Below are 115,015 nucleotides of genomic sequence, written 5' to 3'. Positions count from 1 at the left end.
CGGAAAGGTTGTCCCGCATGGCCTTGTGCATTTCTTCCACGTCGTCCGTCGTCGGCGTCAGGCCGGTGCCGATCGCCCAGACCGGTTCATAGGCGATGACGCAATTTTCGGCGGTCGCCCCGTCCGGAACGGACCCGTTCAACTGACGTTCGACAATTGCAAGTGCCTGCCCGGCCTTGCGTTCTGCTTCCGTTTCTCCGACGCAAATGATGGCGACAAGGCCGGCCCGCCAGGCGGCCCGGGCCTTCTCATTGACATCAACATCGGCTTCACCGTGATCGGTCCGGCGCTCAGAATGTCCGACGATGACGGCTTTTGCGCCGGCATCCGCTAGCATTTCAGCGGAAATATCACCTGTATGGGCCCCTGAAACGGCGGTATGGCAGTCCTGGCCGCCGACGGACAAAACGCCATTTCCGGCCTTTTCGGCAATTGCTGCAATCAGCGTCGCCGGTGCGCAGATCATCGCATCGACCGAATCCGCCAGATCGTCGCCAATTCCGGCGATCATCTTGTAGACTTCAGCCTGGTTTGCTTTCAGGCCGTTCATTTTCCAGTTGCCGGCCACCAGCGGCTTGATCGCTGCGCTCATATTCAGTTTCTCCCGCGGCATGATCCAAGATTGCCGCCTATAGAGCAGAAGCGCCCAAGCGTTGCAATCACCCTGAGGACGGGAAAACCCAAATCGCTTCCGAAGTTTGTAAAAGGCCGCCTTGCGGCCGCGGCGCCGCGTCTTTATGATCCGCCCGCTCCGGCCAAGGCCGGTCCTGAATTCAGCCGGCAATACCGGCTGCCGCAAAGAAGAAGTATACGGGAGTCGTCATGCTTGACGCGCTGCGCAAGGGCGCTGGCACCTGGGTTGCCAAACTGTTTATTGCTCTGTTGATCATGAGCTTCGCCGTCTGGGGCATTAGCGGTTTTCTGACCGGTGTCGGACAGAACACTGCTGCGAAGGTCGGTGACACGGAAGTCTCCCTGTTCGACTTTGACAGGGCCTACAGGCAAGACCTGGGGCGGTTGGCGCAACAATTCGGCCGCCAGTTGACACCGGCAGAAGGTGCAGCTCTCGGTGTTCCGCAACAAACGCTCGGCAAACTTGTTGCCGAAGCGGCCATGAACAATACGGCGCAGGACATGAAGCTTGGCGTCTCTGACGAACGCCTGGCAACGATCATCCAGAGCGATCCCGCTTTCCAGGGGCCGGGCGGTCGGTACGACAAGAACCGGCTGCAACAGGTTCTCCGCTCGAGCGGTTACCGGGAAGACGAATATGTCGTGGAGCGCCGCAAGGTTGCCGAACGCGCACAGCTTGCGGAAGGGATCGCCGGAAGCATGAAGGCACCGATGACATATCTGGAAGTGCTGGACACCTATCAGGGAGAAACGCGCAGCGCCGACTACCTGTTGGTCACGAAAGAATTCATCGGAGAGATAGAGGATCCTGCAGAAGACGTTCTGACGACCTACTTCGAAGAGAAGAAGGATGACTTCCGCGCTCCCGAGTTCCGTGAAATCAAATATGTCACCCTGACGCCAACCTCTCTGGCCCGTCCGGACGACATCTCCGATGAGGACGCGCGCGCCGAATACGAACGGCGATCGGAAGACTTCTTCCAGCCCGAACGGCGAAAGATCCGTCAGATGTCGTTCCCGTCTCAGCAAGCTGCGGAAGAAGCCGCTCAGGAACTTGCAAACGGCAAGACTTTCGATGAGCTCATGAGCGAACGGAACCTGTCTGATAATGACGTCACCTTGGGCGTGATGGCAAAAGCCGATTTTCTGGATGAAGCCATAGGCGATGCCGCGTTCAGCCTGGACGAAGGCGCAACGAGCGGCGCGGTTGAAGGCCGTTTCTCGACCGTCATTCTCAACGTCGAGGAAATCCTCCCGGAAAGCACTAAACCTTTTGAAGATGTGAAGGACGAGATCGTCCAGAGCCTTGCCAAGGAACAGGCTGAACGGGAAATTCTCGATCTGCTTGATGAAGTCGAGGACGCACGTGCAGGCGGAGCACTTCTGGATGAAGTCGGTGAGCGTTTCTCGCTGACCGTGGAAACACCGCCAGCTTTTGACGCCTCCGGAAACGGGGAAGACGGAAAACCCGCTGCCCTGCCCGATGCCGAAGGTCTGGTGGCCGGAGCTTTTGACAGCGATATCGGTATTGAGAACGACGTTCTCCAGTTCGGTGACCAGGGTTTTCTCTGGTACGACGTTGCCAAGGTCATTCCGTCTCGAGAACGCACGCTTGATGAAGTCCGGGCAGATGTCATCGCAGCCTGGAAGAAGGATGAACTTGCAAAGCGCTTGAGCGATACCGCAGCAGACCTGTTGGCCAAAGCGGAAGGCGGCACTCCGTTCATAGCCCTTTCCGCGGAAACCGGACTTGAGGTGAAAACTGCTACCGAGCTGAAGCGCAACACACCGTCCGGAGACTTTGGCCGGGATGCGGTGTCGGCAGTGTTCAGCGGCCCGATTGGAACAACCGCGGTCGCCGAAGCCAATGACGGTGAAGGCCGTGTCGTGCTGAAAGTCACCGGTTCGAACGTTCCGGAATTCCAGAAAGATGCGCCGCAGGTTGCGGCCCTCGGGCAGCAGCTTTCCCAGCAGATTCAGGATACGTTGCTCGGTCAGTTCATTTCCGACCGGGAAACCAAGGCAGGCGTTGAAATAAACAATGCTGGGATTGCCCAGATGATCGGGCTGGACCGGAACTGATCCGTTTGAAAGTGGAATGACGACATGAGCACATTCAAGGACTTCATAGCCAAGGTTTCTGACGGACATTCCTTGAGCCCCGAAGAAGCCCGCGAAGCCTTTGAGGTGATCCTGTCGGGATCCGCTACGCCGTCCCAGCTCGGCGGCTTTCTGATGGCCTTGCGTGTGCGCGGCGAAAGCATCGCCGAGGTGACCGGCGCTGTCGCAACCATGCGTTCCAAGATGATCCCGGTGAAGGCCCCGGCCAACGCCATCGACATCGTGGGTACCGGCGGCGACAACTCCGGCAGCTACAACATCTCTACTTGCACCGCACTCGTCGTTGCGGGTTGCGGAGTGCCGGTGGCCAAACACGGCAACAGGTCGCTGTCTTCCAAGTCCGGCGCGGCGGAAGCGCTCGCCGAACTTGGCGTCAACATCGATATCGATGCAAAGAGGATTTCAGACTGCATCACCAGGGCCGGGATCGGTTTCATGTTCGCCCCGCTGCATCATGCCGCCATGAAGCATGTGGGTCCGACACGCATGGAACTCGGCACGCGCACCATCTTCAATCTGCTCGGCCCACTGACCAATCCAGCCGGCGTCAAGCGCCAGATGGTAGGTGTCTTTGCGCGCAAATGGGTGGAGCCGCTGGCGGAAGCCCTTCGTGAACTTGGATCTGAAAAAGCCTGGGTGGTCCACGGCTCTGACGGTATGGACGAAATCACCACGACAGGACCGACATTCGTCAGCGAGCTCAACAACGGGACGATCCGGTCTTTCGAAATTTCACCGGAAGACGTCGGCCTTGCCGTTTCCGAGCCGAAGGATCTCAAGGGCGGGCTTCCTTCCGAAAATGCCAAAGCCTTGCGCGACGTTCTTGCCGGGGCCCAAAACGCCTACCGCGATGTGGTTCTGTTCAATGCAGCAGCATCGCTGCTGGTGGCAGACAAGGTGGAAACCTTGAAGGACGGCGTCGAGTTGGCTGCTCAATCGATTGACAGCGGCTCTGCAGCCGACACACTGGAAAAGCTGGTTGCAGCGTCGAACGGATAAGAGATGGCTGATATTCTTCAAAAAATCGAAGCCTACAAGCGTGAGGAAATCGCCGCTGCCAAGGCCTCCGTGTCGCTTGACGATCTAAAGTCGCGCATCGGTGACGTGAGCCCTCCGCGCGGGTTCCTCAAGGCAATCGAAAGCAAACACACGGCAGGCGAATACGCTCTTATTGCCGAAATCAAGAAGGCCAGCCCTTCCAAGGGGCTCATCCGGGAGGATTTCGATCCGCCACTTCTGGCCAAGGCTTATGAAGAAGGTGGCGCGGCCTGTCTTTCCGTCTTGACGGACGCGCCGTCCTTTCAGGGAAAACCAGACTTTCTGACCGCCGCGCGTGACGCAGTCACCCTGCCCGCGCTGCGCAAGGATTTCATCTATGATCCGTACCAGGTTTATGAAGCCAGAGCCTGGGGTGGCGATTGCATCCTGATCATTCTGGCAGCTGTCGATGACGACACGGCCAAATCACTGGAAGACACTGCGTTCGAACTTGGAATGGATGTCCTGCTCGAGGTTCATAACGCTGAAGAGCTGGAACGTGCTCTGAAGCTGTCTTCCCGTCTGCTCGGCATCAACAACCGGAATCTCAAAACTTTCGAGACCAAACTGGAAACCAGTGAGGAGCTCGCACCCGGTGTTCCGGACGACAGGATCATCGTCGGAGAAAGCGGACTGTTCACCCCTTCAGATCTCTCCCGGATGAACAAGGTTGGCATTTCAACCTTCCTGATCGGCGAAAGCCTTATGCGCCAGGAAGATGTTGCGTCTGCCACCAGAACGCTTCTCGCCCGCCCGGCACTTTCCGAGGCGGTTTAGGCGAATATGACCGACCAGATCCCAAAACTGACCCATCTGGATGCGGCAGGGTCTGCCAACATGGTGGACGTTTCCGAAAAGTCGGTTACGCACCGGATTGCCGTTGCGCGCGGTACGGTCACCATGCGTGCTGAAACGCTTGAACTCATCCGCTACGGCAACGCCAAGAAGGGCGACGTCATTGGCACGGCTCGGATAGCCGGTATTCTTGCGGCCAAAAAAACGCACGAGCTGATCCCACTCTGCCATCCACTGATGTTGTCAAAGGTCTCCATCGACATCGACCCGGACGACGCTCTACCCGGTCTGGTGGTCACGGCGACAACCAAGGTCAGCGGACAGACAGGTGTCGAAATGGAAGCCTTGACTGCCTGTTCCCTCGCCTGTCTGACTATCTACGATATGGCCAAGGCTGTCGACAGAGGCATGGTCATCGGCGATATCCGCCTTGTCGAGAAGTCCGGAGGCAAGTCAGGCCACTGGACGCTCGACAAAGACGGCAGCCTGGGTGGCACCTGATGAGCCTGATGCCCGTCTCGGAAGCATTGACAAAGCTGCTGTCCGGGGTGGCTCCCCTGGAAACGGAGCTGGTTCCGCTTGAGAATGCCAACGGCAGGTATCTCTCGGAGCCGCTGGTCTCCACACGCACACAACCTCCGTTCGCAGCGTCTGCAATGGACGGATATGCCATCCGTCACGATGACCTGACAGCCGAAGGCACCACCTTGACCATTGTGGGCGAGGCACCTGCCGGACATGGATACTCCGGAACGGTTGGTGCTGGCGAAACGGTGAGGATCTTTACCGGGGCACCGGTCCCGGCCGGCGCAGACACCATCCTGATACAGGAAGACGCCAAGCGTGACGGCGAGCGGATAACGGTTTTGGAAAACCCTGCCAAGGGCGCATATGTCCGGCCTGCCGGGCTGGATTTCGCAGAAGGTGACGTGCTTCTAAAGCCACCGGTCAGACTTGCCTACAGGCACCTTGCCCTCGCCGCTGCCATGAACCATGCGCTGCTACCGGTACATCGACGCCCGAAAGTCGCAATCCTGGCAACCGGCGACGAACTCGTACGACCGGGGATGGAACCCGGACCGGATCAGATCATCGCATCGAACCACGCCGGGATCGCGGCTCTGGTCGAAGATTGTGGCGGTGAGCCTCTGGATCTTGGAATATCGCCCGACGAGCCTGTGGCGCTCGCGAACCACGTTCAACGCACCATCAAAGAGAAGGCCGATATCTTGGTTACTCTTGGCGGTGCTTCGGTCGGCGACCACGACCTCGTCCAGGACATTTTGGGACAGGAAGGCATGGACCTGGCGTTCTGGCGAATTGCTATGCGTCCTGGAAAACCGCTGATGGCCGGCCGTCTTGGGAGCACCAAGGTGCTCGGTCTGCCGGGAAACCCGGTTTCCAGCCTTGTCTGCGGCCTGCTCTTCCTGAAACCTCTCATCGAGGCGATGCTCGGCCAGACGAGGGAAAGCTCCGCCCCGCAACGCGCCACCCTGGCCGGGCCCCTTCCAGAAAACGACCGCAGGCAGGACTATGTCCGGGCAACGCTTTCGACGGCGGAAGACGGACAGCTCATGGTAACGCCCTTTTCCCGGCAGGACAGTTCCATGCTGAACCTCTTGGCGAAATCGGGAGCACTCGTGGTCCGTCCGCCGCATGCACCTGCGCTGGAGGCCGGAGCCGAAGTACCCATTCTGGTTCTCTGAAAAAATCTCATCCTGCAGAGCACCAGAGCCCGGACCGGTCCGGATGCAGGAACAGACAATAAGCCAGCCGAAAAAGCAAAACCCGGCCGAGTGCCGGCCGGGTTCTCATTTTGTAGTCAGATCAACGTCCGTTAAGCCTTCTGAACGGCCCGCTTTGCCATGACCGTTACAAGGTTCGCGCGATACGCCGCCGATCCGTGAATGTCGGACAGAAGATCGTCTGCATCAGGAGCAATACCGGCAACCGCATCTGGCGAGAAATTGCCTGAAAGTGCAGTTTCCATGGCCGACATACGGAAAACACCGTTCTGCCCGGCGCCTGTGACGGCAACCTTCACGGAACCATCGCTGCCCTTGGCGACGAATACGCCTGCCATGGCATAACGCGATGCCGGGTTCGGGTATTTGGCATAGGCACTGGCAGCAGCCCCCGGAAACTTGACGGCGACGACGATTTCATCTTCATCGAGCGCGGTTTCAAACATACCCGTGAAGAAATCTTCCGCAGCCAGCTCCCGTTTGCTGGTGACAACGGTTGCACCAAGAGCCACCAGCGCCGCAGGATAGTCTGCTGCAGGATCGTTATTGGCAATCGATCCGCCAATGGTGCCCATGTGACGAACCGCCGGGTCCCCAATGCCACTGGCAAGGGAAGCCAGTCCAGGAAGCTTCTGCTTCACCAGATCAGAGGTCGAAACCTCGAAGTGAGTCGTCGCTGCGCCGATGGTCACTCCGTCACCATTGGCGCTGATCCCCTTCATCTCCGCAATCTTTGTGACATCGACGAGATCGCTGGGGGCGGCAAGCCGTTGTTTCATGGTCGGCAGCAACGTCTGGCCGCCACCAAGGAACTTGCCGTCATCGGCATTGGCCATCAGTGAAGCGGCTTCCGCTACCGATCCGGCCTTGTGATACGTCGTTTCATACATGCTGGGTCTCCCCGGATTTAAAACGTGTGCAATGGCGGGCGGGTTACCCCGCCCGTAAGTCCCGATTCTGGCGTTATTCGGCCGCCTGCTTCAGACCTGCGTGGTAAAGCGCCCAGACCTTTTCCGGAGACGCCGGCATCGACAGGTTGTTGTCGCCGATAGCATCCGTGATCGCGTTGATGACAGCCGGCGGAGAGCCGATGGCACCGGCTTCGCCACAGCCTTTCATGCCAAGCGGATTGCCCGGGCACGCAGTGACATGGGTCGACAGGTTGTAGGACGGCACGTCGTCGGCTCGCGGCATGCAGTAATCCATGTAGGACGCAGTCAAAAGCTGGCCGTTTTCGTCGTAGGACGCATTTTCCAGCAATGCCTGACCGATCCCCTGCGTGATACCGCCATGCACCTGGCCTTCAACGATCATCGGATTGATGATGTTGCCAAAATCGTCAGCCGCGACGAAGTTGACAACTTCCGTCTTGCCCGTATCCGGATCGACCTCGACTTCGCAGACGTAAGTGCCGGCCGGGAAGGTGAAGTTGGTCGGATCGTAGAAAGCGCCTTCCTTCAGGCCAGGTTCCATGCCTTCCGGCAGGTTGTGAGCCGTGTAGGCGGCAAGTGCCACCTCGGTGAAGGTCAGCTTCTTGTCGGTACCGGCAACCTTCAGCTCGCCGCCCTCGATCTGGATGTCGCCTTCGGAGGCTTCCATCAGGTGAGCCGCGATCTTCTTGGCCTTGGCTTCGACCTTGTCGAGCGCCTTGACGATGGCAGACATACCGACCGCGCCGGAACGCGAGCCGTAAGTCCCCATACCGAACTGAACCTTGTCGGTATCTCCATGAACAATGGAAACCGCATTGGTATCCAGGCCGAAGCGTTCGCTGATGAGCTGGGCAAAGGTGGTCTCGTGTCCCTGACCATGGCTGTGCGAGCCTGTCAGAACCTCGATCGACCCGACGGGATTGACCCGCACCTCGGCAGATTCCCAAAGACCGACACCTGCCCCAAGCGAACCAACCGCTGCGGACGGCGCAATACCGCACGCCTCGATGTAGCAGGACAAACCGATACCGCGGAGTTTCCCACGGGACGCAGCTTCGGCCTTGCGCGCAGCAAAGCCATCGTAATCCGCAGCCTTCAATGCTGCATCCAGCGTTGCGTCGTAATCACCTGCGTCATAGCACATGATCACTGGTGTCTGATGCGGGAACGAACGGATGAAGTTCTTGCGGCGGAACTCAGCTGGCGACAAGCCAACTTCGCGAGCCGCCGTTTCCATGATCCGCTCCAGAAGATAGGTTGCTTCCGGTCGGCCGGCGCCACGGTAAGCGTCCACGGGGGTGGTGTTTGTGTAGACCGTCTTCACGTTGGCGTGGATCGCGGGAATGTCGTACTGACCCGACAGCAGTGTCGCGTAAAGATACGTCGGCACAGACGATGAGAACAACGACATGTAAGCGCCGAGATTGGCGATTGTCTTGACCCTGAGGCCAAGGATCTTGTTGTCGGAATCAAGTGCGAGTTCCGCTTCCGAGCGGTGGTCGCGGCCGTGAGCATCCGTGAGGAAAGCTTCTGTCCGGTCAGACACCCATTTGACCGGGCGGCCAACGCGCTTGGACGCCCAGAGGCAGACCATTTCTTCCGGGTAGATGTAGATCTTCGAACCAAAGCCGCCGCCGACATCAGGCGCGATCACGCGCAGCTTGTTTTCAGGGGCAACGTTGTAGAAGGCCGACAACACGAGCCGGGCCACATGCGGGTTCTGCGACGTGGTGTAGAGCGTGTAATGCTCCTCCGCCGCATCGTAACCGGCAAGAGCAGCGCGCGGCTCCATCGCGTTTGGAACGAGGCGGTTGTTGTGGATCTCCATGCGCGTCACATGGGCTGCCTTTTCGAAGGCTGCGTTTGTGGCAGCCTCATCGCCGATTTCCCAATCGTAGATCAGGTTGCCTTCGGCCTCCGGATGGATTTGCGGCGCACCAGCCTCAAGCGCTGCCAGCGGATCGATGACGGCAGGCAGTTCCTCATAGTCGACGACCACCGCATCGGCCGCATCGCGCGCCTGAGCCTGCGTATCGGCCACGACCACGGCAACGGCCTGCCCGACATGGCGGACGATTTCCGGCTCAAGGGCGCGCCAGCCACCCATCTTCATCGGCGAACCATCCTTGGAATGGATCATCCAGCCGCAGATCAGGTTACCGATGCCATCCCCGACAAGCTGGTCACCGGTCAGAACCGCGTCCACGCCCGGCATTTCCAGAGCCGCGCTGGCATCGATGCCCTTGACCTTTGCGTGTGCATGCGGCGAGCGAACGAAGGCGGCATAGCCCATGCCCGGCATGGTCATATCGTCGGTGTATTTGCCTTTGCCGGTAATGAAGCGCTTGTCTTCCTTACGCAGGGCACGAGCGCCAATCCCCTCAACTGCCATTTCTTCTCTCCCGAATATCTGCTCCGGCTCCGCCAGTACCGGACATCCTCCACACGCCGGACAATCCGGCGGCTGCCTGTCAGGCAGCTATCTCTCAAGACCTGGCGGTCAAACCGAAGATGCCTGTTCCTCCCGGCATCCTGTTCGGCTGAGTGGTCTTGTCGTCCTGCTGCGCGAACGGATCCGCGCATCACGTTTTGGGAGTTCGGCCCGTGCCGTTATTCGGCAGCCTGAGCCATGCCAGCCATTTGATCAGAGGCGGCTTTGATTGCCTTGACGATGTTGTGGTACCCGGTGCAGCGGCAGATGTTGCCTTCCAGCTCGTGGCGGATGGTTGCTTCATCGAGATTGCCTGCGCCGTGTCGGTTGATCATGTCCACGGCGGTCATGATCATGCCAGGGGTGCAGAAACCGCACTGAAGCCCGTGATGTTCACGGAAGGCAGCCTGAACAGGATGCAGGCTGTCAGCCGTGCCGATCCCTTCCAGCGTCACCACGTCGGCGCCATCGGCCTGGGCGGCCAGCATGGTGCAGGATTTAACGGCCTTGCCGTTGACATGCACCACGCACGCCCCGCATTGCGAGGTGTCGCAGCCGACATGGGTGCCGGTCAACCCGCGCACATCCCGGATAAACGATACGAGCAGCGTCCGGTCTTCGACATCAGCCGAAACCGTCTTGCCGTTCAATACCATCGATACTTTCGACATGAATTCCTCTCCCTCATGAAAGTCCCTGAACCTCGACTTTTGACAGAGCCTGCCTGCAAGCAATGACAGACAAGCTCCTGCGAAAGTCCGGTCCAGACCAGCGAACGGAAAAACAATCTGATCGGATTGTTCCCCACTGACCCAAATTCCCGGCTTATCACCGTGTTTTGTGCTGGGGCTCTGGCGCGTCCTGAATTGTCAGAGCCCGATCATTTCAAGATTTATACGGCCCGGTCAACTTGCAAGTGCAAGCACGACAATCACGGCTGCGAGCAACACGAGCCCCCAGACCATCGGGCCGCCGAAAACGTTGCGTCCTGCGGCAGCTTCAATATTTTGTTCCGCCTGCTGGATTTTTTCCTCAACCACATGCTCTGCATCCTCGATTGCATGCATGACTTCGCCGGGCGCTTCCTCAATCGCGATCCGTTTGGCTTCCTCCGCAACTCCCGGATCCAGATCGTCGTCAGCCGCGGCCGCAGGTTCATCCTGCCTGGCTGGTGTCCCGACCATCTCCGAAAATTTCGTGAAGAATTCCTCTGCCATTTTCTTGGCTGTGGAATCGATCAACCGGCTGCCGAGCTGCGCAAGTTTGCCGCCGACCTGTGCCTTGGCTTCGTAGGTAAGGATTGTGTCGTCACCCTCCTCCGTCAGCTTTACATCAGCGGACCCCTTGGCAAAACCGGCGACGCCGCCCTTGCCTTCACCCGTGATCGTATAGCTTTCCGGAGGGTTCATGTTCTCAAGGGTCACTTCCCCTTTGAACTTCGCTTTGACAGGCCCGATTTTCGATGTGACCGCAGCGGTCATTTCGGTGTCCGAGGTCTTTTCGAGGCTTTCGCAGCCAGGAATGCAAGCCCGTAGGACATCCGGATCGTTCAAGGCTTGCCAGACGGTTTCCCGTTTGGCCGGGATCCGGTGGGAGCCGCTCATATCCATGTGTTTTCTCCCCAAGTCGCGCTTTGGCGCATTTTTGCAAAGGTCCAGTCGGCATTCAACGCGATTGGAGTGTACGTCGCAAACACGTTTTCCCGCATGAGAGCGTGTTTCATACAAATTTTCAATCGCTTATCTGAACAGAATTGCAGAACACAATTCCGCGAAGCTGGTGTGTGGGCCAATCGACGTATGCGCCGGCAAGCGCAGTCTGCACCGTTCAAACCTTGTTGTCCTGACAGTTCCGGCCAGATTTGAACAAGCCGACTGACAACCCTTTTTATCCGAAGGCGACACCGGTTTCGACGGTTTTCTGGATGAAGCCAGACAGATCGTTGGCCGGCAGAGGCTTGGCGTAGAGATATCCTTGCAGGTAGTCGCACTGAAGATCCTGCATGATGTCTCGCTGGGCAACCGTTTCAACACCTTCGGCAGTGACATTCAGATCCAGGGCCTGAGCAACGGCGATGATCGATTTCACAACGGCAAGCGCATCGGCGTCCTGATCCATGTTCATGGTGAAGCTTCTGTCGATCTTGATACCGTCCACGGGCAATTTGCGCAGATAACTGAACGACGAATACCCTGTACCGAAATCGTCAATGACGACCCGAGCGCCCTTGTCACGGAGCCATGTGAGCAACGCCAGTGTGACCCGGTCGTTGCTCAAGAACAGCCCTTCCGTCACCTCGAAAACCAGACGATCGAGTGGCAACCCGGCGGCAGTCACCGCATCCTCGATATCCTTGTAAAGCCGGTTGGCCTGAACCTGCTTGGGAGACAGGTTCACATTCAGCCGAACGTCATTGGATATCCCGGTCAAGCTGCTGAACTCGGAAAAGGATGTCTTGAACATCCATGCGCCGATTTCGGTTATGAGACCGCTGGCTTCAGCGGCTTCGATCATCCGTGCCGTATTGAGGAAAGTGCCGTTCGGTGTGCGGAAACGCATCAGGGCTTCGAACGACGCCAGGCTTTCGTCCTTCGCCCGCATGATGGGCTGATAGTTCAGGGAAAATTTCGTCTGATTGCTAGAACCGGTCAGGAGCGAGGCGAGCCTCAGACGCTCGAAGGCCGCTTCCTGCATCAGCGGATGAAAGACAGCGTGATTCGTCACGCCCTTCTGCCGGACATCGTTAAGGGCAATGGAAGCAAATCGAACGAGTTGTTCAGCGCCCTGGGCTTCCGTTTCGGTCGACGCGAACCCCAAACGAAGTCGCAGGCTGATCTGGTTATCCTCAAGCGTGATCGGTTGTTGAAACGCCTCCTCGACGCGCGCAACCACATCCTGAATGCCGTTTCCCTGCCCGCCTTTCAGAAGGATCAGAAACTCGTCCTTTTCCTTCCGGGCGATGGTGAGCGCATCCGGGAACGTTTGCGACAGGCGGTGACCGGTCCGTTTCAGAACCGCGCCGGCCTTTTCGTCCCCAATCCCGTCGACGATGACGCGGAAGCGATGGATGTCGCAATGGACGACCAGAAGCTTCGAACCATTGGCCGCGTGCCGCTGAAAGGTTTCGAGAAACCCCGAAAAAGTCGAAAGGCCGGTGACTCGGTCGACATAGGCCAGGTTGCGGATATGCTCCAGCAGGCCTGTTTTCTCATACCCGAGCGCGACATTGGAAACGAAGAGCTGAACCACTTCGGAGCCAACGAGCTCTTCGAGCAGTTCCTCGGTCATGCCAAGATAGAGCGCGCCGGTCATGCCGTTCCTTGTAACGAGCGGCAGCGCCAGCCCATGGGGCGACGCACTTGCAGCCTGGCTTTCGACACATCTTGAGACAGCATTGCGGATGGCATCGTCGCTGATGACTTCTACCGGCAAGTCGATCTTGTCTTCGAAGTTTCCGGTAGCAGCCAAAACCCTTATGTTGGACTTGTCGAACGATCCATAGTCCGGAAGCGTCTCCAGACCGCACAAAAGACTGTCGACAGGCTGACCGACGAGTGCGGTAAAATGCTTCAAGACGGCGGCGGCAAATTCGCTCAGCGCATTCTTTTCGACAATCGCAGCAAAATGTTCATTCAACTGCTTGAGTTTCTTGCGATTTGTCTCAAGCGACATGACCAGCTTGTAGCCGCGCAGACCGGTGACAATCGCCGTAATCAGCTTGGTTCGGGACAGCTCGGCTTTTTCGGTATAGCCGTCGATATCGAACTTCATGATCACGTCTGTCTGCGGCGCATATCCGGGCTGGCCCGTGCGTAGGATCAGCCGCGTGAAATGATTGCCGAGTTCAGAGCGGATCCAGCTGACAAGCCCAAGACCTGCCGTATCACTTTCCATAACAACATCGACGAGCGCCACGGCGATGTCCGTGTGTTTTAAAAGGATTTGCCGGGCCTCGAGGGCAGAAAGGGCATGCAGCAGTTCAAACGGGCGGTTTTCAAACACACATCCGCCAACCGCGATCTTTGTAACCTCATGCACATCGGGATCGTCATCCACGATGAGGATCTTCCAGGGAGCCTTGGCAGGCTTTTTCACTTCCGGCACTGAAGGGGCAAGAAAGTCCATCACCATTTCAGTGCACCTTTTGTCCGAGCCGTTTCCGGGAATCCTGAACAGCAAGGGCGGGGAACTCGATTGTGAATTCCGTTCCAGAGCCCACGTTCGAAGACACGGAGATGGTTCCGCTCAGGGCTTCCGTAACCAGTTGGTAGCAAATCGCCATCCCTAAGCCGGATCCTCCTTTGCCGAACTTCGTCGTGAAGAACGGCTCGAATACTTTTTTCAGATTCTTCTCCGGGATGCCTACACCGAAGTCCTGACATTTGAAGATAATCTTGCGTTCATTCGAATTGCCGCGGCCCATATCAACTGAATGAACAATCTGGGAAGACAACTTGATCAACCCTTCGCTCCGCCCTTCGTATCCATGTTTTATCGCGTTTTCGACCAAATTCGAAACGAGTTGACTGACGGCTCCCGGATAGCTGTCGATAATCTCATCCGCATGGAGATCCAGTTCGATCTTGAAGGGCGTCTTCTTCAGCGTCGGCTGCAATGTCGCCAGGGTCTCACGAATAATATGATCGAAATTGAAAGCCCGTTTCTTCTCGCTCTGCCGGTCGACGGCTACCTGACGGAAATTACCCACCAGTTCACGAGCCCGGCCTAGCGTTTTTTCGATAATGTGGGCCGTATCGGAAATACGCTCGATTTCGCTCTCCAGAGCTTCCTTGCTCAGCTTCTGTTCTTCCAGCTCATTGCGCAGAAAACCGGTCGAATCCTTTATGGTGGTGGCCGCCATAAGGGCATTTCCCAATGGCGTATTCAATTCATGAGAGACGCCGGCAACAAGCGCGCCGAGCGCGGCAAGATTGTCGGCCTGTATAAGCTCTTCCTGTACCAGCTTGAGCTGTTCGGTCCGGTGGGCCACCAAATCCTCAAGGTTGGTCTGATATTCTTGGATTTTCTGCAGATCCAGATGCCGACGCTGAACCATGGACTGCAGACTGGCCGCAAGAATGCCGATCTCATCAACACGTCCAGGCATAAGCTCGGCTTTGGGCGGATCCTCGATCAGGCGCGGCGTCGAGAGGTAGTCGACGATTGCAGACAACGGCTGCCCGATCAGGCGGCGGAAAACGGTCCTGATGACGATTGCCAGCAGCAACAGATAGACGATGATCGCAGTGACGATAAAACCGACAGTGGAAACAATCTCATAGGAGATCGTATTCCTGTCGATCAGAATGAACACCTGACCAATTGCATCCTTGTGCAGAATCGTGCTCGGCGAATTGAGCGTATAGGTGAGCGCTTCAGCGGCACGTGGTCCGGTGACAGGCTCGCCGAAATTACCGGTATCAGGCGTCTCGACCCAAACCTTTTCGACAACCTCGAGACTTTCGAGTCCTCGGATGAGCTGCAGGGTCGCATCGGCATTCACTGTCCAGATGGCGCGTTCGAACGGCCGCTTCGTTGCCTGAAAAAAGGCTTCGGTGACACGAATGGCGCGAGCGTGAGATGCGTCCCAGGTTATCTTTGTGAGAATGCCGATGAAAATGATGCCAAGAACAGCAAACAGACCGAGCGTATAAAGAATGAACGTCCGGGACAGGCTGGCCCGGCCCATCTCCTTGGATGAATTTGGCAACGACGTACCGCCGTTAAGAGTCAAGACGCCCACCTCAATTCATGGTGTCCGTTCCAGCTCATGTGTTTCCGGCAAACCCGGTTCACATGGCTCCCCTCAAGAACGAAAACTGAACCGCCTTTGCGGACCGTCTCTTCAATACTTGATCACAGACACATCGATATTGCCCCTCGCCTGATCAACGCCCCTCAGAGTGGACTTCGTTTGATCAAAGCGCCAATGTATCGTCTATCTTCGGCAGGTTTTCTAAATTTTCCATAAAAATCAATTGTAAATTGAAACAGCCCTCGCTCCACATCGGAACGGCTCGTGTTGAATCTACAAAAATGAGATTTGGAGATATTTGAGCGGCATCGCATCATGCAATTGTTTCCGGCAACATTCTCATGCCAGTCCGCTCGGTAGTTGCCTTTGCAATCAGCCTGTCGATGCAACGGCTCCAGATTTTAGAGTTTATCCCACTCAGGCATTCACCACAGACAAGAACGGCTTGTTTGCCGTGCGGTTTTCGAGCGGAGCTTCTACAGCGTGGCTGGTTGCCGGAGAAGGCTGAACCTGACGCCGGGTATCTGCAACCTTCTGCTTGGGTGCGGTCGCATCCTTCAGCATATAGCCGATATAGCGTGTCGACTCGATTGCGTCGTATCCCAGTTTCTTCTTCAGCTTCTTGCGCAGCTTGGAGATGTGACTCTCGACGACACACTCATCCACGCCGTCATTCATGACACCGTAAACAGCATTGAAGATTTGCGTCTTGGTGACACGCCGCCCCTTGTTCTTGACAAGATATTCAAGAATACGGCGTTCGCGTCTTGGCAGTTCCATGACATCCCCGCCAACGACCGGATCGCGGCCGTCGAAGAATACCTCGATAGCGCCGGTACCTGCGGAATTGTTGCGGGACGTTATCCGGCGGCGGAAGGCTCCGACACGAGCAATGATTTCCCTAACGTGGACCGGTTTTTTCAAGACGTCGTCCATACCTGCAGAGAACAGATCGAGCGTGCTCTCCAGGTTGGCCGTGTCTTCCAGAGCCACGATCTGGGCTTCCGGACAACGGCTGCGGATCGATGCAACATAACCGCATCTTTCCTCACACTCTCCCAACAGGATGGCGTCAACCGATCCTAGGTCCTGGGCGCATGTGATTTCCAACCAGTCCAGTAGTTCCGATGGATGAAGTTCCAGGGAGGCGTAGCCTTCCCGGTCGAATGCCGAGGCATAGCCTGCGGTCACTATCTCTCTTGAGTCTACAATTATGAACATATCAGCCCCTTGGATTTTACCAATGTAGAATCCGTAATTTTGGAGCTTCACAAGGTCAACGTTTCTTCCCTATCCGGACAACTATTTCAGAATTTATAGTGGCGGAAATTCTTATATCCACATAGAAAACTAAATAAAAAATCGCGGACATTACGAATAAACTGACGGAAAAATTTATTAAAATGCCTGGAACCGCGCTTTTCCGCAATCCTTAATAAGATGTAACATTGATATATACAAAAATCGCCGCCAAACAAGGCGGCAATTTTGTATTTATACTGGAGATGCGGAAAATGGTTTACGTGTCAGCAGCTAAAGCCTGAGCCAGGTCTGCAAACGGATCGGAGGGAGCCAACTGATCCGCACGCTGTCTCAGCGCTTCGTAAATCCTGGGAACGAGACGGCAGGCCTTTTCCAGTTTTTCGTCACCCGCAGTCTGAAAGCCGCCCATCAGGCGCAGATCCTTCGTATCTTCATAATAGGAAATCAGACCCTTGATACGGTGGATCAGATCCTGCTGATCCTGCGTCCACGCCCGGTCAGCCAGGCGAGACGTGGATTTCAAGATGCTAACGGGAGGATAGTGGCCGGATTCTGCAATCTGCCGATCCAGGACGATGTGACCATCCAAGAGACCTCGGATTGCATCCGAAACCGGATCGTTGTGGTCATCTCCGTCGACAAGGACGGAGAAAATTCCGGTAATCGACCCCTCGCCACTGCTGCCCGGCCCGGCGCGCTCTATGAGGCGGGCGAGATCGGCAAAGACGCTTGGCGGGAAACCACGGGCGACGGGCGGTTCTCCCGCTGCCAGAGCCACATCCCGGGCAGCATGCGCAAAGCGGGTGGCAGAATCCAGAATGAGCAGCACCTTGTGGCCTTGCGCTCGAAAATACTCGGCAACGCTCATTGCCGTTTTGGGCGCCAGACGGCGCTGCATGGCACTTTCGTCACCAGTCGAAGCAACAACGACGGAATGCGCCAAGGTCTCGCCGAGAATATCATCGATGAACTCGCGCACTTCACGTCCGCGTTCGCCGACAAGACCGACAACAACCGTATCGAAATCGCCGAACCCGGCAAGCATACCCAGAAGAGTGGATTTGCCGACACCGGAACCTGCGAATACGCCGACGCGCTGGCCGACGCACAGCGGTGTGAACAGGTCGATTACCCGCACGCCGGTTCGAACCCCCTCGGAAATCTTGCTCCTGTTCATCGCCGGCGGAGGAGCACGGTCCAGAAGAAACGCCTCGACGCCATGGGCAAGAGGCCCTGCCCCGTCAATCGGCTCTCCAAGTGCATTTACGATCCGTCCACGCCAACTCATGTCCGGATGGATGGCAAGCCCACCCATGACGGACGCCACGCTGCCGATGCCGATGTCTGTTACCCGCTCAAGCGGTTTGATCACCACGTCCTTCTGGTCAAGCCGGATGATTTCCCCTTGCCGCACACCGGATCGTCCCTCGAACTGCACCAGATCGCCCAGGCACACCACGCGGGAAAGTCCCGACACACGAATGGACTCGGAGGAGACCTGGGTCACTCGCCCGCTGAGTTTGACGGGCCCTATTTCCGTTTCAAGGGCTGCCAAGGAGGCGGAGATTTGGTCAAGTGCGTTCAGATGCGGAGCGTTCGGCATGGCGTTCCTGAAGAGCTTTCAAGACATCGAGAGGCAGATGGTTGGATTTGTGCGACGCCAGCCGGTCGAGCCCTTGCTGGTCGGGCAAGACCGGTCCGGATTGCGTCGCGCTTTCCGGCAACTCGACATACGAAACGGATGAAGCGTTGCCTCTCACAGACTTTTCGGAGGATGTGGTCACTCCTGAAGCCGCTCCCTGCGCTGCGTCGGCGCGGTCGATGTGGTCAACGAGAGCTGAAGGCGGTGTATCTCTGCGACCGGTCGATGCCACGGCTTCTCCGAGAACAGCCGAAGCCGCAGCCTGATCTGCGCCTGTTGTCGCTGGCGCAACGACTGGCTTGCGGAGAGGCACCGGAACATCTGTGGCAGGTGCCTGTTCACTGGCCGGTGCCGCTTCGGCAACTTCGACAGTTTGTGAGACTGGGGTTTCCGGACCGCTGTTCAGGCGATCACCAACCTCATTATAGGCAAGCATGGCCCCAAGCCCTACCGGGCCACCAAGCGCAAACCCGTAGAGAGCATTGCCGGCCTTGCGGGCATTGTCCGAAATTTCGTCGTTCGTGACGGATCTATAAAGTTCAGCAATCCCAGGGATATGCTGCAATGGATTGATCACGTCGATGAAGTCACCAAAGCTGAAAGCGGAGTTTTCAGTCTTGGACGACAGACCCGACCGTGCAGCCTTGTTGGATGAACCATCCATGACCACGCCAAGGTCCATCGGTTTGCCCACTGCCTGTGTTGCGTCCACCGTCGTCATGAGGTTGCCCCCAGTTCGCGAATGGCCTTCTCCTGGCTCTCGTTGCTGGTGTCGATCATCTTCGTCGCACTCTCAAAGGCACGCGAGATCATGATCATCTTGGTCATTTCCCGAACGGGATTGATGTTCGATCCTTCGACATATCCCTGGCGAACCCCGTTCGTGTCATAGGTCTGAACCGGAATAACCGGCTTGTCCGGGATTACCGCAGAATTCTCGGCGCGCGTAAGTTGGGCATCGTCCGGGATCAGAAACAGGCCAACCTGCCCGATGATCCCGACATCGTTCTGGGAAATCTCACCAGACTGCGTGATCAAGGGTGTTCCGGCATCCGGGTCAAGCGAAATAGGCTGCCCGCCGGCTCCCAGAATCTGCTGCCCGGTCAAGGTGCGCAAGGTGCCGTCACTGCCGATCTGTAGGCGGCCGTCCCTCGTGTAGGACAGGTTGCCGTTGGCGTCGCGGATCGCAAACCAGGCCTCGCCCTCGACGGCAAGATCGAGCGGATTGTCGGTCTTGTTCAGACTTCCGTACTGGCGCGAAATGTACTTCTCGCCACCGGTCGAGAAACTGACCTTGTCCTGGCCAGCCTTGGAAACCAGCTCGGCGAACTTGACTTCGTCCGCCCGATAGCCGGCTGTGTTCATGTTGGCGACGTTACGGGCCACCGTTTCGAGGCGATTGGACAGGGCGACCTGCGCGGACAGCGCTACGTAGAGAGCGGATTCCATGGATCAAAGGCCTCCGAGGCGGAAATTCTGAAGACTGGCCAGCAGCCCCTGCCCCATCTGAATGACACCCGGCCCATTGCCGAACAGTGCCAGCGTCGGCGACATGCTGCCTGTCGGGCCGTTGGAAAGGTCATAAAGGGCGGAGAACCTGTTCAGGAATTTTGCCAGGTAATCCGCATCACCGAACTTGCTGAAATCCAGACGCTCTTCCAGATAGGCTGCCTGCTTGTCGATGTCGGTCATCGCAAATTCCTGCGGCAGGCCGAGCGAGGTGTAAACGGCCTCGGCGAGCGCGCGGTCTGCCAGGACGTCGTAGGCGTTTGTGATATCCGGTGCTCTGCGCTCGAAATAGAGCGCCAGCCGGACACCCTGGTTCTGTTCACCCTCACGCACTTCCAGCGTTTGCCGATGGTATTTCTGGACAATCGCTTCCTGCGTGCGGGCGAATGACGTCGTCGTCTCGCCATAACGCTTGAAATTGAAGGTCTCGGCGAAGTTCTTGTACTTGGTATCAGCAAGCTGATTGGCAAAAGCCCCGCGATCATCCGTGCCTTCTTCCAGCACCTTTCGAATGAAGGCCTTGGCGTAGATCATGTCCTCCAGGCCCATGGCGGTCATCGCATAGTTGAAGATCCGGTCGTCCGCCAGAAATTCATCGATGGTTTTAATGTCGCGTATGTTTTCGCGATAATATTCGGTCTGACGTTCGACCATCGGGTCCGCGGCAACCGTCTTCAGCGAGCGTTCCATGTTGGTTCTGACGAGCTGAACCTGGCTCAGTGTATTGATCATGGTTTTATCCCCGTTGCGGGCCCATGGCGGGCAGGCTTTCGGGAAACACTCACTCGCAAAGCTTACGCCAGGCTGACGGCTGGAAATGAATTTCAAACGGCTTTTTCGCGTCAGCTTCAGGCAAGTCTCGGCCGCTAGCGTCCTCCCAATCAGAGTTGCAATCCACACCAGTTGGGAGCTGTTAGGTGACTATTCTTATCGGCCTGATCATAGCGGGCGCGTCCCTTATCGGCGGCTTTGCCGCACTCGGAGGCAAGGTCTCCGTCCTCTGGCAGCCGTGGGAGCTCGTCATTATTCTAGGCGTCGCTATCGGTGCCTTCGTCGTTGCCAATCCAATGAAGGTCATAAAGGGAACGCTTGTTGCCGTTTCGGATGCGCTGCGAAATGCCGTCCCCAACAAGCGGGAATACCTCGACGTTCTGGCACTGCTGTACGGACTGATGCGCGAGTTGCGCGCCAAGGGCCGCAACCAGGTTGAGCCGCACATCGAAGACCCGAATACTTCGCCGATTTTCCAGAAGTATCCGTCGGTTTTGCGCAATGCCAGTCTGACCACCTTCATCTGCGACTACTTCCGGCTGATCATCGTCGGCAATGCCCGCGCTCATGAGATCGAAGCCCTGGTCGACGAAGAACTGCACACGATCCACCGCGACCAGATGAAGCCGTACCACGCCATGAGCAGCATCGCCGACGCGCTTCCCGCCATCGGTATCATCGCGGCCGTGCTCGGTGTCATCAAGGCCATGGGTGCCATCGACCAGTCTCCCCAGTTGCTGGGCAGCCTGATCGGCGCTGCGCTCGTGGGCACATTTGTCGGTATCTTCTTCTCCTATTCGCTGTTCGGCCCGATTGCCTCGAAGATCCGCAACGTCCGCGAGAACCGCCTTCGGACCTACATCGTCGTCAAGCAAACCCTGCTCGCCTTCATGAATGGCGCCGATCCGCAGATTGCCCTGGAGCATGGCCGCAAGACCATTTCCGACTACGACCGTCCGACCATCGACGAAGTTGAAAACGAGACCATGAGTGCCGGTAGCGTCGACAACGTCCAGGACCTGCAGGGAGCTGCCTAAGCCATGATCGAAGCAGCGACCGCAAGCTCCAACGCTTCCAGCTCCGAACGCGCCATGATCGCCGACCGTCTGCTGGATGCCGCCGGAATATCCGTCGACCGCCTGCCGATGCTTCCGGTGGTATTCGACCGTATGGCCCGCCTGATGGCCGACGCCATGCGCCAGAAGTCCCCCTCACCGTCCTACATTTCGGTCAGCTATGTCGAAAACAACCGCATTGGCGATGTTCTGGACGAGTTTGAATCCAACGCCCTCGTGGCTGTGCTCTATTCTCCGGAATGGGATGCCCGTGTCCTCGTCGGCTTTGACCGGGACTTCATCTTCACACTGGTGGACGTTCTGTTCGGTGCCGACGGTACCGAACCGCCCATCGATGACGAACGGCCCTTCTCGAACATCGAAACACGCATTGCGCGCACCATGTTCGAGGTCGCAGCCAAAGCCCTTGCCGAAAGTTTTGCGCCAATTGCCGAGACAACGCTGAAGATCGAGCGGATCGAAAGCCGGATGGACTTTGCGGTAGTTGGACGGCGGAACAACCCGGCAGTGGTTGCCCGCCTGCTGCAACAGGCTATCGGACGCGGCGGTGAAGTGTTCATCGTCATGCCGCACTCGACACTCAACCCGTTGCGCCAGCGCCTGTCCCAGGTCCTGTCCGGCGAAATGTCGAGCCGCGACAAACAATGGACCCAGCACTTCCACAACGAGATCCAGCGCACCGAAGTCAAGCTGGAAGCCATTCTGGAAGAACGTGAAATGTCGCTCGGCGATCTCGCCAACCTGAGGGTTGGACAGGTCATTGAACTTCAGGCGACAGCCCGCTCTCCGGTAACACTCGCCTGCAACGACCAACCCGTCTTCACCTGCCAGCTTGGGCAGTTGAACGGATCTTACACGTTGCAGATCGATGAGCTCATCCATGAGGAAGAAAAGGATCTGTTCGATGATCTCCGCAATCGTTGATGGCGTCCTCCTGCTCGCGCTGGTCGCGACCACGGTCCGGATGCTTGCCATGCACCGCGAGCTGCGCCGACTGGGCAGCTACCACAAGGATTACCAGCGCATCTTCGATCAGACCGCGCTCGCGCTCGACGGGATCGAGGTGTCGATCCAGGAGATCAACGTCAAGGGTGCCCAGATCCTCAATGCGCTCGGCAACCGGATGGACGATGCCCGCGAACTGATCGCCGAAATCGATGGTCTGACCCGTGAGGCAAAACGCCAGCAGTCCGTGCTCCGTGCTGAGCTGAAGGAGCTGTCAAAGGCAACCGCCGTCCTGCACGACCCGAAGCGCTTTGCACCCGTTCGCGACGACATCGACATTTTCGCAGAGGACACGGCTGGCGAACGGGCAGTTGCCTCAGCCAATCCCACACCTGCCGGCGGACGCAAGGAAACGACCATTCATCGCGGTCAGGCCGTTCAACCGGCCCCCACCCGCGTTCACCGTATCGACAATTCGCTGCAAAGCCCGTTTCGCACGGTCTCCATGAACCAGAAGGATAAGATGTAATGTCCGAAACCATCGTTGATCACATCGAAGCTGAAAAAGGCCCGAAAGCCCGTCCGGCTGATGCCGCAAGTTTTGCCAAGGTCGAAGCACCGGAAAAGAACTCAGGTAGCGACACCATCGGTGACGACAGAAACCTCGACACCATCCTGGGAATTCCGGTCAACATCCAGGTGGTACTCGGATCGGCAACCATGCTGGTTTCCAATCTCCTGAAACTTGGCCGGGGCGCAGTCATCCCGCTCAATCACCGTGTCGGTGAACCAATCGACATCGTTGTCAATGGCCGTGTCATCGCCCGCGGCGAAGTGGTGGTTGTGGAAGACGACAATTCCCGTTTCGGGGTCTCGCTGACGGAGATCATGAGCGCACAGGCCGGCGGCCTGGAAATCTGAGGCCGGAACTCTCCGATCTTGCCTTCTCCGGTCCGTCCAAGGCTGTTTTCTCAGGATTGAAGTGAAACATGATGACTTCCGCCAACGCTTCCGCCGCAACCGCTGCCAACCTTGCAAAGCCGCCGGCGCCGCCTGCCCGCCGCATGAACGGAACACAACGCGTGGCCGCACTGCTGCTGTCCCTGGGCAAGACCAGTTCACAGAAGCTGCTCCGCCATTTCGATCAGGAAGAAATCCGGATGATCACCGTTTCCGCCGCGCAGCTCGGCACGGTGGCGTCGGAAGAACTCGACCGGTTGGCGGAAGAATTCATAGAGCAGTTCTCTCACGGCACGACGCTTTACGGCTCCGCCAACGAAGTGGAAAAGATGCTGGAAGGCGTCCTGCCGGACGATCAGCTTGCCGACATCATGTCGGACGTGCTCGGCAACTCAAACCGATCGATCTGGGACAGGTTGACCACGGTTTCAGAAACAGTGTTTGCCAATTACCTTCTGAAAGAGCACCCGCAAACCGCTGCACTCATTCTGACAAAGATCAAGCCCAGTGCTGCCGCGAAGGTACTTGGCCAGATCAACAATCAGACGCGCAACTCCCTTGTCCGGCGCATGCTGTCAATCAAGGCAGTGGTCCCGGAAATCATGCGTGATGTCGAAAAGACGATGCATGAAGACTTCATGCTCAACCTGTCCGGCACCCTGGAAGCCGACTCCCATGCGCGCATGGCGGACATCCTCAACAAGATGGACCGCGAACACATGGAAGACGCATTGGAAAACCTTAACGAGGTGAAACCGAAAACGGCCGAACTTCTGAAGGGCCTCCTCTTCACCTTCGACGATATCACCAATCTGAACGCCCGGACACGTATGGCAATATTCGATCAGATCCCGACGGACCGTATCGTGCTGGCACTGAAGGGAACGAATGCCCAGTTCCGCGAAGTGATCCTGTCGTCTCTGACATCACGTGCACGCCGTATCGCCGAACACGAACTGGCAGCCGGCGAACCGGCAGCGCAGCGCGATGTTCTGGACGCACGCAGCGCGATCACCAACCTTGCCTTGGAAATGGCATCGCGCGGTGAAATCGAGCTCAACCCGAAGCAGGACGAAGGTGCATTCTTTGCATAGGTGTCTTTGCAATCGGTCCGAAGAGCTCTGAGCCGGAACGGCAGGTGGCTGGATGTCGGAAGAAGACAAGGACTCAAAAACAGAGGAACCGACCGAAAAAAAGATCAGCGATGCCATAGAAAAGGGCAATACCCCGGTCTCACGGGAAGCCCCTGTTCTGGCAACCTTTATCGCAACGCTCTTGATCGGCAGTTTCGTAATAACCTCGGCATCGCGTCAGCTCATCCAAACGCTGACGCATCTTCTGGACCTTTCGGGAGGAGTGGATCTTGGAAACAGCGCCGACGCATTGTTGCTCACCCACGCGGTCTCGGTCGAGGTTCTGGTTTTCCTCGCACCGATTGTCGCATTGCTTGCCGCATCCGGTCTTGCGTCCGCCTTTCTGCAGAACACACCCAGCATCGTTTTTCACCGCATCAAGCCGGACGCCTCCAAACTGTCGCTCGCGAAGGGCTGGAGCCGCATATTCGGAGCCCAGGGCCTTGTCGAGTTCCTCAAGGCCGTCTTCAAGTTCTCAACGGTCAGCGCCATTGTTTATGGCCAGTTCCGGGCGAATGAAGCGGAACTGATCAACGCCATGTTCACAGACCCAAGCGCATTGCCCGAAGCGATCCTGCAGATTTCGATGAAGCTGATCGCCGGCGTCTGCATCGTTACCATTCTGCTCGTCACGGTCGACATTCTCTGGTCGCGCTCGCACTGGCGCAAGAACCTGCGCATGAGCAAGCAGGAGATCAAGGACGAGCACAAGCAGATGGAAGGCGACCCGATCGTCAAGGCCCGCCAGCGTTCTCTCGCGCGCGACAGGGCAAGAAACCGCATGATGTCGGCCGTGCCGCAAGCAACACTGATTGTCGCCAATCCGACGCATTTCGCTGTTGCCTTGCGCTATGACGGGGACCAAAATCCAGCGCCGGTGGTAGTCGCAAAGGGACAGGATCTGATCGCGCTTAAAATCAGGGAGATCGCGGAGGCGAACAATATTCCGGTGATCGAAGACCGGCAACTTGCCCGCTCCCTTTACGCAGCGACAGAAGTTGAAAGGATGATCCCGCCGGAATTCTACAGAGCAGTTGCGGAAATCATTTGCTACGTGTACTCACGCCAGACCAAAACTGCTGTATAATTTAATGTATTTGGAGGTCCGGGGAATGCACGACATGCCTGAAGGCAACGGCGATAAAGTGTCGCCGCTGGAATGCGACCGGCTGCGCCAGCAAGCGATCGCCTCTGCTCTCACCGAATTCATCGAAGACCTGAAGCTGGTGGATGTGGTCGACTTCATCGCCTATATCCGGACCGATCAGCACGGCAATATCGAAGAATTGATCAAGACATCGGCCGAGCTCTTCTTCAAGGAAGGTTCCTTGCGCTACTCCATGGCTGCGCAAGCCGAGGTGGAATGGGAAACCACCCCGCGCATCTCGCTCGATCTGGAATTCTTCAACAAGGGAGTCTGGATCTATTTCACGGCAGTCCTCGCCTGGCCGGACAATGCCGTCAACGTTTCCTATGTCGAAGTGCCGGACGCTAGTGGGAACAGGGAAAAAGAAACGGAACTGCTGCTTGAAGCCCTTAAGGATGCCAGGTTGCGATAAGGAAATCCTGACGGTTCAGGCTCTACCGATAAGGTGAGATACGGCGTGTCTGTTGCACGACGGTGTTTTCGGCTTCTGGCGTCTTTTCCTTTCGCGTACTGGTGCCAGGCAGTTTTCCTAACCGAGCTTCAAAAAAGTCGGCAAATCACCATATGCGGGTCCCTGGACGCTCGTTTCTGATTTACGGGCCTGAAAGCCTCTCAGCAGGAACAAAAGAAACGGTGCCATGAAAAAAATCCAGATACCTGAGGATCCTGCACACATGGTAACGGCCATCGTCGCCTATGCCGGGATCGCCAAGCGCTTGCATGTCGAACTTTCAAGTCGGCCAGAGAATGCGGGCGTTGATCTGGAGGCCATCAAAGCCGACCTGATTGCCGAAGCAAAACGGGCAATCCCCCACGGCGACTTCGCCAAGGACGAAATCGGTGTCTACAAGACCATCTTCGAGGCGATCGATACGATATTTGACCCGGATACATGACACGGCGCCACCGGGTTGATGACCAGATGCCGGTGACCGGAAGAAACCTTCGCCGGATAAGACAGATGCCGGGCTCACTCTCCTAGAAGGGTCGATAAGCGCTCCATGATTTCGTGCAGGCTTTTGCCTGTCAGCCGCATTTCTCGCGCCTGCTCGCCCTCGACGACATCGGAAAAGAGCAGAATTTCGACGGCATTTTCCAGGACCTGGATATCGTCCGACGTCAATACGATTGCCCCGTTGTCGCTCGCCAAGGTCACCTTTTTGACGGAACTCTCATCCAGAAACGTATCAGGCATTTGGCTCGCTCCAGGTTGCGGGAGATGTCCATCAGGGTTCCTGAATGGCGCCCTTCAGGCAAGTACGAAAACACTGGTAGGTCGTTTTGCAAAAAAAAAAGCGCCCAGCCGAAGCTGGACGCCAATTGCCTGGGAGGCGGCAGAATCTGGTTTTCATGACAAGGCTCGGATCCGGCTACTAGTGCGTGATCACGTCCGCCTTGTCGAAGTAATTGAACTCCTCCACCAGCACGTCGTGCACCACGGGCCGGCCGAGGCGGGCATTGGTAGATTTCTTGAGCCGTTCGGTAAAGGCTTCGAGGTCGTAGCGCTCCAGGCTACGGAAATCGAGGGTTTCGTCGGCATAAAGAACCCGAAAGGCTTCATCTACCAGGAAGGGGTGTGGCGGCACCGGCAGGCGGCGCAACGTGTCGCCATCAGCTGTGAAGACCATCTTGATCACCACATAGCCTTGCAGCGTGCCGTCAAACAGGATCGGCACGTTGACAGGGTTCACGGTCTCATAATCCAGCCCAACAAATGCAGGTTCATCGTCGCCGACGCGTTTCTGCGCAGCCAGATACTGCGTGGTTCCGTATCCGGACGCCAGCATGGTGGCAGACATCCACAGACCGGCAACGAGGATCTTGATCATCGCGCCCTCTCTGGAAACGGTGCCTCGTAGGTGCCGTCGGATTCATAGTCGATCATGGTCCTGGACATCATGCCGACAACTTCCGATACCGCATTCATGTGCAGTTGCAATAGGCCGATGTTCTCATCAAGCACGTCCTTGAAGTCGGCAAGGTCCTCACGCAGCTCCTGCGAATAGAACGCCGGCGGCACGAGCGACCGTGCTCTGGCAAGATCCAGAAGGGCCTGGCTCTTGCCGTATTCAAAAATTTTCAGATCCGCTGTCGGGTCCGCCCGAAGTGCCCGGGTTTCGTCAAGCACTGCCTCAATTGCTCGGCGAACCGCAACCACCAGCGGCATCGACCGCACCGGATCAGGCGTGATTTCCTGAAGTGCGAGATCGGTTACGGCAACGTCCTGAAAGTCGACATCGTTGGCGGCGTCCATCAGGCTTTAACTCCCTTTTCAAGCGTCTCTGAAATCAGGCCCGCGATGCCGACACCGCCACTGGCAGCAAGCTGGTTCGCGACCTGTTCGGCAAGCATCGATTTCCATATTTCTCCGGCGGTTCCAGAGCCGAACACGGCCTCCGAGTCGTCCGGAAGCATGGTTTCGACAAATTGGCCGAGGATCATCGCTTCGAATTTCTCGGCAGGAGATTTTTCGGAAGGGCCTTCGTAACCGGCGGTCCGGAAACTGCCTTCAGAAGCCCCTGCCCGGTTCGTTGCACCGGCATAGGCAAGCGCGAAGCCGTCCCCCGCCGCCCCCGCGGAAATGGACCTGAGACGGTTCGTGGCCTCTGCAAGGTTCACCGGGTCGGCAGCCCTGGAAACATCCAGGATCAGATCTGAAGGTGGCGAAATCGCCATGCTGGGCTCCTCGAAAAACGTAAGGTGCAAACAAGGCCCGGCAGGTGACAGGGCAAGGCAAGCAATTCACTTGAACCGAACCTTGTTTGCGTCCTCAGGTGTAGCTCACGCAGCTTGTGGGAGGCTTGCGCAGTGGTGCTTCTCGCCAAACAGCGCTCTTGCCCTTTGCACCAATCGGTCGTCACCCGTATCTGCGGTCGAGCAGATCCATGAGATCCCGCTCCTCCTCGGCACGCTTTTCCTCGCCACGCATTTTGGCGAGACGTTCAGCCATGAGTTTGAGCATCATCCGCTGGCGGTCGTATTCGGAATTCACCTTTGCGCGCGCCTCGCTGAGCCTTGACATCTCCTCGATGATACGTCTCAGCCGCTCTGCTGCATTGGCGATGAAGCGGTCGTGCTGCGCCAGGTCGCCGTTCGACAGGGCCAGCAAAATCCGCCTCTCCTTCTCGTTGAGCTGATAGACCTGGGCATCAAGTTTCTGCAGCAGCCACGAGGAAAACAGGAAAATCTGCTTCTGCATCCGGAACAAACGTTCGATATCCTGACTTTTGCGTGCCATCGAACAGGAACCTTTCACGGTCAGGCGTGCCTAACCTATCTGGAGCCAAGTGAAGTAGCCGTCGAGGAAGATCATGATGGCCTCCGCGATGACGAGATAGAGAAAGTAGAGACCGCCCGCGATCACGAACGGCATGGAGATGAAGTAGACCGGGATCTGCGGTGTCAGCTTGTTGACAAGGCCAACGGCAAAGTTGACCACCACCGTGTAGACGATGAACGGACTGCACACACGCAGCGCCAGAAGGAAGGTTCGGCCCAACTGCTCGGCAAACTGCTCAAGACCAGTCACGGCCGCCAGCGGCTGCCCGACCGGCATCGCCTCGTAGGAAGCAGCCAGCCCACGCAGAATTTCCCAATGCTGGTTGGTGATGAAGACCATTGCCGTTGCTGTAACCGTGAAGAGGTTTGCCACTGGCGGCAGGGAATCCACACCGTCGATCGGCATGCCCGGCATATTCGACAGGCCGATCGCCATGGAGACCAGCGTCGTCAGTGTTTCCAGAGCAGCCAGGAAGATCCGACCCAGAAAACCGATGAAGGCACCGGTCAGCAATTCCGCACCGATAAACCCGGCAACTGTGCCGAGTTGCTCATCCGGCAAAGACGCCTGTACGCCCGGTGCCAGCAGTGGCGACAAGGCCAACGCGACGGAAAGCGCGATGAACAGACGCACATGCACCGGCACCCGGTTGCTGCCGAACCCCGGGATCACCATCAGGCATGCCCCTATCCGGCAGAACAGCAGGAAGACCGCCAGAAGCAGCGACGAGCTGAAGGTACTGAAAAAGAGGCCGCCGGAAATCACGAGACGCTTCCGAGCGAGGCAACGTCCACGCCGCGGGCAATTTCAAGATGCGACAGGACCGGCAGGGTCGGGAACATACGTTCGACGATCATGCGAACGTATGGCCGGGCATCCGGTGCTGCCACCACGGCAAATCGGCTGCCATCCTTCATGTGTCTCTTGACGGCCTCCGACATCTGCGTGCCGAATTCTTCCACCAGTTGCGGCTCGATATCGAACTCGATGACATCGCCCTTGCCGTCCCGTTTGAGAGCGTTGTGGAAGGCAAGATCCCAGCGGTTGCCCAGACGCAGCACCTTCAAAGGTCCGCCTTCGGCAAGGTCGCCGCAAATCTGCTGGGCGATGCGCATGCGCACGTGCTCCACCACCTGCTCCGATCTGCGCACATGCGGCACGATCTCGGCAACCGCTTCCAGGATCAGGTTGAGGTTCCTGATCGAAACCCGCTCTGCCAGCAGAAGCTTGAGAACAGCTTGCAGACCTGAGAAAGACGTGTGTGCCGGACAGATATCATCGAGAAGCTTCTGGTATTCCGGGTCCAGCCTGTCGAACAGCTTGCGCATGTCCTTGTAGGACAGGAGCTGCGGCAGGTTGTTGCGGATCACTTCGCTCAAATGCGTCAGGATGACGGTGATGTTCTCGGCCGGTGTCATACCGCGGCGTTTGAGTTCATCCTTGTAGGCTTGCGGAACCCAGTAGGCCTGCATCCCGAATGCCGGTTCGCGCGTCTGGTCCGCCGGCACCGGCAAAGCCTCGTCATTGTGCGGTATGACCAGAAGCTCTCCGACTTTCAGGTGCTGTGAGGCAATGATCGTACCGTGGATCTTGATCTGATAACTCTTCGGATCAAGCGTCAGACTGTCGGTGACGCGAATGTCGGGCACGACAAAACCATATTGCTCGGCAAACTTCCGGCGCATCTTGGCAACGCGGCGCGACAGCTCGCCGGTCCGCGTCAACAGTTCTGCCGAGAGCTGCTTGCCGAGAACCAGCTCGACTTCCGCAGACTTGAGCGTCTCCTTGACGGAATCCTTTTCCTCGAGCTTCGCCTGTTCCTCGGCCGCTCGTTTCTTGTCGTCCTCGACCTTTTTCGCCGCTGCAAGACGCCTTGGAATGGCATAGCCGATGAACCCCATCAGGCAGGCCAGCAACAGGAACGGCAACATGGGCAGTCCCGGCATCAAGGCAAAGATGGCCATCAGGATCGCGGCCACGAATAGCGCGCGCGGATACCCTCCGAGCTGGCCGAGAACCGCCTTGTCAGTCGAACCTCTGGTCCCACCCTTGGAAACCAGCAGACCTGCTGCCAGAGACACGATCAGTGCAGGGATCTGGGAGACAAGACCGTCGCCGACAGAAAGCTTGGTGAAGACGTCGGCCGCGTTGGATACCGTCATGTCATAGCGCGTAACGCCGATAACGATGCCGCCCAGGATATTGACTGCCGTAATGATGAGGCCGGCGATTGCGTCGCCGCGGACGAATTTGGAGGCACCGTCCATGGCACCGAAAAAGGAGCTTTCCTCTTCCAGCTCCTTGCGCCGGCGTTGCGCCTCCTTGTCGTCGATAAGGCCGGCAGAAAGATCCGCGTCGATTGCCATCTGCTTGCCCGGGATCGCATCCAGGGTGAAGCGGGCGCCAACTTCCGCGATACGCGTCGCGCCCTTGGTGATCACCATGAAGTTGACGATGACCAGGATCGCAAACACGATCAGACCAATGACGAAGTCACCGCTCATGACGAATTGCGAAAAACCGTTGATCACATACCCGGCTGCATTCAGCCCTTCATGACCGTTGGCAAGGATCATGCGCGTCGTCGAGATGTTGAGCGACAGCCGCAGCATGGTGGCAATCAGCAGAATTGTCGGGAAGGACGAAAAATCCAGCGGCCGCTGTATCCACAGCGAGACCATCAGGATCAGCACCGACAGTGCGATTGACATGGCCAGGCCGATATCGATCAGAAAGGTCGGGATCGGCAGAAAAAGAACGGCCAGGATGAGGACGATGCCGATGGCAAAGCCGACGTCGCGGCGGCTGTCCGGCGCACCGCCGGCAGCCGGCGAAAGGGAGGTGTCTGTCATGCCTTCTCTCTGCTGCAGGTCTGATACCTGGCAACCTCGCCCTTGAAGCTTGCGTGAGGCTTTATCGGAGAAGAAATTGGGACAGCTTGCTCGGGAAACTTCGTGCACCCCGACCGAAGATGATTGGTCCAGGATCGGGAGAGAGCATTCAGCGCATTTGAAGCAGGTCGCGCTTCAAGTCGAAACAGAAGCGAGAAATGCATCTTACTTGTCATCCCGGCGACGGCCGGGACTCAGTAACCACCTGCGCTACCGCTTTCCAGAACACCGACGACTGAGAAAACCGGATACCGGTCTTGGCGCTTATGCGCCATACCGGGATGACACAATATTGTCAGTAGGTCGGGATGTTAGAACCCGGTCTCGATCCGATTGTAGATCAAGGTCGTCAAAGAGTAGATCTGGCCACCGATGAAGGGCCCGGCGACCACGATCATGACAAGGATGGCAACGATCTTCGGAATGAAGGTGAGCGTGATTTCCTGAACCTGAGTCAGGGCCTGCAGCAGGGCAATGACAATACCGACAATCATTGCCGGTACGATTGCGGGAGCAGAACCGACGAGGATCGTCCAGATGGCGGTCCGGACCAGGTCCAGGGCATCAACTTCATTCATGTCAATTCATCCGCTCAGGATATGGTTACACCCGGGCCAAGCAGGACGCCTTTACCGTTGTCGAGCGCGAGCACGGTCCCGTCGGAATAGACTTCGACCTTTTCCACCACACCGGTCGTGCCGTTGGCGTCGGTTACTGTCCGCCCGATAAGATCGTCCACCTGACCGAAGGAAAGATTTGTCAGGAGGGTTTCAAGCTTGGCATTCGTTTGAATAGATTGCTCAACTTGGCTGAAGCTTGCGAGCTGCGCGAGCTGTTCGGACGCATCCATGGGATTGGTCGGATCCTGGTTCTGCATTTGCGCCATCATCAGATGCAGGAAGGTATCGTAGTCGACCGTTAGCTGCTTTTGTGCGGTTGCCGGCGAGGCAGCTCCCTCGGTGGCACTGACGCCTTGAACACTGGTCATCTTGTCACTCCTTAAACGACGGCCAGCCGGGGGCCGTAGTGAAAATTTTCCGCTTCCGCCGTCCTTGGGGCAGCCTGGCGGGCTTCCTGCGTGCGCCGGTTCTTTTCAGCGAGCATCAGATTTGCCTCCAGCGGATAGAGCGCCCGCACCACTTTCATCGCTTCGAACCAACGGTCCGTCTTCGCAAGCTCCTCGACCTTGTCGAGGTGCATCAGCACCTCCTTGTTCGAGAACGCCGATTTCACGGAACCGAGCACAAGATGGAACATGTCCTGAACCGCACCGGCAGCCGCCGGATCGATGATCATGGTTTGGAGAATGAAGTAGAGCTGGCGAAGCGGTGTCGTGGCCTCTTCGGGCTGTAGCACATGGGCTTCGAGCAGGAATACGGCATCGTTCAGGAGTTCGATGTTGGTCTTCCGTTCGGCCCGGATCACCGCACCGTTGATGAACAGGCGTTCGCCCGCTTTCAAACCGATTTTCATGAGTTTAACCGTCCAGGCTGTCGCGGATGATGGAATTGATCTGGATGATGTCCGAGAAGTCTTCCTGCTCCCACTGGCGCAGCGCCTCGACTTCTTTCAGAACCCAGATGCCAACGGAAATCAGGTTGGCCCTTGTCTCGATGGGCAACTCGTTGGCCTCATCCGCCAGGTGTTCCAGGAAATAGCTCCAAAGACGCCGTGTGTAGAACAGCGCGTCGACGGCTTCGGGAGACTTGACGCCGCGCTCCTTGGCGACGTTGAGCTTGCCGATCACGATCGTCATAGCCTCATGTTCGTTAAGCCGCTGGTCAGAGCAAAGATCGTCCATAACCTCAGCGTAAGACAGATTGTACATGGGCCCTCTCAAGGTTGAGTTTTATGCGAAAAGTCAGACATTTGGTTTCGATCAAAGGTAGTTGAGGATGCTGAGACGCTGCATGCGGGAGGTGACCGCATAGGTGGTCTCCAGCTGTGTCAGAGCTGTGTTGAGACGGACGGCCGTTTCCTCCGGATCGACATTTTCCAGGTCGTTGATGCGCCGGTTCAAGATGTCGGTCTGCACCTTCAACCGCTCACTCGCCAGCTTGACCTGCTCCTGCACGTTCCCGAGTTGCCCCATCTGGCTGGTGATCTCGGCAATGCCGGTGCCGAGCTTCTCGATGGCCTTGTTGACCACCACCTTCAAAGTTTCAGGATCAAGGTCCTCGTTCCCGAGGTCGGACATCATGGTGTATGCCGCGGCCAGGTCCCGGAACGCCTGCTCATTGGCGCTCACCGAACTTGAAACCGTTTCGCTCGCCGAAATACGGCTCACCATCACGCTGTCGGTTGCACTGGACCAGGAGGTTCCCCAGGCAGGGTCCTGAAACATCAGGTCAAAGGCACCGTTTAGATAAGTCGACATTGCCGCCGGCGTGATGCCGGAAACGCCTGGGTTTGTCTGTGCGATACCGAATTCAGTCAGGAACGCCGCATCTGCGGCCAATTTGTTAGGCGCGCCCGGATCGGAATAATCGACGAAGGGTTCCTGATCCGTGTTTATGCCTGCAAACACGAAGTTGCCGTTGAGCTGCGTGTTCAGACGTGACGTCAGAAGTTCCAGATTGCCGACGGCATCGGCCTTGACGATGTCGGCGGTGCCGTTGTTCTCGCGCAATGCAACAAGGGTCGACAGAAAATCCTGCGCGTCCTTCAGAACGTCCCCCATCGCCGCCTGGCTGACGTCAAGCCGCGACGCAGTGAGCGCGTTGGTATCCGTAATGCCGTTCAGAAAATGGAACTCGGAGCGAAGCGAGACGCTCTCGCCCGTTTTGGTGCCGAGATCCAGTCCAACATCGTATTTGCGCCCGGACGACACTTCGATGCTCAGCCGCTGGACGAGACTGGCCTGGTTCTGGATCTGCCGCCGTGAAGCGTCGGCAAGAGTGATCGTAGAGATGTAGGTGGTTTTCATGACTGTTACCTCGCAGCGGCCAGAAGATCTTCCAGCATGGCGTCCACGGCGCTGATGAGCCGCGTCGCTGCCGAATAGGAGCGCTCGATTTCCAGAAGAAGCGTCATTTCTTCGTCGATGTTGACGCCTGTCTTGTTGTTGAGGTTCTCAGCCGTCCGGCTGAGAATGACTGTCTGCACCTCGACGTTGCTCGTCATCGTCTTTCGGCCGGCTTCCAGCCAGCTTACGGAGGAAGCGGCAAAACCGGACAACGAGTCGGTCGCATCGAGCTCGACGCCACTATCGAAAACGGTGTCCTTGTCGAAGGCAGATACGAGTTCCTGCAGACGGTCGGAGAACCCGGCAGCACCAGACGGGTTGTAGTTGTAATTCGGATCAAAAGGATCGGAGATACCCCCGTCGCGCAACCTGTCCAGATCGCCACCCTGATCCGGGTCGGCGTTGGCATTGACGGCGATTTCCGCGGCAAGACCAGGCACCAGAGTACCGGATGCGGGCACTGCCGGAGCGCCGGACCATGTGAACAGACCAGCCTGATCCGGGTTACCGCCCCCGCTCTGATCACTTTCAGCAAAAGCTTCGATCAAGCCGCGAGCGATCTCGTCGAGCTGGCTCTGATAGGTCACAGCAACCTCGTCGCGCAGTTCCGCAAGACCTTGGAGCCTGCCGGACTTGATCTCCATGAGAGCCCCCGGTCCTGCGACCGGAACGCCGTCAACCATTACGGAGTTGCCCGTGGTCGCAGCACCAAAAACAATGGTTGGCTCGAAGGTGACCGCTCTCGCCCTGGTTTCGAACAGCGTCACACCACTGTCGGTGTAGACGACGATGTCCCCATTGCTGCGGTTCAAAGTGGTAATGCCGATTTCCTCGGACAGCTTGAGCAGAACCTGGTCACGGCTGTCATGAGCATCGGTTACATCAGCCCCGGACTGCGTTCCACGGACGATGACCGAATTGAGATCCTCCAGTTGCTTCAGGAGCGTGTTGATCTCGCGCACGGAGGTTGCCATGTCCGCATCCGCCTTGGTGCGCACATCCTGAACCAGCTCCGATCCGGACTGAAGCGTGCGCACCATGTCCTTGGACGCTTGCAGTACATCCTGAGCCTGAATCGCGTTGCTGGGGTCGGATGCATAACTTTGAAGCGACAGCTTCAACGCACCAAGTTTTGCCGCAGCGGACATCTGGTTCTGCGTATCACCCGTGGTTTCAGCCAGACGGGTCAGACCCGCCAGAACCGCTTCCTGGGAAGAACCAGTCGACGTGGAGGTCAGGAGTGACGAATACAGCGCACTGTCCGTCACCCGGCCTATACCGTCGACCTTGAGGCCGCCGGCCTGGCCGCTCTCGGTATAGGTCTGGCTCAACAGAACGGATTTTCGCGAGTAGCCGGGATCCTGTGCCCCGGCAATGTTTCGCGAAACCACGGAGGATTCTGTCTGCCGAGCGGCCAGCGCGGACTGGGCGACTTTTAGGGCTACAGACAAACTCATGACAATAACTTTCCGGTTGGCGGGGAAGCCGCGTTAGCGGACCAGGTTGACGAGCTGCTCGAGCAGGTCGGACCCGGCCTTGAACACCTGGGAGTTGGCCGTGTAGGTGCGCTGGGATTCGATCATCGAGGTCAGCTCGTTGCCGAGATCGACGTTGGAGTCTTCAAGTCCGCCAACCTTGATGCTGCCCAGGCCGCCCTCGCCCGCGAAACCGACCCGAACATCACCGGAATCGAAGGACGTGCTGTAGACGTTGCCAGACCTGTTGGCGAGCCTGTCCGGGCTCGGTACATCTGCCAGCGGGATCTTGTAGATCGCCCGGCGATCACCGTTGGTGTAGATCGCAAACAGAGTGCCGTCGTCGGAGAATTCGACGTTCTTCACCGCACTCGGTGCGTTCCCGTCTGCATCGACGTTGGTGACCGTGAAATCGGCATTCAGGTAGGTCGACTGATCAAGATCCAGGTCGAAGGTGCCACCATTGGGAACAGCGATATTGATTGCGGTCGCACTTGCACCGGTGAGATTGCCGGTGGTCACATCAAAGGTCAGCGTCTGAGTATTCAGTGCCGGAGCAGCATAGGGAAACCCGCCGCCGGGCGCTGCATCTGCCGCATTGTAGATCGTGACTTCCCAGTCACTGTCTGCAGCCGTTTCCGTGACCTTGGAGTAATAGACGTCCAGTTTCACCTCGTTGCCGAGGTTATCGTACACGATCATAGATGTCTTGTGGGAATAGCTCGCGGTTGCTGCGTTGGCAGACGGCAGATCCGCCGGCGGTACGATCGCCGCATCTTCACTCACGTTCACGCGCAGGAACGCCTCACTGGTGGGAGTGGCTTCCAGCTGATTCTGGGTGATGTTGATCCGTTCCAGACCACCTAGTCCGTTGGCAACGGTTGTTGGCGCGGTGTTGCCCGTGATCGGATAACCCTGGAGGTAATAGCCGGCCGTATTCAGGAGATAGCCATCTCCATCGGGAACGAAGTGACCGGCGCGGGTCAGGAAGCTTTCACCTGCCTCGTTACCGACAACGAAAAAGCCATTGCCATCTATCGCAAGGTCGAGCTTTGACGTCGTGAAACTGAAATTGCCCTTCTTGGTGATCTCGTATTGGGTGTGGGCCTCTACGCCGCCCGAGTTGAACGAGCCGGCCCCTTGTGAAACCACCAGTGACGAAAATTCCGACTTGGCCCGTTTATAGCCTGTCGTACTCGAGTTCATGATGTTCTCGGCAACTGTGCCAAGCTTGCTCGACTGAGCGTTCATGCCGGAAACGCCGGAACGCATAACTCCGAAAAGGCCCATGACAGGTCTCCTGTGTCAAAATCAACTGGAGACAGTCAAACCGACCTAACTTGCGCGAGGCTGTTGTTTGAAAATAATTATCCTTTTCATTCAGATACTTAATTATCTAAAATTTTAACTTTCGAAGAACAACAAAGCACCGGATAAGGGCGTCCGATGCTTTAAAAGTTCAAGCGCCGCAGAATTGCTTGGACTTCTTTGTCCAATTGCCGAAACCGGAAGCAACCATATTGCGGATTACGGTACAGACATACCGTTTTTGTGCCGGATCATTGTTTGGCCCCGCATGATAGCGGGCAACGGCCATCGTCCAGGATCCCTGGCGCTGCCTCAGGTTCTTCAGAAACCTCGCGGCATATTGCACATTCGCACGCGGTTCCAGCATCTGGTCCACGGAGCGGAACTGGTCCCCGTGGTAATGATGGTTGATCTGCATGCAACCGATGTCGATCAGTTTCTTGCCATGCGACCGGGCATCCATAACATCCTGTTTCGCGGCTTGGCGGCTTGGCGGAAACACCGACTTTCCCTCGATATTGAGGGCGTAGGGATAAAGCGAATTACGCCGCCCGGTTTCCGTCAGGCCGACCGCATAAAGCACACCGAGCGGAACGTTGTATTTGCGCGCGGCTGCGATCATCTCGCGTTCGCAAACGTTCTGGGTCTCGGCGGCCGCAGGCAGACTAACGGCGAGCGCACTAAAGATAGATGCCGTCAGAAAGGCTGACGTCAGAACCTTCCTCATGACCTTTTCCTCTTGCAGTTTCGGAAGCCTGATAAGCGTCTTCTCTGGAGTTTTGTCCCGGACGACCATTCTGCTGTCCGGCACCATTGCCGGAACTCTGCGATTGGCCGTCAAACGGATTGCCACCGGCGGCACCATTCTGGTTCTGCGCCTGCGGGCCCGAAGCGTTGCCTCCGCCCTGGACCTGGATCCGGTCGTCGCCGGCCTGGATCGTGATGGCATCAGCCTTGAATCCCGTCGCTCTGAGCATCTGATCAAGCATTTGCCTGTCGTGCTTCAGGAGTTCGGCTGTTTGCGCCCTGCTGGTTACAAGCGACACTTCCACCGTATCACCGACCATCCTGAGGGACACTTTCACGGTGCCCAGTTCATGCGGCGTAAGCTGGATATCCAGTGTTTTCAGCACCGGTCCTTCCGCCTTGGCAGATATCCCAGCGTCAGGAGAGACGGGCCTTGACGCCATATCCTTCACTGCTGCGGTGATCTGGTCGCCAACCTGCTGAGCAGGAGAGAGACGCATATTTGGTGCAAAGTGGGTTTCCTGGCGCAGAACCTTGACGGTGCCGGCAGCTTCCTCCGGCAACATCGACCGGCCGATCGCCCCGCGCCCCTCGCCGTCAGAAACTGCCTCCGGTTCCACCCCGAACTGCGAGAACAGCGAAGATGTGCCTGTCTGACCTGGTCCGTCGGGATCACCTCCCGGCATGCCGTTTGCCTGCCCCTGCAACACTGGCGGCATCCGAGCCGCTCCGGGTTGTGCCTGTGCCTGGGCCGAAGAAACCTGTCCGGGCTTGCCTGCAAGAACGGCATTCAGCGACAGTCCCACATGTGCTGATGCGCTCTGCAGCATGGTTTCAGCCTTCGGGTCCGTTTGGCCTTCAGCCACTCCATCCAGGCTTTCGCTGTCCTTCGCCTTGCGCGACAGTGCATTCTGAGACGCCTGACGCAGAGCGTCGACCAGATTACTGGTCGAAAACGCCACCGGACCAGGTGCCTGCTCTTTGCCTGAACCGGTCTTGCCGTTGGCATCGCCGGTAGTCCCGTCCGCCTGATCAGCCGTTTCGGAAGCCGGTTTTCCAGACGGCTCCTCTGCGGCATCGCCTTTTTTCATGTTCTGCATCACGGCCTGAAACGCGGCGGCGGCCTCTTTGGAAGAGGTCTGTCCGCGCTCGCCCGTTCCCCCGTCTGCGGACTTGCCAGCTTTCGGCGCAGTTGGAACGAATGCCTGAGTGTTAACGCTCATCCTGTTCTCCCAATTGAGCGAGGGATTTTCCCGTTCGGCGCAACAGAACATCTGCAAGTTCCATGTCCGCGGTGACCCAGCTTTGATCTTCCGGAGCGTCCATGTTGCTTGCCACGTTGAATTCGCCGATCACATTCGGCGGTGGTTCCGGAAAATGACGGACCGAGTTGAGCACGACGTAGACGCCATCGAGCATCGCCAGGTCCTGCGCCGTCAGGATCGACTTGTCGATGGACCACAGGAGATCGCGGTTGGCGGTGATGAATTCCGGATCGAGACGCGTTGCCGCGAGATAGATCTTCAGGATTTCGTTTTCCTTGGTGCCTTCGACGGTCAGGGTCAAAGCTTCGCCCGTTGCCTTTCCCGCGACATTCAGATGACCGGCCAACAGGGCGGACCTTGCCAGGCGCAGATAAAGACCGCGCCTGCTGTCGGCATCGAATTCATGCAGGACATCATCCAGAAGCGCGAACTTGTCCTCGCTTTTGACGAAACCGAGCGTGTCCAGTGAAAGCGCGAACCGTCTGCGGAAATCGCCTGCATATACCGATGTCCTGAATCGGCGAAGATACCGGATGCTGAGCACGCGGAACCGGTCAACGTTGGCGGTCATGCCGGCAAGGAAAACTTCCCTGCGAAGAGCTGCCTCCTCGACGAGGGTGCCAGGCATCAGCAGACTGGCGACCTGAAGCAGTTCCATCGCCTTTTCCGGATCCGTCCGGATATAGGGCGCGGCCTTCACGAGCGCGACATGGCCACCAAGGCTGGCCGGCAACTCCAGCGGATCGATGTCCGCGAGAAGGACTTGCATTTCGTCCTCACGCCCTTCGACATAGGCCAGAGAAGCCTCCATGAGCTTTCGGTCGACTGCTGGTGCCGGATCGAGGGACAAGAGGTACCGCATCACCTCCGGGTGTCCGCCACTCAGAAGATGGATGACGGCGGCACGGGCATTGCGCGGCTCCTGCCAGACCTCAGCGTTCAGCACCACAAAATGGGCATCCATTTTTGTCAGCAAGGCCCGCTGCGCCTGCATCGCATGGGTGTTGCCCTGGGCGATCTGTTCCTGGAGGGACTGGAGCGACCGGATCATTTCATAAGGCTCGGGATCCGAAGTCTCTTTGCCGACCTGCTGCGCCCAGCTTGCCGACACGGAGACGAGCGCAGCCATCAAGGCAATCAGCAGCCCGGAGAAAGAAATCCGCTTGAGAAAAAGGCAGCGCATTACCGAGCCCCTTCCAGAAGGTAGATCTCGATCCGGCGGTTTGAGGCAGCTAGAGGATCGGAGGGTACCTTCAGGTCCTTGTCGGCATATCCTTCGACCCGGTTGAACCTGTCCTTGCCGACACCACCACGCGAAAGCATGTAGAGAGCCATGTGAGCGCGGGCAGATGACAGACGCCAGTTGTCATAGGTCTTGCTCCGGAACGGACGCGCATCGGTGTGCCCCTTGATGACGATCTGGCCCGGTGTCTCTGCAACGACCTTTCCAATCCGCTCGAGCAGCTTGACCAGTTCCGGGCGTGGCTCGGCGGAACCGATGGCAAACATGCCGAAGTTCTGGTCGTCGGTGAGGCTGATCAAGGCTCCCTCGCCTTCTCTGGTCACCGTGATCTGGCTGGCGGTTTCCTCAAGGACGGTCCCCTCGGTCTGAGCGAGGACTTCCGAAAGCCGGGCAACCAGCACCTCAGCGCTGCTTGCCGTGAAATCTTCTTCGTAAGTGCCCTCGCCTTCACCGGCTCCGGCTCCAACGACCGTTTCCGACTGACTTTCGAAGACAACCTCGCCGGAAGACTGCTCCAGTGATTTGCCGAGAACGTGGGCGACAACTGGATCCGTCGTTTCTCCGTTGTCGGGAAGAGTGCCGGTTCCGACATATTCAAAGGACGTCGTTCCGGCTTTTTCCGCCATGTAGTCGCCTTTCTCCGCCCCTTTGCCAGGAGCAGCGTTTCCGTTCTGCTGCGCAATGCCGGTCTCCGATTGCGTGCCTTCGTCAAATGGAGCGGCATAGGCGAAGTCGCCCGCCATCGCATGAGAGGACGGCGCGGTACCATTGCCAGGCAGGCTCACGTCAGGCGCGGCTTCGGCACTTGCCACACCCCGGCCCGGACGGAATTGCCAGAACATCGGATCGAAAGGATCCCGATAGGCCTGACCACCCTGAACACCTTCGTTTTTCTGAAGCCCGGTACCGATGCCTTTGGGATTGTCTTCGCGCACATCAGCAACGCGGATTTTCTGCGACAGGGTATCGAGAACGGCATAGGGGTCGGTGAACAGGATCGATTCCGAATGGGTCTGGGTAAACTGCCCGGAGGCGGGCGCACCGCCCATTTCGGGCGTCTCGATTACTTCCTCCAGCTTGTGGCCTTCATCCCGGCCATCGCCGAAATTCTCGTCCTGATCGACCGGCGCATCCGAGCCGCCCAACTTGCCCGTAAACAGTTTGGTGCCGGCTTCGTTGGTTTCGCCGTTGATCTCGGGATCATTCAGCCCCTTGCGGTTGGGGGCCGTGGACGCAAGCTTGACCGGGTTGAAATACTGCGCCACGCCGCGGCGTACGCTGTCATCGGTCACGTTGATCAGCCACATGACCAGAAAGAAGGCCATCAAAGCGGTCATGAAATCCGCATAGGCGATCTTCCAGACGCCATGTGGCGTCTGATCGTCTTCCCAGCTGTTCTTGCGCCGGACAATGACAATTTCATTCGGGACGCCGTCCAACATCAGTCTGCCTCCCCTTTCAAAGCATCAAGCTGGCCCAGCCACTGTCCGAGCCGCGTCTCGAGGGTCGTTTCGTCGAGCAAGGCCACCAGCTCAACCTGGTCTGCGTGTTGCACATCGATCCGGTCTCGCAAGGCCGGCAACTGTTCCAGCACACGGCTGACCAGCGTCTCCGGCCCACGCAGCCTGATCATCTTGCCCTCAGTTTCCTCGGTCAGTTGCCGAAGGTTGCCGGCAAAGGCCTCCACCAGCTGGTCGACGATCTTCTCTGTCAGGAAAGGCTGCAGCAGCTTGGCCAGCGAATACGAAATCCGCTGTTCCATCACATTGAGAAAGCCTTCGATCGAAGCACTGACGTTGGCCGCCTCCCGCATGTCGAAGCGGTCGCGCTCTTCGTTGAGGCGTTTCGCGTGCTCTTCGCGCTCCTGTTCCAGCAAAGCCTGGAAATGGGCCATCGTGCTGTTGCTGCCTTCTGCCAGGCCGCGCTCGTATTCGGCCTGAAGCTTTTCTTCCAGGCTCGGCTCGGGCGCGGTTTCCTCACAAGGTTCCAGTACATCCACGAGCGCGGGATCGAACGCCGCAAAGGACTTGAACCGGGAGGCGGACAGGACGGGAATATGGGAAGCGATTGACGTGGTCATTAGATGCGCTCCGATTCATAGAGCCACTGGCGCAGGATCGCGGCGGACTGTTCCTCGTTGAATTCCAGCAAGGATTCCAGCTTCCGGAGCGCGGATTTGTTGCGCCGGCTGTTGAGGTCTTGCAGCATGTCCGAATGATCTGGCGGCATCAGGAAGGTCTGTTCTCCGTCGACGGCCTCCGCGGTTCCTTCCGCCGTTTCAGGTGTCATCCCGAGTTCGGCCATTTCTACCTGCGGCTTGGCTATTTGCGGCACCAGGGCAGCGACGGCGGGCCGCAGACCGAACCAGATCACCAGCATCGATACCGTGAGGATCGCAAGCGCATTAATGATGTTGCCGGACTGACGCATCAGATATTCGGTGATGCTGATCGGCGGGATTGGCTCCATGGCCCGGCCGCCGTCGACAAAGTCGACGACCGCGACCTTTACCAGATCCCCACGCTCCCTCTCGATACCTGCGGAAGAGGCGACCAGCGCTTCGATCTCGGTGAGTTGTTCCTGCATCTGAGCCTGGGTCGGCTCACCTCCAAGAGACTGAGCAAGGCGGGATTTGTCGACCAGAACAGCGATGGACAGGCGGTCGACCCGGTACCCATCCTGCGACGTCTCGATGCGCTTAGAGGAGATCTCGTAGTTGACGGTTTCCTCACGGCGCTCGTTTTCTTCACTGGACCGCTCTCCATTGTCGGCAGACACGTCCTCTTCGGGAAGGTTCTGCTCCACCGTTGTCGGTGCAGACACACTGGAGTTCTGGGCGTTTTCGTTTTCACGAATAGTCCGGATGGATCGTTCGGTCCGTGAGTCCGGATCGAAAATCGTCTCGGCAATCGTCTTGCGGTCGGTGTTGAGCTCTGCCGCGACACTGACCTGGAAATTGTCGAGGCCGAGATAGGGCGTCAGGGTCTTTCGGATATTCTCCTGGATCCGGTTGCTAACGGCCGTTTCAAGGCTGGCAAGCTGGCCTGCCGATGCCTTGGTCGGGTCCTTTCCAGCCGCCAGAATGCCCCCTGACGTGTCGAGAACCGTAACCTTGTCCGCCTGCATTCCCGGAACCCCGGCTGCGACCAGATGACGGATGGCGTCAGCCGTTCGAACGTCATCAGGCACGTCGGAGCGGATGACGACAGAGGCCGATGGAGGCTGCTGGTCGCGACGGAACGATCCTTTTTCCGGCAACACGATATGAACGCGGGCAGCACGGATCCCTTTCATGAGCTGAATGGTGCGGGCAAGTTCTCCTTCCAGCGCACGAACCCGAGTCACTTCCTGCATGAAGGAAGTGAGCCCGAGAGACCCCAGCTCGTCAAAGAGCTCGTAGCCGGAATTGGCGCCCCGAGGCAGGCCTTTTTCAGCCAGAAGCATGCGTGCTTTCGCGGTCTGCGCATGACTGACCATGACGGCGGTGCCTTCCGAATTGATATCGAAAGGAATGCCGGCATCCCGAAGCGCGGAGCCGATGCGAGTGACATCCTCACCGTCGAGACCCGTGTAAAGGACGGTCTGTTCCGGCCGGCTAAGATAATATGCTCCCGCGCCGACGGTCGCGATTGTAGCGAGCCCGATCATGGCGAGCGCGACAAGTCTGCGCACTCCCAGTTCCATCAGGTTTGCCCATAGTTTTTCGGCGTGTTCACGGCCCGGCATGCATAACCCCTTCATGCACGTAACGTTCTGTTTGACCCACTATCGGAACTGGACCTTGCGCGAGCCTGTTACCCGGGGCTGCAGACGGAAGATCCGGACATAAAAAAACCGCGCCCCGAAGGGCGCGGTCCTCTTGCCTGGTAATCCGGCCAGATAACTGGATGGATTAACGGAACAGGGACAGAATGTTCTGCGAACCCTGGTTGGCGATCGACAGAGCCTGGATACCGAGCTGCTGCTGTGTCTGCAGAGCCTGGAGGCGGGTCGATTCCTTGTTCATGTCAGCATCCACGAGCTGGCCGACACCACGGTCGATCGAGTCGATCAGTGCGGACACGAAGTCCTTCTGCAGATCAACGCGCTTCTTGGTGGAGCCGAGCAGGGTTGCAGAGTCTGTGATGAGGCCCAGAGCTTCGTCAACATCCGAGATCATGCCTTCCAGAGTGGTCAGGTCGGCAGCGCTGTCCGTCAGAGCGGAGATGTCGATGGTGTCGACAACGTTACCGTTCGTCAGAGCACGATCAAGGATACCGGTACCACCACCAGTGGTGTCATAGAGCTGGGTAGCGGTGATATCGACCGTGGTCGTCAGAACGGAAACCGCACCACCGACGCGGGTGAAGGAGCTGACGATTTCCTTCGACGTTACCGTGGTGACGTCGGAAGACAGCCAGTTTTCACCGTTGAAGACGGCGGATTCGGCAGTTGACTTAAGCTGGTTCTGCAGTTCGTTGATGTCGGACTGGATCTTGCCGCGGTCAACACCCGGCGTACGGGCGGCAACAAGCTTGGATTTGATCTCGTTCATGACATCAACAGTGCTGTCCATAGCAGTGTACATGACGTCGACGGTCGCAGCACCCAGACCCAGGGAGTCTTCAACGGCGCTGAGAGCCATGTTGTCGGAACGCATGGTGGTTGCGATGGACCAGTAGGCAGCGTTGTCTTCCGCGCCGGCAACGCGATAACCGGTAGAGATGCGGTTCTGCGTCTCTGCCAGATTGGCGCTGGTGTTCCGCAGAGTCTGCAGAGCGGTCATTGCGGAAGCGTTCGTCATCAAGCTAGACATGATATGTCCCTTCAATGTGTCAGTGTGTTACTGGATTGGATTGGGACATGCCGGGTTTTCACCGGCACAGCAGGAGCAGCGTCATGCTTTTGAACCGTGGGTAGGTTTGAGGTTCAACCTGCTGTGAAAACGACCGTATCGGCTCAATCTTGCGCGAAGCTTACGCCAATGCGGGCAATTTGATCTTTTTGGAATTTCACCGAGACACAAATTCACAACAAAAGATCTAATCGCTCACGATCTTATCGCCGGTAATAAAAAGGCGGAGCCTTCCGGCCCCGCCCTTTTGCGCCCCGACGCCCCCGCCGGTTACAAGAATGATCGCACAAGACTACCGACCAGAAGGTTCCACCCGTCGATCAGGACGAAGAACAAGGCCTTGAAAGGCAAAGATATTACCGTTGGCGGCAACATCATCATGCCCATGGACATGGTGATCGTTGCAACGATCATATCGATCACGAGAAAAGGCAACGCGATCAAAAAACCGATTTCGAAACCCCGTCGCAGTTCAGAAATCATGAACGCCGGGATCAAGACGCGCAAATCGACTTCTTCCGCTGAGGCAGCTTCGTTATCCGTCACCCGGCCGGCAGCAAGGTCATCGAAAAGAACAAGGTCTTCTTCGCGTACCTGGCTCAACATGAAATCCCGGAATGGAGTCGTGATCCGGACATAGGCTTCTTCTTCGGAAATCTCGTTATTCATGAGCGGCTGGACACCCTGCTCCCAGGCTTTGTCGAACGTCGGCGCCATGACGTAGAAGGTCATGAAGAGGGCCAGCGAAATAAGGATCAGATTGCCTGGAGTGGTCTGAAGACCGATACCGGACCTCAGGAATGAGAACGCGATCACGAAGCGGGTGAAGCTCGTTACCATGATGAGGATTCCCGGCGCCAGAGAAAGCACCGTCAGCAGCGCAATCATCTGGATGATCCGGCCGCTGGCACTGCCCTCTCCGGCGGGCAGCAACGCTGACAGATCCGGCACCTGGGCCGCTGCAGCCCCCGTCATCGCGACCAGTACGAGGCCGGCAACTAGAAAACGGCTCATTGAATGACCACCGATTCCAGAATGACCTCACTCACCTGACCTCTGGTGCGGGTCTGGGCACGCTCGGTTAGATCTTCGCGAAGATGCTGCAAACCGATCCCGCCTTCCAGATGAGACAGGGTCAGCGTGCGCATATAGCCGAGAAAATCATCCTCGACCTTTTTCTTGAGAACACCGGCATCGCCGTCCGGATCGTCTTCGAGGAGAATTGAAGCCTGCACCCGGATCCATGCATCTTGCGGCGATGCCAGGTTCGTCACCAGTGGCTCCAGCCTTTGCAAACGCGTCGAAGGAGAAAACGGCAGCGTGTCGGTGAAGCTCTGCTGCTGGCGGAGCCGGCCGTGAACTTCCTCTTCGGTGTAGTCTGCGACATATTTCGCAAGGCCCGCACCAGCACCGCCGCCAATCAGTGTCAGCAACACCATTGCCGCGACAAAGCCGGAGCTTCGCTGGGGCTCCTGCGCACCTTCAAAGGGAACTTCGATGATATTTGGCATTTCGGTCTTTCCGATATTTTCAGGAAGGGCTCAGAAGGGCGTCACGATGTCGTAGATCTGCTGCCCCCAGGCCGGTTGCTGAACCTCGGTAATCCTTCCACGGCCGCCATAGGAGACACGCGCTTCGGCAATCTTGTCGTAAGGAATGGTGTTGTTGGCCTGGATGTCGCGCGGACGCACGATGCCAGCGATCTGCAGAATGCGCATTTCGAAGTTCACACGCATTTCCTGAGATCCGGAGATCACGAGGTTGCCATTCGGTAGACGGTCCGTGACCACGGCAGCGACGGAAAGCTGAATTTCCTCCGACCGGTCGATGGAACCGGAGCCTGCAGAGCCTGAGCCGGAATCGACACCCAGATTGCCACTGCCACCATGGCCGATGCCGTCCCAGTCGTAGTCCATCGTGCCGCCCCAGCCGATGTCGGAAGTGCGCCTGCGGTCCGACTTGTTGTCCATATTGGCACGGTCGTTGATCTGGATGGTGACTGTCAGCACATCACCAACTTTCTTTGCCCGTGGATCTGCAAAGAAATTGTCGCGGCCACTCGCCCACAAGGAGTTGTAGTCCTTGACGGTGCCCTGCCCGAAAGTGCTGAGCGGATAAGCGGCGGGCTGCTGAACGGCAAGACCATACCCGACCGGTGTCATCTCCGGTGCGCGGCCAACATCTTCCAACTGTCCGGCACAACCGGTCAGCATCGCAGCTCCGAAGGAGAACATAATAGCGCGCATCAGAAACTCCGTTGTATTTCGGGATGGGTCAGCCCCATCATCGATTGGGTCAGCTGGGCAGCGCGGGAAGGTTCCATCTCGTCGAGAATGCTGCTGGCAACGCGGGCCTTCAGTTTCAGAAGAACACCAACAGCGGCTTCCTCATCGGTTGTCTGAAGCTGCGCCGCAGCTGCCTCCGGGCGCATGCGTCCGATGATGGACACAACCTGATCCTCGACTTCATTGAGCAGGTCTTCCCGCCGCTCGACCCATTGTTCGAATTCGCGCTCCTTGCGCTGCAGTTCCTCAATACGGTCCCGCAGGCTCGCCTCTAGGCTGATCAGCTTCCAGGTCTGCCACTTGATGCGTGCATCCGAGGCCGCTTCGGCGATGTTCTTGCAATAGAGTTCGCTGTCCTGTGGCGGCACGGGCACAAGTGCGCTCTCGTGCGCTTGCGGCTTCTGGCGCGGTGCCTGGGCAACGGCCGGGCCACCGAATGTGATCGAAACTGCCGCAAGCACCAGAAGCGTGAATGTGCGGCCGCGGTCCAAATGTCGTGGCATAAGGCCTTCCCTTGTGCAGAACCTCTTTGGACGCACAATCGGAGATCGAGCTTGCGTGAGGCTGTCGCAAGAAAAACGCCGCTTCGAAAAGCGGCGTTTTTGGAATTGCTCAACCGGCAGAGACGGATTGGGATCATCACGATCTCAGAAGACGTGGACAGCTCCCTTAGCGGGATCAAACCGGCTCTGTGTTATTGCACCACAAGTTCTGCCTGCAGCGCCCCGGCTGTCTTGATCGCCTGGAGGATCGCTATGATGCCGGTTGGACGCAAACCGATCCGATTGAGACCGCGCACCAGCGTTGGCAGATCCGTTCCACCGACGACGGCAAGCTGGCCTCCGCTTTCCTGTGCATCGACATAGGTTCTCGGAACGACGACGGTCTGACCGTTCTGCGAGAACGGAGACGGCTGCGAAACCTCGGGCGCTTCAGAAATTCGGACCGTCAGATTGCCATGTGTAATGGCCACGGTCGAAATCTGCACATCCTTGCCGATAACCACAGTTCCGGTCCGCTCATCGATAACGACTTTCGCTGTCTGATCGGGCGTCACCCGAATGGCTTCTATCTCGGCAATAAACCGTGTGACGCTGATGTTCTGCGGCGGCGTGAGCACGACCGTCCGGTAGTCCCGTTCCTTGGCAACCTTGATCCCGTATCGTTCCCTGGTGAACTGATTGATCGCGTCGGCAATGCGCACCGCCGTCCGGAAATCCGGGTTTGAAAGCTCGAGCACCAGATTGGGTATCTGCGAAAACTTAGCCGGCAAATCTCTTTCGATGAGACCACCATTTGGAACCCGGCCAACGGTCGGAATACCCTGTGTCAGACTTTCCGCCTGGCCCAGTTCCGCAAAACCGGACACTGCGACCGGACCCTGAGCAACCGCATAAATCTGCCCATCCGCTCCCAGCAAAGGGGTGGCGATAAGTGTCCCGCCAGCAAGCGACGTGGCATCGCCGAGTGAAGACACACTCACATCGATCGTCGATCCCTGGCCGATGAAGGACGGCATTTCGGCGGTTACGACCACGGCCGCAACGTTTCGCGTCCTCAGCCGCGCGTCGCGCACGTTTACCCCCAGGCTGTCGAGCATCGATTGCAGCGACTGTTCCGTGAAAGGCGAATTACGCAACGTGTCGCCAGATCCCTTCAGACCGATGACGAGGCCATAGCCGACAAGCTGGTTGTCGCGCACCCCTTGCAGACTGGCGATATCCTTGATCCGGACCATGGACATTGCCGACACCGGCAAGGCCAACAGTGCAGCCAGAACAAAAACGAGTACCCGGGTCATAAACTCAGTTCTCCACACGTATGGTGCCGTCTTCTTGAACCCGTCCGGAAACCACCAGACCGCTGTCGACATTGCGCACGCGCACGAAATTGCCGGCTCCACCGTTTTGAAGCGCTTCCACCTGCATGATGATCATCAGGCCCTGTTCCCGGAAGACCAGCCGCGCCGGTTCGCCACGACGAACAAGGACCGGCTTTTCGACCGAGCTGATTGGCACCGGCTGTCCCGGCAGCAACGTGCGCCGTGCAACCATTCCAACCAGTTGGCCCCTGTTGGTGGAAACAGCAAATTGCTGCGCTGTCCGGGTCGGAAACGATCGCTCGATCAGATCCTGATGTGAGATTTCAGTTCCAGCCTGAATTGTCTGGCGCGGCACCGGCAGATCTATGCCTCCGGCAGCACGAGTTGCCGCAGTGCTGAAAACAAGGACCAGCGCCAGGAACAAGGATCGGATCAACATCGCCTCAACTCCCGTTAGCGAATACCGTTGGTGACAGTACCTGCCATCTCGTCAGCGGCCTTCATGACCTTGGAGTTCATTTCATATCCGCGCTGGGCGCTGATCAGGGCCGTGATTTCCTTCACGGGATCGACGTTCGAGCTTTCAAGATAGCCCTGACGGATAACACCGAATCCCGGATCGCCGGCAACACCGGAAACGGGTGAGCCGGAGGCCTCCGTTTCGCGGAACAGGTTGCCACCAACAGGTTCGAGACCGACATCATTGGCGAAATTGGAAAGCGTCAACTGACCCAGTTCGCGCGGCGCCGTTTCACCGTCGACCTTGGCGAAAACCTGACCGGATTCGTTGACAACCACCTCGATGGTTTCTTGCGGAACGATGATTGCAGGTTCAACCGGGTAACCATCAATCGTGACCAGTCTGCCATCAGCATTCTTGTTGAAAGAGCCCGCCCGGGTAAACAGCGTTTCGTCGTCCGGCCCGGTGATCTCAAACCAGCCCCGGCCGTCAAGCGCGACATCGAACTGGTTGCCGGTATTGGTTAGAGAGCCTTGCGCATGAAGCTTGCGGATGCCGGCGGTGCGAACGCCGAGACCAAGCTGCGCACCTTCCGGCACGGGATCCTCTCCGCCCCGGTTCGGCACCCCTTGCAGACGCTCGGCCTGATACAGAAGATCAGAGAATTCCGCCTGGGATCGTTTGAAGGACGTCGTATTCATATTGGCGATGTTGTTGGCGACGACTTCGACATTCATCTGCTGTGCGCTCATGCCGGTCGCGGCGATAGCAAGGGCTTTCATGGATTTTCTCCTGGTAATTACAATTGCTTATCAAGGCTCATGGCTCGATCAGATCGACATGCGGCTGATTTCCTGATAGGCGCTCACGACCTTGTCGCGAATGGCAATCGCGGTCTGGAGGGTGGATTCTGCTGCCATGACCGCCTCGACCACCTGCTGAACTGAAGCCTGGCCGTCGACACCTGCAATGGACGCCGCTTCACCCTGCTTGATCTTGTCGATCGCGTCTGTCGAAACTTTCGCCATCGCGTCGGAGAAACTGATGTCACCGACAGAGGCGGTGCCACCGAGATCTGGCGTGCTTGCCGTGTACCTCGTGGTGGAGGCAGCCTTCAGGACACCGTCGGTCGACGAGGTTAGTGCGGAGATTTCGTTGATCATGATCAGTTCCTCAACAGGTCGATGTTGCGCATGACCATTTCGCGGGCCTGCGTCATGACTTTCAGATTGGCTTCGTAAGAACGGTTGGTTTCGCGCATGTCGGCCAGCTCGAGCAGCGTGTTGACGTTCGGCATCTTCACATAGCCGTTCTCGTCCGCCGCCGGATGTCCGGGGTCATACTCCACCGCGAACTCGGCCTTGTCCTCGCCAATGCCCTTCACGGACACCAGGTTGGCCTGAACGGCACGGCTGAACTCGCTTTCGAAAGTGATGGTCTTGCGACGGTAAGGATCGTCGCCGGCAGCTTCCCCGGTAGAGCGGGCGTTCGCGAGGTTTTCGGACACAACTCTCAAACGCTCCGACTGTGCCCTCAGGCCGGCGCCGGAAATCTGCAAGGTTGCGGAAAGCGGATCGGACATGATTGTTTTCCTTTAGGATTTCACTGCGGACAGGTACATGCGATGGAAAGACTTCGCGATACTGGCGTTCAACGAATGATCGCGCGCGACCTCTCCTGCCTTCATGAGTTCCTGTTCCAGGCTGACAGAGTTTCCGGAATGGGTAACGGTCCAGCTGTCCGCCTTTTCGACATCGGACTTGCGCGCGGCTTCCATCGTCTGGCCCAGATGGCCGTCATGGGTTGCCGTCATGGCAAGCTGCGTTCTGCTGATCACCGTTGTGAACGGCTCCAGATCCTTGGACCGGAAGCCCGGCGTATTGGCATTGGCAATGTTCTCGGCAATGGTCGCCTGGCGGACGGAAAGCCAGTCATTGCTGTTCGAAACGAGTTTGGTCAGGAACACAGGTTCCATGGAAGACCTCCTATCGGCTCAGGTTGCCCCAAGGGATAGTCAGCCAAGCTTGTCCGAAACTGTTCGGCCGAAAGCGCTCATCGGTCAGGCCTCCAGCACCTCCGCCGCACAAGGTTCGCGCAATCTTCAGTTTGCATACATTGATTGCGCGGGCGCCCCTGCCCGTTCTGAAACCCCTATCTGGGAGAAGCGTATGAAACGGCTGTTGCCGCGAACCTGCGCACAGAAAGCAGACGGGCATTCACTCCGCCCCATTGCGCGATGCACGGCTCTTTCGTCTCGCGACTTGCTTACACGAAACGGAGTTTTTCCGGCTACGATTCTGCTTTTCGTTGTCAGCCTTGCACCACCGGCATTGGCCCAGTTCACGGACTGCGACGCCTATGCAAAAGCGTATGCAGATGCACATATCAACCTCGATCAGTCGGACCTGCCGATCGTTGATGGAGCGATGGAAGGTGCTGTTGCTGGCGGTGCCTGGCGAGGACCTGGCGGTGCCCGTAGAGGCGCCTTGACCGGCGGTGCCTTGGCGGTTCTAGACAACCTCGGCAGCACACCTGCCGGCTGGCGAGGACTTTACGACCTGGCATATCGTCTGTGTCGGAACGCTCAATCTCCCGTCACGCACCGGCCTTCAACACTGGGAGACCCCAGCTACCGCCCTCGACTTCCTGGTTCCAGCAGACCAGAGCCGCTAAGGCCAATGGAACCGCTTGCCCCATCAAGACCCAACAACTGAGGTTGTGACATGTTTTCGTTTCTGACCGCAAAACGGGACTCCATCGCCGCCGCCATTCAGCGCCGCCTGCACCCGCGTCAACGCACAAGACTTCGCCCGGCGAAACTCGCCAGTCTGGACAATGAATTTATTTGCGATTGCACCATCCGGGACATCTCTGATGGCGGCATCCGCCTCGTTCTGAACGAGGTTACCGACTTGCCAGAGGAGTTCTATGTTTTCGACGCCGTGCCGAAAACTGTCGCCGAGGTCCAGCTCCGTTGGCGAGACGGTCTGTCAGCAGGGGTCGTTTATCTGGTACCACCGGCAAGTATACGTCACTTCCGAAACACTGGAGTGAGGAAACTTGCGCAAAGACTATACGCCCTCGATGGATAGATCCTCAGTAATTGTCCTACAAATTCAAAATTACCAACTCCATTTCCTTGCCGATTGGTCAATTATTTAGACGACGGAGGCACCAACAGACTACAGAAGTGACAGATCAGCTTTGCAAAACGTTATTCAAGGTTATTAATTCTAGTATTTTAAAAAATTGGCTTGTAAAACATGCTCAGGACGCAACGCCGGTCTCACCGCACACGATCAGTGTGCGAGACCCGACTGCCCGAGTCTGTTGAATGGATAATAAGAAACGAAATTTCTTCGAACTACCGGACAAAGCCCTCACATCTCTGCCAACCGGAGCGGTCAAGGATACAGTCGAACATCTCGGCAAAAAGATCGCACATGGTGATTTCCCCACCGGCGCGATCCTGCCGCGCGAGGATGAACTCGTCGACAGTCTCGGCGTTTCGCGGACCGTTGTTCGGGAAGCCATCAAGGTCTTGTGCGGCAAGGGGTTGATCCGAACTGCCCGCAGATACGGCTCACGCGTCTGCCCGTTTGACGACTGGAACCTTCTTGATCCGGACGTCATTCGCTGGCACGACCCGAAAAGTCCGCAAACGGCAAGAATTTATGCAGAGGCAACAGATCTCAGGCTGATATTCGAGCCGGAAGCGGCCGCACTCGCTGCCGTAAATGCAAGCCGTAGCCAACGTGACACCATTCTGGCAGCCGCGCGGGCCATACACCCGCTGGACGGTCAGTCCAGCATGATTGGCGCCGACTACATGTTCCATGCCACGATCCTACAAGCCAGTGGCAATCAGATGCTTTCCCAGCTCCAGAATCTGATTTACGCGGTCATGCTCTTTTCCTATGCCGCGTCACAGCGAACGCCTCCGGAAGAGAAAGTTGCACGCCGCAATCATGTAGGCGTGGCAGAAGCCATCGATGCCGGCGATGCCGAACTGGCGCGCGGACGCATGAAAGACATGCTGGTGCTGAACAAGGCGATGGCAGACAAACTGGTTGCTTCAACGCTTCAGGAATGACCCAGGCGCTTGAAGAGCCGTATTGACCACGCCAAAAGCCGCGCTTCCAGATTTGTTGGACAAGTGAGGGTTTTCCCAGCAGATTAGGGAAAATCAACAATGGGCCACACCCCAAGGCCAACCAGGAAACGCCATGAGCTTTTATTCAGAAACCGAAATGTCCTCCGGCACTTATCTGGGCCGTGTTTGGCGGCCCGGCGTCAACGGACCTTCCGTCGTTACTCTGCGCGGCAATCGCGTCATCGACATCACCTCGAAGACCGCCCCGACCGTGCGGGACATCTGCGAAATGCGGGATCCGACAAGTTATGTTGCCACGGCAGAAGGAGAAGATCTCGGCGCTCTCGACCTGATTGCAGCAGCTTCTTCAGATAATCCCACCGAATTGCATTTTCTTGCACCGTGCGATCTGCAAGCGGTGAAAGCCTGTGGGGTGACCTTCGCCAATTCCATGGTGGAACGCGTTATCGAGGAAAAAGCGGCAGGCGATCCCCAAAAGGCGGAAGCAATTCGGGCACGTGTGGGCTCCACCATCGGCGACAGTCTGCGTAACCTGCGCGCCGGATCAGAGGAAGCTGCCAGGGTAAAACAGGCGCTGATTTCCGAAGGGCTGTGGAGCCAATATCTGGAAGTTGGTATCGGCCCGGATGCCGAAGTCTTTTCCAAAGCCCAGGTTCTTTCCTCCGTCGGCCCGGGTGCAGATGTCGGTCTGCATCCTGTGTCGAGCTGGAACAACCCTGAGCCGGAAGTGGTTCTGACCGTCTCTTCCAAAGGTGTGATTGTCGGCGCGACTCTTGGAAATGACGTCAATCTGCGCGACGTCGAAGGCCGCTCGGCGCTGCTTCTGTCCAAAGCCAAGGACAACAATGCATCCTGCGCCATCGGGCCCATGATCCGACTGTTCGACGCCACGTTTTCGCTGGAGGACGTGCGCCAGGCAGAGCTGGATCTGACAGTCGAGGGCACGGACGGGTTTATCCTGAAGGGACGGTCTTCGATGAAGGAGATTAGCCGGGATCCTCAAGACCTCGTCCGGCAGACTCTGGGTCGGCATCACCAGTACCCTGACGGGATCATGCTGTTTCTCGGCACGCTCTTTGCCCCTACCCAGGACAGGGACGTCGCCGGTGAAGGCTTTACGCACAAACTGGGCGACGTTGTCACGATCGAAAGCCCGGGCCTGGGCCGCTTGAGCAACACGGTCCGGCTTTCGACGGAATGTCCAGAATGGACTTTCGGAATAAGCTCCCTGATGCGCAACCTCGCAGAGCGTGGCCTTCTCTAGCTGGAAGCTTTAAGCCCAGCGCTCGGCGCAGTCTCACATCAGGAAGCATGCGTGCTCGTCAAAGCGTCGGCTGGACCATTTTCGCGGGATCGACAACCCGGTCGAATTCCTCTGCGCTGACAAAGCCAAGGTCAAGGCATGCCTGTTTCAAGGTCAGATCGTGCTCAAAGGCATGATGTGCGGCATGACTGGCCTTGTCGTATCCGATAAGCGGACTGAGCGCAGTGACCAGCATCAAGGACTGATCCAGGAACTGCTTGATGCGCTTTTCGTTCGGCTGCATTCCTTCGACAAGGAAACGGGAGAAGTTGGTGCAGCCGTCACCCATGATCTTAACCGATTGCAGAATTGCATTGATCATCAACGGCTTGTAGACATTCATCTCGAGATACCCGCTGGCGCCACCAATCCCGACCACGACGTCATTCCCGATGACCTGCGCCGCGATCATCGCAAGTGCCTCACACTGAGTCGGATTGACCTTGCCCGGCATGATCGAGGACCCGGGTTCATTGGACGGAATTATCAGTTCGAAAAATCCGCAGCGGGGTCCGCATGACAAAAGACGAATGTCGTTTGCGATCTTGAACAAGGACACAGCAAGCGTCTTCAAAGCCCCGCTCAGCATGACAAGAGCATCATGCGCGCCCTGGACAGCGAATTTGTTCGGAGCCGTATAAAACGGCAAACCAGTCAGTTCGGCGATTTTTGTGGCTGACAGCTCTGCAAAGCGGGGATGCGCGTTGATCCCCGTCCCCACAGCGGTTCCGCCCAGCGCCAGACCATAGACATCGTTTAATGCAAAACGGATACGTTCCATGTCCTGCCGCAGCATTTCAGCGTAACCGGAAAACTCCTGCCCAAGTGTCAGAGGCGTAGCGTCCTGCATATGGGTTCTGCCGATCTTGATGATACTGTCCCAGGCATCGGCTTTTTCCTGAAGGCTTTTGTGGAGTGTCTGAACCCCTGGCAGCAGGCGGTGGTTCACCTGGATCGCAGCCGCCATGTGCATGGCTGCAGGAAAGCTGTCATTGGAAGACTGAGACAGGTTCACGTGATCGTTGGGGTGAACCGGATCTTTTGACCCCAGTACGCCGCCTGCAAGCGCAATGGCGCGATTGGCGATCACCTCATTCACGTTCATGTTGGTTTGGGTGCCGCTACCGGTCATCCAGACGTGCAGAGGAAAATGCTCGTCCAGTTTTCCTTCGCTCACTTCCTCCGCTGCCCGGACAATCAGGCTCGCTAGATCGTCACGCAGCAGGCCCAGCTCTTCGTTTGAAAGAGCGGCTGCCTTTTTCAGGATGCCATAGGCGTGGACAAGCTCAATCGGCATCAAGTCACTGCCGATTGAAAAATACTTGAGGGAACGCTGTGTCTGCGCCCCCCAGTATTTGTCCTCCGGTACATCTATCTCACCGATGCTGTCGCTTTCAGTACGCATAAGCGTCTCCCTGTGGGTTGGCTCAAGAGGCCAGCAAGGTTTCGGTCAACTCGCTATCCGGCTTTTTAAGCCCATCGATGACGTCGAAATGATGCCGATCCGGATCTTCCCGATAAGTCGCCGTTGGCCAAGCGTCGGCGAGAAGTTTCGACTGGCGGAGGAACTCCGGACGCTCCGCCCCTCCAACCCAGGCGACGACCGGGCAGTCGATTGCGGGCTTCATAAGTGCGGCGCTCTCGGCAACGGCCTCTTCTTCGCTCATTTGGAAAGACTTGTTCATCACGGTATTTCTGAGCGGGCGAAGGTCGTGCAGACCGCTAATGGATACGACCCGCTCGATTCGCGCCAGAACGTCCTCTGACAGGCGCGTATCCTCACAGATCATCCGAGTGACCAGATGGCCTCCGGCGGAGTGACCGGCCAGCCGGATCGGCCCGGCAACACGAGCCGCCGCTTTCGTGACTGCCACACTGATCTGCCGCGTGATGTCTGAGATCCGGGCATCTGGAGCCAGCTCATAGGATGGCATGCAAACCGTCCAGCCCTTTGCCAGACACCCGCTTGAGAAATGCGACCAGGAACTCTTGTCGAATCTCAGCCAGTAGCCCCCATGCACGAAGACAACGAGCCCCTTGGATTTTCGCTCCGGCCGGAACACATCGAACCGTTGACGATCCCCTTCCCCGTAAACAACATCCAGATCCTTCTCGACCCAGCTTTTCCGGAAGGCTTCGGCATCTTGCGCCCAGCGCACAATAAAATCGTCGGCACCTGGAATATACGCTGCATTTGAATAGGCATCGTCCCAATCAGCAATCGTCATCTCGCTCATTCGAAATCCTCTAACAACCTTCGAAATTGATCGGCGGCATCCTTGCACGATTTCCTTTCAAAGCGGAACGGCCTGAATGCCAATCGCAGCTTGTCAAATAGACCTGGGTCAACCTAACGTCAGAAAAAAACCATGAACCGGGAGGCAAACTCATATGGTGGAACGCTGTTCCAATCGCGTGTCCAATCTTGCACACTTTCTGTCCAGAAATGCCGCACGATGGCCAACCCGTCCGGCCGTTGTCCAGGATGGGCGCACATGGACCTGGGCGGAAATCGATTCGCGAGTCTCAGCTCTTGCAACAGGCCTGCAGTCTGAGTTTGGCGTTTCCAAGGGGGACAGTCTCCTGGTGCAGGCTGAAAACTCTGTTCAGATGATCGAGATCATGCTGGCTGCTTTCCGCCTGGGGGCTGTCTGGGTTCCTTGCAACTTCCGTCAGGCGCCCGGTGAGACAGCCTATGCGGCGGAAAAAGCGAAGGCGAAGGTTTTCCTGTGTGACGCAAATTTCAGCGCTCAAGCCGAAGCTGTACGGAACGCAAGACCGCAGCTGACTGGTTGCGTAACGATTGGCACGAGCGACTTTGGCACCAGCTATGAGGATCTTGTCTCCCGCCACACGGGACAAGCCTTTGCGAATGAGAGCGTAGATTACAACGACCCCTGTTGGTTGTTCTTCACATCCGGCTCCACAGGACGCCCAAAGGCGGTCGTCCTCAGTCACGGGCAAATCGGTTTCGTCTGCGTCAACTACATGGCGGATCTGTTGCCTGGAACAACGGAACAGGATGCATCGCTGGTGATCGCTCCGCTCTCCCACGGCGCAGGGCTACAACTGGTCGCTCAGCTTGTGGCCGGTTCAGCGCATGTGCTTTTGCCTAGAGGTGGCTTCAATCCGGCAACCGCTTTCGAGCTGATCGAAAAACACAAGGTCAGCAATATTTTCACTGTGCCAACAATCGTCAAACGCCTGGTGGAAGATCCTGCGGTCGACCGGTTCGATCACTCAAGCCTGCGACACCTCATCTATGCGGGGGCTCCCATGTACCGGGAGGACCAGAAACTGGCGCTGCAGAAACTGGGGCACGTTCTGGTTCAATACTACGGGCTTGGCGAGGTCACCGGAAACATCACGGTGCTGCGGCCCCAGGATCATTTTCTGGAGGATGGTCCCGAGACACGCAGCGGCACCTGCGGCACGGAGCGCACCGGCATCGAGGTCTCGATCCAGGACGAACACGGCAATCTTCTGCCGCCCAATGAAACAGGTGAAGTCTGCGTTATTGGCGCAGCTGTCTGCGCGGGATACCTGGAGGACGATGAAGCCAACAAAAAGTCGTTCAGAAATGGCTGGTTCCGGACGGGCGACATCGGTCACATGGATGAACAGCGCTACCTCTTCCTGACCGGCCGAGCCTCGGACATGTATATTTCGGGTGGCTCCAACGTCTATCCGAAAGAAGTCGAGGAAGTCCTGCTCACACATCCGGATATCTCCGAGGTCGCAATTCTAGGCATTCCTGACAGGCAATGGGGCGAAGTCGGACTTGCCGTTTGCGTGGCGGCCCCGGGCAAGTCCCCCGACCCTCAGGCTTTGACGGACTATCTCGACGGCAAGATCGCCCGTTACAAATTGCCGGCACGCTACCTCTTTATTCCGGCGATGCCGACCAGCGCCTACGGCAAGATCACGAAGAAACTGGTGCGAGAGCATCTGACGGAGCAGGGCTTACTGTGAGACGGCCACCGCCCAGGACACTTGCCGACATCCGGCATCCTGGTCCCGCCGCCGAAAATCGGCGGCCCTATGCCAGATGCCGGGCGGAACCTCTAAAGATAGACATCACGGAGCCCGCGCCTCTTTTGGAGGTCTTGGGTCGCTACGCCAAACAGCATGAGCTGAGTCCGGCGGTGCGGGATCTTTCCGGTCTGACACTTGGGCCATTCGACTTCGTAATGCCAGCCTGTGCGATCGATGACCGCCACGCAGCGTAGTACAGCGACACGCATTCCTCCAAGGGCTCTACTCTCGAAACAGCGGTCGCAATTCTAGGCAGGAAGGACGGCGACTGGTTTGCGCATATATACGCCTACTGGCACGAGAGTGGCAGAGAACGTCTCGGTCACCCGCTGCCTCACACGCTTCAGATAGCGCACGCAGGCATCATCAGGGGCCACGGTCTCAAAGGCGCGGCATTTGTGGCTTCGTTGGACCCGGAAACCGAATTCACGTTGTTCCGCTTACAGCAGGCCGGACCCCTCTCCAGACCGCTTCGAAACAACGCTCTCATTACGACGCCGGCTCCGTTTGCCGATCTGACAAACAGCATCCACGAACTTGCTCTTCTGTTGGATTCATCCTCCTACGAAGTCTAGGGCCTTGGCAGCCTTGCCGGAGCGGCGTTTCGCGATGCCGACGCGATGACGGGCCTGATTTCCGAAATATTGCTTTCCCCAGGTGGCGGGGCAAGAGCAACTCAGGAGCTCCAAGTGCCCATACGCGCGATCGACCTTGATGGCGGGTTGCATGATGGCATTCTCATTGCCGGCGGGGCGCCCACGCTTGTCACTTGCGAATTGCTGATTACGACCCGATCAACATGTGACAATAAGCCTGGGCCAGTTGAAAATTGATCGTGGCCGCCAGCAAGGCACCAAGAACAGTAAGAGAACATTTACCCTTGCAGAACACAATGAGAACAGGTACCATGTTCTTGATTTGTACCAGATGTTTTCTCGGTCAGGGGACGCCTACATGCTGACGCGCAAGCAGTACGAACTGCTCATGTTCATTCACGAAAGACTGAAAGAAACCGGTGTGCCGCCGTCTTTCGACGAAATGAAGGATGCGCTCGATCTGCGCTCCAAGTCCGGCATTCATCGCCTGATCACAGCCCTTGAAGAACGCGGCTTCATCCGGCGCTTGCCGAACCGGGCAAGAGCCATGGAGGTTGTTCGCCTTCCGGATTCCATCGCACCGGGCCTGGGTACTCCTCGGCCAAGGGGCACCTTTTCGCCAGAAGTCATCGAAGGCTCGCTCGGTAAACCGGAACCGGCGAAGGCAGCACCGGAACCCGTTATCGGTGTCACGGAAATTCCCGTTATGGGCCGAATTGCCGCCGGTGTACCGATCGAGGCCATTCAGACCCACAGCCATTCCATTACCGTGCCTCAGGACCTGATTGGGCGTGGAGAGCATTACGCGCTGGAAGTGCGCGGCGATTCCATGATCGAAGCCGGCATTCTGGATGGTGACACCGTTCTGATACGCAGGACCGACAGTGCCGACAGTGGAGATATTGTCGTCGCTCTTGTCGATGATGAGGAAGCAACCTTGAAGCGCTTGCGCAAGAAAGGTGCCTCTATCGCGCTTGAAGCCGCGAACCCCGCCTATGAAACCCGGATCTTCGGACCGGGCCGCGTCCGAGTTCAGGGCCGACTTGTTGCCCTGTTTCGACAGTACTGACCCGTCACTCGTCAACGCGCTCTTTTGCAAATGAAGCGCGGCTGGCTTGACGTAACCCGTCTCTTGTGACCGTTCCTGGCCGATGCCAGGGACGCGGCGGGTCAGGGATGGCGTACACCAGCTTTTCGATTTTTGGCTTTCCGTCAGGCGGAAGTACCTCTCGGTCGCCAAGCCTATTGGTATCATCCCCCCGACGAGCAGCGCTTGCCGACAACCAGATCGAAACTGCGCCGCGTGCCGACCGCGTTTCCTGGTCCAAAACAAGCACTGAGCTGCAGTTTTCCGGAGCGACTAGATCGGTCACGATCAAATCGGCGTATCTGCAATCCATCTGAAATGCTTCGAACGTTTTAGGCTGGGCGATTGCCAAATAGGGTAAGGCCAGTTGCAGCGCCTCTTCGCTTTCCCCTGGTCCGTATGCCCTGACGACGCATCCATCATCGTCACACATTTTCTGAGGCGATTTCATCTTACGCGATAAAATCGCTTCATCAGGAACGCCTTCCGACTGAAGCCAAAGGTCTGTTGCAAAGGACCGGCCTCTAGCTTCGTAACGCAAGGCCCCAGTTTCATCCCGAGCGGCGATGCGAGAGCCGCTCGCGGCAATCTGGATGTCCGGAGGCTGGTCAGTGATGACAATCATGAGCCCCGCAAGCAGCGGAAATCCGGCGAGCAGACGCCTTCTTCCTGGCAACAACAGGCCGGCAAATAGCGCCGACAGCAGTAGACTTGCAGCCATTCCGTCGAGCCTGCCCGACGCGCCGCCTCCGGCATCCAGCGCAGCAGTGAATGAAGCCACCTTCAGAAGCAGCGACACGCCGATAGACATCACGGCCAGTGGCAGCGCAGCCAGTCCAAAGGGCATCAGAACAAACGCCATCACACCCATTGGCATGACAAGCAGCGAGAACACTGGCATGCCCAGAAGATTGCCTACAACGCCATAGGGCGCAATGCGGCTGAAATGATGTGCTCCGATGATGCCGGTCGCCAATCCGGCGACCAGCGCGGTAACAAGCAGACCCGCAACCCATTTGCCAAGAAAAACGCATGTCGCCATGCCCCATCCGGATACTCTGTCACCGGTCGATCCAAAGCGATCCCGTTGCCGCCACAAATCATAGACGGCAACCAGACAGATCACGGCGGCAAATGACATCTGGAAGCCAGGGAAAAACAGGCGTTCAGGCGCTATCACAAGAAGCAGGAGGCCTGCTAGCGCTACACTCCTCAAAGTCAGACCGCGCCGACCGACAAGAACCCCGAGAAAGACAATGGCAATCATCAAAAAAGAGCGCTGTGTGGCAACCGCTCCGCCGGACAGAAGCAGATAGACGACGGCCGCACCAAGAGCTGAGAGAGCTGCCCACTTGTGAACAGGCCATCTCAACGTCAAGACCGGAATGAGCGATAACAGCAACAAAACTGCCCCGTAGGCGCCACCGGCGAAAAGCGCCATATGCAGTCCTGAAATCGCCAGGATGTGAGCCAGCCCCGCCGAACGCAATACCTCTTCCTGCTCTTCAGCAATGCCGCTTCTGTCACCAACCAAAAGGGCGACGATCAATGCGGTTTCGGGCCCATCGGCAAGACTGGATTTGATCCGCTCCGCGATATTGCTTCGGAGTTTGGCAATGACAACAGAGGGGCGAAGCCCAATCCCCTGATCTGGAACCTTGATGACCTGAGGCGGACCAAAACTGAAGCCCGTCGCGCCTATTTGCTGAAAAAAGGCCCGGAAGGAATAGTCATACCCTCCCGGGAACACGGGACCCGCCGGAGGAAACAGGCGCGCATTGATACGAACTGTGTCCCCGACCTCCACTGCGCTATCAGCCGGAATGCGCACGCGCACTTTTGCCGGAAACACGAGCGCCTCGACCGGACGTTCATTAACCGCAGTTACAGCAAGCACAAGCCGAACACCGGCCGCTCCGGTATCCACCTCTTCAACAACCCCAGATACATCAGCGTTCATCGGCTCGGCAAGGCGCGGCGTTGATACATAAGCGGTCCGAAGGCTGGATGTCGCCAGTCCGGCGAAAAAAGCCAGGCAGAGAATGGCTGGAACCGCCACTTTGCCACCTTGCCCCACGCGCCAGACTGCGAGGCCTGCAAACACCGCCAGACCCGTCATCAGAAGCCAGGACGGCTCTTCAGGCAACCAGACATAAACGCCAATTCCCGCAGCAAACGCGAAGGCGAACCACAAGAGACCTTGCGCATCCCAAAGGCGATCTGCCGCTGAACTTTTCATCGAACCAGCATAGGGATTGTGCCCTGATAACCCGAAGCGCCGCTTCCAACGTTCATCGGGCAAAGGATCAGCAACGGACGAACCTTGCCCCTGATCATCATCAGGTGCCGTTCGCGACCGGCTGTCAGTCCTATCCTGCGGATCGGTCAGTGACGTCACCCCAGCTCCCCGTTTGGTCCAAGAAAGGGCAGAGGCCCCTATTTAGCCTTGCCAAAGCCTGTGGTAAGACCGCGCCATCAATTCGGCGCGCTCCGCGCCGTCATACTGACAGAGACTTTTATAAAGCACCATGGCACAGAACATCGTCACGCGCTTCGCCCCGTCTCCGACCGGGTTCCTGCATATCGGCGGCGCTCGCACCGCGCTCTTCAACTGGCTGTTCGCCCATCATCATGGCGGCAAGATGCTGCTACGGATCGAAGATACGGATCGGGCCCGCTCCACACAGGAAGCAGTTGACGCGCTGATCGACGGCCTGTCCTGGCTCGGGCTGGACTGGGATGGAGAGCCGATCTCCCAGTTTTCCCGGGTTGAACGCCACAAGGAAGTGGTCGAACAGATGCTCGCCAACGGCACGGCCTATCGCTGCTATTGCACGCCGGAAGAACTCGACGCCATGCGCGAGAAGGCCCGAGCCGAAGGCAAACCGCCTCGCTATGATGGCACATGGCGCGAACGCGACGCCTCCGAAGCCCCTGACGGCGTCGATCCCGTCATCCGCATCAAGGCACCGCAGGAAGGCGAGACCGTTGTCGACGATCTTGTTCAGGGTCGCGTCGTGATCCCGAACAAGGATCTCGACGATTTCGTTCTGATGCGGTCCGACGGAACTCCGACCTACATGCACGCCGTTGTGGTGGATGATCACGACATGGGCATCACCCACATTATCCGCGGTGTCGATCACCTGACCAACGCTGCCCGCCAGACGCTCATCTTCCAAGCACTTGGCTGGGAAGTGCCGGCAATGGCGCATATTCCGCTCATTCACGGTCCGGACGGTGCAAAGCTGTCGAAACGGCACGGTGCCACTGGTGCGGAAGCCTATCGTGAGATGGGTTATCTGCCGCAGGCCATGAGAAACTATCTGGCTCGGCTCGGCTGGAGCCACGGCGACGAGGAAATCATCTCTCTTGAAGACATGATCAAGTGGTTTGATTTCGATGCTGTCGGCCAGTCGGCTGCACGCTTCGATTTCAAGAAGCTGGAAAACCTCAACGGGCATTACATGCGCGCCACCGAGGACGCCGAACTGCTGAGCCATTGGAAGGTTTATCTCGCACATGCCGAAGGCGGCGATAAGGTTCTTTCCTGGCTTGCCGACAGCAACAACGAGGCCACCGCTCTGTCGGCGCTTCCCGGCCTGAAGGAACGGGCAAAGACCCTGGTCGAGCTGACGGAAAGCGCCTCTTATCTGTGGCGTCAACGTCCTCTCGACACGGACGAAAAAGCCCAGAAAATACTGGACGACGATGCCAGAGCTATTCTGAAAGATCTGCACGCCGTCGTGGCGGGCGTCTCTGACTGGACAGCAGAACCGCTGGAAACAGCGGTAAAAGCCTACGCGGAGGGCAAGGAATTGAAACTCGGCAAGGTAGCCCAACCGCTGAGGGCTGCGCTGACGGGCCGCGGCACATCGCCCGGTATCTATGACGTTCTGATTGCTCTTGGCCGGGAAGAATCCCTGGCCAGAATTCAGGATCAAGCGGTCTGAGATCAAGCGCCGCCGGATGCATTTTCTGGCAAAAACCAGGCTTCCGGCGGCCGCACTTGCGGGCGAAAAACGTCTTTGACCAAAGCGTTATATCGGCCAGCTTGCGGCAGTGCAGTAAATGGGCTACGCAAGACGCGAAAAATTCTCCAGTGCTGATCCGGCAACCGGCAACGGGACCCAACGCCAGAAGGGTCAAACCAGGACGGCACATCCGTTTAACGTAAAGGGGTTTCTGAATGGCCGACAACAACGCCAAGCTCAATGTCGGTGGTAACGACCACGCATTCGACGTTCTTGACGGATCCATCGGACCGTCGGTAGTGAACATCTCGTCCTTGTACAAGGACACTGGCATGTTCACCTACGACCCGGGCTTCACTTCCACCGCATCGTGCGAATCCAAGATCACCTATATTGATGGTGACGAAGGCACCCTGCTCTATCGCGGTTATCCGATCGAGCAGCTCGCCGACCACGGTGATTTCCTGGAGTCCTGCTATCTTCTGCTTTACGGCGAACTGCCGACCAAGTCCCAGAAGGACGACTTCGTCAATCGTGTGACCTACCACACGATGATCCACGAACAGATGAACCGGTTCTTCTCCGGCTTCCGCCGTGACGCACACCCGATGGCCGTCATGGTCGGCACGGTTGGGGCGCTGTCCGCCTTCTATCACGACTCCACGGACATCACCGACCCGCATCAGCGCATGGTTGCGTCGCTGCGCATGATCGCCAAGATGCCGACCATTGCCGCAATGGCCTACAAGTACCACGTCGGTCAGCCGTTCGTTTATCCACGCAACGACCTGAGCTATGCGGCGAACTTCCTGCATATGTGCTTCGCGGTGCCTTGCGAGGAATACAAGGTGAACCCGGTCCTGGCCCGCGCCATGGACCGTATCTTCATTCTTCATGCCGACCATGAGCAGAACGCTTCTACCTCTACGGTGCGGCTGGCAGGCTCTTCCGGTGCAAATCCGTTTGCCTGCATCGCGGCCGGCATCGCCTGCCTCTGGGGCCCGGCACATGGTGGCGCCAACGAAGCAGCTCTCAACATGCTGTCCGAAATCGGCTCTGTGGACCGCATCCCGGAATATGTCGCCCGCGCCAAAGACAAGAACGATCCGTTCCGCCTGATGGGCTTTGGCCACCGCGTTTACAAGAACTACGACCCGCGTGCCCGCATCATGCAGAAGACCACGCACGAAGTTCTCGGCGAACTCGGCATCAAGGACGATCCGCTCCTGGACGTTGCCATGGAGCTGGAAAAGATCGCGCTCAACGACGAATATTTCGTTGAGAAGAAACTGTATCCGAACATCGACTTCTATTCCGGCATCACGCTGCGCGCGCTCGGCTTCCCGACCACGATGTTCACTGTTCTGTTCGCTCTTGCCCGTACTGTTGGCTGGATCGCACAGTGGAAGGAAATGGTGGAAGATCCGTCCCAGCGCATCGGTCGCCCGCGTCAGCTCTACACAGGTGAGAAACTGCGCGACTACACGCCGATCGACCAGCGCCGCTAAGACGCACGCAGGCAGTCGCCTGCCTGCAATAGTCCGCAGTTTCGTCTGCGTGCATATCAAACAAGAAGACGCCTCGCTTCCATGCGGGCGTCTTCTTTGTTTTTTGCCCCAGCGGAACCAAAGCAACGACGAGAAATGATTTTCCCGATTAAATGAGGTTAGTGAAAAAAGCTTCCGCACCAAATATCTCTATTATCCACGCGAAAACGAATTGCTAACGCAAAACAATATACGAAAAGGAATTATGTAAAAAATTCAAGAAATTTCAGAAAAGGCTATTTCTTCAAATTTATTAGACATCAAAGAAAGTAATAAAACAAAACAAACCTTCCACTTTCACGTATATTAGAAAAGTTTACTAATAATAAGGATTCGTTGCTTACCTTTCACCTCAAAGAGTGCGCATGAAGCATGCCGGGGTTCTCGAGGGGTTAAAATGGGTTTTTTGAAGTTCGCTTCTGACTTGAAGTTTGGGGTTAAAGTGGGCGGCAGCTTTGCCGCCGTGGTTGCCCTCACCGGTATCGTGGGTGGTGTTGGCGCTTACAGCGTCATGACTTTGGCGGAACGCATGGAGATTGCAAAGCAATCAACTTCCGCAATAGCCCAGTTGCAAAGTCTGGCGAGCAAGAAGGAAAGCTTCCTGTCTTCCGAGAACCCTCAAGATGCAGAGGCCACTCTCTCTGATATTGGTGAACTGACAGCCGAATTGGAGAAACTCCAGAACGAGCTTAACGCCGATCCTCAAGCCCAAATACCCGTTGCCGAAGCAGCCACAGCCGTGAAGGATTTCCGGGCAGCCTTCGAAAAGGTCGTTGGCCTGACGCAGCTACAAACTCAAAAACAACAGCAGCTCGATAGCGCCGTCCAAGATCTTGAGAAGATATCTTCGGACATTCTGGGCAAGGCGCTGATGGCGCGAGACGGCGTTAGTCAGGACGAGACCAACGCACGCAAGACGCTTGTACTTGCCAATAAGGTTGGTCAGGCCGCCGCAGGCTTCCAGGAGGAGGCCCTCACCCTTCAGAACCTGTTCAACGCCGCCGCCAACAACGCCAAACAGCTTGCCGAAATCAGGGATCGCGTCACCCTGCTCGCGCCATCCGCAAAGCAGATGGCGGCAAACAGCTTTGACGGTGTCGATCCGGGCAAGTTCCAGAAGCTTGCGGCTGAAACAGCAGAACTTGAGCAGACCCTTGGCAAGCTTATCGAAACCAAGGACTATATCGCGATCTTCGACCTTACCGATGCTGCGAAGGCCGGGTTCGAACAGCTTGTTTCCGATGTGAAGGATATCCGGTCTCAGGCAAATGTCGCCATCGACAATGTTTATGCCCAGGCGGACCAGATCAACCAGCGCTTCTATGTGGTCGACAGCGTCGCGGATACAGTGATGCAGATCGAAGCTGACGCCAACGCGGTAAAGGCCGCCGCCTTCTATTTCATGCTTTCCCCCAATGAGGCCTCCCAGCAAGCCGTCACTGGTGGAATTGACGGCCTGAACAAGCTGGCGTCCCGGCTTGAATCGAGCGCAAAGGACTTCCCTGCTATCTCGGATATCGTCCCGGCGGTCAAAAGCTCTATCAGCAGTTTCGCAGCAAGTTTTTCTGAGCTTGCGACAAATCGGTTCCAGCTCGCGGGACAGATCGAAACCATGACGGACCTGTCGCAGACTGTTCAGACGCAGATTTCCACCATCTCGACCAATCAGAGCGAAGCTGCACGGGCTTCTTCCTCCAGTGCACTTGGCGTCATCAGCCTCGCTCTACTGACTGCGGTTCTGGCGGGTGTCGGCATGGCCATTGCGCTCAATTTTGCGGTGACACGCCCTCTGCGCCGAACCACCGAAACCATGTCCCGCCTTGCGGAAGGCGATACCAATGTCCAGATCGACGGAACCGGACGCGGCGACGAGATTGGCGACATGAGCCGCACCATGCAGGTCTTCCGCGACAACGCGGTTGAAAGACTGCGTCTGCAGAACGAAACGGAACACGACCAGCAGATGCGCGCAGAACGGCAAGCCCGCATCGAAGCGCTCATTGCCGGGTTCCGCGAGAAAGCAACCGAAGTGCTTGGGTCTGTTGCAGAAACAGCGCAAACGCTCGATGGCACCGCCCAGGACCTTAGCGCCATCGCCAGCCAGAGCTCCAGCCTGGCGGACAGCACCTACGGCGTGACCGACGAAGCGACACAAAACGTTCAAACTGTCGCGAGCGCTGCGGAGGAGCTTACCACCTCAATCCAGGAAATTTCTCGCCAGGTAAGCCAGACAACACAGGTCGTTGACAGGGCGACCCAGGGTACGCAGGTCACGAACGAGAAGGTTCAGAGCCTCTCGACTGCGGCCACCAAAATCGGTGAAGTCGTCAGCCTCATTCAGGCGATCGCCGAGCAAACCAACCTTCTGGCCCTGAACGCGACCATCGAAGCTGCACGCGCAGGTGAGGCCGGTAAGGGCTTTGCGGTTGTGGCGGCAGAGGTGAAGGAGTTGGCGACACAGACCTCAAAGGCGACCGAGGAAATCAGCTCGCAGATTTCGGAAATTCAAAGCGCAACCAAGGACGCCGTTGTCGCCATCGAAGCGATCACGCACACCATGCAAGAGGTCAACGAATACACCTCAACCATTGCGACCGCGGTTGAACAGCAGGGTGCTGCCACCAGCGAAATCTCAATCAACGTTCAGCGCACAGCAGAAGGCACCGGATCGGTCAAGAGCAACATGTCCGATCTCTCGCAGGCCGTTGCCCAGACCAGCCAGAACGCCAATCAGGTTCTCGGCGCTTCCAGCGAATTGTCCCAGAAGACCGACATGCTGAAGAATGAAGTTGGACACTTCCTGGACAACGTGGCCAACGCCTGATCCAAAGGCTTTAACCGCCTGGCCACATCGAGAAACCGAGTGCGTTCCGCTCCCGGTTTTTTTGTGTCTATGTTGCAAGGGTTACGGTCACCACACCGTAGAGATGTGTCGGGCATTCCACCCGGTTTTGAGACTTGCCGGGAAACCCCGTCAGTCTCCGGCCTTCATTGCGCCAAGCACCACCTCTGCAGCAGCGCCTCGCTGGCTGTGTCCGTCCGGCAACTGCATGACATCGTCAAGTCTCTGAAGATGCTCGATCTGCTTTTGACGTTCTGAACTGTTCTGCAGAAGCTCGACAAGATGTCTGGCCAGAACGTCCGGCTGCACTTCCTCGTCGAGGAACTCCGGGATCGCCTTTGTTCCTAGGATGATGTTCGGCAGTACGAAGGAATCGACGCTGGAAAATTTGAAGATCCGATTGAGATCCTTGATGCGCCTGAAGAACCAGTCGACCTTATAGGCAACGACCATCGGGACGCCTGAAAGGGCAAGTTCAAGCGAGACGGTACCCGACGCTGCCAGGGCTGCTTGCGCTTTCCTGAAGGCAGCTCGTTTTGCATCAAGGCCCGTGACGATCTCGACCGGAACGGGCCAGCTGGCTGTTTCCTGGCGGATTCTGTCTTCCAGATGCGCAACGGCAGGCAGAACCACCTTGAGGCCGGGCAGCTTCTTTTCAACAAGAGCAACTGTCGCCCCGAAATCTCTCAGGAGCCTGTCAATCTCGCTACCCCGGCTGCCTGGAAGCACAAGGAGGATCTTCTCGTCCGCGTCCACCGAAGATCTTTCACCCGCAGACGGGCGCAACTCGGCTGCATTTTCGCTCAAAGGGTGACCAACGTAATGCGTGCGCGGCCCTCCCAGCTTGCGATGCACATCAGGTTCAAAAGGCAACAAGGCAAGAAGGTCGTCTACATAAACACTCATTTTGCGCGCGCGGCCTGGGCGCCAGGCCCAGACGGACGGCGAAACATAACCAACGATGGGAATATGCGGTGCCCGTTTGCGCACGCGCTTTGCTACATTGTGGGTGAAATCCGGACTGTCCACGATCACCAGCACATCCGGGTTGGCCGCAACCACCGCATCCACAGTCTGGTACACGCGTTTGATGATCAGCGGCAGTCTGGCGAGCACGGCGGTCAATCCCATGACGGACACATCCGACATATCGAAAAAGCTCTTGAGGCCGAGAGACGTCATCCGCTCTCCGCCAACGCCGCAATAGCGAACACCAGACCCCAATCGCTCGTTGAGCGCTTTCATCAACTCCGAGCCGAGCTGATCTCCGGATTCTTCCCCGGCGACGAGACAAATCGTGGGCATTTTCCCGCTCATCACGAAAGCTCGTTAGGCTGTTCGGATGGTGCGGCCGAACCGTGTTCTATACCGATAACAAACAGACCGGCGTCATCTGCCTTTTTGAGCGTGATATCCTTTTCCGCAATCAGTGCCCCGCTCGCCTCAACAGCAATGCCCGCAAGGCCTGCGGCAACCGCTAGGTCGATGGTTTTCGGGCCGACAGTTGGCAGATCAACGCGCAAATCCTGATTGGGTTTGGCCGTCTTGACCAGAACACCGGCCCGGCCCTTGGCCCGTATCCGGCCACTGTGCTTCAGCTCTGCACATCGCTGCAGCATGGCGTCGGTTCCTTCAGCCCCTTCGAGTGCAACAACCCGCCCGCCAACGGCAACGGCGGCCTGTCCGATGTCGAGTTCGCCGAGTTTTTCACACGCCTTCAAGGCGAGTTCCGCATCCAGCCAGTCCGCCTGGCCCGGCCGCACCTTGCCAAGCACTCCGCTTGAAGCCAGCAGTTGCGGCGCCACGTCCTTGATCCCCACGACCCGATACCCCTCAACTTCAAACAGCCGGATTACCTTGGTCAGAAGGCTGTCGTCACCACCGGCAAGAGCCCGGATAATTGTCGGCAATCGCTTCAAGGTACCGAAATCACCAAGGATAGACGTGAAATCGGGACGCTTGGAAACACCCCCGATCAGAAGAACATCCCGGCAGCCTGTTTTTTTCAGGAATTTGTAGAGCCGGCCGATTTCGCCCCAGCCAAGCTCCGTGTCGGCCTGGGCGCGCGTTCGTTCGTCGGCTTCGCCCTTGATGGCAATAATCTTGTATTCACGCCCGGCGTTGCTGAGTGCATCCGCAATCTGACAAGGCAAACTGCCATTCCCCGCAATCAGGGCAAGGCGTGGTTCCGTTGCCATGTCTGCCCGGACCATAGGTTAGTCTTCGCTGCGCGGCGTGCAGAACCGGCGGTCTTCCTTTTCAAGGATGAAGTCGGTAACCGTCTTGACCAAAGGTTGATCGGCACTCTCTGCAGCAACCGCTTCGGCCCGGCTGCGCAAGGTGCCTTCGTTGCTCTCAAACAGTGCCCGATAGGCTGCGCGCAGGGCGTGAATCTGTTCCCGTGGAAAGCCCTTGCGCTTGAGGCCGACAAGATTGAGCCCGGCAAGACGGGCCCGGTCACCGATCACCGAACCGAACGGAATGACGTCGAATTCAACACCGGTCATGCCGCCAACGATTGCGCCCGTTCCCACACGCGACCATTGCCTGACAGCACTCAGGCCGCCAAGAATGACGAAATCATCGAGTTCGACGTGACCTGCAAGTGTGGCGTTGTTGGCAAGAATTGCGTGATTGCCGACCTGACAGTCGTGACCGACATGCGAGCTCATCATGAACAGGCAATTGTCGCCGACCCTCGTATAGCCACCGCCGCCTTCCGTACCCGGGTTCATGGTCACATGTTCACGAATCTGGTTATTGGCGCCGATTTCAAGGAAGCTGACTTCACCGGAAAACTTGAGATCCTGCGGCTTGTGTCCAATGCTCGCAAAAGGAAAAATATGCGTGTTGGCCCCCACGCTGGTGTGGCCCGAAACGACGACATGCGATTCCAGGATAACTCCGTCGGCGAGTTTCACATTCGGACCAACAATCGAATATGCCCCGATACGAACGTCCTCGCCGATCACGGCCCCGTCTTCGACTATGGCCGTTGGATGGATGTCAGTCATATGTCCTCACGCATCTACCAGCATTGCGCTGACTTCTGCTTCTGCAACCTTGTTGCCGTCGACTTTGGCGACAGCGTCGAATTTCCAGATGTTGGAGCGCTGTTTGATCTTCTTGACGTGGAAATGAACCTGGTCACCAGGCTCCACCGGCCGGCGGAATTTGGCCTTGTCGATGGTCATGAAGTAGACCAGTTGCGGTGGTGCATCGTCACCGCGCGCGTGAACGCAAAGCGCCCCGGCCGTCTGAGCCATGGCCTCGATCAGAAGAACGCCCGGGAAAACCGGTCTCTCAGGGAAATGACCGGTAAAATGCGGTTCGTTGATGGTGACGTTCTTGATGCCGATGCAACTATCGTCACCGTCCATCTCTATGATCTTGTCGATCAGAAGAAAGGGATACCTGTGCGGCAGAAGCTTCATGATCCTCATGATATCTGCGCTGCCAAGTGTTTTGTTTTCTGCGTCTTCCATATACTACCCCTTGGCGAATGACCGCCGCAAAGTCCTGCTTTTAACCCGTTTACGATCCGCCGCCACGCTCTGCAAGCTTTCTGACGGCCGCGACCTCGCGGAACCACTGTTTGACCGGCTTCGCCGGCGTGCCTCCATACCGCCCACCGGCAGGCAGGTCATCGTTGACAACGCTTACGGCAGCCACCTGGGATCCCATGCCGATGGTCACGTGACCGCGCACACCGGTTTGCCCGCCAATGGCAACGAAATCCTCAAGGGTGCAGCTTCCGGACAGACCAACCTGGGCAACAATAACGCAGTGGCGTCCAACCACCACATTGTGACCGATCTGAACCTGATTATCGATCTTCGTGCCCTCTCCGATGATCGTATCCCGGTTGGCACCACGATCGATCGTCGTGTTGGCGCCGATTTCCACGTCGTCCTGGATAATCACGCGGCCAACCTGGGGAACCTTGAGATGTCCCAAAGGCCCCATGGCATATCCAAAGCCATCCTGACCGCAGCAAACGCCGGGGTGCATATAGACCCTGTTTCCGATTACAGTGTGCTGAACCGTAGAATTCGGGCCTATGACGCAGTCACGGCCAATCTTGACGCCCTGCCCTATGACAGCATTGGCCCGAATGACCGTGCCAGACCCGATTTCGGCGCCGGCCCCGATCACAACCCCCGCTTCCACCGTGACATTGTCTTCCAGCGAAGCAGCCGGATCGACTACCGCTCGCTCTGAAATCGCTGCGGGACCAGCTTCCACCGGCACCATCGCTGCCGGGTAGAGTTTGGCAAGCACCTTCGCCCAGGACCGATAGGCATCCGCACAGACAAGTACGGCAACACCCTCGGGCACCTTGTCCTTGTGCTTCCGGTTGACCAGGCAAGCTGCTGCCGTGGTGCCATCGAGTTTCTTCAGATAAGCGGTGTTGTCGAAGAAGACCAGTGCGCCGGGCGTTGCATCTTCCAGCGGCGCGACACCCGTTATCATCAGCTCGGGTTCGCCGCGAGCGATCTCCGCATCCGCCCAGGTCGCTATGTCTGACAGAGAAACCGGAGCCGGAGATTCAAAAAATTTTGGCTCGGACATGATGTTATCCTTCTTGCCAGCCAACAAAAACGGCCGCCGAACGGATCGGCGGCCGTTTTCTATCCTATGTGACCGCAGTTTAGAAGCGTGTACCGCCGCTCAACCGGAAAATCTGCGTTTTGTCGGCGTCGTCCTTGACGATCGGGTAAGCAAAGTCTGCCCGCAGAGGTCCGAACGGAGAGTTCCAGCGGATACCTGCACCAACCGACGCACGGACATTGAAGTCGTTTGAGTCGATCTGACCGCCGTTGTTTTCCACGAGGCTGACCAGGCTGCTGTCTGCATCCCACAGGGAACCTGCATCGGCAAACACCGCACCGCTCAGGCCGAATTCCTTGGGAATGACCGGGAACGGGAACCGGGTTTCTGCAGTCGCGGCGAAGTAGAACCGGCCACCGATCGCATCTTCAGTCGCAGCGTCACGAGGACCGATACCCTGATTTTCGAAACCGCGAACCAGTGTTCCACCAAGCATGAACTGCTCGGAAACACGCAGGCGCTCGTCACCAAGGGCCATGATGTTACCACCACGAACCGACAGGCTGCCGACCAGACCGTAGTCTGCCAGGATTTCCTTGTAGGCACGAGCCTGAGCTTCCGTCTTGATGTAGAAGCTGTCACCACCCAGACCTGCAATTTCCTGACCGAAGGACGCATAGATGCCGTCCGTCGGATCCATGACACGGTCCAGCGTGTTGTAACGCAGCTCATAACCGACCAGAGAGGTCAGATATGTGCCAAGCGAGTCACACACCGCCAGAGAAAGGCTTGCAGTGTCGCAGTTGTTGATGTTGGTCGAGTTGTTGTCGGGATCCGAGTTCTTCTCCTGGAAGATGTTATAGAACAGACGGACAGTCAGCTCATCTTCCCGAAGCGGCAGCGTGAAGCCGAAGCCACCACCGGTCTTTTCCTGATCGAAGGAGCGGTAGTCGTTCGCATCATCCACCTTGCGATAGAGATCGAGATCCAGAGCGACGCGGCGGCCCATGAAGAACGGCTCGACAAAGCGGAACTCGTAGGACTGCGTGTCCGTGCCGCCACCAACAGCAAGCTTCACGAACTGGCCACGACCCAGGAAGTTCTTTTCCGTGAGTGAAATGTCACCAATGACGCCATCGACAGTCGAGTAGCCGACACCGAAGGAGATTTCACCGGTCGGCTTTTCTTCGACACGAACGTTCACGACCACGCGGTCGGGCGCGCTGCCCTGCTGTGTGGTGATCGAGACTTTCTCGAAGAAACCAAGGTTGCGCAGACGACGCTCGGCCTTGTCGACGAGCGCACGGTTGAATGCGTCACCTTCGGCAATGTCGAATTCACGGCGAATGACATACTCCCGGGTGCGGTCGTTGCCGATCACGTTGATCCGCTCGATGTAGGCGCGAGGACCTTCTTCGATGTAATAGATCAGGGAAATCGTGTTGTTGTCGTAGTCGCGAGCACCCCGCGGACGAACACGGGCAAAGGCATAGCCTTCTTCCGAGACGCGTAGCGTGATGTCTTCGACCGACTGCTCGACGCGCAGCGAATTGAAGGTCTGACCGCTCTTGGTGCGGATCAGGCGACGAAGGTCTTCCGGATCAACGTCAGGGATCGTGGAAACGATCTCAACGTCGCCAATCTCGTATTTCTCACCCTCTTCCACAGTGAAAGTCACGTAGAAGATGTTCTGCTCGCGATCGAGATCCGCGCTGGTGGAAACGATACGGAAATCCGCATAGCCCTTCTTGTTGTAATACTGACGCAGCAGCTCCTCGTCCGCGGCCAGGCGGTCCGGATCATAGGTATCGGTGCTGCGCAGCCAGCTCAGAAGGCCACTTTCGCGGGTACGGATGACGTCGCGCAGGCGACCATCGCTGAAAGCGGAGTTACCGATGAAGCTGATACGCTCAACGCCTGTCTTGGCACCTTCGTTGATCTCGAACACGAGATCGACGCGGTTCTGACCACGATCAATAATCTGCGGCTCTACGGATGCGCCATAGCGACCGGAGCGGCGGTAAGCTTCAAGAATATTCTGAACGTCGGCCTGAACCTTCGCACGGGACAGCATCGAACGCGGCTGAGAACGAACGGCGGGTTCCAGCGCACTGTCCTTGATCTTCCGGTTACCTTCAAAGGACACCCGGTTAATGATCGGGTTTTCGGTCACCGTCACAACGACAACGCTGCCACGCGGGGTGATATCGACCGTTGCAAAAAGGCCGGTTGCGTAGAGCGCCTTCAGAGACTCATCGACATCGAACGCACTGTAGGAGCGTCCGGGAACAATGGTCATGTAACTGACAACGGTTTCGTCCTCGACACGGGTATTGCCACGCACGTCAATGCTTCTGGCAACCGCCGCCTGGGCCTGTGAAACCAGGGACACCGGCCCGAAAGCTTTCGGCAGAACTGTCCCGATCGAAAATACGGCCACCGCCAACAGTACGGCCCGTGTAAGTCTCTGCAATCGCTGCATTATTGCGCTATGCCTTTATTTTTAATACCCCTTCCGGGAATCCGCACTCACCCCAGCAGATTCTCGGAACCGACGAGTGTTTTATAGGTTTTTACCGATAACGCAACCGCCCTTCCGGGCCGAAAGCGATTTAGTCTGAAGACGTTGCGTCAATGTCACGGGTGTCATGAATTGGTCCCCACTAGCCTCATGATATCTTTCCAGGTGACGAACACCATCAACATCAGAACGAGCCCCAACCCGATCCTGAAACCGACGTCCTGCACCTTTTCGCTGAGCGGCTTGCCACGCAGGGCTTCTGCAGCGAAGTAGACCAGGTGTCCTCCATCGAGAATCGGAACCGGTGCAAGGTTGATCAGACCGATGCTGACGGAAAGGACCGCCGCCAGGGAAATGAGCGGCATGAACCCGAGGTCTGCGACTTGACCGGAGATCTGGGCAACGCGGATCGGACCGCCAAGCTGATCAGTCGATTGCCTCTGAGAAATGATGCCCCCGATATAGCTGACGGTGCTCTCGATGATGCGCCAGGTTTCCGCCGTGCCTTCCAGCGCAGCTTCGCCGAGACCGTATTTGATGTGAACGAGATGTGACGGATCGGAGACGCCGCGAAGACTGATGTCGCCTGCCACCTGCTTCTCACCAAAAAAGACTTCTTTCTCTTTCGCGTCAGGCGTAACCGTCAAGGTAACGTCCTTTCCGGCACGCTCTACCTCGAAGACAAGAGGTGTATTGGCGTTCATCAGGACGATCTGCCGCATTTCTCCGAAGGTCTGTATCGGCCTGCCGTCAATTTCTTTCACGACATCGCCGGCCATAAGCCCGTCACGTTCTGCAGCCCCACCCGCAAAGACCTGTTCGACGACAGGTTCGTAGCCCTGTTTGCCGGAGGTGACGAAGAGTGCTGTGAAGATCACGATTGCGAGAAGGAAATTGGCGATCGGCCCTGCAGCCACCACGGCCATGCGTTGCCATACCGGCTTTGCGATAAAGGCCGTTTTCCGCTCCTCCTCGCTCATTTGCGCTATGGCTTCCCGGCTTGGAACACTTGCAGCATTCTCGTCGCCGGCAAATTTGACGTAGCCGCCAAGCGGAATCCAGCACAGTTTCCAGCGGGTTCCCTTGCGGTCGTTAAAACCGAAAAGCTCCCGCCCGAAGCCGACCGCAAAAGCATCTACCTTCACGTTGCACCAGCGAGCCACTGCAAAATGGCCAAGTTCGTGAAAGAAGACGACAATTGTCAGCACGAACAGAAAGGGAATGATTGTGCCGACTATCAGGGAATAGGCGGAAGCGAGAAGTTCCATGAAATGTGTCCGATCCTGCGCAGCTAGGATTGTTTTGAAGCATTGTAGTAAAAAGAAAATTACGGCGTGTTAATGGTCGACCACCAAAATTTCGGAGCCTTCAACACGCCATTTGCCGCGCCTCGATCCAATCCGCGGCTTTCTGGCGCGCTTCGGCGTCGAGCGCAAGAACGTCTTCCGCACTGGCAGCCTCTCCCAACAGCCCTCGTGCCCCCATGGTTTCAAGCACCGCCTCAATCGCAGCCGGTATGTCCATGAAGCCAATCCGGCCGGTCAGGAATGCTTCCACCGCAATTTCGTCCGCGGCATTGAGGGCAGCCGGCGCCATTCCCCCTGCCCGCATGGCTTCCAGCGCCAGATGCAACGCCGGGAACCGGTCGAGATCAGGCGCTTCAAAAGTAAGTGTTCCAAGTTCGGCAAGGTCGAGACGTTTCACCGGAACGTTCATGCGGCGGGGAAAGGCCAGACAATGGGCAATCGGCGTGCGCATGTCCGGACTGCCGAGCTGAGCCAGCAGCGAACCGTCCTTGTATTGCACAAGGCCATGAACCGTCGATTGCGGATGGACGAGCACACCGAGCTGGTCATGAGTAACAGGGAAAAGGTGAGAAGCTTCAATCACCTCGAACCCCTTGTTCATCATGGTTGCGCTATCGATGGTAATGCGCGCACCCATGTCCCAGTTGGGATGCTTGAGCGCCTGCTGCGGTGTTACCCTTTTCATGTCGGCCTTCGAAAGCGACCGGAAAGGTCCGCCCGAGGCCGTCAGGATGACCTTCTCGACCATGTCGGCCTTGTCGGTTTCAAACACCTGGAAAACTGCGTTATGTTCGCTGTCGACGGGCAAAAGCTCCGCTCCGGTTGCCCGGATCTTTTCCATGAACAGGTCGCCCGCGCAAACCAGACATTCCTTGTTGGCAAGGGCGATGCGGCGTCCGGGCCGAATAGCGGCCATGGTCGGCTTTAGGCCCGCTGCCCCCACAATGGCACCGACGACGATATCCGTATCCTGGTCCACCGCCTCAAGAACAGCCGCCTCGCCGGCTCCAGTCCTGATCCCGGTCCCTGAAAGCCGGTCCTTGAGCTCCGGATAACAAGTTTCATCGGCCAGGATCGCCGACCCCGCCTTCAAGGTTTTCGCCATATCGGCGAGACCTGCGGCATTCCGGTTCGAAACCAGCGCCACAACTTCATAGCGCTCCGGATTTCGTTCAAGAAGGTCTGCCAGGCTCTGGCCGATGGACCCCGTGGCGCCGAGAACAGTTATCCGGGTTTTCGCGCCAGGGTCGCGTGCTGCTGAGGCAGCTGCCATGCCTGTTACTCCAAATTTAGATCAGACCGAGACCGGCAAGCGGATCCGCAAGGCTGCCGCCTGCCACAAGGCCAATCAGCACGGCGAAGATTGCGGCAGCCACCAGTCCGTCGATCCGGTCCATGATGCCGCCATGTCCGGGAATAAGCCGGCTGGAATCCTTGACATCGAACCGCCGCTTGATGGCCGATTCCAGAAGATCTCCAGCCTGCGAGACAACCGAGAGACCGGCAGCCAACAAAGCCCAAAGCACAAGGTGCTGTGCATTCGCGACAAGGGCAACACCCGTGCCGAACAGCGTGGCGAGAACCAGTCCCCCAATGGCCCCGGACCAGGTTTTCTTAGGGGAGACGCGCGGCCAAAGCTTGGGTCCGCCCAATGCGCGACCGGTAAAATAGGCAAAGATGTCGGTTGCCCAGACCACGAACACCAGGAAAAACGCCACCAACAGTCCTTCACTGCCTTCGCGAAGCGCAAGCAGTGAAAACAGGGCAAGCCCACTATAGACGATCCCTTCGATCGCCCAACGTCCGGTCTTCGAAAAGCCGCCGGTAGCATAGGCAATCAAAGCGCCTGCCACCATTGCTGCAAGGCCAAGACCCGGATGCCCGGTCACGCACAGGATTGCGATTGCCAAAAGCGTGCCGAAACCGGTCAGGGCACTTGCCGACTTTGCCGGGGTACCTGTGATCGAAAACCACTCCCAGAGAAACAGGCCGGATGCAGCAAGCGTCAGCGCGGCAAAGGACAGACCGCCAAGATAGGTGATCAGCAGAACAAGCGGGCCCAGAACGAGAGCCGAAAGAAACCTGAGACGAAGGTCGGAGAGTTTTTTAGGGTGCTGGTCGGGTTCTGCCATTGCTCGAGCCGGAGGTCAGTTTGCCTTGGCGTCGAGGCCGCCATATCGGCGCTCGCGACTGCAGAAACAGCTCAAAGCCTTGTCGAAGGCCGTTTCATCGAAGTCCGGCCAGTAAACATCGCAAAAATAGAATTCGGAATAGGCTGCCTGCCAAAGAAGGAAATTGGACAGGCGCATTTCGCCGCTCGTGCGAATGATGAGGTCCGGATCCGGCAGCCCGGATGTGTCCAGTGCTGCCGTAATCGCATCTTCGGTAATGTCGGCTGGCTGCATTTCGCCCGCCTGAACCTTTTCAGCCAGCTCCTGTGCCGCGCGCACGATTTCAGACCGAGCACCATAGTTGAAGGCAACCACCAGGTTGAGGCCGGTGTTGTGACGGGTCAGGTCTTCAGCTTCCTTGAGAAGCGCAAGGATTCCCGGTTCCAGATCAGTGCGCTCGCCAATGATACGGATACGCACATTGGCTTCGTGAAGCTCGCTGAGGTCTCGCTGCACGAAGCGGCGCAGCAGCCCCATCAGGAAGGAGACTTCCGCCTGGGGGCGGTTCCAGTTTTCAGAGGAGAAGCTGTAGATCGTGATGGTTTCGATGCCGACACGGCCAGCATGACGGATAACCTTGCGCAGCGCTGCAAGGCCCTGCCGGTGACCTTCGGTGCGCGGCAAACCACGCGCGGTTGCCCATCGTCCGTTGCCATCCATGATGAAGGCAACATGACGGGGCATTTTCGCACCGGTATCATCCGCAGCAGGTGCATGCAGGTTGCGGTCCGGGCTGACGCTCATTTGCTCCCCCAACTCACACTCCCCAGGTCAATCAGACCTGGGAAATTTCCTGCTCTTTTTTCTCCAGCATGCTGTCGACTTCCGCAATCATCTGATCGGTCAACTTCTGCACTTCGTCGGAGGCAACCCGGCTGTCGTCCTGGGAAATGTCACCGTCTTTTTCCGCCTTTTTGGCGGCGTCCATGCCATCACGGCGGACGTGACGGATAGAAACCTTCGCCTGTTCAGCGTATTTGTGAGCCACCTTGATAAGTTCCTGGCGGCGTTCCTGGTTGAGCTCGGGAATTGGCAAACGCAGCAGCATGCCGTCTACAACCGGGTTCAGGCCCAGATTGGATTCACGGATCGCCTTTTCGACGGCCGATACCATGCTCTTGTCCCAGACCTGAACTGCCAGCATACGAGGTTCGGGAACGGAGACGGTGGCTACCTGGTTGATCGGCATGGACTGTCCGTAGGCTTCAACGGTAATCGGATCCATCATGGACGAAGACGCACGGCCGGTGCGCAGACCGGCAAATTCCGTTTTCAGAACCGACAAGGCTCCCTGCATGCGGCGCTTCAGATCATCAAGGTCCACACCTTCTACCGACATTTTATCCTCACTGTTGTTTTATGCTTGGCTGAATAGAGTCTCGGCGCGCGCCAACATGGCATAAACGCACCGAAACACAAGAGCTTGAACCGGGATTGGTTCTTAAAACTTTCAGTCACCCACGACGGTGTAGGTGCCGGTTTCCTGAAGCACGCTGACGAGGGCGCCGGGCGTATGAATGGAAAACACAATGACAGGAATGGAATTGTCGCGCGCCAGGGCAATGGCCGTGGTGTCCATGACTTTCAGGTTCCGGGTTATGATTTCGTCATAACCGAGCGTCTCGTAGCGTTCTGCGTTCGGATTGACCTTCGGGTCTTCCGAATAGACGCCATCCACCTGCGTCCCCTTCAGGAAAGCGTCGCATTTCATCTCGGCAGCCCGCAGTGCTGCGCCGCTGTCCGTGGTGAAGAAGGGGTTGCCGGTACCACCCGCAAAGATGATCACGTCGCCGTCTTCCATGTAGCGGTCGGCGACACGCTGCGAGAAAGTCTCGCAAATCGAGGGCACCGAGACGGCGGACAGAACACGGGCGTTGACTTTCAGGCGGCGCAGCGCGTCTGCCAGCGTCAGGCTGTTCATGATGGTTGCCAGCATACCCATGTGGTCGCCGGTCACACGGTTGCCACCTTTGGCGGCAACGGCGACACCGCGAAAGATATTGCCACCACCGACGACAACGCCGACCTGGGCCCCGAGAGCCACTGCGTCGGCAATTTCCTTGGCGATCCTTTGCACAATGGCCGGGTCAATTCCAAAAGCCTGCGATCCCATCAGGGCCTCGCCGGAGAGTTTCAGAAGGATCCGTTTCCAGCGCAAGGAATTCGTCATGGGTGCACCCTTTTTAAAATGTCTTTCTAAAAAAAAAGCGCCGGACTTGCCGGCGCTTTTCCTTGAGCTTACTGCCCGGTGGCTGCTGCCACCTCTGCGGCGAAGTCTTGCTCTTCCTTCTCGATCCCTTCGCCGATGGCGAAGCGGACAAAGCCGGTAAGTTTGACTTCAGCGCCGATTTCTTTCGCGAGCGCCTCTACGGCCTGCTCAACCGTCTGATCCGGATTGATCACAAAGGCCTGCTTCACGAGGGTAACTTCCTCGTAGAATTTGCGCAAACGACCTTCCACCATTTTTTCAATGATGTTTTCCGGCTTGCCGGATTCGCGTGCCTGTTCGGAGAAAACGGACTTCTCACGCTCGACAACAGCCGGATCCAACTCATCGGTGTTCAGAGCCAGCGGACTGGTTGCAGCAACGTGCATGGCAATCTGACGGCCGAGACCGTTCAGCTTGTCCTTGTCGCCTGCAGATTCCAGAGCCACCAGAACGCCGATCTTGCCCAGACCGTCGGAAACGGCGCTATGAACGTAGGTCGCGACAACGCCTTCGTTCACGGCCAGAACCGCGGTACGGCGCAGGGTCATGTTTTCGCCGATCGTGGCGATTGCGTCAGTGATCGCCTCTGCAACCGGCTTGCCGTCGAGATTTGCAGCGGAAACGGCTTCAACGGAACCATCGGTGCTGACGGCGACCTTGGCAACGTTGGAAACCAGCTCCTGGAACCCTTCGTTGCGAGCAACGAAGTCGGTTTCGGAGTTGAGTTCGATCACTGCAGCCTTGTTGCCGTCAGCGGCAACACCGACCAGGCCTTCAGCAGCCACACGGCCAGCCTTCTTGGCAGCCTTGGCCAGGCCTTTGGTGCGCAGCCAGTCAACGGCTGCTTCCATATCGCCACCCGCTTCAGTCAGGGCGGTCTTGCAGTCCATCATGCCAGCGCCGGATTTCTCGCGGAGCTCCTTTACCATCGCAGCGGTAATGCTCATCGATTGCCTCGTGCATGGGGGTTTCAGATCAGACACGGTTTAGCCGATGGCTTTCCGCGTCTTTATGACGGGGCTGCAACAAAGTGCAGCCCGCCTTGCGAATTTCAACAGTATTCTGCCGTGGCTAGCCACGGCAGGAGAGGCTTAAGCCTCAGCAGCTGCTGCTTCAGCCGGAGCTTCTTCGGGAGCTTCAGCAAGAACTTCTTCAACCGGTGCTTCTTCCGATTCGCCGATGTCCATGCCGGAAGCACCCTGTGCACGGGAGATACCGTCGATGGCAGCACGTGCAATCAGGTCGCAGTAGAGCGACAGGGCGCGGCCAGCATCATCGTTACCCGGCACCGGATAGGTGATGCCTTCCGGGTTGGAGTTGGAATCGAGGATTGCAGCAACCGGGATACCCAGACGACGGGCTTCCTGGATGGCAATGGCTTCACGGTTGGTGTCGATCACGAAGATCAGGTCCGGAATGCCGCCCATGTCCTTGATGCCGCCAAGGTTCCGCTCAAGCTTTTCGCGCTCGCGGTCCATGAACAGACGCTCTTTCTTGGTCAGAGCGTTGGCAGCGTCGGAAGACAGGGTTTCTTCCAGCTTGCGCAGGCGCTGAATCGACTGGGAGATGGTCTTCCAGTTCGTCAGCATGCCGCCGAGCCAACGTGCGTTGACATAATACTGAGCGGAGTTACGCGCTGCAGAAGCAACGGCTTCCTGTGCCTGGCGCTTGGTACCGACGATCAGAACGCGGCCACCGCCGGCAACCGTGTCGGACACGGCCTTGAGTGCCTGGTGCAGAAGCGGAACGGTCTGGGACAGGTCCATGATGTGAACATCGTTGCGTACACCAAAGATGTACTGACCCATGCGCGGGTTCCAACGGTGCTTCTGGTGACCAAAGTGGACGCCAGCTTCCAGCAGCTGACGCATGGTGAAATCGGGCAATGACATGGCCCTTATCTCCTGAGTTTTCCGGTTTAACCTCCGCAAGAGGATGTGGACCGGAGAGATTTCCCTTCGGCCACCGGAAGGACCCCGATAAGCTCGGTTTCCGCCCCTTGCGTGTGGAATGCGCGCCTTATAGTGGGCTAGCAATTTTATTTCAAGGCCTAAAGGCTCGTTTTCTTGCCGGTTTTGCACCTTTGCAGACCTTTACGCGCATCGCCGGCAAACTTGGTGCTATTCCGCCCTATTTTCCGTCTTCGATCTTCTAAGCATCAGTCCGTGACCACTTTTGCAACCATGCACCAAATGGGGGACAGCAGGCCAAACAGCTCCCGCCCTCCGCCGGTCTGCAGACACTCCCTTCCGTTACGATCGATGATTGCGCATTCTTTCAATTCTTTCAGCCGTTTGGTCAAAATCTTCGGCGGAACAGCTGTCGTCGCTCATCCCTGACGGGACGACGCAATCACTTCGTCCGTGTATGGATATGCTCCCGCTACTCTCCACGGAGCCTCATCTTGACCACCAAAGGCATTAACCACCTCGGTCTCACTGTCCGGGACCTGGACCAGACCACCGAATTTTTCACCGAAGTGCTCGGCTGGAAACTGCTGGCGCGCGATGAAGCCTATCCGCGCACCACTGTTTCGGACGGCACAGCCCGTTTTACCCTCTGGCAAGCCGAACGCTCGCAGCCCATGACATCATTCGACCGCAAGACAAATATCGGACTGCACCACGTGGCGCTGGAAGTTGAAAGCGAGGAACAGCTTCTTGACCTCGCGGCCAGGATTCGCACTTGGCCGGGTATTGCAATCGAATTCGAGCCGGAACTTCTCGGCGGCGGCCCACGCAGGCACATGATGTTCACAGAGCCCGGCGGTATCCGGCTGGAACTCATCTGGCCAGCCGGGGTCTAGGCTATTTCAGCCTAGGCAACCTGAACGTGCGTGACGCCGGCACCACTGATAAAGTCAACGACCGCCATCCGACGGTCCGGTTCCGAACACAGGCTAGCAATTTACGGCGGAAATCAAAGTGTCAAGAAAAGGCGCTAGTGATGACAGATGAACAGTCACTTGCTCGTCTTTTCTCTTCTCGCTGCAACACAAGTTTTTGGCTGGGGCACCGTCAGCAGCTTGCCTGTTCTCGCCACGCAGGTTTCGAGAGACCTCGGAGTAGATCTGACGACTGTTTTTTTCGGCACATCTATCATGTTCGTCGCGATGGGAATCACGTCTCCCTGGGCAGGTCGTCTCATCGGCCGTTTCGGTCCAAGAAGATCAATGGCCACCGGCGCAACCTTGATCGGGGCAAGCCTTTGCCTTGTATCGCGCAGCACCTCGGTAGAACTTTTTCTGCTCGGCTGGGGTATTGTTGGGGTTGCAGGAGCCTTGTTTCTGACCACCGCAGCCTATGCCTACCTTGCAGAACATGCCGATCAAGCGGCCCGTGGCATGATTGGCAGCCTGATGCTTGTTACCGGACTTGCGGGCAGTGTTTTCTGGCCCGTAACGGCTTTTCTTTTCGATGTTACTGGCTGGAGGATCACGATCCTGTTTTATGCAGGCGGCATGACCTTCCTCGTTGCTCCTGCCCTCTATCTGGGTCTGCCTGAAACCTCAAAGGCAATGGCAACAACTGAAACGGGAGCTAAGATCAGATATGCTCGCAAACCGATTTTTCTGCTCGTTGTTCTGGCGATAGCTCTCAACAGTTTCGTCACCTTCGGTATTGATGCCATCGGTATTGAACTTTTTCGTGCGCTCGGCAGTGACCTTGCCTCCGCTGTCGCAGTCGCTTCTCTTCTCGGCATTTTCAAGGTTGGCGGACGTTTGATTGACGTGCTCGGTGGCAGGAACTGGGACGGGCTATCAACCGCGCTCGTCTCCGGCATTGTCCTTCCGCTCGGTTTGTTGGCCATTGCCTTGGGCGGAAAAAACTCGATGACGATCACAGTGTATCTTTGTCTTTTCGGCCTTGGCAGCGGTGCGTTTGCGGTCGCCCGCGCAACCATGCCGCTGGCCTTTTTCAGCAAGGCAGACTATGCGGCCGCCATGTCTGCGATCGCCCTTCCAATGCACCTCATCAACGCGCTTGCCCCACCTGCTCTTGCCGCAGTGCTGGTCCATACCGGCCCGACGTCTGTCTTAAACCTTTTGGCAGCCATAAGTACCGTCGCGTTCTTGACGCTGTGTTGTCTGAAAAAGATGCAAGGTCAGGTAACTTCCGGGCAAACCAATTGACTTAAAAACCGGTAGGGCTCCGACGCTGCAAGCCCACCATAATGTGCTTTAGGGAAGGTGCTTTCCAGCCACCTCAGGCAACCTGAACGTCGGTGACGCCTGGCACCGCCTTCAATGCCCCGGCAATTTCCGGGGATAGACGGAAACGCCCCGGAAGCTTGACTTCCACCTCACGCGCACCGTTTTCCAGAAGAACGATCACCGTCACATCGCCTTCCCCCCTCACCTGCAACTGCTTGGCGAGGCTAGGGATTGGGCGCTCGTCGCGAACAAAGACGCGCATGCTTTTCTGCAGGCGGGCTGCCATCTGGTCGATCGGATCGACCTGCTCTATCCTGAGGGACGGCTCATCGTCACGCATGTCGGCGCCGACAAGCACCACGACGGAACGCCCTGCCTGCAGGGCATCACGGAACTGCTCGAGTTTCTCACGGAAGAGCAGCGCTTCATACTGGCCCGTCGCGTCGGAAAGACGGACGATCCCCATGCGATTTCCGGTCTTGGTCTTGCGTTCCTGCATGGAGACCACAGTCCCGGCGAGGCGGCCATGGGAAGCCCCCTTCTTGACCGCTTCCGAAAACTGGCTCCACGGCTGCACCCGCATCTTCTCCAGGACAGAGGCATATTCGTCGATCGGGTGGGCAGACAGATAAAAGCCGATGGCGGAGTGCTCCCGCTGAAGCTTTTCCTCGTTGGTCCAGCCGTGAACCTCGTCAAGCTGCAAGGGTTCTTCACTGTCGCTGCCACCAAAAAGCTCGTCCTGACCGAGCGTCTTGTTTTCTTCCGTGCGCTGCGCCAGCCCCATGATCCGGTCCAGGCCTTCAAACACCCGCGCCCGGTTCGGCTCCAGCTCATCGAAGGCACCGGCCGCCACCAGATTTTCAAGTGTGCGCTTGTTGAGTGCTTTGGGCGAGATCCGCCGGGCGAAATCGCCTAGGCTCTTGAATGGTTTATCGCCGCGAACCTCGACGATGTGTTCAACAGCTTGCTCACCGACACCCTTTATGGCGCCCATTGCGTAAAGGATCTTGCCGTCGGCAACATCAAAATAGACCTGCCCTCGATTGATTGAAGGCGGTTCGATCTCGATCTTCATGCGCCGGGCTTCCTGCCGGTAGTCGCCGAGCTTTTCGGTATTGCCGAGATCCAGTGTCATGGACGCTGCCATGAACTCGACCGGGTGGTTCGCCTTCAGCCAGGCGGTATGATAGGAAACCAGCGCATAAGCTGCTGCGTGGGACTTGTTGAAGCCGTAGTTGGCGAACTTCGCCACAAGGTCGAAGATCGTTCCGGCGTGGCTCTTGTTGATGCCGCGTTCCACCGCGCCGTCGACAAAGCGTGCCCGCTGGACTTCCATTTCCGCGGCAATCTTCTTACCCATGGCGCGGCGCAGAAGGTCAGCTTCTCCGAGAGAGTAGCCGGACAGAACCTGCGCGATCTGCATCACCTGCTCCTGGTAGACGATGATGCCATTCGTCTCCATCAGGATCGGTTCGAGCAGCGGATGCAGGCAGTCCGGATCCTGTTCTCCGTGCTTCACCGCGTTGTAGACCGGAATGTTCTCCATCGGTCCGGGGCGATACAGCGCCACCAGCGCAATGATATCTTCAAAGCGGTCGGGTTTCATGCCGGCAATGGCACGGCGCATGCCCTGACTTTCCAGCTGGAACACGCCGAACGTTTCGCCGCGCGCCAGGAGCTGGTAGGTTTTTTCGTCGTCAATCGGCAAGGCCGCCACGTCGACGTCGATACCGCGCCGCTCGATGAGCTTCACCGCAGTGTCGATAACCGTCAGCGTCTTCAGGCCGAGGAAGTCGAACTTAACAAGCCCGGCTTCTTCCACCATCTTCATGTTGAACTGGGCGACCGGCATGTCAGAACGCGGGTCTCGGTAGAGCGGTACCAACTGTTCCAGCGGCCTGTCGCCAATAACGACGCCCGCCGCGTGCGTGGAGGCGTGCCGGTAAAGGCCTTCGAGCTTCTGGGCCATGCCCAGCAGGCGCTCGACGATTTCCTCTTCCTTCGCCGCCTCTCGCAGGCGCGGCTCTTCTTCGATCGCCTGACCGAGCGTTACCGGGTTTGCGGGGTTGGCAGGCACGAGCTTGCAGAGCCGGTCGACTTGGCCGTAAGGCATCTGCAGAACGCGCCCGACGTCGCGCAACACCGCGCGGGCCTGAAGCGAACCGAAGGTGATGATCTGCGCCACCTGCCGACGGCCGTATTTCTCCTGCACATAGCGAATGACTTCTTCACGCCGGGTCTGGCAGAAGTCGATGTCGAAGTCAGGCATCGACACGCGCTCTGGGTTGAGGAAGCGTTCGAATAGCAGCGAGAACCGCATGGGATCAAGGTCGGTAATCGTCAGGGACCAGGCGACCAGGGACCCTGCACCGGAACCACGTCCCGGCCCGACCGGAATGTCCTGCGCCTTGGCCCATTTGATGAAGTCCGCAACGATCAGGAAGTAGCCGGGGAACTTCATGCGTTCGATGATACCGGTCTCATAGTCGAGACGGTCCCAGTAGTCCTTCTCCTCAAGGCCCGGCGCCAATCCATGTGCATCGAGACGTGCGCGCAAGCCCTCGCGGGCCTGGCGGATCAGCTCCTCCGCCTCTGCCTTTTCAGCTTCTTCCGGATCCGCGTCAGCCCCCGCAAAGCGCGGCAAGATTGGAGCGCGCTTCAAGGGGCGGAAGCTGCACCGGCGGGCAATCTCCACCGTTGATTCCAGCGCTTCCGGCAAATCCGCGAAAAGGGCGCACATTTCGGCGCGACTCTTGAAGTAGTGTTCCGGCGTCAGGCGTCTGCGGTCATCCTCGATCAGCACCCTGCCCTCGGAAATGCAGATCAGGGCGTCATGCGCCTCATAGTCTTCGCGTTTGGGAAAGAAGGCTTCGTTGGTGGCAACAAGCGGCAGCCCGTGCTCATAGGCCAGATCCAGAAAAGCATCTTCCGTCTTGCGCTCTTGTTCCATACCGTGGCGCTGAATTTCCACGTAGCAGCGGCCCGGAAAACGATCCGCCAGTGTCTGAAGCCGGCTTTTTGCAAGGTCCTTGCGTCCGGCAAGGAGCGCGGCCCCAATCGGCCCGCCGACGCCACCTGTCAGGACGATAACGCCTTCGGATTTGGAAAGAAGATAGCCGGAGGAAACATGCGGCCTCAGACCGGTTTCCGTATCGAGAAAGGCGCGAGAACTCAGCTCCATCAGATTGCCGTAACCGGCTTCTGTCATGGCAAGCAGCACGACATCCGATAGCGCCGGCTCGCCTCGCCGACCGCTCTCCAGACCATCATCGAAAAACACGGAAAGCTGGCAGGCGGCGATCGGCTGAATACCGGCTCCCCACGCCTTGGTCGCAAATTCCTGCGCCCCGAACAGATTGTTGGTATCGGCAATGGCAAGCGCCGGCTGATCATCAGCCTTGGCAAGGTCCAGAAGCTTCTTGATCGGCAGGGCGCCTTCCAGAAGCGATAAGGCGGAATGCACCCGAAGATGAACGTAACCGGGACCACCTGAGCCGTTGCCGGCACCTTCTGCGACACCAGAAGACCGAGAAATATTGGGATCTGTACCAGACATGGCGGCTCTCTTAGCATCTTCCAGAATCAGCGCTCAAGTGAAGCGCGTTCGGAAATGCCTGTCGAGACGCCGGGCGAGTTGTTCCCGCTGTTCTTTACCGCAGGCCTCGTCCACCCTTCGGCAACTCGAGCCCTGGATCACAACGAACGTGCATAGGCATGGGTCGCCAGGACGAATTTAATACGGCGGGAAAGGCTCACCCGACGGAGAGCAGCACATCACCCCAGACGGCGAGCGTCGTACAAAAACAAACCATTGCACCGAAAGCGGCAAAATCACGAGCGATATGGATCATCACACCCTCCAACCTTGGCTCATTGCGTAATTGGATGATGTTCCATCTTTGTTCCTTTTGCAAGCCCTTTTTGTTCCCCTTGTCAGAATACAAATCAAATTTGCAGAAAACTTGGGGTTTTTGCTTTGTTCTCCGTCGCGGCCACACTTGTATGCGGCCGATTAGAAAGACTTGCGGAGGTGATTTTGTTGTCTGCGACCCGGTCGGGAAAAGCTAGAGATCCTTGACGAGACCATCGGCGAGCGTGATCGCCCTGTCCATGCGGCCTGCCAGTTCCAGATTATGGGTCGCAAACAGCGTTGCAACGCCGGATGCTCGCACCAGGGCCTGCAAGGCGTCGAATACGTACCCTGCAGTATTTGGATCCAGGTTTCCCGTAGGCTCGTCAAGCAGCAGTATCCGAGGCGCATTCGCCACCGCGCGTGCAACCGCGACCCGCTGTTGCTCCCCGCCGGAAAGTTCGGACGGGCGATGGCTGCCCCGTTCCCCGAGACGCATGTATTTCAGCAGCTCGTCCGCTCTCTCGGCCGCCACTTTTCGAGAAAGACCGCGGATCATCTGCGGCATCATCACGTTTTCCTGCGCGGTAAACTCCGGCAGCAGGTGATGAAACTGATAAACGAACCCGATGTCATTGCGCCGAATGGCGGTCCGCTCGTCATCAGACAGATCGGAACAGTTGACCGGACCCAGAAACACATCGCCGTCGTCAGGCCGCTCCAGCAGACCCGCGATATGCAAGAGGGTTGATTTGCCGGTTCCGGAGGGGGCGACCAGGGCAACCATCTCGCCTGCCTCGATGCGTAGGTCGGCTCCGTTCAGAATATGAAGTTCGCGGTCGCCTTCATCGAAACTGCGGGTGATGCCCGAAAGATGCAGGGCAGCGGGTGCCAGTCCAGGGGTCTGGTTGGGGTCAACGGCCATGTTCATCTCCCGTCTCCCTATTCATATCTCAGGGCTTCGACAGGATCGAGCCGCGCTGCCCGCCAGGCTGGATAAACCGTCGCCATAAGCGACAGCACAAGCGCCATGATGAGCACGGTTATCGTCTCGCCTGAGTCTATTTCAGCCGGCAACTGAGACAGAAAGTAAAGCGTCGGGTCGAAAAGTTCGGTCCTCGTCATCCAGGAAACGAACTGACGGATGGATTCGATATTGAGGCAAACGAGAAGCCCGAGGAAGAAACCGGCGAACGTTCCGACAAAACCGATGCTGGCACCGGTAATCAGGAAAATGCGCATGATCGAACCGCGCGTCGCACCCATAGTTCTCAAAATGGCGATGTCCTTGCCCTTGTCCTTCACCAGCATGATCATGCCGGAAATGATGTTGAGCGCGGCCACCAGAACGATCAGCGTCAGGATGATGAACATCACATTGCGCTCGACTTCCAGAGCCGAAAAGAACGTCACATTGCGCTGGCGCCAGTCGGTCACGAACGTCGGACGATCCGCAGCTTCCTCGATCATGGTTCTCATGGCGCCGACCCTGTCCGGGTCCGCCACATAGACTTCGATACCGGTCGCCTTGCCGTCCATGTTGAAATAGGCTTGCGATTCTTCCATCGGCATGAACAGGAAGGTCGCGTCATATTCGCTCATGCCGATTTCAAAGATGGCGGTAACCGGATAAGCCTTCAGCCGCGGGGTCACCCCCATGGGGGTCACGCTGCCGCGCGGCGAAATGATCGTGACGTTGTCGCCAAGAGTAATGCCAAGTTGCTGTGCCATGCGCGAACCGATCGCAACGCCTTCGCCGGCATCGAAGCCATCCAGAGAGCCGGCGCGGACGTTATTCGCAATCAGTGGCACCCGGCGCAGATCGCTTTCGTGAAGCCCGCGCACGAGAGCTCCGAAATTCCCTGCGGGCCCGGAAACCAGCGCCTGACCTTCGACGAAGGGCATCGCACTGACAACCTCCGGCACGCCCTGAAGCCGGGCGGAAACCGCATCATAGTCCGTCAGCGGCTGATCGATCGGCTGAACCAGCATATGTCCATTGATACCGAGGATCTTGCCGAGAAGTTCGGTCCGGAAGCCATTCATCACCGCCATCACGATGATCAGTGTCGCAACCCCAAGCATGATGCCAGCGAACGAAAAACCTGCGATGACCGAGATGAAAGTCTCGCGCCGCCTGGACCGCAGATAGCGGCCTGCGATCATCCATTCAAATGCTGAAAAAGCTCGTGTTGGGGCTGCCGGTTTGCGACCGTCGTCAATGTCCGCCGTATCTACCGCTGTCATTGTCCATCCAGTTCAGCACAGCCCCAAAATCAGCTCAGCCTGCAAGCAGAGTTGCTCCGGCAGACCGGCTGGCCGCAGCGGAGCGCCGCGGCCGAATCCCCACACAGAGGATCACCGGACTTGGTTAGTCCGTCAATGCCGCCGTCAGCTTGTTCAAGGTGGCTTCCGGAGAAAGCATTTCCTTTTCCCCAGTTGCCCGGTCCTTGACCTCAAGCAATCCGTCTTTCAGACCGCGCGGCCCGGCAACGACCTGGAACGGCAAGCCGATCAGGTCCATCGTCGCAAATTTTGCACCGGCGCGTGTGTCCGTATCATCGTAAAGAACCTCGATGCCCGCAGCTTCGAACTTGGCATAGAGATCTTCACAGACCGGATCCGTCAGCTCGTCACCCGGCTTCAGGTTGACCAGTCCCACATGGAACGGCGCGACGGATTTCGGCCAGACGATTCCGTTCTCGTCATGATTGGCTTCGATCAAGGCGCCAAGAAGGCGTGAAACGCCGACGCCATAAGAGCCCATGTGGACCGGGACTTCGGTGCCTTCAGCGGTCGCGACCTTGGCACCCATCGCATCGGAATACTTGGTTCCGAAATAGAAGATATGACCCACTTCGATACCGCGTGCCGACACACGGGTATCTTCAGGCAGCGCACCGAAGGCGGCTTCGTCATGCATTTCGTCCGTCGCCGCATAAGGCGTCGTCCACTCGGTCACGATCGGTGTGAGATCGGAGAAGAAATCCGTGTCTTCCGCAGGCGTCGGCAGCTCCAGCAGCGACTTGTCGCAGAACACTTCGCTCTCGCCGGTTTCGGCCAGAATGATGAACTCGTGGCTCATGTCGCCACCGATCGGCCCGGTGTCGGCTTTCATCGGAATCGCCTTCAACCCCATCCGGGCAAAGGTGCGCAGGTAGGCGACAAACATCCGGTTATAAGCGTGGCGGGCCGATTCCTTGTCGAGATCGAAGGAATAGGCATCCTTCATCAGAAATTCCCGGCCGCGCATGACACCGAAGCGCGGGCGCACCTCGTCACGGAACTTCCACTGAATGTGATAAAGGTTCAGCGGCAGGTCCTTGTAGGAACGCACGTACCCGCGGAAGATGTCGGTGATCATCTCCTCGTTGGTCGGCCCGAACAGCATCTCGCGCTCATGACGGTCGGTGATGCGCAGCATCTCCTTGCCATAGGCATCATAGCGGCCGCTTTCCCGCCACAGATCCGCAGACTGGATCGTCGGCATCAGCAGTTGAATGGCCCCTGCCCTGGCCTGCTCTTCTTCCACGATAAGTTCGATCTTGCGCAAGACCTTCAACCCCAGCGGCAACCAGGAATAGATTCCGGCGGATTGCTGGCGAATCATGCCGGCACGCAGCATCAGCCGGTGGGACACGATTTCCGCTTCCTTAGGTGTTTCTTTCAAGATGGGCAGGAAGTAACGGGAAAGACGCATGAATGTTCTCTCAATCTAGGGCATCGCCTGTTTTGTGCGCAGTCAAAGCGCAAGCCGCCACCAAATACAAGTCCTTTGCGCAGACAGGGCTGCCTTATACAGAAATGAGGGCAAAATAGCGCATGAATGCAGGCATTGGCTGCGGTTTGCCGTCTAAATTTTAGCCGGTTTCGCATCAAGGACCCTGGCAGGAATTACCGCTAAGGAATTAGGCAAGCAAAAAAAATAGCCTGTGCACGACAAATAGGTGACAAGACTGAATCTATCCGTTAGTTTCCATCTTCATAACAAAAAGATGCCTTGGCAGAAATGCCAAGAGGCTCAAGGACATCGCGGTCTGAGTCTTGGGAGGAAGGACCCTCAGGCGCACCTTTTGGTTAGCAGCCGCCCAGCCATACGGGAATACCGGATGGTAAGGGTACAGGGTCGAATTTAGACGCGGAACTTTTCAAAGGCAGAGCTTGGCTCTGCCTTTTTTCTTTGCAGTCCTGCTGCCGTTTTTCTTATCGCTGAACTTGAACAATCACAGAGCCAGGCACAAGTCGGCCTGGACAGCGCACCCGTCAGTTGGACGGGTGGCTATAGCTGCCTGCGGGCGGATTCAGGAACGGTATGTCGTCGAGACCATATCCTGAGCTGCGCAAACCGAGATACGCGGCAAAGACCACCGTTGTCACTACGGTGGTGAGGATAATGACGCGGCTGAAATGCGGCCGATCGGGTGCACTTGGCTCGGAACCAGGTACAACCTCGCCTGCTTCCTCCTGCGTCCGGCGCAAGCCGAACGGCAGAATGGCAAACAGGATAATCCACCAGAGCATGAAGTAGATGGCCATGCCAAACGCGATGGACATGAATTAAGCCTCTTCCAGTTCGGTCAACGTGCCGAGAAAGTCCTTGGGATGGAGAAACAGCACAGGCTTGCCATGCGCCCCGATCTTCGGTTCACCATCGCCAAGTACCCTGGCACCATCTGCCAGCAGCTTGTCACGCGCGGCAATGATGTCGTCGACCTCATAGCAGACATGGTGAATGCCGCCCGATGGATTCTTTTCCAGGAACTTTGCAATGGGAGAATTCTCGCCAAGCGGTTCGAGCAGCTCGATCTTGGTGTTCGGCAGGTTGATAAACACCGTGCTGACGCCGTGATCCGGCTGCTCTTCCTTGGCCGAAACCTCTGCCCCGAGCGTATCCCGGTAAACTGCCGTTGCAGCTTCGATATCCGAAACCGCAATGGCGACGTGATTGAGCCGTCCGATCATTTGACAAACCTCCGCTTCCGGCGGCCTCCCGGGCCGCCGTGATGACTATAGTTGGGTCACCATCACCTTGCAGAGCGTCTTTTTGCCCCAGACGTTCAAGATCTCGGACCGGGCCGCACGGCGCGCAGCCTCGGCAACCAGATCCTTGTCCTTGCGCCGGCTCTTCGGGATGCTGGTGACAGCCCCCCTTACGGCCTTGATGACGATATCTTCCATCGGATCACCGTCATCGTCCGTGTCCGGCAAGCCAAGCAGCGTGACATTTGGGTCGTCGAGCAGTTCCCCTGCCCGGTTGACGACCAGCGCGATCACGGCAGCACCTGCGAAGGACAGCTTGCGCCGTTCCTTGACACCCGTGACTTCCGGATCGTCCAGAATGTCGCCGTCTTTCACCAGAATGCCCGACGGAGCCTCGTCGATGATACCGGCACGGCCCGCGCTCAGACGGATGATGTCCCCGTTCTTGCCGCGCACCACTTCAGGCACTCCAAGGCCCATTGCAAACGCGGCGTGTGCGGCAAGATGCAACGGTTCCCCGTGAACGGGAAGCACGACTTTCGGCTGCACCAGCTTGTAAAGCTGTTCCAATTCGCCCCTGCGCGGGTGACCGGACACATGCACAAGCGCATCGCGGTCAGTGACGATGTCGACATCCTTGTCGGCAAGGTTGTTCAGTACCTCACCAACGGCTTTCTCGTTGCCGGGGATCGTGCGAGAAGAAAAGATGACCATATCGCCCTTTGACAGGGCGATATTGCGATGGTCACCAGCAGCGATCCTGGCAAGCGCTGCGCGCGCTTCCCCTTGAGATCCCGTGCACAGCAGCACGGTCTTTTCCCGAGGCACATAGCCATACGCTTCTTCATCGTGGAACGGCTTCAGCCCATCCAGATAGCCAAGCTCCCCGGCGACCTCGATCACCCGATGCATCGAGCGGCCGACAATCACCATGTCGCGGTCGTTGGCAGCGGCGGCTTCCGCAATGGCGCGAATACGCGCAACGTTGGATGCGAACGTGGTGACGGCAATGCGCTTGCTGGCCTTGGCCATCACCTTCTTCAGTTCGACGGAAACATCAGCCTCGCTGGGGCTGACCCCATCACGGATAGCATTCGTGCTGTCGCAGACAAGCGCCATCACACCTTCGCGGCCGAGTTCGGCAAGCCGGTCGAGGTCAATCGGCAGCCCGACGCCCGGTGTCCTGTCGATCTTCCAGTCACCAGTGTGCAGCACCATTCCGGCCGGAGTACGGATCGCCAGAGCGCAAGGCTCGGGAATGGAGTGCGCCATGGCGACAAACTCGACATCGAATGGGCCAATCTTGTGACGCTCGCCCTGCTTGACCACCGTCACCGGCACTTCTTCCGCCCCCGGTTCGCTTTCCGTCTTCGCGGCTAGCAGACCGGCAGTGAAGGCCGTCGCATAGACCGGAACCTTCAGGAAAGGCCAAAGATGCAGGATGCCACCGTAGTGGTCCTCATGGGCATGGGTAATGACCATGCCGGCGATATTGTCGACTTCATCTTCCAGAAACTTGATATCCGGGACGACCACATCGATGCCCGGAAGTTCCGGTCCGGCAAAACTCACACCGCAGTCGACGATGAGCCATGTCCGGTCGTCTTCCGGCCCATAGCCGTACAGTCCGAGGTTCATGCCGATTTCGCCGACCCCGCCCAACGGCAGAAAAACGATATCGTTGTTGTTGTTGTTCTTGGCCGAAGCCATGAATTGCTCCTTTAAAGGTCAGATCGAGTGACGGCCCGGCGCTCAGGCACCAGGCATAAACACATCACCCGCATAAATCGTGCGCTCGCTGCCACCATCCTGCTTCAGGACAAGGTGCCCGCGCGCATCCAGATCGGCAAAAGTGCCGGTAATTTCTTCCTGGGCAGTTCGAACCGTTATGGTCTTGCCCAGATGTGCCGCCCGTTTCAGCCATGAGCGGCGAATTCCATCGAACCCATCAGGGTGCTGCCAGCCGGACAGATTGTCCGCAAGCGCCTCCGTAAGGCACTCGAACAGGCGCTCAGCCGAAACCAGATAGCCGAGGCTCCTCAGATCTGTCGCCCGGTACAGTGACAACGGCGGGTGGGAAACACAATTCACACCGAAACCTAGGACGACTGCCTGGCGTCCATCCGCCAGTGTTTCAGCCTCCAGCAGAATGCCGGACAGTTTCGAACCGTCAACAAGCAGGTCGTTCGGCCACTTCAGGCTTACCAGTTGCAGTGTACCGGCAGCTTTGTCAACGGCTTCAGCAAGGGCGACGGCCGCGACAAGCGGCAATTCGCCGATCCGTTGGGCCGGTTTGGGGTCGATCAGGAGGAGGCTCGCGAACAGATTTCCTTTCGGCGAAGACCAGTCACGTCCACGCCGGCCTCGCCCAGAGGTCTGCTCATCCGCCCGAATCCACAATCGCCCGGCATCGCCTTGCCGCGCCCGCTCGAAACAAAGCGAATTTGTGGAGCTGACTGTTTCAAGCTCCACAAAGCGAAAATCCGGCGCACCGGGCGCCGGACGTTCATTTCCATAACGTGTCATGCGGTCGGTCAGAAGAGCGACTGTGCGGCAGTGCTAGCCGCACCAACGATCTGCCCGGGCGCCAGCCAGAAGAAGATCACGAACAGGCTCGACAGACCAAGCACAACCCGCAGCTCCATCGGCATGGCCTCGAAGCCTTCGACCGGCTCGTCAAAGAACATTACCTTGACGATGCGGAGGTAATAATAGGCCCCCACGACAGACGCGACCACACCGATCACGGCAAGCGGGAACAGTCCGGCCTCGACGGCCGCGCTGAAGACGTACCACTTGCCGAAGAAACCGACCAGCGGCGGGATACCGGCGAGCGAGAACATCAAGAGGCCCAGCAGGATTGCCATCGGCAGGTTTGTCTGAGAAAGGCCTGCAAGATCGCTGATCTCCTCGACCATGCCATCCTTGCGGCGCATGGACAGGATGCAGGCGAAGACGCCAAGCGTCATGCCCATGTAGGCGATCATGTAGAAGATCACACCTTCGACACCGGTCTGGGTGCCGGCGGCCAGACCGACCAGCGCATAACCCATGTGACCGATGGACGAATAGGCCATCAGTCGTTTCAGATTGTGCTGACCGATAGCCGCGAACGCACCGAGTACCATGGACGCAATCGACACGAACACGATGATCTGCTGCCAGTCGCTGGTAACCGGCTGGAAGCCTTCGATCACGATACGGACAAGCATGCCCATTGCAGCGACTTTGGGTGCCGCTGCCAGGAAGGCGGTGACCGGGGTCGGCGCACCTTCATAAACATCCGGCGTCCACATGTGGAACGGCACCGCAGAAATCTTGAAGGCAAGGCCGGCAAGAATGAAGGTCAGGCCGATCACGAGACCGATGGAAGCTTCGTCGTGCGACAAGGCTTCTGCAATGCCATCGAAAGCAATCTGGCCGGAAAAGCCGTAGACCAGCGACATGCCGTAGAGCAGCATGCCCGACGAAAGAGCACCCAGCACGAAGTACTTCAGGCCGGCCTCGGTCGAGCGCACGCTGTCCCGGTTGATGGCGGCAACAACGTAGAGCGCAAGGCTCTGCAGTTCCAGGCCAAGATAAAGCGCGATCATGTCGTTGGCCGACAGCATCAGCATCATGCCGAGCGTCGCAAGAACGATCAGGATCGGATACTCGAAATGGTCGAACGACTGGCTCTTGGCATAGGCCCAGGACATGGCGATGGCGAAGAACGAACCCGCCAGCACCAGCAATTTCAGCAGATAGGCGAAATCGTCCAGAATAAAGGAACCGCCGAAGGTTTCACCAAAGGCCGGCACGAACAGAAGCACCAGGAAGGTGCCGCCGAGCAGGCCCATTGCTCCGCCGAAGACGGCGTAGCTGACACGCTTGCCGCCAAAGGCGCCGATCATCAGCAGAACCATGGCTCCGAGGGCCAGGATGATCTCCGGCAGAACCGGCTTGAGATCTGGCAATAGGGTCAATTCAGACATAGCTCTGTCTCGTCCTCGAAACCTAGTGGGCCACGGCGGCGGAGGCTGCGTGCTGGACTATGCCAGCCGCGTCAAGCGCCGCGGTGTATTGATTGATGAGATTGTCGACTGCCCCCTGGGTCACATCCAGGATCGCCATCGGGTAGAAGCCGAAGAAGATGGTCAGGATGATCATGGGGACCAGGATAACCTTCTCCCTGAGGTTCAGGTCGAGGATCGACTTGAGGCTTTCCTTTTCCAGTGCACCGAAAACGACACGGCGGTAGAGGTAAAGCGCATAGGCGGCGGACAGGATCACACCAGTGGTCGCAAAGAAGGCCACCCAGGAGTTGACCTGGAACGCACCCATCAACGTCAGGATTTCACCGACAAACCCGGACGTACCCGGCAGGCCAACGTTAGCCATGGTGAAGATCAGGAAGGCAACAGCATACTTCGGCATCCGGTTGACCAGACCGCCGTAGGCCGTGATCTCACGTGTGTGCATCCGGTCGTAGATGACGCCGACACAAAGGAAGAGCGCACCGGAGACAATGCCGTGGGAAAGCATCTGGAAGATACCGCCCTGCACGCCCTGCTCAGTCATCGTGAAGATGCCCATGGTGACATAGCCCATGTGCGCGACCGATGAATAGGCGATCAGTTTCTTGATATCCTCCTGGGCGAGCGCCACCAGAGACGTGTAGATGATCGCCACCACCGACAGCGTGAACACGAAAGGCGCAAACATGTCGGAGGCAAGCGGGAACATCGGCAGCGAGAAGCGCAGGAAACCGTAACCGCCGAGTTTCAGGAGCACGCCTGCCAGAATAACGGAACCGGCAGTCGGAGCTTCCACGTGCGCGTCCGGCAACCAGGTATGCACCGGCCACATCGGCATCTTCACGGCAAAGCTCGCGAAAAAAGCCAGCCAGAGCCAGGTCTGCATTCCGGCCGGGAACTGATGCACCAGCAACTCTTCGATGTTGGTGGTGCCCGCGTTCCAGTACATCGCCATGATCGCGATCAGCATCAGCACGGAGCCGAGCAGCGTGTAGAGGAAGAACTTGTAGGATGCATAGACCCTGCGCGCTCCGCCCCACACACCGATGATCAGGAACATCGGAATAAGGCCTGCTTCGAAGAAGACGTAGAACACGACCAGATCTAGCGCACAGAAGACGCCGATCATCAGCGTTTCCAGCACGAGGAAGGCGATCATGTATTCCTTCACCCGCTTCTGCACGCTGTCCCAGGAGGCCAGGATGCAGAACGGCATCAGGAAGGTGGTCAGGATCACGAAGAGGACGGAAATACCGTCGACACCCATGCGGTAGCTGATGTTGCTGCCCAGCCATTCGCGGTGTTCCACGAACTGGAAACCGGAATTGCCGTAGTCGAAATTACCCCAGATGAACAGCGACAGAAGGAACGTCACCGAGGTGGTCACCAGAGCGACCATCCGGATGTTCTTCTTGCTGCCCTCGTCATTCCCCGGAACCAGGAGAATGAAGAGCACGCCCAGCAGCGGCAAGAACGTCGTGAGTGACAGAATTGGCCAGTCAATCATTAGTGTGCACCCCCGCCGGTGCCCGCACCGGTGAACATCGACCAGGTGATAAGCGCAGCCACACCGATCAGCATCGCAAATGCATAGTGATAGAGATATCCAGTCTGCAGGCGGACGACCCACGCGGTCACATTCTGGACACGGGCGGCAACGCCGTTCGGGCCATAACCGTCAATCACGGTACCATCGCCCTTCTTCCAGAGGACCCGGCCGAGCCACATGGCAGGACGGATAAAGATGAAGTGATAGAGCTCGTCGAAATACCACTTGTTGAGCAGGAACTGATAGAGGCCGGAATGGCGCTCTGCCAGTTGCTTCGGCATTTCCGGCGAGCGGATGTAGAACTGGTAAGCAACCAGGAAGCCCAGAACCATCATGACGAACGGCGAGACCTTCACCCAGCCAGGAACTTCGTGCATGGCATGCAGGATGTGGTTGGTTTCACTGTTGAACAGCGCCCCCTTCCAGAACTCGGCATAACCTTCGCCATAGAACGAGCCGTAGAAGACCATGCCCGCAAGCACGGCACCGATGGACAGGACGAACAGCGGTACGGTCATGACCAGCGGCGATTCATGCACATGCTTCATGACGTCGACAGGGGCACGTGGCTTACCGTGGAAGGTCATGAATGTCAGACGCCAGGAGTAGAAAGACGTCAGCGCGGCAGCAATCACGGTCATCCAGAAGCCGTAGAGCGCCATCGGATTCGCATGTTCGCCCGTTGAACCGGCAAAGGCCGCCTCAATGATCGCGTCCTTGGAAATGAAGCCTGCGAAACCGATATGAGTGAACGGAATGCCGACACCGGTCAGGGCCAGCGTGCCGATCATCATCGTCCAGTAGGTAATCGGGATATGCTTCCGAAGACCACCCATCTTGCGCATGTCCTGCTCGTCGGAAACGGCATGGATCACCGAACCGGCGCATAGGAACAGGAGCGCCTTGAAGAAGGCGTGGGTGAACAGGTGGAAGATACCGATGGAGTATGCCCCGACGCCAAGTGCGACGAACATGTACCCGAGCTGCGAACAGGTCGAATAGGCAATCACGCGCTTGATGTCGTTTTGAACCAGACCGACAGTCGCGGCGAAGAAGGCCGTCGTCGCACCGAAGAACACGATGACCGTCAGAGCAGTGTGCGAAAGCTCCATCAATGGCGACAGGCGCGCAACCATGAAGACGCCCGCGGTCACCATGGTTGCCGCGTGAATAAGGGCGGAAACCGGTGTCGGGCCTTCCATGGCGTCCGGCAGCCAGGTGTGCAGCAGGAACTGAGCCGACTTGCCCATAGCCCCCATGAAGAGCAGCAGGCAGACGATGGTCATCGCGGCATGCGGATCAAGATGATACCCGAGGAAGGTCATCACCTCGCCGTGCTCCTGAATGAAGGACGGCGCATCGTTGAAGATGGTCGTGAATTCGATGCTCTGGAACAGATAGAAGACACCGAAAATACCAAGCGCGAAACCGAAGTCGCCAACGCGGTTGACGACGAAGGCCTTCATTGCGGCCGCGTTTGCGGAAGGCTTCTGGTACCAGAAGCCGATCAGGAGGTATGAGGCAAGGCCCACGCCTTCCCAGCCAAAGAACATCTGCAAAAGGTTGTCGGCCGTAACCAGCGACAGCATCGCGAAGGTGAACAGCGACAGATAGGCAAAGAAGCGCGGCCGGTGCGGATCGTGATGCATGTAGCCGATGGAATAGACATGCACCAGCGCGGACACAGTGGTCACCACGATCAGCATGACGGCGGTCAGCGTGTCGACCCGGATGGACCAGGAAACCTTGAGATCACCAGCATCGATCCAGCGGAACAGATCGACAATCTGCATTTCGGAGCCGCCGAGCCAGAACCCGAAGAAGGTGATCCAGGACAGCAGCGCCGCAATGATCAGCAGACCACTGGTAATATATTCACTGGCCTTGGCACCGATGGCGCGGCCGAAAAGACCGGCGATCAGGAAGCCTATCAGCGGCAGGAACAGGATTGCGGAATACATCAGCTCCTACCCTTTCATCACGTTGACGTCTTCCACGGCGATGGAGCCGCGGTTCCGGTGGAAGACCACCAGGATCGCTAGGCCGATGGCGGCCTCTGCGGCAGCCACGGTGAGAACCAGCATGGTAAAGATCTGGCCCATCATGTCGCCGAGGAACGACGAAAAGGCGACAAAGTTGATGTTCACCGACAGCAGCAGCAGTTCGATAGACATCAAGATAACAATCACGTTTTTCCTGTTCAGGAAGATCCCGAAGATCCCGATCGTGAACAGGATCGCCGCGACCGACAGATAGTGCGACAGACCGATTTCCATGGGCGCCTCGCCGTGCTCCCCTCGTTTACCCCAACCGGAAACAGCACGGAGGAGCGTGCAGGTTCCCGGACTTTCTCGAAAACGCAACCTTGTTGCGTCAGATACCCTTGCCCGTTTCCACCTTGCGGACCTCGATGGAGGTTTCGCGATTGCGCGCAACCTGGTCCGGAATGCTTTGACGTTTGACATTTGGTTTGTGGCGCAGGGTCAGGACAATCGCCCCGATCATGGCCACCAGAAGAACCAGGCCAGCGACCTGGAAGAAGTAGATGTACTTGGTGTAGAGCACCGATCCGATCGCCTGGATGTTGCTCACGTCGCTCAGGGCCGGCATTGGCTCGGCCCCGTGCCCGAGTACGCCCGGTGCGATGATCCAGGCACCGAGCCCCATCAGCAGCTCGACCAGCAGGATCACGCCGACAAGCGCGCCGACGGGCAGATACTGCAGGAAGCCCTGTCGCAACTCGACGAAGTCCACATCCAGCATCATGACGACGAACAGGAACAGCACCGCCACCGCGCCGACATAGACGACCACCAGCAGAAGGGCCAGGTATTCAGCGCCCAGCAGAATGAAAAGACCTGCGGAATTCACAAACGCCAGGATCAGGAACAGAACCGACGTCACCGGATTGCGCGACGCGATCACCATGAATGCTGACGCCAGTGTGACGCCGGCAAACAGGTAGAAAAAGAGGGCTTTCAGGATCATTTCGAAGACCTGCCTGTCGTGTGGCCTTGAGGCCGGAAGTGCGGTGCCCGGCCGGATTGCCGGGCGAGAATCCATTGGTGGGTATGCTCCTAACGGTAAGGAGCATCCATTTCAATGTTGCGGGCAATTTCGCGTTCCCAGCGGTCGCCGTTCGCAAGCAGCTTTTCCTTGTCGTAGTAAAGCTCTTCGCGGGTTTCCGTAGCGAATTCGAAATTGGGTCCCTCGACGATCGCATCCACCGGGCAGGCTTCCTGACAGAAGCCGCAGTAGATGCATTTGACCATGTCGATGTCGTAGCGCGTGGTCCGGCGCGTGCCGTCGTTGCGGCGCGGACCGGCCTCGATGGTGATTGCCTGTGCCGGGCAGATGGCTTCGCACAGCTTGCAGGCAATGCAGCGTTCTTCGCCGTTCGGATAACGACGCAGGGCATGCTCGCCCCGGAAACGCGGGCTCACCGGGCCCTTCTCAAACGGGTAATTGACCGTTGGTTTCGGCTTGAAGAAGTAACGCATTGCCAGAACGAAGGCCGACACGAACTCCTGCAGAAACAGCGATTTGACGGCTTGACTAAGTCCCATCGCTTTTAGCCTCTCTTTCCTCAACCAGCCAGCTGACTGGCGGCCCAATAGCCGATGATCGGGAAACCGAACACCGGAACTCCAAAAACCAGTGCGCCCAGAAGCGCCTTGTGCCTGGCCGCGACACCACCGTCGCCGCCAGCTTGTCTGTTCTTCGTCTCAGCCGCCTGAAGCATGCCCTTCAGGATCTTCCAATCGAGCCAGCCGACATAAAGACCGACGGCGGCACCGATTGCACCGGCGAGCGAGATGGTCACGCCGAACCCGGGGCCCAGCCCATGACCATCAGAACTGCGGCAACAATCACGACCATCGCCAGCGACAGCGGCAGGAAGACTTTCCAGCCCAGGCGCATCAGTTGGTCATAGCGGTAGCGCGGAACCATTGCCTTCACCATGGCGAACATGAAGAAGCCAAGGAAACACTTCAGAAGGAACCAGACGATGCCCGGAACCCAGGTGAAGGGTGCAAAATCGAACGGCGGCAGCCATCCGCCCATGAAGAAGATGCTCATCAAGGCGCACATCAGGCAGATGGCGACATATTCACCGAGCATGAACATCATGTACGGGGTCGAGCCGTATTCCACCATGAAGCCGGCAACCAGTTCCGATTCCGCTTCCGCAAGATCGAACGGCGGACGGTTGGTTTCTGCCAGTGCCGAGATGAAAAACACCACGAACATCGGGAACAGCGGCAACCAGTACCAGTTCAGGAATGACAGCCACGGCACACCGAGCATGTTGGCAAGACCGGTCTGCTGTGCGTGGACGATACCGGAGAGGTTCAACGTTCCGGCGCACAGAAGCACGGTTACGATCACGAAGCCGATAGAAACTTCATAGGAAACCATCTGCGCGGCCGAACGCAAAGCCGACAGGAACGGGTATTTGGAGTTGGATGCCCAACCACCGATAATGACCCCGTAGACTTCCAGCGAAGACACCGCGAAGACGAAGAGAACGCCAAGATTGATGTTGGCGATCACCCAGCCGTCCGCGACCGGGATCACGGCCCAGGCCGCAAGAGCCAGAAGCACGGACACCAGCGGCGCCAGAAGGAACAGAACTTTGTTGGATCCCGACGGGATCACCGGCTCTTTCAGGACGAATTTCAAAAGATCGGCGAAACTCTGCAACAAGCCCCATGGACCAACCACGTTCGGGCCGCGGCGAATCTGAACGGCAGCCCAGATCTTGCGGTCTGCGTAGAGCACGTAGGCGACAATCACCAGAAGCACGACCATCAGCAGAACGCTCTGGAACGCCATCCAGAGGAACGGCCAACCGTAGGTCGTCATGAACTCAGTCATATCGGTCCCCTACCCCTTATTCTGCTGCTTCTGCCGCTCGCGTCTTGGCGAGGGCCGAACACTCGGCCATCGTCTTCGACGCACGAGCGATCGGGTTGGTCAGGTAAAAGTCGCGGATCACGTTGGTGAAGCCCGCGCTGTCCATCTTGGCCTTGGCATTGCCGAGCTTTACGATATCGCCCACATCGCCGGCCTCGATTGCATCGATGCCCGTCAGGTGCGGAACGGCTTCGAACAGCTTGGCGCGCAGTTCTGCAAGAGAGTTGAACTCCAGCGTCTGGCCGAGAACCGCGGAAAGCGCGCGAAGGATCGCCCAGTCTTCGCGGGCATCGCCCGGAGGGAACGCAGCCCGGTCGGCCATCTGGACGCGGCCTTCGGTGTTGACGTAGATCGCGGATTTTTCCGTGTAGGCGGCACCCGGCAGGATCACGTCCGCACGGTGTGCACCGCGGTCGCCATGCGTTCCCTGGTAGACGACAAAAGCCCCTTCCGGAACTTCGACCTCATCGACGCCCAGCAGGAACAGCACATCAAGAGCGCCAGGCTCCAGCATTGCGCCGGTGTCCTTGCCACCCTCGCCCGGTACGAACCCGAGATCGAGTGCGCCCACCTGCGAAGCTTCGGTGTGCAGGATGTTGAAACCGTTCCAGCCGTCCTTTACGACACCGAGCGACTTGGCGGCTTCCGCAAGCGTTGCCAGGATCTCGGCCCCGTCCGGGCGGTTCAGCGCGCCCTGTCCGATGATGAACATCGGACGTTCGGCCTTCGCCGGAGCGTGCTTCACGAATTCCTTCAAGCTGTCCGGACCGGCGCCGAGATAGGTCACCGGATAGGTCAGGTCGGCATTTTCGCCGATCAGGCCGATGGTGACATCGCCCCGGACCCAGCGCTTGCGGATACGGGCGTTCAGAACCGGCGCTTCCTGGCGCGGATTTGTGCCGATCAGCATGATCGCGTCAGCGTCTTCAATGCCCTGGATGGTGCTGTTGAAGAGATAACTTGCGCGGCCGTTCTTCGGATGCAGCGGAGACCCCGGGAAGCGGCTGTCGATGTTGGCAACACCGAGCTTGTCCATCAGGCTCTTCAGCGCGAACATGTCTTCAACGCCTGCCATCTGGCCAGCGAGAGCACCGATCTTGTCGGCGCTCGTGCCCTTCACCTTTTCGGCGATGATCTGGAATGCTTCACCCCACGAAACGGGCTGCAGCTTGCCGTCCTTCTTGGCATAAGGCCGGTCGAGGCGCTGGGTCTTCAGACCATCCCAGATGTAGCGGGACTTGTCGGAGATCCATTCCTCGTTCACCTCTTCGTTGAGGCGCGGCATGACCCGCATGACTTCCTTGCCGCGTGTATCGACACGGATTGCGGAGCCAACCGCGTCCATCACGTCGATGCTCTCCGTCTTGGTGAGCTCCCACGGACGAGCGTGGAATTCGTAAGGCTTGTGCGTCAGAGCGCCAACCGGGCAAAGGTCTGCGACGTTGCCCTGCATTTCGGACGACAGGGCTGCCTCGAGATAGGTAGTGATTTCCGCATCTTCACCGCGGCCGATCAGACCCATATCGGTGACGCCGCACACTTCCGTCGTGAAACGGACACAGCGCGTGCAGTGGATGCAGCGGGTCATGATTGTCTTGATCAGCGGACCGATTTCCTTGTTCTCAACGGCACGCTTGTTCTCGTGGAACCGGGATCCGTCGACGCCATAGGCCATCGCCTGATCCTGCAGGTCACACTCGCCGCCCTGGTCGCAGATCGGGCAGTCCAGCGGATGGTTGATGAGCAGGAACTCCATCACCCCTTCGCGGGCCTTCTTGACCATTTCGGACTTGGTCTCGACCACCGGCGGTTCGCCGTTCGGGCCCGGACGCAGATCCTTCACGCCCATGGCGCAGGAGGCGGTCGGCTTGGGCGGTCCGCCCTTCACTTCCACCAGGCACATGCGGCAGTTGCCGGCGATCGACAGCCGGTCATGGTAACAAAAGCGCGGAACCTCGGCGCCCGCCTCTTCACAGGCCTGAAGCAGCGTGTAGTCCGCCGGGACATCCACTTCCTTGCCGTCGATGATGAGCTTCGTCATCCGTTGCTCTCCAAATCCCGTTCCGCTTACTCAGCCGCCACCATGGTCGAAGAAGACTTCGACTTGGCGACATAGTCATCGATGCGTTGCTCGATAACAGGCCGGAAATTCTTGATCAAACCCTGGATCGGCCAGGCGGCCGCATCCCCGAGTGCGCAAATCGTGTGGCCCTCGACCTGCTTGGTCACCTTGAACAGCATGTCGATTTCCTCATAGGAGGATTCGCCCTTCACCATGCGTTCCATCACACGCCACATCCAGCCCGTGCCTTCACGGCACGGCGTGCACTGTCCGCAGCTCTCGTGCTTGTAGAAGTAGGACAGGCGGGCAATGGCCTTGATGATGTCCGTCGACTTGTCCATCACGATCACAGCTGCCGTGCCCAGACCGGAGCCGAGGCCGCGCAGCGTATCGAAGTCCATCGGCGCGTCCTTGATCTGCTCTGCCGTCAGGCACGGAACAGACGAACCACCGGGAATAACGGCGAGGAGATTATCCCAACCACCCCGAATGCCACCGCAATGCTTGTCGATCATCTCGGCAAACGGAATGCCCAGCTCTTCCTCGAAGGTCGACGGCTTGTTCACGTGACCGGAAACGCAGAAAAGCTTGGTGCCGGTGTTGTTCGGGCGGCCGAGGGCCGAGAACCAGGCAGCGCCGCGGCGCAGGATGGTCGGCGCAACCGCAATCGATTCCACGTTGTTCACCGTGGTCGGGCAACCGTAGAGCCCGACGTTGGCCGGGAACGGCGGCTTCAGGCGCGGTTGGCCCTTCTTGCCTTCCAAGCTCTCCAGCAGCGCAGTTTCCTCGCCGCAGATATAAGCGCCGGCACCGTGGTGAACGTAGATGTCGAAGTCGTAGCCGTTCTTGTTGTTCTTGCCGATCAGACCGGCGTCATAAGCCTGGTCGATCGCGGCCTGAAGGCGCTCACGCTCGCGAATGAACTCGCCGCGAACATAGATATAGGCAGCAATGGCGCCCATCGCATAACCGGCGACCAGACACCCTTCGACCAGCGTATGCGGGTCGTGACGCAGAATTTCACGGTCCTTGCAGGTGCCCGGTTCGGACTCGTCCGCGTTGACGACGAGATAAGCCGGACGGCCGTCGGATTCCTTGGGCATGAACGACCACTTCAGGCCGGTCGGGAAACCCGCACCGCCTCGGCCGCGCAGACCAGAATCCTTCATTTCCTGAATGATCCAGTCGCGCCCCTTGTCGATGAGGCCCTTGGTATTGTCCCACTGTCCGCGCTTCTTGGCGCCTTCCAGGCCCCAGTCGTGGAGACCGTAGATATTGGTGAAGATCCGATCCTGATCCTTCAGCATCTCTTCCCCCTAGTCTTCGCTCTTGGAGGAGGCCACTTCACCGGCTTCCACGCGCTTCGAAAATTCAGTTTCCTCGCCGGAAGCGAGGATCTTTGCCTGGTCGATCCAGCCATCACGCTCGATCCGGCCCTTGAACTTCAGCCGGCTGTCGACCCAGGCAATTTCCTGTGGTCCCCAGCTTGCGACCTGGTCGAAGTGGAAGAACCCGAGTTCGTTGAGCGTCGCTTCCAGCTTTGGTCCGACACCCTTGAGTTTCTTGAGGTCGTCCGCTTTGCCGCCGCGAGCGTTCTTCAGCAGTTCAGGCTCTTTCTCACCCTCACCGCCCTTGTCAGCTGCGGCCGCATCGTCGCCGCTGGTATCGGCGGTGCGAGCAACCTCGACTTCGGTCCGGTCGTTGGAATCGGGACGGCCCTTGTTCTCGCTACGCGCCTTGGGCGTTGCAGGAGATGTCTTGGCGTCGTCTCCGGCGGCCTGCGCCTTCTTGGGAGCAGCAGGCTTTGCCTTTTCCGGCGCGGCCACCTTACCCACGGGTTCTTCGCTCTTTTGCTCGGACTTGGCTGCATGGGCAGCTTTCACGCGAGCAACCGCGTCTTCAGCCGGTGTCGGCACGCCGTCAAAATCGTTTCCGCCGGCGTTGATCGAGGGACCGGCAAAGGCATGAGAGGCCTTCTCGGACCCATCGACAAGGTGCGGCACCGGCAGCACACCCTTGGTATCGTCGTCGAGCTCGGTCAGGCTCGTCTGACCGCCTTCGGCCATGGCGAACCGGCGGCCATTCTGCGGACCCGGTGTCACTTCCTTGCCGGCGGCAATGTCATCGATAAGCTGATTGAAGCTATCCGGCGTCAGGTCTTCATAGGTATCCTTGAAGATCTGCACCATCGGTGCATTCACACAGGCGCCAAGGCATTCGACTTCTTCCCAGGAGAACATGCCGTCCTCGGAGATTTCATGCATGTGCTTGGCGATGCGGCTCTTGCAGATCTTGATAAGGTCTTCCGAGCCGCGCAACTGGCAGGGTGTCGTGCCGCAAACCTGAATGTGCGCTTTCTTGCCGACCGGCTGCAGCTGGAACATGGTGTAGAACGTCGCCACTTCCAGAACGCGGATCTTCGGCATGTCCAGCAGCTCCGCGATGTAGCGGATTGCCGGCTCACTCACCCAGCCTTCGTTCTGTTCCTGCGCACGCCACAAAAGCGGAATGACCGCGGAGGCCTGACGGCCTGCCGGATAACGGTCGATCAGCTTCTTCGCCCATTCGAGGTTCTTCTCGGTGAACGCGAAGCTTTCTGGTTGTTCCGCGGCAAGTCGGCGAACTGCCATGGTGTTATCCCCGTTCTGTCATAATGACCGGAGCCGGACGGGCGGCTGCCAGGGTCGAAAAGTGGTTGTGAGCCGCCCGCATCAGCGGTCGACCTCACCGAACACGATGTCCAGAGACCCCAGCACTGCCGAAACGTCGGCAAGCATGTGCCCGCGGCACAGGAAGTCCATGGCCTGAAGGTGGCTATAGCCCGGAGCCTTGATCTTGCAACGGTACGGCTTGTTGGTACCGTCCGCGACCAGATAGACGCCGAATTCACCCTTCGGCGCTTCGACGGCTGCGTAAACTTCGCCCTCAGGGACGTGATACCCTTCGGTGTAGAGCTTGAAGTGGTGAATTAGCGCTTCCATCGAGCGCTTCATTTCCCCACGCTTCGGCGGCACGATCTTGCCGTCGATAGACGAAACCGGACCCGTTTCGACAGTCAGCTTTTCAAGGCACTGCTTCATGATGCGGACTGACTGGCGCATTTCTTCCATGCGGATCAGGTAGCGGTCGTAGCAGTCGCCGTTCTTGCCGATCGGAATATCGAAATCAAGTTCGGAATAGCATTCGTAAGGTTGCGATTTGCGCAGATCCCAAGGCGCACCGGAGCCGCGGACCATCACGCCCGAGAAACCCCAGGCCCAGGCATCGTCAAGATCGACGACACCGATGTCGACGTTCCGCTGCTTGAAAATGCGGTTATCGGTCAGAAGCCCCTCGATATCGTCCAGCGTCTGCAGGAACGGATCGCAGAAGTCCCAGATATCGTCGAGCAGTTCACGAGACAGATCCTGGTGAACGCCACCCGGACGGACGTAAGCAGCGTGCATGCGCGCTCCACAGGCCCGCTCATAAAATACCATCAGCTCTTCGCGGGGTTCGAAGCCCCAGAGCGGCGGTGTCAAGGCGCCAACGTCCATCGCCTGGGTCGTAACGTTCAGAAGATGCGATAGCAGACGGCCGATTTCCGAATAAAGGACACGGATCAACTGGCCGCGCTTGGGCACTTCCACACCGAGCATACGCTCTACAGCAAGGGCAAACGCATGTTCCTGATTCATCGGCGCCACGTAGTCGAGGCGATCGAAATAAGGAACGGCCTGCAGATAGGTCTTCTGCTCGATCAGCTTTTCGGTTCCACGGTGCAGGAGACCGATATGCGGATCCACCCGGGTGACCACTTCGCCGTCCAGCTCAAGCACGAGGCGCAACACGCCGTGCGCTGCCGGGTGCTGCGGACCGAAGTTGATATTGAAGTTACGAACCTGAGCCTCAGCCATTTTGAGGTTCCTGCATTTTTTGCGTGAAATAGGCGATGACTTCGGGACCGGTCATTCTGCGGGTATCGTTTGCGAACGCGTAGTTTGCCGGCTGTTCGTCAACGAAAATCTCGGACGTGAACTTGAACGCAGCCGGGTCGTCAAAGGCTTGCGCGGAGACACTGACATGAGACCCGTCAGCCATGCGCCACATCAGCGAGGAGCCGCATTTGCTGCAGAACACCCGTTCACCGTAGTCGGAAGACTTGTAGACGCCGAGAGCATCCTTGCCTTCGATTTCCAGACTGTCCATCGGTCCGCAGTTCACGGCCATATACGTGCCACCGGTCCAGCGACGGCACATGGCGCAGTGACAAACGCCCATTTCGCTGTCGACAGGCGTGGCGGAAAACCGCACTTCGCCGCAAAGACAACCACCTGAAAGCCGTTCGCTCATTCCTGCCCTGCCCCTCAGTTCGTCGTGGCCTTCTCGTCACCGGGCAGCACGTAATCCGTGCCTTCCCAGGGCGAGAGGAAGTCGAAGGAGCGCATTTCCTGGTTCAGACGGACAGGTTCATAGACAACGCGTTTCTTCTCGTCGTCGTAGCGAACTTCCACAAACCCGGTGACCGGAAAGTCCTTGCGCAGCGGATGGCCGTCGAAACCATAGTCGGTCAGGATGCGGCGGAGGTCCGGATGGCCGGAAAACAGGATGCCGTACATGTCGTAGGCTTCACGCTCGAACCATTCGGCACCCGGAAACAGTGGTGTCAGCGAAGCCACCGGCGTATTCTCGTCGGTCGCGATCTTTACGCGGATGCGCTGGTTCTGAACGGGAGACAGGAAGTGATAGACCACGTCGAAGCGCTTTTCGCGCGACGGATAGTCCACACCGCAAATGTCCGTCAGATTGACAAACTTGCACGAACTGTTGTCGCGCAGAAAGCGGATCGCATCGAGAATGTCGGTCGCGTTTACGGTCAGCGTCAGCTCACCATATTCGACCTTCCAGGACACAAGGGACTCACCCAGACCGAGCTCGATATGCTCAGCGAGTTCCTTCAACGTTTCGTCCATCGTGTTCGACCTCACTCGTAGATCAACAGGCGGCCAACCGGTTCCGATTGAATGCCAACTGCAGATCGATCCAGTTTGCCGGGCTCCTCGGCGCCAGCAGGGCGCGACCCGTATAGTCAATTTGGCAGGCGCCATGCGCCGGCTTCCTTAAAAATCCGCCGCCTCTCCGGCGGCAGATCCTTATCTTTCGATCGTACCCGTGCGGCGGATCTTCTTTTGAAGCATCAACACGCCGTAGAGCAGAGCCTCGGCTGTCGGAGGACAGCCCGGCACATAGATATCGACCGGTACGACCCGGTCGCAACCACGCACCACCGAATAGGAATAGTGGTAGTAGCCGCCGCCATTGGCGCAGGAGCCCATGGAGATCACGTAGCGCGGCTCGGGCATCTGGTCGTAGACCTTGCGCAGAGCCGGCGCCATCTTGTTGGTCAGCGTTCCGGCAACGATCATGACGTCGGACTGGCGCGGAGAAGCACGCGGCGCGAAACCGAAGCGCTCGGCGTCGTAGCGCGGCATGGACATCTGCATCATTTCCACGGCGCAGCAGGCCAGGCCGAAGGTCATCCACATCAGAGAGCCGGTTCGGGCCCACTGGATGAGGTTGTCGGTGGAGGTAACAAGAAAGCCCTTGTCGGCCAGCTCATTGTTGACTTCCAGGAAGAATGCGTCATCCGCGCCGACAGGCTTTCCCGTATTCGGGTCGATTATACCCTGCGGCTGCGGTGCGACGAGCGGCTCGGTCGTGGTCAATCCCATTCCAGCGCTCCCTTTTTCCATTCGTAGATGAAGCCGACGGTCAGGACACCGAGGAAGACCATCATGGACCAGAAACCGTACCAGCCGAGGTCACCGAACACGGTTGCCCAGGGGAACAGGAACGCGACTTCCAGGTCGAATATGATGAAAAGGATCGAGACCAGATAAAAGCGCACATCGAATTTCATGCGCGCATCGTCGAAGGCGTTGAAACCGCACTCATAAGCCGACAGCTTTTCCGGATCCGGATTCTTGTAGGCCAGAATGAACGGTGAAATCAGCAGCGCAAGGCCGATCACCAGCGCAATGCCGATGAACACGACGATCGGGACATATTCCCGCAAGAGTTCTTCCATGTCTTTCGCGTCCTTGCATATGGAGGCGGATCGGGAGGCGATCCGGTGCCGGGGCTGCGCGCCCCGTTGCCTCATTTTACCGGCAGGTCACGCAGTGCCCGTCGGCATAATGAAACCAACATGCGAGCGCACGCTTAGCTTACGACTTGGTGCAACGCAAGACCCACGTGCGGTCAAACTCTTGCCATGTTTGCACCTGTTTCGCACCTACCCCCGACAAATCCTTAATTTCAGCCAGTTTGCAGGATGGCAAAAACTTTGCACAACCCTCAAGGAAATATGCCGCACCTGCGTACGTTTTCCACCCCTCCCGCAGAATCGCGAACTGCGCCAATCAAACACCAAAAGAGCTGAGATTTGAATGGACTGCGCCGCAGCTGCCTTGAGCGCATGATAGCCATATTGCCGTCGATGCCAAGGGGGCAGACGAGCGGCGCGACAAGACAACCGCTTCAAGCGCGGTCTGAACGTTTCGGCAGAAGTATCTGGTGAAGAAGAAGAACCGTGAGTGGCGCGAGTGACGGGGCTCGAACCCGCGACCTCCGGCGTGACAGGCCGGCACTCTAACCAACTGAGCTACACCCGCACATTCACGGTAGTTGCGCCATTTCCCTTCGTACCGGAGTACATTAATGGGAAGTGGCGCGAGTGACGGGGCTCGAACCCGCGACCTCCGGCGTGACAGGCCGGCAC

Annotated in this window: 107 protein-coding genes and 2 tRNA genes (2 of these 109 only partly in view); 23 read left to right on the top strand and 86 right to left on the bottom strand. The window is 57.8% G+C overall.

Annotated elements, in window-relative coordinates:
* Positions 1-592, bottom strand: partial view of a triose-phosphate isomerase gene (gene tpiA / locus V1T76_RS16190; RefSeq protein WP_330561690.1) — the 5' portion only. 167 nt of this gene lie to the left of the window's left edge; 592 of the gene's 759 nt are visible here — the first part of the coding sequence; it begins with the start codon at positions 590-592; its stop codon lies beyond the left edge, outside the window.
* Positions 593-822: 230 nt separating this feature from the next.
* Between tpiA and V1T76_RS16185 the strand changes: the two genes are divergently transcribed.
* From V1T76_RS16185 to V1T76_RS16165, 5 genes are read left to right on the top strand one after another with little or no spacing between them, the layout of a single operon-like run.
* Positions 823-2,715 carry a peptidylprolyl isomerase gene (locus V1T76_RS16185; RefSeq protein ID WP_330561689.1) on the top strand — a complete coding sequence of 631 codons (1,893 nt, stop codon included), beginning with the start codon at positions 823-825 and terminating at the stop codon, positions 2,713-2,715.
* Positions 2,716-2,739: 24 nt separating this feature from the next.
* Positions 2,740-3,753, top strand: coding sequence for an anthranilate phosphoribosyltransferase (gene trpD / locus V1T76_RS16180; protein ID WP_330561688.1), 1,014 nt, complete (start codon positions 2,740-2,742; stop codon positions 3,751-3,753).
* Between the two features lie 3 nt (positions 3,754-3,756).
* Positions 3,757-4,569 carry an indole-3-glycerol phosphate synthase TrpC gene (gene trpC / locus V1T76_RS16175; RefSeq protein WP_330561687.1) on the top strand — a complete coding sequence of 271 codons (813 nt, stop codon included), beginning with the start codon at positions 3,757-3,759 and terminating at the stop codon, positions 4,567-4,569.
* Between the two features lie 6 nt (positions 4,570-4,575).
* Entirely contained in the window at positions 4,576-5,088 is a 513-nt protein-coding gene (moaC, locus tag V1T76_RS16170) for a cyclic pyranopterin monophosphate synthase MoaC (protein WP_330561686.1), read from the top strand.
* Entirely contained in the window at positions 5,088-6,293 is a 1,206-nt protein-coding gene (locus V1T76_RS16165; RefSeq protein WP_330561685.1) for a molybdopterin molybdotransferase MoeA, read from the top strand. The genes moaC and V1T76_RS16165 overlap by 1 nt, the downstream gene beginning before the upstream one ends.
* Before the next feature lie 131 nt (positions 6,294-6,424).
* On the opposite strand, the gene V1T76_RS16160 is transcribed toward V1T76_RS16165, so the two are convergent.
* The 11 genes from V1T76_RS16160 to V1T76_RS16110 all read right to left on the bottom strand — a co-directional run bounded on the left by V1T76_RS16160 (position 6,425) and on the right by V1T76_RS16110 (position 20,596).
* Positions 6,425-7,222 carry an FAD binding domain-containing protein gene (locus V1T76_RS16160; protein ID WP_330561684.1) on the bottom strand — a complete coding sequence of 266 codons (798 nt, stop codon included), beginning with the start codon at positions 7,220-7,222 and terminating at the stop codon, positions 6,425-6,427.
* A gap of 73 nt (positions 7,223-7,295) precedes the next feature.
* Complete coding sequence (locus V1T76_RS16155) at positions 7,296-9,656, bottom strand: xanthine dehydrogenase family protein molybdopterin-binding subunit (protein WP_330561683.1); 2,361 nt, start codon at positions 9,654-9,656, stop codon at positions 7,296-7,298.
* Between the two features lie 218 nt (positions 9,657-9,874).
* The gene (locus V1T76_RS16150; protein ID WP_330561682.1) at positions 9,875-10,366 is read right to left on the bottom strand and encodes a (2Fe-2S)-binding protein; all 492 of its coding nucleotides are present in this window, start codon (positions 10,364-10,366) and stop codon (positions 9,875-9,877) included.
* Between the two features lie 234 nt (positions 10,367-10,600).
* A complete protein-coding gene (locus V1T76_RS16145) occupies positions 10,601-11,305 on the bottom strand; it encodes an SRPBCC family protein (protein ID WP_330561681.1) in 705 nt (234 codons plus the stop codon).
* 277 nt (positions 11,306-11,582) lie between these two features.
* Positions 11,583-13,826, bottom strand: coding sequence for a GGDEF/EAL domain-containing response regulator (locus tag V1T76_RS16140; protein WP_330561680.1), 2,244 nt, complete (start codon positions 13,824-13,826; stop codon positions 11,583-11,585).
* 1 nt (position 13,827) lies between these two features.
* Positions 13,828-15,429, bottom strand: a complete 1,602-nt coding sequence (locus tag V1T76_RS16135) for a sensor histidine kinase (protein ID WP_330561679.1) — start codon at positions 15,427-15,429, stop codon at positions 13,828-13,830.
* Between the two features lie 438 nt (positions 15,430-15,867).
* On the bottom strand, positions 15,868-16,641 hold the full coding sequence (locus V1T76_RS16130; RefSeq protein WP_330561678.1) for a response regulator transcription factor: 774 nt from the start codon (positions 16,639-16,641) through the stop codon (positions 15,868-15,870).
* A gap of 328 nt (positions 16,642-16,969) precedes the next feature.
* Positions 16,970-18,316: a FliI/YscN family ATPase gene (locus tag V1T76_RS16125; protein WP_330561677.1), complete on the bottom strand. Its 1,347-nt coding sequence runs from the start codon at positions 18,314-18,316 to the stop codon at positions 16,970-16,972.
* A complete protein-coding gene (locus tag V1T76_RS16120; RefSeq protein ID WP_330561676.1) occupies positions 18,285-19,076 on the bottom strand; it encodes a hypothetical protein in 792 nt (263 codons plus the stop codon). The genes V1T76_RS16125 and V1T76_RS16120 overlap by 32 nt, the downstream gene beginning before the upstream one ends.
* The gene (gene flgF, locus V1T76_RS16115; RefSeq protein ID WP_330561675.1) at positions 19,073-19,804 is read right to left on the bottom strand and encodes a flagellar basal-body rod protein FlgF; all 732 of its coding nucleotides are present in this window, start codon (positions 19,802-19,804) and stop codon (positions 19,073-19,075) included. Before flgF ends, V1T76_RS16120 begins: the two co-directional genes overlap by 4 nt.
* 3 nt (positions 19,805-19,807) lie before the next feature.
* On the bottom strand, positions 19,808-20,596 hold the full coding sequence (locus V1T76_RS16110; RefSeq protein WP_330561674.1) for a DUF1217 domain-containing protein: 789 nt from the start codon (positions 20,594-20,596) through the stop codon (positions 19,808-19,810).
* A 185-nt stretch (positions 20,597-20,781) separates the two neighbouring features.
* Between V1T76_RS16110 and motA the strand changes: the two genes are divergently transcribed.
* The 8 genes from motA to V1T76_RS16070 all read left to right on the top strand — a co-directional run bounded on the left by motA (position 20,782) and on the right by V1T76_RS16070 (position 26,792).
* Positions 20,782-21,672, top strand: coding sequence for a flagellar motor stator protein MotA (gene motA / locus V1T76_RS16105; RefSeq protein ID WP_330561673.1), 891 nt, complete (start codon positions 20,782-20,784; stop codon positions 21,670-21,672).
* Positions 21,673-21,675: 3 nt separating this feature from the next.
* Positions 21,676-22,635, top strand: a complete 960-nt coding sequence (locus V1T76_RS16100) for a flagellar motor switch protein FliM (RefSeq protein ID WP_006934597.1) — start codon at positions 21,676-21,678, stop codon at positions 22,633-22,635.
* A complete protein-coding gene (locus tag V1T76_RS16095) occupies positions 22,616-23,185 on the top strand; it encodes a hypothetical protein (protein WP_330561672.1) in 570 nt (189 codons plus the stop codon). The genes V1T76_RS16100 and V1T76_RS16095 overlap by 20 nt, the downstream gene beginning before the upstream one ends.
* Positions 23,185-23,577, top strand: a complete 393-nt coding sequence (gene fliN, locus V1T76_RS16090; RefSeq protein ID WP_330561671.1) for a flagellar motor switch protein FliN — start codon at positions 23,185-23,187, stop codon at positions 23,575-23,577. The genes V1T76_RS16095 and fliN overlap by 1 nt, the downstream gene beginning before the upstream one ends.
* A gap of 68 nt (positions 23,578-23,645) precedes the next feature.
* Positions 23,646-24,710, top strand: coding sequence for a flagellar motor switch protein FliG (locus V1T76_RS16085; protein WP_006934600.1), 1,065 nt, complete (start codon positions 23,646-23,648; stop codon positions 24,708-24,710).
* A gap of 52 nt (positions 24,711-24,762) precedes the next feature.
* On the top strand, positions 24,763-25,836 hold the full coding sequence (gene flhB, locus V1T76_RS16080; RefSeq protein WP_330561670.1) for a flagellar biosynthesis protein FlhB: 1,074 nt from the start codon (positions 24,763-24,765) through the stop codon (positions 25,834-25,836).
* A 25-nt stretch (positions 25,837-25,861) separates the two neighbouring features.
* Positions 25,862-26,308, top strand: coding sequence for a hypothetical protein (locus tag V1T76_RS16075; protein WP_330561669.1), 447 nt, complete (start codon positions 25,862-25,864; stop codon positions 26,306-26,308).
* A gap of 226 nt (positions 26,309-26,534) precedes the next feature.
* Entirely contained in the window at positions 26,535-26,792 is a 258-nt protein-coding gene (locus tag V1T76_RS16070; RefSeq protein WP_330561668.1) for a hypothetical protein, read from the top strand.
* A gap of 74 nt (positions 26,793-26,866) precedes the next feature.
* Here the strand turns inward: V1T76_RS16070 and V1T76_RS16065 are convergent, their stop codons facing one another.
* The 31 genes from V1T76_RS16065 to flgB all read right to left on the bottom strand — a co-directional run bounded on the left by V1T76_RS16065 (position 26,867) and on the right by flgB (position 52,446).
* Positions 26,867-27,091 carry a hypothetical protein gene (locus V1T76_RS16065; RefSeq protein ID WP_330561667.1) on the bottom strand — a complete coding sequence of 75 codons (225 nt, stop codon included), beginning with the start codon at positions 27,089-27,091 and terminating at the stop codon, positions 26,867-26,869.
* 178 nt (positions 27,092-27,269) lie between these two features.
* Positions 27,270-27,725, bottom strand: a complete 456-nt coding sequence (locus tag V1T76_RS16060) for a hypothetical protein (RefSeq protein ID WP_330561666.1) — start codon at positions 27,723-27,725, stop codon at positions 27,270-27,272.
* Positions 27,722-28,150, bottom strand: coding sequence for a hypothetical protein (locus tag V1T76_RS16055; protein WP_330561665.1), 429 nt, complete (start codon positions 28,148-28,150; stop codon positions 27,722-27,724). Before V1T76_RS16055 ends, V1T76_RS16060 begins: the two co-directional genes overlap by 4 nt.
* The gene (locus V1T76_RS16050) at positions 28,150-28,572 is read right to left on the bottom strand and encodes a rod-binding protein (RefSeq protein WP_330561664.1); all 423 of its coding nucleotides are present in this window, start codon (positions 28,570-28,572) and stop codon (positions 28,150-28,152) included. Before V1T76_RS16050 ends, V1T76_RS16055 begins: the two co-directional genes overlap by 1 nt.
* Positions 28,573-28,753: 181 nt before the next feature.
* Positions 28,754-29,134, bottom strand: coding sequence for a flagellar biosynthesis protein R (locus V1T76_RS16045; RefSeq protein ID WP_330561663.1), 381 nt, complete (start codon positions 29,132-29,134; stop codon positions 28,754-28,756).
* A gap of 30 nt (positions 29,135-29,164) precedes the next feature.
* Positions 29,165-29,941, bottom strand: coding sequence for a flagellar biosynthesis protein FliR (fliR, locus tag V1T76_RS16040; RefSeq protein WP_330561662.1), 777 nt, complete (start codon positions 29,939-29,941; stop codon positions 29,165-29,167).
* A complete protein-coding gene (gene flhA, locus V1T76_RS16035) occupies positions 29,938-32,028 on the bottom strand; it encodes a flagellar biosynthesis protein FlhA (protein ID WP_040439904.1) in 2,091 nt (696 codons plus the stop codon). Before flhA ends, fliR begins: the two co-directional genes overlap by 4 nt.
* A gap of 350 nt (positions 32,029-32,378) precedes the next feature.
* A complete protein-coding gene (gene fliQ / locus V1T76_RS16030) occupies positions 32,379-32,645 on the bottom strand; it encodes a flagellar biosynthesis protein FliQ (RefSeq protein WP_006934616.1) in 267 nt (88 codons plus the stop codon).
* Between the two features lie 14 nt (positions 32,646-32,659).
* Positions 32,660-33,055, bottom strand: coding sequence for a flagellar hook assembly protein FlgD (gene flgD / locus V1T76_RS16025; RefSeq protein WP_330561661.1), 396 nt, complete (start codon positions 33,053-33,055; stop codon positions 32,660-32,662).
* A gap of 11 nt (positions 33,056-33,066) precedes the next feature.
* A complete protein-coding gene (flbT, locus tag V1T76_RS16020; RefSeq protein ID WP_330561660.1) occupies positions 33,067-33,540 on the bottom strand; it encodes a flagellar biosynthesis repressor FlbT in 474 nt (157 codons plus the stop codon).
* Positions 33,541-33,544: 4 nt separating this feature from the next.
* A complete protein-coding gene (gene flaF, locus V1T76_RS16015) occupies positions 33,545-33,895 on the bottom strand; it encodes a flagellar biosynthesis regulator FlaF (protein ID WP_006934621.1) in 351 nt (116 codons plus the stop codon).
* A 51-nt stretch (positions 33,896-33,946) separates the two neighbouring features.
* The gene (locus V1T76_RS16010; RefSeq protein ID WP_330561659.1) at positions 33,947-34,993 is read right to left on the bottom strand and encodes a flagellar hook-associated family protein; all 1,047 of its coding nucleotides are present in this window, start codon (positions 34,991-34,993) and stop codon (positions 33,947-33,949) included.
* A 5-nt stretch (positions 34,994-34,998) separates the two neighbouring features.
* On the bottom strand, positions 34,999-36,489 hold the full coding sequence (flgK, locus tag V1T76_RS16005) for a flagellar hook-associated protein FlgK (protein WP_330561658.1): 1,491 nt from the start codon (positions 36,487-36,489) through the stop codon (positions 34,999-35,001).
* A 33-nt stretch (positions 36,490-36,522) separates the two neighbouring features.
* On the bottom strand, positions 36,523-37,797 hold the full coding sequence (locus V1T76_RS16000; RefSeq protein ID WP_330561657.1) for a flagellar hook protein FlgE: 1,275 nt from the start codon (positions 37,795-37,797) through the stop codon (positions 36,523-36,525).
* Positions 37,798-37,966: 169 nt separating this feature from the next.
* Entirely contained in the window at positions 37,967-38,542 is a 576-nt protein-coding gene (locus V1T76_RS15995; protein ID WP_330561656.1) for a transglycosylase SLT domain-containing protein, read from the bottom strand.
* Positions 38,496-39,785 carry a flagellar hook-length control protein FliK gene (gene fliK / locus V1T76_RS15990; protein ID WP_330561655.1) on the bottom strand — a complete coding sequence of 430 codons (1,290 nt, stop codon included), beginning with the start codon at positions 39,783-39,785 and terminating at the stop codon, positions 38,496-38,498. Before fliK ends, V1T76_RS15995 begins: the two co-directional genes overlap by 47 nt.
* Positions 39,775-41,010 (bottom strand): chemotaxis protein, encoded by a 1,236-nt coding sequence (locus V1T76_RS15985; RefSeq protein WP_330561654.1) that lies wholly within the window; start codon positions 41,008-41,010, stop codon positions 39,775-39,777. The genes fliK and V1T76_RS15985 overlap by 11 nt, the downstream gene beginning before the upstream one ends.
* Positions 41,010-42,512 (bottom strand): MotB family protein, encoded by a 1,503-nt coding sequence (locus tag V1T76_RS15980; RefSeq protein WP_330561653.1) that lies wholly within the window; start codon positions 42,510-42,512, stop codon positions 41,010-41,012. The genes V1T76_RS15985 and V1T76_RS15980 overlap by 1 nt, the downstream gene beginning before the upstream one ends.
* The gene (locus tag V1T76_RS15975) at positions 42,512-43,150 is read right to left on the bottom strand and encodes a hypothetical protein (RefSeq protein WP_330561652.1); all 639 of its coding nucleotides are present in this window, start codon (positions 43,148-43,150) and stop codon (positions 42,512-42,514) included. Before V1T76_RS15975 ends, V1T76_RS15980 begins: the two co-directional genes overlap by 1 nt.
* Positions 43,150-44,796: a flagellar basal-body MS-ring/collar protein FliF gene (fliF, locus tag V1T76_RS15970; protein ID WP_330561651.1), complete on the bottom strand. Its 1,647-nt coding sequence runs from the start codon at positions 44,794-44,796 to the stop codon at positions 43,150-43,152. Before fliF ends, V1T76_RS15975 begins: the two co-directional genes overlap by 1 nt.
* A gap of 166 nt (positions 44,797-44,962) precedes the next feature.
* The gene (locus V1T76_RS15965) at positions 44,963-45,865 is read right to left on the bottom strand and encodes a flagellin N-terminal helical domain-containing protein (protein ID WP_330561650.1); all 903 of its coding nucleotides are present in this window, start codon (positions 45,863-45,865) and stop codon (positions 44,963-44,965) included.
* 309 nt (positions 45,866-46,174) lie between these two features.
* The gene (gene fliP, locus V1T76_RS15960; protein WP_330561649.1) at positions 46,175-46,918 is read right to left on the bottom strand and encodes a flagellar type III secretion system pore protein FliP; all 744 of its coding nucleotides are present in this window, start codon (positions 46,916-46,918) and stop codon (positions 46,175-46,177) included.
* A complete protein-coding gene (locus V1T76_RS15955; protein ID WP_330561648.1) occupies positions 46,915-47,415 on the bottom strand; it encodes a flagellar basal body-associated FliL family protein in 501 nt (166 codons plus the stop codon). Before V1T76_RS15955 ends, fliP begins: the two co-directional genes overlap by 4 nt.
* 30 nt (positions 47,416-47,445) lie before the next feature.
* Entirely contained in the window at positions 47,446-48,150 is a 705-nt protein-coding gene (flgH, locus tag V1T76_RS15950) for a flagellar basal body L-ring protein FlgH (protein WP_040439910.1), read from the bottom strand.
* Positions 48,150-48,692, bottom strand: a complete 543-nt coding sequence (locus V1T76_RS15945; RefSeq protein ID WP_330561647.1) for a MotE family protein — start codon at positions 48,690-48,692, stop codon at positions 48,150-48,152. The genes flgH and V1T76_RS15945 overlap by 1 nt, the downstream gene beginning before the upstream one ends.
* Before the next feature lie 191 nt (positions 48,693-48,883).
* Positions 48,884-49,990 (bottom strand): flagellar basal body P-ring protein FlgI, encoded by a 1,107-nt coding sequence (gene flgI, locus V1T76_RS15940; protein WP_330561646.1) that lies wholly within the window; start codon positions 49,988-49,990, stop codon positions 48,884-48,886.
* Between the two features lie 4 nt (positions 49,991-49,994).
* Positions 49,995-50,450, bottom strand: a complete 456-nt coding sequence (flgA, locus tag V1T76_RS15935; RefSeq protein WP_330561645.1) for a flagellar basal body P-ring formation chaperone FlgA — start codon at positions 50,448-50,450, stop codon at positions 49,995-49,997.
* A 14-nt stretch (positions 50,451-50,464) separates the two neighbouring features.
* Positions 50,465-51,253 (bottom strand): flagellar basal-body rod protein FlgG, encoded by a 789-nt coding sequence (gene flgG / locus V1T76_RS15930; RefSeq protein WP_330561644.1) that lies wholly within the window; start codon positions 51,251-51,253, stop codon positions 50,465-50,467.
* A gap of 48 nt (positions 51,254-51,301) precedes the next feature.
* Positions 51,302-51,634, bottom strand: a complete 333-nt coding sequence (locus V1T76_RS15925) for a flagellar hook-basal body complex protein FliE (RefSeq protein WP_330561643.1) — start codon at positions 51,632-51,634, stop codon at positions 51,302-51,304.
* Between the two features lie 2 nt (positions 51,635-51,636).
* Positions 51,637-52,053, bottom strand: a complete 417-nt coding sequence (gene flgC, locus V1T76_RS15920; RefSeq protein ID WP_006934658.1) for a flagellar basal body rod protein FlgC — start codon at positions 52,051-52,053, stop codon at positions 51,637-51,639.
* 12 nt (positions 52,054-52,065) lie between these two features.
* On the bottom strand, positions 52,066-52,446 hold the full coding sequence (flgB, locus tag V1T76_RS15915; protein WP_006934660.1) for a flagellar basal body rod protein FlgB: 381 nt from the start codon (positions 52,444-52,446) through the stop codon (positions 52,066-52,068).
* Positions 52,447-53,194: 748 nt separating this feature from the next.
* On the opposite strand from flgB, the gene V1T76_RS15910 reads away from it, so the two are divergent.
* From V1T76_RS15910 to V1T76_RS15900, 3 genes are all read left to right on the top strand, one after another.
* The gene (locus V1T76_RS15910) at positions 53,195-53,563 is read left to right on the top strand and encodes a PilZ domain-containing protein (protein ID WP_006934664.1); all 369 of its coding nucleotides are present in this window, start codon (positions 53,195-53,197) and stop codon (positions 53,561-53,563) included.
* A gap of 242 nt (positions 53,564-53,805) precedes the next feature.
* Positions 53,806-54,564, top strand: coding sequence for a FadR/GntR family transcriptional regulator (locus V1T76_RS15905; RefSeq protein ID WP_330561642.1), 759 nt, complete (start codon positions 53,806-53,808; stop codon positions 54,562-54,564).
* Positions 54,565-54,697: 133 nt separating this feature from the next.
* Positions 54,698-55,849, top strand: a complete 1,152-nt coding sequence (locus tag V1T76_RS15900) for a fumarylacetoacetate hydrolase family protein (protein WP_330561641.1) — start codon at positions 54,698-54,700, stop codon at positions 55,847-55,849.
* Between the two features lie 58 nt (positions 55,850-55,907).
* Here V1T76_RS15900 and fumC read toward each other — a convergent pair whose 3' ends face one another.
* Positions 55,908-57,293: a class II fumarate hydratase gene (fumC, locus tag V1T76_RS15895; protein ID WP_330561640.1), complete on the bottom strand. Its 1,386-nt coding sequence runs from the start codon at positions 57,291-57,293 to the stop codon at positions 55,908-55,910.
* Positions 57,294-57,315: 22 nt separating this feature from the next.
* Positions 57,316-58,125 (bottom strand): alpha/beta hydrolase, encoded by an 810-nt coding sequence (locus V1T76_RS15890; RefSeq protein ID WP_330561639.1) that lies wholly within the window; start codon positions 58,123-58,125, stop codon positions 57,316-57,318.
* Between the two features lie 154 nt (positions 58,126-58,279).
* On the opposite strand from V1T76_RS15890, the gene V1T76_RS15885 reads away from it, so the two are divergent.
* Both V1T76_RS15885 and lexA read left to right on the top strand, forming a co-directional pair.
* Positions 58,280-59,860 carry an acyl-CoA synthetase gene (locus V1T76_RS15885; protein WP_330561638.1) on the top strand — a complete coding sequence of 527 codons (1,581 nt, stop codon included), beginning with the start codon at positions 58,280-58,282 and terminating at the stop codon, positions 59,858-59,860.
* A 1,017-nt stretch (positions 59,861-60,877) separates the two neighbouring features.
* The gene (gene lexA / locus V1T76_RS15880; RefSeq protein WP_330561637.1) at positions 60,878-61,588 is read left to right on the top strand and encodes a transcriptional repressor LexA; all 711 of its coding nucleotides are present in this window, start codon (positions 60,878-60,880) and stop codon (positions 61,586-61,588) included.
* A gap of 4 nt (positions 61,589-61,592) precedes the next feature.
* On the opposite strand, the gene V1T76_RS15875 is transcribed toward lexA, so the two are convergent.
* A complete protein-coding gene (locus V1T76_RS15875) occupies positions 61,593-64,004 on the bottom strand; it encodes a ComEC/Rec2 family competence protein (RefSeq protein ID WP_330561636.1) in 2,412 nt (803 codons plus the stop codon).
* 130 nt (positions 64,005-64,134) lie between these two features.
* Between V1T76_RS15875 and gltX the strand changes: the two genes are divergently transcribed.
* The 3 genes from gltX to V1T76_RS15860 all read left to right on the top strand — a co-directional run bounded on the left by gltX (position 64,135) and on the right by V1T76_RS15860 (position 69,951).
* Positions 64,135-65,559 (top strand): glutamate--tRNA ligase, encoded by a 1,425-nt coding sequence (gene gltX / locus V1T76_RS15870; protein WP_330561635.1) that lies wholly within the window; start codon positions 64,135-64,137, stop codon positions 65,557-65,559.
* Between the two features lie 236 nt (positions 65,560-65,795).
* Positions 65,796-67,088, top strand: a complete 1,293-nt coding sequence (gene gltA, locus V1T76_RS15865; protein WP_330561634.1) for a citrate synthase — start codon at positions 65,796-65,798, stop codon at positions 67,086-67,088.
* Positions 67,089-67,551: 463 nt separating this feature from the next.
* Positions 67,552-69,951: a HAMP domain-containing methyl-accepting chemotaxis protein gene (locus V1T76_RS15860; RefSeq protein ID WP_330561633.1), complete on the top strand. Its 2,400-nt coding sequence runs from the start codon at positions 67,552-67,554 to the stop codon at positions 69,949-69,951.
* A gap of 150 nt (positions 69,952-70,101) precedes the next feature.
* Here the strand turns inward: V1T76_RS15860 and lpxB are convergent, their stop codons facing one another.
* The 14 genes from lpxB to rpsB all read right to left on the bottom strand — a co-directional run bounded on the left by lpxB (position 70,102) and on the right by rpsB (position 84,620).
* Positions 70,102-71,274 carry a lipid-A-disaccharide synthase gene (gene lpxB / locus V1T76_RS15855; RefSeq protein ID WP_330561632.1) on the bottom strand — a complete coding sequence of 391 codons (1,173 nt, stop codon included), beginning with the start codon at positions 71,272-71,274 and terminating at the stop codon, positions 70,102-70,104.
* 11 nt (positions 71,275-71,285) lie between these two features.
* Entirely contained in the window at positions 71,286-72,167 is an 882-nt protein-coding gene (locus V1T76_RS15850; RefSeq protein ID WP_330561631.1) for an LpxI family protein, read from the bottom strand.
* An 18-nt stretch (positions 72,168-72,185) separates the two neighbouring features.
* Positions 72,186-72,983 carry an acyl-ACP--UDP-N-acetylglucosamine O-acyltransferase gene (gene lpxA / locus V1T76_RS15845; RefSeq protein WP_330561630.1) on the bottom strand — a complete coding sequence of 266 codons (798 nt, stop codon included), beginning with the start codon at positions 72,981-72,983 and terminating at the stop codon, positions 72,186-72,188.
* Positions 72,984-72,989: 6 nt separating this feature from the next.
* On the bottom strand, positions 72,990-73,454 hold the full coding sequence (gene fabZ / locus V1T76_RS15840) for a 3-hydroxyacyl-ACP dehydratase FabZ (RefSeq protein ID WP_006934681.1): 465 nt from the start codon (positions 73,452-73,454) through the stop codon (positions 72,990-72,992).
* A gap of 49 nt (positions 73,455-73,503) precedes the next feature.
* On the bottom strand, positions 73,504-74,541 hold the full coding sequence (gene lpxD, locus V1T76_RS15835; RefSeq protein WP_330561629.1) for a UDP-3-O-(3-hydroxymyristoyl)glucosamine N-acyltransferase: 1,038 nt from the start codon (positions 74,539-74,541) through the stop codon (positions 73,504-73,506).
* 79 nt (positions 74,542-74,620) lie between these two features.
* Positions 74,621-76,864: an outer membrane protein assembly factor BamA gene (bamA, locus tag V1T76_RS15830; RefSeq protein ID WP_442970131.1), complete on the bottom strand. Its 2,244-nt coding sequence runs from the start codon at positions 76,862-76,864 to the stop codon at positions 74,621-74,623.
* 302 nt (positions 76,865-77,166) lie between these two features.
* Positions 77,167-78,309, bottom strand: coding sequence for an RIP metalloprotease RseP (gene rseP, locus V1T76_RS15825; protein WP_330561627.1), 1,143 nt, complete (start codon positions 78,307-78,309; stop codon positions 77,167-77,169).
* 100 nt (positions 78,310-78,409) lie between these two features.
* Complete coding sequence (locus tag V1T76_RS15820; protein ID WP_330561626.1) at positions 78,410-79,621, bottom strand: 1-deoxy-D-xylulose-5-phosphate reductoisomerase; 1,212 nt, start codon at positions 79,619-79,621, stop codon at positions 78,410-78,412.
* A 16-nt stretch (positions 79,622-79,637) separates the two neighbouring features.
* Positions 79,638-80,480: a phosphatidate cytidylyltransferase gene (locus V1T76_RS15815; RefSeq protein ID WP_330561625.1), complete on the bottom strand. Its 843-nt coding sequence runs from the start codon at positions 80,478-80,480 to the stop codon at positions 79,638-79,640.
* Positions 80,481-80,495: 15 nt separating this feature from the next.
* Positions 80,496-81,263: an isoprenyl transferase gene (locus V1T76_RS15810; RefSeq protein WP_330561624.1), complete on the bottom strand. Its 768-nt coding sequence runs from the start codon at positions 81,261-81,263 to the stop codon at positions 80,496-80,498.
* Between the two features lie 31 nt (positions 81,264-81,294).
* Positions 81,295-81,858 (bottom strand): ribosome recycling factor, encoded by a 564-nt coding sequence (gene frr / locus V1T76_RS15805; protein WP_006934688.1) that lies wholly within the window; start codon positions 81,856-81,858, stop codon positions 81,295-81,297.
* 111 nt (positions 81,859-81,969) lie between these two features.
* Entirely contained in the window at positions 81,970-82,689 is a 720-nt protein-coding gene (gene pyrH / locus V1T76_RS15800) for a UMP kinase (RefSeq protein WP_330561623.1), read from the bottom strand.
* Positions 82,690-82,757: 68 nt separating this feature from the next.
* On the bottom strand, positions 82,758-83,675 hold the full coding sequence (tsf, locus tag V1T76_RS15795) for a translation elongation factor Ts (RefSeq protein ID WP_330561622.1): 918 nt from the start codon (positions 83,673-83,675) through the stop codon (positions 82,758-82,760).
* Between the two features lie 144 nt (positions 83,676-83,819).
* Positions 83,820-84,620: a 30S ribosomal protein S2 gene (rpsB, locus tag V1T76_RS15790; RefSeq protein ID WP_330561621.1), complete on the bottom strand. Its 801-nt coding sequence runs from the start codon at positions 84,618-84,620 to the stop codon at positions 83,820-83,822.
* Between the two features lie 512 nt (positions 84,621-85,132).
* Here rpsB and V1T76_RS15785 point away from each other — a divergent pair.
* The gene (locus tag V1T76_RS15785) at positions 85,133-85,534 is read left to right on the top strand and encodes a VOC family protein (RefSeq protein ID WP_330561620.1); all 402 of its coding nucleotides are present in this window, start codon (positions 85,133-85,135) and stop codon (positions 85,532-85,534) included.
* A gap of 147 nt (positions 85,535-85,681) precedes the next feature.
* The gene (locus V1T76_RS15780) at positions 85,682-86,860 is read left to right on the top strand and encodes an MFS transporter (RefSeq protein ID WP_330561619.1); all 1,179 of its coding nucleotides are present in this window, start codon (positions 85,682-85,684) and stop codon (positions 86,858-86,860) included.
* A gap of 73 nt (positions 86,861-86,933) precedes the next feature.
* On the opposite strand, the gene dnaE is transcribed toward V1T76_RS15780, so the two are convergent.
* The 26 genes from dnaE to V1T76_RS15650 form a co-directional block, all read right to left on the bottom strand.
* A complete protein-coding gene (gene dnaE / locus V1T76_RS15775) occupies positions 86,934-90,437 on the bottom strand; it encodes a DNA polymerase III subunit alpha (protein WP_330561618.1) in 3,504 nt (1,167 codons plus the stop codon).
* 508 nt (positions 90,438-90,945) lie between these two features.
* Positions 90,946-91,662 carry an ABC transporter ATP-binding protein gene (locus V1T76_RS15770; RefSeq protein WP_442970130.1) on the bottom strand — a complete coding sequence of 239 codons (717 nt, stop codon included), beginning with the start codon at positions 91,660-91,662 and terminating at the stop codon, positions 90,946-90,948.
* Between the two features lie 11 nt (positions 91,663-91,673).
* Positions 91,674-92,978: a lipoprotein-releasing ABC transporter permease subunit gene (locus V1T76_RS15765; protein WP_330561616.1), complete on the bottom strand. Its 1,305-nt coding sequence runs from the start codon at positions 92,976-92,978 to the stop codon at positions 91,674-91,676.
* 124 nt (positions 92,979-93,102) lie between these two features.
* Positions 93,103-94,431, bottom strand: a complete 1,329-nt coding sequence (proS, locus tag V1T76_RS15760) for a proline--tRNA ligase (protein ID WP_330561615.1) — start codon at positions 94,429-94,431, stop codon at positions 93,103-93,105.
* A gap of 563 nt (positions 94,432-94,994) precedes the next feature.
* A complete protein-coding gene (locus tag V1T76_RS15755; RefSeq protein WP_330561614.1) occupies positions 94,995-95,285 on the bottom strand; it encodes a DUF1467 family protein in 291 nt (96 codons plus the stop codon).
* Between the two features lie 3 nt (positions 95,286-95,288).
* Entirely contained in the window at positions 95,289-95,693 is a 405-nt protein-coding gene (gene mce / locus V1T76_RS15750; RefSeq protein WP_330561613.1) for a methylmalonyl-CoA epimerase, read from the bottom strand.
* A gap of 45 nt (positions 95,694-95,738) precedes the next feature.
* Entirely contained in the window at positions 95,739-97,421 is a 1,683-nt protein-coding gene (locus V1T76_RS15745; protein ID WP_330561612.1) for a ribonuclease J, read from the bottom strand.
* Positions 97,422-97,463: 42 nt separating this feature from the next.
* Complete coding sequence (locus V1T76_RS15740; protein WP_330561611.1) at positions 97,464-98,237, bottom strand: biotin--[acetyl-CoA-carboxylase] ligase; 774 nt, start codon at positions 98,235-98,237, stop codon at positions 97,464-97,466.
* A gap of 8 nt (positions 98,238-98,245) precedes the next feature.
* The gene (gene nuoN / locus V1T76_RS15735) at positions 98,246-99,685 is read right to left on the bottom strand and encodes an NADH-quinone oxidoreductase subunit NuoN (RefSeq protein WP_330561610.1); all 1,440 of its coding nucleotides are present in this window, start codon (positions 99,683-99,685) and stop codon (positions 98,246-98,248) included.
* 22 nt (positions 99,686-99,707) lie between these two features.
* On the bottom strand, positions 99,708-101,234 hold the full coding sequence (locus tag V1T76_RS15730; RefSeq protein WP_330561609.1) for an NADH-quinone oxidoreductase subunit M: 1,527 nt from the start codon (positions 101,232-101,234) through the stop codon (positions 99,708-99,710).
* Entirely contained in the window at positions 101,234-103,237 is a 2,004-nt protein-coding gene (gene nuoL, locus V1T76_RS15725) for an NADH-quinone oxidoreductase subunit L (protein ID WP_330561608.1), read from the bottom strand. Before nuoL ends, V1T76_RS15730 begins: the two co-directional genes overlap by 1 nt.
* 6 nt (positions 103,238-103,243) lie before the next feature.
* Positions 103,244-103,552, bottom strand: a complete 309-nt coding sequence (nuoK, locus tag V1T76_RS15720; RefSeq protein WP_006934707.1) for an NADH-quinone oxidoreductase subunit NuoK — start codon at positions 103,550-103,552, stop codon at positions 103,244-103,246.
* A gap of 97 nt (positions 103,553-103,649) precedes the next feature.
* On the bottom strand, positions 103,650-104,264 hold the full coding sequence (locus V1T76_RS15715) for an NADH-quinone oxidoreductase subunit J (protein WP_330561975.1): 615 nt from the start codon (positions 104,262-104,264) through the stop codon (positions 103,650-103,652).
* Positions 104,265-104,353: 89 nt separating this feature from the next.
* Positions 104,354-104,842 (bottom strand): NADH-quinone oxidoreductase subunit NuoI, encoded by a 489-nt coding sequence (nuoI, locus tag V1T76_RS15710; RefSeq protein ID WP_006934709.1) that lies wholly within the window; start codon positions 104,840-104,842, stop codon positions 104,354-104,356.
* A 20-nt stretch (positions 104,843-104,862) separates the two neighbouring features.
* Positions 104,863-105,099 (bottom strand): hypothetical protein, encoded by a 237-nt coding sequence (locus tag V1T76_RS15705; protein ID WP_006934710.1) that lies wholly within the window; start codon positions 105,097-105,099, stop codon positions 104,863-104,865.
* Positions 105,096-106,154, bottom strand: a complete 1,059-nt coding sequence (nuoH, locus tag V1T76_RS15700) for an NADH-quinone oxidoreductase subunit NuoH (protein WP_330561607.1) — start codon at positions 106,152-106,154, stop codon at positions 105,096-105,098. Before nuoH ends, V1T76_RS15705 begins: the two co-directional genes overlap by 4 nt.
* Before the next feature lie 16 nt (positions 106,155-106,170).
* Positions 106,171-108,234, bottom strand: coding sequence for an NADH-quinone oxidoreductase subunit NuoG (gene nuoG / locus V1T76_RS15695; protein WP_330561606.1), 2,064 nt, complete (start codon positions 108,232-108,234; stop codon positions 106,171-106,173).
* A 26-nt stretch (positions 108,235-108,260) separates the two neighbouring features.
* Positions 108,261-109,562, bottom strand: a complete 1,302-nt coding sequence (gene nuoF, locus V1T76_RS15690) for an NADH-quinone oxidoreductase subunit NuoF (protein WP_022998431.1) — start codon at positions 109,560-109,562, stop codon at positions 108,261-108,263.
* Positions 109,563-109,571: 9 nt separating this feature from the next.
* Positions 109,572-110,885 carry an NADH-quinone oxidoreductase subunit NuoE gene (gene nuoE, locus V1T76_RS15685; RefSeq protein ID WP_330561605.1) on the bottom strand — a complete coding sequence of 438 codons (1,314 nt, stop codon included), beginning with the start codon at positions 110,883-110,885 and terminating at the stop codon, positions 109,572-109,574.
* An 81-nt stretch (positions 110,886-110,966) separates the two neighbouring features.
* Positions 110,967-112,151, bottom strand: coding sequence for an NADH-quinone oxidoreductase subunit D (locus V1T76_RS15680; protein ID WP_330561604.1), 1,185 nt, complete (start codon positions 112,149-112,151; stop codon positions 110,967-110,969).
* Entirely contained in the window at positions 112,144-112,587 is a 444-nt protein-coding gene (locus tag V1T76_RS15675) for a GFA family protein (protein WP_330561603.1), read from the bottom strand. Before V1T76_RS15675 ends, V1T76_RS15680 begins: the two co-directional genes overlap by 8 nt.
* Positions 112,588-112,601: 14 nt before the next feature.
* Positions 112,602-113,207: an NADH-quinone oxidoreductase subunit C gene (locus V1T76_RS15670; RefSeq protein ID WP_330561602.1), complete on the bottom strand. Its 606-nt coding sequence runs from the start codon at positions 113,205-113,207 to the stop codon at positions 112,602-112,604.
* Between the two features lie 180 nt (positions 113,208-113,387).
* Complete coding sequence (locus V1T76_RS15665) at positions 113,388-113,966, bottom strand: NuoB/complex I 20 kDa subunit family protein (protein WP_006934718.1); 579 nt, start codon at positions 113,964-113,966, stop codon at positions 113,388-113,390.
* Complete coding sequence (locus V1T76_RS15660; protein WP_006934719.1) at positions 113,957-114,322, bottom strand: NADH-quinone oxidoreductase subunit A; 366 nt, start codon at positions 114,320-114,322, stop codon at positions 113,957-113,959. Before V1T76_RS15660 ends, V1T76_RS15665 begins: the two co-directional genes overlap by 10 nt.
* A 509-nt stretch (positions 114,323-114,831) precedes the next feature.
* Positions 114,832-114,908 (bottom strand) — tRNA-Asp (locus V1T76_RS15655).
* Between the two features lie 54 nt (positions 114,909-114,962).
* Positions 114,963-115,015 (bottom strand) — tRNA-Asp (locus V1T76_RS15650); it runs 124 nt beyond the window's last position.

It is taken from the genome of Roseibium sp. FZY0029, from assembly GCF_036350355.1.
GTDB lineage: Bacteria > Pseudomonadota > Alphaproteobacteria > Rhizobiales > Stappiaceae > Roseibium.
The sequence above is the reverse complement of the archived record's forward strand: the minus strand, read 5'-3'. Positions and strand labels throughout refer to the sequence as shown.

Bases quoted from the DNA above. Each gene is read 5' to 3' on its own strand.
- V1T76_RS15780 (WP_330561619.1), top strand. From the start codon at position 85,682: ATGAACAGTCACTTGCTCGTCTTTTCTCTTCTCGCTGCAACACAAGTT.
- flgC (WP_006934658.1), bottom strand. From the start codon at position 52,053: ATGTCCGATCCGCTTTCCGCAACCTTGCAGATTTCCGGCGCCGGCCTG.
- nuoI (WP_006934709.1), bottom strand. From the start codon at position 104,842: ATGGGACTTAGTCAAGCCGTCAAATCGCTGTTTCTGCAGGAGTTCGTG.
- flgD (WP_330561661.1), bottom strand. From the start codon at position 33,055: ATGACCAGTGTTCAAGGCGTCAGTGCCACCGAGGGAGCTGCCTCGCCG.
- fliK (WP_330561655.1), bottom strand. From the start codon at position 39,785: ATGAGCGTTAACACTCAGGCATTCGTTCCAACTGCGCCGAAAGCTGGC.
- V1T76_RS16140 (WP_330561680.1), bottom strand. From the start codon at position 13,826: ATGGTGATGGACTTTCTTGCCCCTTCAGTGCCGGAAGTGAAAAAGCCT.
- V1T76_RS15745 (WP_330561612.1), bottom strand. From the start codon at position 97,421: ATGGCTTCGGCCAAGAACAACAACAACAACGATATCGTTTTTCTGCCG.
- gltX (WP_330561635.1), top strand. From the start codon at position 64,135: ATGGCACAGAACATCGTCACGCGCTTCGCCCCGTCTCCGACCGGGTTC.
- V1T76_RS15900 (WP_330561641.1), top strand. From the start codon at position 54,698: ATGAGCTTTTATTCAGAAACCGAAATGTCCTCCGGCACTTATCTGGGC.
- dnaE (WP_330561618.1), bottom strand. From the start codon at position 90,437: ATGTCTGGTACAGATCCCAATATTTCTCGGTCTTCTGGTGTCGCAGAA.
- gltA (WP_330561634.1), top strand. From the start codon at position 65,796: ATGGCCGACAACAACGCCAAGCTCAATGTCGGTGGTAACGACCACGCA.
- V1T76_RS15850 (WP_330561631.1), bottom strand. From the start codon at position 72,167: ATGGCAACGGAACCACGCCTTGCCCTGATTGCGGGGAATGGCAGTTTG.
- flgH (WP_040439910.1), bottom strand. From the start codon at position 48,150: ATGCGCGCTATTATGTTCTCCTTCGGAGCTGCGATGCTGACCGGTTGT.
- fliQ (WP_006934616.1), bottom strand. From the start codon at position 32,645: ATGAATGAAGTTGATGCCCTGGACCTGGTCCGGACCGCCATCTGGACG.
- V1T76_RS15730 (WP_330561609.1), bottom strand. From the start codon at position 101,234: ATGATTGACTGGCCAATTCTGTCACTCACGACGTTCTTGCCGCTGCTG.
- V1T76_RS16120 (WP_330561676.1), bottom strand. From the start codon at position 19,076: ATGACGACGGTGGACGCAACACAGGCAGTGGGCAAACCGATGGACCTT.
- V1T76_RS16055 (WP_330561665.1), bottom strand. From the start codon at position 28,150: ATGGACGCCGCCAACGATGTCGACTTTCAGGACGTTGCCGTAACCGAT.
- nuoN (WP_330561610.1), bottom strand. From the start codon at position 99,685: ATGTCTGAATTGACCCTATTGCCAGATCTCAAGCCGGTTCTGCCGGAG.
- V1T76_RS15965 (WP_330561650.1), bottom strand. From the start codon at position 45,865: ATGTCTAGCTTGATGACGAACGCTTCCGCAATGACCGCTCTGCAGACT.
- V1T76_RS15815 (WP_330561625.1), bottom strand. From the start codon at position 80,480: ATGGCAGAACCCGACCAGCACCCTAAAAAACTCTCCGACCTTCGTCTC.
- V1T76_RS15905 (WP_330561642.1), top strand. From the start codon at position 53,806: ATGGATAATAAGAAACGAAATTTCTTCGAACTACCGGACAAAGCCCTC.
- V1T76_RS15740 (WP_330561611.1), bottom strand. From the start codon at position 98,237: ATGACACGTTATGGAAATGAACGTCCGGCGCCCGGTGCGCCGGATTTT.
- lpxA (WP_330561630.1), bottom strand. From the start codon at position 72,983: ATGACTGACATCCATCCAACGGCCATAGTCGAAGACGGGGCCGTGATC.
- V1T76_RS15660 (WP_006934719.1), bottom strand. From the start codon at position 114,322: ATGGAAGAACTCTTGCGGGAATATGTCCCGATCGTCGTGTTCATCGGC.
- V1T76_RS15715 (WP_330561975.1), bottom strand. From the start codon at position 104,264: ATGATCCTGAAAGCCCTCTTTTTCTACCTGTTTGCCGGCGTCACACTG.
- V1T76_RS15995 (WP_330561656.1), bottom strand. From the start codon at position 38,542: ATGAGGAAGGTTCTGACGTCAGCCTTTCTGACGGCATCTATCTTTAGT.
- V1T76_RS15680 (WP_330561604.1), bottom strand. From the start codon at position 112,151: ATGGCTGAGGCTCAGGTTCGTAACTTCAATATCAACTTCGGTCCGCAG.
- trpC (WP_330561687.1), top strand. From the start codon at position 3,757: ATGGCTGATATTCTTCAAAAAATCGAAGCCTACAAGCGTGAGGAAATC.
- V1T76_RS16000 (WP_330561657.1), bottom strand. From the start codon at position 37,797: ATGGGCCTTTTCGGAGTTATGCGTTCCGGCGTTTCCGGCATGAACGCT.
- V1T76_RS15820 (WP_330561626.1), bottom strand. From the start codon at position 79,621: ATGGCAGCTGCCTCAGCAGCACGCGACCCTGGCGCGAAAACCCGGATA.
- nuoF (WP_022998431.1), bottom strand. From the start codon at position 109,562: ATGCTGAAGGATCAGGATCGGATCTTCACCAATATCTACGGTCTCCAC.
- flgB (WP_006934660.1), bottom strand. From the start codon at position 52,446: ATGGAACCTGTGTTCCTGACCAAACTCGTTTCGAACAGCAATGACTGG.
- nuoL (WP_330561608.1), bottom strand. From the start codon at position 103,237: ATGTATTCCGCAATCCTGTTCCTGCCGCTGATAGGCTTCCTGATCGCC.
- V1T76_RS15665 (WP_006934718.1), bottom strand. From the start codon at position 113,966: ATGGGATTGACCACGACCGAGCCGCTCGTCGCACCGCAGCCGCAGGGT.
- V1T76_RS16070 (WP_330561668.1), top strand. From the start codon at position 26,535: ATGAAAAAAATCCAGATACCTGAGGATCCTGCACACATGGTAACGGCC.
- flaF (WP_006934621.1), bottom strand. From the start codon at position 33,895: ATGTACAATCTGTCTTACGCTGAGGTTATGGACGATCTTTGCTCTGAC.
- V1T76_RS16145 (WP_330561681.1), bottom strand. From the start codon at position 11,305: ATGGATATGAGCGGCTCCCACCGGATCCCGGCCAAACGGGAAACCGTC.
- fabZ (WP_006934681.1), bottom strand. From the start codon at position 73,454: ATGGAAGACGCAGAAAACAAAACACTTGGCAGCGCAGATATCATGAGG.
- V1T76_RS16185 (WP_330561689.1), top strand. From the start codon at position 823: ATGCTTGACGCGCTGCGCAAGGGCGCTGGCACCTGGGTTGCCAAACTG.
- V1T76_RS15755 (WP_330561614.1), bottom strand. From the start codon at position 95,285: ATGTCCATCGCGTTTGGCATGGCCATCTACTTCATGCTCTGGTGGATT.
- rseP (WP_330561627.1), bottom strand. From the start codon at position 78,309: ATGGAACTTCTCGCTTCCGCCTATTCCCTGATAGTCGGCACAATCATT.
- lpxD (WP_330561629.1), bottom strand. From the start codon at position 74,541: ATGTCCGAGCCAAAATTTTTTGAATCTCCGGCTCCGGTTTCTCTGTCA.
- nuoG (WP_330561606.1), bottom strand. From the start codon at position 108,234: ATGACGAAGCTCATCATCGACGGCAAGGAAGTGGATGTCCCGGCGGAC.
- moaC (WP_330561686.1), top strand. From the start codon at position 4,576: ATGACCGACCAGATCCCAAAACTGACCCATCTGGATGCGGCAGGGTCT.
- lpxB (WP_330561632.1), bottom strand. From the start codon at position 71,274: ATGCCCACGATTTGTCTCGTCGCCGGGGAAGAATCCGGAGATCAGCTC.
- V1T76_RS15770 (WP_442970130.1), bottom strand. From the start codon at position 91,662: ATGAACATGGCCGTTGACCCCAACCAGACCCCTGGACTGGCACCCGCT.
- flgF (WP_330561675.1), bottom strand. From the start codon at position 19,804: ATGGAATCCGCTCTCTACGTAGCGCTGTCCGCGCAGGTCGCCCTGTCC.
- flhB (WP_330561670.1), top strand. From the start codon at position 24,763: ATGTCGGAAGAAGACAAGGACTCAAAAACAGAGGAACCGACCGAAAAA.
- trpD (WP_330561688.1), top strand. From the start codon at position 2,740: ATGAGCACATTCAAGGACTTCATAGCCAAGGTTTCTGACGGACATTCC.
- V1T76_RS16160 (WP_330561684.1), bottom strand. From the start codon at position 7,222: ATGTATGAAACGACGTATCACAAGGCCGGATCGGTAGCGGAAGCCGCT.
- V1T76_RS16075 (WP_330561669.1), top strand. From the start codon at position 25,862: ATGCACGACATGCCTGAAGGCAACGGCGATAAAGTGTCGCCGCTGGAA.
- V1T76_RS15890 (WP_330561639.1), bottom strand. From the start codon at position 58,125: ATGAGCGAGATGACGATTGCTGATTGGGACGATGCCTATTCAAATGCA.
- flgG (WP_330561644.1), bottom strand. From the start codon at position 51,253: ATGAAAGCCCTTGCTATCGCCGCGACCGGCATGAGCGCACAGCAGATG.
- V1T76_RS16165 (WP_330561685.1), top strand. From the start codon at position 5,088: ATGAGCCTGATGCCCGTCTCGGAAGCATTGACAAAGCTGCTGTCCGGG.
- fumC (WP_330561640.1), bottom strand. From the start codon at position 57,293: ATGCGTACTGAAAGCGACAGCATCGGTGAGATAGATGTACCGGAGGAC.
- V1T76_RS15675 (WP_330561603.1), bottom strand. From the start codon at position 112,587: ATGAGCGAACGGCTTTCAGGTGGTTGTCTTTGCGGCGAAGTGCGGTTT.
- nuoK (WP_006934707.1), bottom strand. From the start codon at position 103,552: ATGGAAATCGGTCTGTCGCACTATCTGTCGGTCGCGGCGATCCTGTTC.
- V1T76_RS15885 (WP_330561638.1), top strand. From the start codon at position 58,280: ATGGTGGAACGCTGTTCCAATCGCGTGTCCAATCTTGCACACTTTCTG.
- V1T76_RS16045 (WP_330561663.1), bottom strand. From the start codon at position 29,134: ATGGCACGCAAAAGTCAGGATATCGAACGTTTGTTCCGGATGCAGAAG.
- proS (WP_330561615.1), bottom strand. From the start codon at position 94,431: ATGCGTCTTTCCCGTTACTTCCTGCCCATCTTGAAAGAAACACCTAAG.
- mce (WP_330561613.1), bottom strand. From the start codon at position 95,693: ATGATCGGACGGCTCAATCACGTCGCCATTGCGGTTTCGGATATCGAA.
- flgK (WP_330561658.1), bottom strand. From the start codon at position 36,489: ATGAGTTTGTCTGTAGCCCTAAAAGTCGCCCAGTCCGCGCTGGCCGCT.
- V1T76_RS16085 (WP_006934600.1), top strand. From the start codon at position 23,646: ATGATGACTTCCGCCAACGCTTCCGCCGCAACCGCTGCCAACCTTGCA.
- V1T76_RS16095 (WP_330561672.1), top strand. From the start codon at position 22,616: ATGATCTCCGCAATCGTTGATGGCGTCCTCCTGCTCGCGCTGGTCGCG.
- flgA (WP_330561645.1), bottom strand. From the start codon at position 50,450: ATGTTGATCCGATCCTTGTTCCTGGCGCTGGTCCTTGTTTTCAGCACT.
- flgI (WP_330561646.1), bottom strand. From the start codon at position 49,990: ATGACCCGGGTACTCGTTTTTGTTCTGGCTGCACTGTTGGCCTTGCCG.
- pyrH (WP_330561623.1), bottom strand. From the start codon at position 82,689: ATGACGAATTCCTTGCGCTGGAAACGGATCCTTCTGAAACTCTCCGGC.
- V1T76_RS15765 (WP_330561616.1), bottom strand. From the start codon at position 92,978: ATGACAGCGGTAGATACGGCGGACATTGACGACGGTCGCAAACCGGCA.
- V1T76_RS16150 (WP_330561682.1), bottom strand. From the start codon at position 10,366: ATGTCGAAAGTATCGATGGTATTGAACGGCAAGACGGTTTCGGCTGAT.
- V1T76_RS15985 (WP_330561654.1), bottom strand. From the start codon at position 41,010: ATGCGCTGCCTTTTTCTCAAGCGGATTTCTTTCTCCGGGCTGCTGATT.
- V1T76_RS16050 (WP_330561664.1), bottom strand. From the start codon at position 28,572: ATGGCGATTTCGCCACCTTCAGATCTGATCCTGGATGTTTCCAGGGCT.
- V1T76_RS15945 (WP_330561647.1), bottom strand. From the start codon at position 48,692: ATGCCACGACATTTGGACCGCGGCCGCACATTCACGCTTCTGGTGCTT.
- V1T76_RS16110 (WP_330561674.1), bottom strand. From the start codon at position 20,596: ATGATCAATACACTGAGCCAGGTTCAGCTCGTCAGAACCAACATGGAA.
- V1T76_RS15975 (WP_330561652.1), bottom strand. From the start codon at position 43,150: ATGACCACGTCAATCGCTTCCCATATTCCCGTCCTGTCCGCCTCCCGG.
- rpsB (WP_330561621.1), bottom strand. From the start codon at position 84,620: ATGTCATTGCCCGATTTCACCATGCGTCAGCTGCTGGAAGCTGGCGTC.
- V1T76_RS15670 (WP_330561602.1), bottom strand. From the start codon at position 113,207: ATGGACGAAACGTTGAAGGAACTCGCTGAGCATATCGAGCTCGGTCTG.
- V1T76_RS16010 (WP_330561659.1), bottom strand. From the start codon at position 34,993: ATGAAAACCACCTACATCTCTACGATCACTCTTGCCGACGCTTCACGG.
- frr (WP_006934688.1), bottom strand. From the start codon at position 81,858: ATGTCGGTAGAAGGTGTGGACCTTGATGATCTGAAGCGCCGCATGCAG.
- nuoE (WP_330561605.1), bottom strand. From the start codon at position 110,885: ATGGCAGTTCGCCGACTTGCCGCGGAACAACCAGAAAGCTTCGCGTTC.
- V1T76_RS15810 (WP_330561624.1), bottom strand. From the start codon at position 81,263: ATGAGCGTCAGCCCGGACCGCAACCTGCATGCACCTGCTGCGGATGAT.
- V1T76_RS15955 (WP_330561648.1), bottom strand. From the start codon at position 47,415: ATGCCAAATATCATCGAAGTTCCCTTTGAAGGTGCGCAGGAGCCCCAG.
- V1T76_RS15910 (WP_006934664.1), top strand. From the start codon at position 53,195: ATGTTTTCGTTTCTGACCGCAAAACGGGACTCCATCGCCGCCGCCATT.
- V1T76_RS16125 (WP_330561677.1), bottom strand. From the start codon at position 18,316: ATGCCGAACGCTCCGCATCTGAACGCACTTGACCAAATCTCCGCCTCC.
- V1T76_RS16155 (WP_330561683.1), bottom strand. From the start codon at position 9,656: ATGGCAGTTGAGGGGATTGGCGCTCGTGCCCTGCGTAAGGAAGACAAG.
- V1T76_RS16065 (WP_330561667.1), bottom strand. From the start codon at position 27,091: ATGCCTGATACGTTTCTGGATGAGAGTTCCGTCAAAAAGGTGACCTTG.
- fliF (WP_330561651.1), bottom strand. From the start codon at position 44,796: ATGCCGGGCCGTGAACACGCCGAAAAACTATGGGCAAACCTGATGGAA.
- V1T76_RS16100 (WP_006934597.1), top strand. From the start codon at position 21,676: ATGATCGAAGCAGCGACCGCAAGCTCCAACGCTTCCAGCTCCGAACGC.
- fliN (WP_330561671.1), top strand. From the start codon at position 23,185: ATGTCCGAAACCATCGTTGATCACATCGAAGCTGAAAAAGGCCCGAAA.
- lexA (WP_330561637.1), top strand. From the start codon at position 60,878: ATGCTGACGCGCAAGCAGTACGAACTGCTCATGTTCATTCACGAAAGA.
- V1T76_RS15925 (WP_330561643.1), bottom strand. From the start codon at position 51,634: ATGATCAACGAAATCTCCGCACTAACCTCGTCGACCGACGGTGTCCTG.
- flbT (WP_330561660.1), bottom strand. From the start codon at position 33,540: ATGAAAATCGGTTTGAAAGCGGGCGAACGCCTGTTCATCAACGGTGCG.
- V1T76_RS16060 (WP_330561666.1), bottom strand. From the start codon at position 27,725: ATGATCAAGATCCTCGTTGCCGGTCTGTGGATGTCTGCCACCATGCTG.
- tsf (WP_330561622.1), bottom strand. From the start codon at position 83,675: ATGAGCATTACCGCTGCGATGGTAAAGGAGCTCCGCGAGAAATCCGGC.
- fliP (WP_330561649.1), bottom strand. From the start codon at position 46,918: ATGAGCCGTTTTCTAGTTGCCGGCCTCGTACTGGTCGCGATGACGGGG.
- nuoH (WP_330561607.1), bottom strand. From the start codon at position 106,154: ATGACTGAGTTCATGACGACCTACGGTTGGCCGTTCCTCTGGATGGCG.
- flhA (WP_040439904.1), bottom strand. From the start codon at position 32,028: ATGACAGACACCTCCCTTTCGCCGGCTGCCGGCGGTGCGCCGGACAGC.
- V1T76_RS15980 (WP_330561653.1), bottom strand. From the start codon at position 42,512: ATGTTGGACGGCGTCCCGAATGAAATTGTCATTGTCCGGCGCAAGAAC.